General features: G+C 67.9%; 113 protein-coding genes and 1 tRNA gene (2 of these 114 cut by a window edge). 60 read left to right on the top strand and 54 right to left on the bottom strand.

What is annotated here, in order from left to right:
• A protein-coding gene (locus ACW17Y_RS12480; RefSeq protein ID WP_492038298.1) for a Ros/MucR family transcriptional regulator crosses the window boundary here: on the top strand, positions 1-185 show its end. The gene continues 217 nt to the left of window position 1, outside the view; only the last 185 of its 402 coding nucleotides appear in the window; its start codon lies beyond the left edge, outside the window; the stop codon is at positions 183-185.
• 58 nt (positions 186-243) lie between these two features.
• Here ACW17Y_RS12480 and ACW17Y_RS12475 read toward each other — a convergent pair whose 3' ends face one another.
• From ACW17Y_RS12475 to ACW17Y_RS12450, 6 genes are all read right to left on the bottom strand, one after another.
• Positions 244-1,356: a DUF2336 domain-containing protein gene (locus ACW17Y_RS12475; protein ID WP_492036013.1), complete on the bottom strand. Its 1,113-nt coding sequence runs from the start codon at positions 1,354-1,356 to the stop codon at positions 244-246.
• Positions 1,353-2,222, bottom strand: a complete 870-nt coding sequence (locus ACW17Y_RS12470) for a hypothetical protein (RefSeq protein ID WP_492036012.1) — start codon at positions 2,220-2,222, stop codon at positions 1,353-1,355. The genes ACW17Y_RS12475 and ACW17Y_RS12470 overlap by 4 nt, the downstream gene beginning before the upstream one ends.
• A gap of 82 nt (positions 2,223-2,304) precedes the next feature.
• Positions 2,305-3,066, bottom strand: coding sequence for an ABC transporter permease (locus tag ACW17Y_RS12465; RefSeq protein ID WP_492036011.1), 762 nt, complete (start codon positions 3,064-3,066; stop codon positions 2,305-2,307).
• Positions 3,063-3,824 carry an ABC transporter ATP-binding protein gene (locus ACW17Y_RS12460; protein ID WP_492036010.1) on the bottom strand — a complete coding sequence of 254 codons (762 nt, stop codon included), beginning with the start codon at positions 3,822-3,824 and terminating at the stop codon, positions 3,063-3,065. Before ACW17Y_RS12460 ends, ACW17Y_RS12465 begins: the two co-directional genes overlap by 4 nt.
• The gene (locus tag ACW17Y_RS12455; RefSeq protein WP_492036009.1) at positions 3,817-4,851 is read right to left on the bottom strand and encodes an ABC transporter substrate-binding protein; all 1,035 of its coding nucleotides are present in this window, start codon (positions 4,849-4,851) and stop codon (positions 3,817-3,819) included. The genes ACW17Y_RS12460 and ACW17Y_RS12455 overlap by 8 nt, the downstream gene beginning before the upstream one ends.
• A gap of 640 nt (positions 4,852-5,491) precedes the next feature.
• Entirely contained in the window at positions 5,492-7,309 is a 1,818-nt protein-coding gene (locus ACW17Y_RS12450; protein ID WP_492036008.1) for an ABC-F family ATP-binding cassette domain-containing protein, read from the bottom strand.
• A 99-nt stretch (positions 7,310-7,408) separates the two neighbouring features.
• Here ACW17Y_RS12450 and ACW17Y_RS12445 point away from each other — a divergent pair, with 99 nt between their 5' ends.
• The 5 genes from ACW17Y_RS12445 (at position 7,409) to ACW17Y_RS12425 (ending at position 12,312) form a co-directional block, all read left to right on the top strand.
• Entirely contained in the window at positions 7,409-7,828 is a 420-nt protein-coding gene (locus tag ACW17Y_RS12445) for a YcgN family cysteine cluster protein (RefSeq protein ID WP_492036007.1), read from the top strand.
• A gap of 65 nt (positions 7,829-7,893) precedes the next feature.
• On the top strand, positions 7,894-10,287 hold the full coding sequence (locus ACW17Y_RS12440) for an ATP-binding protein (RefSeq protein WP_492036006.1): 2,394 nt from the start codon (positions 7,894-7,896) through the stop codon (positions 10,285-10,287).
• 230 nt (positions 10,288-10,517) lie between these two features.
• Positions 10,518-11,666, top strand: coding sequence for a phage portal protein (locus ACW17Y_RS12435; RefSeq protein ID WP_492036005.1), 1,149 nt, complete (start codon positions 10,518-10,520; stop codon positions 11,664-11,666).
• Positions 11,666-11,893 (top strand): hypothetical protein, encoded by a 228-nt coding sequence (locus tag ACW17Y_RS12430; protein WP_492036004.1) that lies wholly within the window; start codon positions 11,666-11,668, stop codon positions 11,891-11,893. Before ACW17Y_RS12435 ends, ACW17Y_RS12430 begins: the two co-directional genes overlap by 1 nt.
• Complete coding sequence (locus ACW17Y_RS12425; protein ID WP_492036003.1) at positions 11,890-12,312, top strand: HK97 family phage prohead protease; 423 nt, start codon at positions 11,890-11,892, stop codon at positions 12,310-12,312. The genes ACW17Y_RS12430 and ACW17Y_RS12425 overlap by 4 nt, the downstream gene beginning before the upstream one ends.
• Here the strand turns inward: ACW17Y_RS12425 and ACW17Y_RS12420 are convergent.
• Positions 12,309-12,854: a hypothetical protein gene (locus ACW17Y_RS12420; RefSeq protein WP_492036002.1), complete on the bottom strand. Its 546-nt coding sequence runs from the start codon at positions 12,852-12,854 to the stop codon at positions 12,309-12,311. The two genes, ACW17Y_RS12425 and ACW17Y_RS12420, sit on opposite strands and share 4 nt — an antisense overlap.
• Before the next feature lie 137 nt (positions 12,855-12,991).
• On the opposite strand from ACW17Y_RS12420, the gene ACW17Y_RS12415 reads away from it, so the two are divergent.
• The 8 genes from ACW17Y_RS12415 (at position 12,992) to ACW17Y_RS12380 (ending at position 16,743) form a co-directional block, all read left to right on the top strand.
• On the top strand, positions 12,992-14,218 hold the full coding sequence (locus ACW17Y_RS12415) for a phage major capsid protein (RefSeq protein ID WP_492036001.1): 1,227 nt from the start codon (positions 12,992-12,994) through the stop codon (positions 14,216-14,218).
• 122 nt (positions 14,219-14,340) lie between these two features.
• Positions 14,341-14,607 carry a head-tail connector protein gene (locus ACW17Y_RS12410; RefSeq protein WP_492036000.1) on the top strand — a complete coding sequence of 89 codons (267 nt, stop codon included), beginning with the start codon at positions 14,341-14,343 and terminating at the stop codon, positions 14,605-14,607.
• A 2-nt stretch (positions 14,608-14,609) separates the two neighbouring features.
• Positions 14,610-14,906 (top strand): phage head completion protein, encoded by a 297-nt coding sequence (locus ACW17Y_RS12405; RefSeq protein ID WP_492035999.1) that lies wholly within the window; start codon positions 14,610-14,612, stop codon positions 14,904-14,906.
• Complete coding sequence (locus ACW17Y_RS12400; RefSeq protein ID WP_492035998.1) at positions 14,903-15,310, top strand: DUF3168 domain-containing protein; 408 nt, start codon at positions 14,903-14,905, stop codon at positions 15,308-15,310. The genes ACW17Y_RS12405 and ACW17Y_RS12400 overlap by 4 nt, the downstream gene beginning before the upstream one ends.
• Positions 15,311-15,322: 12 nt before the next feature.
• Complete coding sequence (locus ACW17Y_RS12395) at positions 15,323-15,733, top strand: phage major tail protein, TP901-1 family (protein ID WP_492035997.1); 411 nt, start codon at positions 15,323-15,325, stop codon at positions 15,731-15,733.
• Positions 15,730-16,029 carry a GTA-gp10 family protein gene (locus ACW17Y_RS12390; RefSeq protein ID WP_492035996.1) on the top strand — a complete coding sequence of 100 codons (300 nt, stop codon included), beginning with the start codon at positions 15,730-15,732 and terminating at the stop codon, positions 16,027-16,029. Before ACW17Y_RS12395 ends, ACW17Y_RS12390 begins: the two co-directional genes overlap by 4 nt.
• The gene (locus tag ACW17Y_RS12385) at positions 16,022-16,213 is read left to right on the top strand and encodes a phage tail assembly chaperone (protein ID WP_492035995.1); all 192 of its coding nucleotides are present in this window, start codon (positions 16,022-16,024) and stop codon (positions 16,211-16,213) included. Before ACW17Y_RS12390 ends, ACW17Y_RS12385 begins: the two co-directional genes overlap by 8 nt.
• On the top strand, positions 16,210-16,743 hold the full coding sequence (locus ACW17Y_RS12380) for a phage tail tape measure protein (protein WP_492035994.1): 534 nt from the start codon (positions 16,210-16,212) through the stop codon (positions 16,741-16,743). Before ACW17Y_RS12385 ends, ACW17Y_RS12380 begins: the two co-directional genes overlap by 4 nt.
• A 21-nt stretch (positions 16,744-16,764) precedes the next feature.
• On the opposite strand, the gene ACW17Y_RS12375 is transcribed toward ACW17Y_RS12380, so the two are convergent.
• Positions 16,765-17,448 carry a DUF805 domain-containing protein gene (locus ACW17Y_RS12375; protein ID WP_492035993.1) on the bottom strand — a complete coding sequence of 228 codons (684 nt, stop codon included), beginning with the start codon at positions 17,446-17,448 and terminating at the stop codon, positions 16,765-16,767.
• A gap of 97 nt (positions 17,449-17,545) precedes the next feature.
• Here ACW17Y_RS12375 and ACW17Y_RS12370 point away from each other — a divergent pair, with 97 nt between their 5' ends.
• From ACW17Y_RS12370 to ACW17Y_RS12335, 8 genes are all read left to right on the top strand, one after another.
• Complete coding sequence (locus ACW17Y_RS12370) at positions 17,546-18,163, top strand: phage distal tail protein, Rcc01695 family (protein ID WP_492035992.1); 618 nt, start codon at positions 17,546-17,548, stop codon at positions 18,161-18,163.
• A 1-nt stretch (position 18,164) separates the two neighbouring features.
• Positions 18,165-18,809: a phage/gene transfer agent baseplate hub protein gene (locus tag ACW17Y_RS12365; protein WP_492035991.1), complete on the top strand. Its 645-nt coding sequence runs from the start codon at positions 18,165-18,167 to the stop codon at positions 18,807-18,809.
• Complete coding sequence (locus ACW17Y_RS12360; protein ID WP_492035990.1) at positions 18,806-19,252, top strand: NlpC/P60 family protein; 447 nt, start codon at positions 18,806-18,808, stop codon at positions 19,250-19,252. Before ACW17Y_RS12365 ends, ACW17Y_RS12360 begins: the two co-directional genes overlap by 4 nt.
• The gene (locus ACW17Y_RS12355; RefSeq protein ID WP_492035989.1) at positions 19,252-22,995 is read left to right on the top strand and encodes a baseplate multidomain protein megatron; all 3,744 of its coding nucleotides are present in this window, start codon (positions 19,252-19,254) and stop codon (positions 22,993-22,995) included. Before ACW17Y_RS12360 ends, ACW17Y_RS12355 begins: the two co-directional genes overlap by 1 nt.
• Before the next feature lie 100 nt (positions 22,996-23,095).
• The gene (locus tag ACW17Y_RS12350; protein WP_492038297.1) at positions 23,096-24,019 is read left to right on the top strand and encodes a DnaJ C-terminal domain-containing protein; all 924 of its coding nucleotides are present in this window, start codon (positions 23,096-23,098) and stop codon (positions 24,017-24,019) included.
• Complete coding sequence (locus tag ACW17Y_RS12345) at positions 24,019-25,182, top strand: phosphoserine transaminase (RefSeq protein ID WP_492035988.1); 1,164 nt, start codon at positions 24,019-24,021, stop codon at positions 25,180-25,182. The genes ACW17Y_RS12350 and ACW17Y_RS12345 overlap by 1 nt, the downstream gene beginning before the upstream one ends.
• Positions 25,183-25,255: 73 nt before the next feature.
• On the top strand, positions 25,256-26,551 hold the full coding sequence (locus ACW17Y_RS12340; protein WP_492035987.1) for an adenylosuccinate synthase: 1,296 nt from the start codon (positions 25,256-25,258) through the stop codon (positions 26,549-26,551).
• Between the two features lie 74 nt (positions 26,552-26,625).
• Positions 26,626-27,435: a response regulator gene (locus ACW17Y_RS12335; protein ID WP_492035986.1), complete on the top strand. Its 810-nt coding sequence runs from the start codon at positions 26,626-26,628 to the stop codon at positions 27,433-27,435.
• Positions 27,436-27,510: 75 nt separating this feature from the next.
• Here the strand turns inward: ACW17Y_RS12335 and rpoH are convergent, their stop codons facing one another.
• The 7 genes from rpoH to fba all read right to left on the bottom strand — a co-directional run bounded on the left by rpoH (position 27,511) and on the right by fba (position 33,748).
• Entirely contained in the window at positions 27,511-28,398 is an 888-nt protein-coding gene (gene rpoH, locus ACW17Y_RS12330; RefSeq protein WP_303695256.1) for an RNA polymerase sigma factor RpoH, read from the bottom strand.
• A 212-nt stretch (positions 28,399-28,610) separates the two neighbouring features.
• Positions 28,611-29,252: a hypothetical protein gene (locus tag ACW17Y_RS12325; RefSeq protein WP_492035985.1), complete on the bottom strand. Its 642-nt coding sequence runs from the start codon at positions 29,250-29,252 to the stop codon at positions 28,611-28,613.
• A 68-nt stretch (positions 29,253-29,320) separates the two neighbouring features.
• Positions 29,321-29,626 carry a GNAT family N-acetyltransferase gene (locus tag ACW17Y_RS12320; RefSeq protein ID WP_492035984.1) on the bottom strand — a complete coding sequence of 102 codons (306 nt, stop codon included), beginning with the start codon at positions 29,624-29,626 and terminating at the stop codon, positions 29,321-29,323.
• A 9-nt stretch (positions 29,627-29,635) separates the two neighbouring features.
• The gene (locus tag ACW17Y_RS12315) at positions 29,636-30,595 is read right to left on the bottom strand and encodes an RluA family pseudouridine synthase (protein ID WP_492035983.1); all 960 of its coding nucleotides are present in this window, start codon (positions 30,593-30,595) and stop codon (positions 29,636-29,638) included.
• Positions 30,596-30,725: 130 nt separating this feature from the next.
• Positions 30,726-31,886, bottom strand: a complete 1,161-nt coding sequence (locus tag ACW17Y_RS12310; RefSeq protein ID WP_492035982.1) for a cupin domain-containing protein — start codon at positions 31,884-31,886, stop codon at positions 30,726-30,728.
• 28 nt (positions 31,887-31,914) lie between these two features.
• The gene (locus ACW17Y_RS12305) at positions 31,915-32,397 is read right to left on the bottom strand and encodes a hypothetical protein (RefSeq protein WP_492035981.1); all 483 of its coding nucleotides are present in this window, start codon (positions 32,395-32,397) and stop codon (positions 31,915-31,917) included.
• A gap of 265 nt (positions 32,398-32,662) precedes the next feature.
• Positions 32,663-33,748 (bottom strand): class II fructose-bisphosphate aldolase, encoded by a 1,086-nt coding sequence (gene fba / locus ACW17Y_RS12300; RefSeq protein WP_492035980.1) that lies wholly within the window; start codon positions 33,746-33,748, stop codon positions 32,663-32,665.
• Between the two features lie 149 nt (positions 33,749-33,897).
• On the opposite strand from fba, the gene ACW17Y_RS12295 reads away from it, so the two are divergent.
• A complete protein-coding gene (locus ACW17Y_RS12295) occupies positions 33,898-34,083 on the top strand; it encodes a hypothetical protein (RefSeq protein WP_492035979.1) in 186 nt (61 codons plus the stop codon).
• Between the two features lie 5 nt (positions 34,084-34,088).
• On the opposite strand, the gene ACW17Y_RS12290 is transcribed toward ACW17Y_RS12295, so the two are convergent.
• The 6 genes from ACW17Y_RS12290 to ACW17Y_RS12265 form a co-directional block, all read right to left on the bottom strand.
• Complete coding sequence (locus tag ACW17Y_RS12290) at positions 34,089-35,285, bottom strand: phosphoglycerate kinase (protein WP_492035978.1); 1,197 nt, start codon at positions 35,283-35,285, stop codon at positions 34,089-34,091.
• Positions 35,286-35,319: 34 nt separating this feature from the next.
• The gene (locus ACW17Y_RS12285; protein WP_492035977.1) at positions 35,320-35,649 is read right to left on the bottom strand and encodes a hypothetical protein; all 330 of its coding nucleotides are present in this window, start codon (positions 35,647-35,649) and stop codon (positions 35,320-35,322) included.
• On the bottom strand, positions 35,646-35,978 hold the full coding sequence (locus ACW17Y_RS12280; RefSeq protein ID WP_492035976.1) for a hypothetical protein: 333 nt from the start codon (positions 35,976-35,978) through the stop codon (positions 35,646-35,648). The genes ACW17Y_RS12285 and ACW17Y_RS12280 overlap by 4 nt, the downstream gene beginning before the upstream one ends.
• Positions 35,978-36,985, bottom strand: a complete 1,008-nt coding sequence (gene gap, locus ACW17Y_RS12275; protein ID WP_492035975.1) for a type I glyceraldehyde-3-phosphate dehydrogenase — start codon at positions 36,983-36,985, stop codon at positions 35,978-35,980. The genes ACW17Y_RS12280 and gap overlap by 1 nt, the downstream gene beginning before the upstream one ends.
• A 105-nt stretch (positions 36,986-37,090) precedes the next feature.
• Positions 37,091-38,644, bottom strand: a complete 1,554-nt coding sequence (locus ACW17Y_RS12270) for an ATP-binding protein (RefSeq protein WP_492035974.1) — start codon at positions 38,642-38,644, stop codon at positions 37,091-37,093.
• Positions 38,641-39,363, bottom strand: coding sequence for a response regulator (locus ACW17Y_RS12265; RefSeq protein ID WP_492035973.1), 723 nt, complete (start codon positions 39,361-39,363; stop codon positions 38,641-38,643). The genes ACW17Y_RS12270 and ACW17Y_RS12265 overlap by 4 nt, the downstream gene beginning before the upstream one ends.
• A gap of 129 nt (positions 39,364-39,492) precedes the next feature.
• Here ACW17Y_RS12265 and ACW17Y_RS12260 point away from each other — a divergent pair, with 129 nt between their 5' ends.
• Positions 39,493-40,230: an EF-hand domain-containing protein gene (locus ACW17Y_RS12260; RefSeq protein ID WP_492035972.1), complete on the top strand. Its 738-nt coding sequence runs from the start codon at positions 39,493-39,495 to the stop codon at positions 40,228-40,230.
• A 64-nt stretch (positions 40,231-40,294) separates the two neighbouring features.
• Positions 40,295-41,572 (top strand): S41 family peptidase, encoded by a 1,278-nt coding sequence (locus ACW17Y_RS12255; RefSeq protein ID WP_492035971.1) that lies wholly within the window; start codon positions 40,295-40,297, stop codon positions 41,570-41,572.
• A 166-nt stretch (positions 41,573-41,738) separates the two neighbouring features.
• Here ACW17Y_RS12255 and purT read toward each other — a convergent pair whose 3' ends face one another.
• Genes purT through tkt form a run of 4 tightly spaced genes read right to left on the bottom strand, consistent with a single transcriptional unit; the run spans position 41,739 to position 46,124 of the window.
• On the bottom strand, positions 41,739-42,932 hold the full coding sequence (gene purT / locus ACW17Y_RS12250; RefSeq protein ID WP_492035970.1) for a formate-dependent phosphoribosylglycinamide formyltransferase: 1,194 nt from the start codon (positions 42,930-42,932) through the stop codon (positions 41,739-41,741).
• A 10-nt stretch (positions 42,933-42,942) separates the two neighbouring features.
• Positions 42,943-43,779 carry a hypothetical protein gene (locus ACW17Y_RS12245; protein WP_492035969.1) on the bottom strand — a complete coding sequence of 279 codons (837 nt, stop codon included), beginning with the start codon at positions 43,777-43,779 and terminating at the stop codon, positions 42,943-42,945.
• 12 nt (positions 43,780-43,791) lie between these two features.
• The gene (locus tag ACW17Y_RS12240; protein ID WP_492035968.1) at positions 43,792-44,175 is read right to left on the bottom strand and encodes a VOC family protein; all 384 of its coding nucleotides are present in this window, start codon (positions 44,173-44,175) and stop codon (positions 43,792-43,794) included.
• Complete coding sequence (gene tkt, locus ACW17Y_RS12235; protein WP_492038296.1) at positions 44,175-46,124, bottom strand: transketolase; 1,950 nt, start codon at positions 46,122-46,124, stop codon at positions 44,175-44,177. Before tkt ends, ACW17Y_RS12240 begins: the two co-directional genes overlap by 1 nt.
• Before the next feature lie 135 nt (positions 46,125-46,259).
• Here tkt and ACW17Y_RS12230 point away from each other — a divergent pair, with 135 nt between their 5' ends.
• From ACW17Y_RS12230 to ACW17Y_RS12200, 7 genes are all read left to right on the top strand, one after another.
• Complete coding sequence (locus ACW17Y_RS12230; protein WP_492035967.1) at positions 46,260-46,520, top strand: hypothetical protein; 261 nt, start codon at positions 46,260-46,262, stop codon at positions 46,518-46,520.
• On the top strand, positions 46,520-46,843 hold the full coding sequence (locus ACW17Y_RS12225; protein ID WP_492035966.1) for a cell division protein ZapA: 324 nt from the start codon (positions 46,520-46,522) through the stop codon (positions 46,841-46,843). Before ACW17Y_RS12230 ends, ACW17Y_RS12225 begins: the two co-directional genes overlap by 1 nt.
• A gap of 366 nt (positions 46,844-47,209) precedes the next feature.
• A complete protein-coding gene (locus ACW17Y_RS12220) occupies positions 47,210-47,431 on the top strand; it encodes a hypothetical protein (protein WP_492038324.1) in 222 nt (73 codons plus the stop codon).
• Positions 47,341-47,985: a 5-formyltetrahydrofolate cyclo-ligase gene (locus ACW17Y_RS12215; RefSeq protein ID WP_492038295.1), complete on the top strand. Its 645-nt coding sequence runs from the start codon at positions 47,341-47,343 to the stop codon at positions 47,983-47,985. The genes ACW17Y_RS12220 and ACW17Y_RS12215 overlap by 91 nt, the downstream gene beginning before the upstream one ends.
• Before the next feature lie 6 nt (positions 47,986-47,991).
• Entirely contained in the window at positions 47,992-48,816 is an 825-nt protein-coding gene (locus ACW17Y_RS12210) for a TIGR00282 family metallophosphoesterase (RefSeq protein WP_492035965.1), read from the top strand.
• Between the two features lie 72 nt (positions 48,817-48,888).
• Positions 48,889-49,266: a MotA/TolQ/ExbB proton channel family protein gene (locus tag ACW17Y_RS12205; protein ID WP_492035964.1), complete on the top strand. Its 378-nt coding sequence runs from the start codon at positions 48,889-48,891 to the stop codon at positions 49,264-49,266.
• Position 49,267: 1 nt separating this feature from the next.
• A complete protein-coding gene (locus tag ACW17Y_RS12200; protein ID WP_492035963.1) occupies positions 49,268-49,579 on the top strand; it encodes a BlaI/MecI/CopY family transcriptional regulator in 312 nt (103 codons plus the stop codon).
• 3 nt (positions 49,580-49,582) lie between these two features.
• On the opposite strand, the gene ACW17Y_RS12195 is transcribed toward ACW17Y_RS12200, so the two are convergent.
• Entirely contained in the window at positions 49,583-50,005 is a 423-nt protein-coding gene (locus ACW17Y_RS12195; RefSeq protein ID WP_492035962.1) for a DUF305 domain-containing protein, read from the bottom strand.
• Between the two features lie 319 nt (positions 50,006-50,324).
• A complete protein-coding gene (locus tag ACW17Y_RS12190) occupies positions 50,325-51,887 on the bottom strand; it encodes an alkaline phosphatase D family protein (protein WP_492035961.1) in 1,563 nt (520 codons plus the stop codon).
• 247 nt (positions 51,888-52,134) lie between these two features.
• Between ACW17Y_RS12190 and ACW17Y_RS12185 the strand changes: the two genes are divergently transcribed.
• From ACW17Y_RS12185 to ACW17Y_RS12175, 3 genes are all read left to right on the top strand, one after another.
• Positions 52,135-52,476 (top strand): peptidase S1, encoded by a 342-nt coding sequence (locus ACW17Y_RS12185; protein WP_492035960.1) that lies wholly within the window; start codon positions 52,135-52,137, stop codon positions 52,474-52,476.
• 108 nt (positions 52,477-52,584) lie between these two features.
• Entirely contained in the window at positions 52,585-53,043 is a 459-nt protein-coding gene (locus tag ACW17Y_RS12180; RefSeq protein WP_492035959.1) for a peptidase S1, read from the top strand.
• Positions 53,044-53,144: 101 nt separating this feature from the next.
• The gene (locus ACW17Y_RS12175; protein WP_492035958.1) at positions 53,145-53,576 is read left to right on the top strand and encodes a peptidase S1; all 432 of its coding nucleotides are present in this window, start codon (positions 53,145-53,147) and stop codon (positions 53,574-53,576) included.
• A 4-nt stretch (positions 53,577-53,580) separates the two neighbouring features.
• Here ACW17Y_RS12175 and purL read toward each other — a convergent pair whose 3' ends face one another.
• Positions 53,581-55,779 carry a phosphoribosylformylglycinamidine synthase subunit PurL gene (purL, locus tag ACW17Y_RS12170; protein ID WP_492035957.1) on the bottom strand — a complete coding sequence of 733 codons (2,199 nt, stop codon included), beginning with the start codon at positions 55,777-55,779 and terminating at the stop codon, positions 53,581-53,583.
• A gap of 64 nt (positions 55,780-55,843) precedes the next feature.
• Positions 55,844-56,650 carry a TspO-related membrane protein gene (locus tag ACW17Y_RS12165; protein ID WP_492035956.1) on the bottom strand — a complete coding sequence of 269 codons (807 nt, stop codon included), beginning with the start codon at positions 56,648-56,650 and terminating at the stop codon, positions 55,844-55,846.
• 97 nt (positions 56,651-56,747) lie between these two features.
• Between ACW17Y_RS12165 and ACW17Y_RS12160 the strand changes: the two genes are divergently transcribed.
• Entirely contained in the window at positions 56,748-56,918 is a 171-nt protein-coding gene (locus ACW17Y_RS12160) for a hypothetical protein (protein WP_492035955.1), read from the top strand.
• Here the strand turns inward: ACW17Y_RS12160 and purQ are convergent.
• Both purQ and ACW17Y_RS12150 read right to left on the bottom strand, forming a co-directional pair.
• A complete protein-coding gene (purQ, locus tag ACW17Y_RS12155; RefSeq protein WP_492035954.1) occupies positions 56,915-57,577 on the bottom strand; it encodes a phosphoribosylformylglycinamidine synthase subunit PurQ in 663 nt (220 codons plus the stop codon). The two genes, ACW17Y_RS12160 and purQ, sit on opposite strands and share 4 nt — an antisense overlap.
• Before the next feature lie 59 nt (positions 57,578-57,636).
• On the bottom strand, positions 57,637-59,445 hold the full coding sequence (locus ACW17Y_RS12150) for a methyl-accepting chemotaxis protein (RefSeq protein ID WP_492035953.1): 1,809 nt from the start codon (positions 59,443-59,445) through the stop codon (positions 57,637-57,639).
• A 337-nt stretch (positions 59,446-59,782) separates the two neighbouring features.
• Here ACW17Y_RS12150 and ACW17Y_RS12145 point away from each other — a divergent pair, with 337 nt between their 5' ends.
• The gene (locus tag ACW17Y_RS12145; protein ID WP_492035952.1) at positions 59,783-60,826 is read left to right on the top strand and encodes a carbohydrate porin; all 1,044 of its coding nucleotides are present in this window, start codon (positions 59,783-59,785) and stop codon (positions 60,824-60,826) included.
• Between the two features lie 3 nt (positions 60,827-60,829).
• Here ACW17Y_RS12145 and ACW17Y_RS12140 read toward each other — a convergent pair whose 3' ends face one another.
• The 3 genes from ACW17Y_RS12140 to purC are packed head-to-tail and all read right to left on the bottom strand — an operon-like array spanning position 60,830 to position 62,342.
• Positions 60,830-61,294 carry a YbhB/YbcL family Raf kinase inhibitor-like protein gene (locus ACW17Y_RS12140; RefSeq protein ID WP_492035951.1) on the bottom strand — a complete coding sequence of 155 codons (465 nt, stop codon included), beginning with the start codon at positions 61,292-61,294 and terminating at the stop codon, positions 60,830-60,832.
• Positions 61,295-61,347: 53 nt separating this feature from the next.
• Positions 61,348-61,584, bottom strand: a complete 237-nt coding sequence (gene purS, locus ACW17Y_RS12135) for a phosphoribosylformylglycinamidine synthase subunit PurS (protein WP_425987740.1) — start codon at positions 61,582-61,584, stop codon at positions 61,348-61,350.
• A complete protein-coding gene (gene purC, locus ACW17Y_RS12130; RefSeq protein ID WP_309630037.1) occupies positions 61,584-62,342 on the bottom strand; it encodes a phosphoribosylaminoimidazolesuccinocarboxamide synthase in 759 nt (252 codons plus the stop codon). The genes purS and purC overlap by 1 nt, the downstream gene beginning before the upstream one ends.
• A gap of 291 nt (positions 62,343-62,633) precedes the next feature.
• Here purC and ACW17Y_RS12125 point away from each other — a divergent pair, with 291 nt between their 5' ends.
• Complete coding sequence (locus ACW17Y_RS12125) at positions 62,634-62,957, top strand: DUF1476 domain-containing protein (protein WP_492035950.1); 324 nt, start codon at positions 62,634-62,636, stop codon at positions 62,955-62,957.
• Between the two features lie 303 nt (positions 62,958-63,260).
• Here the strand turns inward: ACW17Y_RS12125 and ACW17Y_RS12120 are convergent, their stop codons facing one another.
• The 4 genes from ACW17Y_RS12120 to purB all read right to left on the bottom strand — a co-directional run bounded on the left by ACW17Y_RS12120 (position 63,261) and on the right by purB (position 66,526).
• The gene (locus ACW17Y_RS12120; RefSeq protein ID WP_492035949.1) at positions 63,261-63,875 is read right to left on the bottom strand and encodes a fasciclin domain-containing protein; all 615 of its coding nucleotides are present in this window, start codon (positions 63,873-63,875) and stop codon (positions 63,261-63,263) included.
• Positions 63,876-63,983: 108 nt separating this feature from the next.
• The gene (locus tag ACW17Y_RS12115) at positions 63,984-64,487 is read right to left on the bottom strand and encodes a DNA-deoxyinosine glycosylase (protein WP_492035948.1); all 504 of its coding nucleotides are present in this window, start codon (positions 64,485-64,487) and stop codon (positions 63,984-63,986) included.
• Entirely contained in the window at positions 64,484-65,227 is a 744-nt protein-coding gene (locus ACW17Y_RS12110) for a 2OG-Fe(II) oxygenase (protein ID WP_492035947.1), read from the bottom strand. Before ACW17Y_RS12110 ends, ACW17Y_RS12115 begins: the two co-directional genes overlap by 4 nt.
• A gap of 3 nt (positions 65,228-65,230) precedes the next feature.
• The gene (purB, locus tag ACW17Y_RS12105) at positions 65,231-66,526 is read right to left on the bottom strand and encodes an adenylosuccinate lyase (protein ID WP_492035946.1); all 1,296 of its coding nucleotides are present in this window, start codon (positions 66,524-66,526) and stop codon (positions 65,231-65,233) included.
• Positions 66,527-66,726: 200 nt separating this feature from the next.
• Here purB and ACW17Y_RS12100 point away from each other — a divergent pair, with 200 nt between their 5' ends.
• The 3 genes from ACW17Y_RS12100 to ACW17Y_RS12090 all read left to right on the top strand — a co-directional run bounded on the left by ACW17Y_RS12100 (position 66,727) and on the right by ACW17Y_RS12090 (position 69,007).
• Entirely contained in the window at positions 66,727-68,085 is a 1,359-nt protein-coding gene (locus ACW17Y_RS12100) for a Gfo/Idh/MocA family protein (protein ID WP_492035945.1), read from the top strand.
• Positions 68,086-68,096: 11 nt separating this feature from the next.
• Positions 68,097-68,768 carry a glutathione S-transferase family protein gene (locus tag ACW17Y_RS12095; protein ID WP_492035944.1) on the top strand — a complete coding sequence of 224 codons (672 nt, stop codon included), beginning with the start codon at positions 68,097-68,099 and terminating at the stop codon, positions 68,766-68,768.
• Positions 68,769-68,872: 104 nt separating this feature from the next.
• Positions 68,873-69,007 (top strand): hypothetical protein, encoded by a 135-nt coding sequence (locus tag ACW17Y_RS12090; RefSeq protein ID WP_492035943.1) that lies wholly within the window; start codon positions 68,873-68,875, stop codon positions 69,005-69,007.
• Positions 69,008-69,150: 143 nt separating this feature from the next.
• Here ACW17Y_RS12090 and ACW17Y_RS12085 read toward each other — a convergent pair whose 3' ends face one another.
• Positions 69,151-70,938, bottom strand: a complete 1,788-nt coding sequence (locus ACW17Y_RS12085) for a lytic transglycosylase domain-containing protein (protein WP_492035942.1) — start codon at positions 70,936-70,938, stop codon at positions 69,151-69,153.
• Between the two features lie 94 nt (positions 70,939-71,032).
• On the bottom strand, positions 71,033-71,824 hold the full coding sequence (locus ACW17Y_RS12080; RefSeq protein ID WP_492035941.1) for a uracil-DNA glycosylase: 792 nt from the start codon (positions 71,822-71,824) through the stop codon (positions 71,033-71,035).
• A 197-nt stretch (positions 71,825-72,021) separates the two neighbouring features.
• Between ACW17Y_RS12080 and ACW17Y_RS12075 the strand changes: the two genes are divergently transcribed.
• The 10 genes from ACW17Y_RS12075 to ACW17Y_RS12030 all read left to right on the top strand — a co-directional run bounded on the left by ACW17Y_RS12075 (position 72,022) and on the right by ACW17Y_RS12030 (position 87,704).
• Positions 72,022-73,677 (top strand): electron transfer flavoprotein-ubiquinone oxidoreductase, encoded by a 1,656-nt coding sequence (locus tag ACW17Y_RS12075; RefSeq protein ID WP_492038294.1) that lies wholly within the window; start codon positions 72,022-72,024, stop codon positions 73,675-73,677.
• Between the two features lie 57 nt (positions 73,678-73,734).
• Positions 73,735-75,540: a tetratricopeptide repeat protein gene (locus ACW17Y_RS12070; RefSeq protein WP_492035940.1), complete on the top strand. Its 1,806-nt coding sequence runs from the start codon at positions 73,735-73,737 to the stop codon at positions 75,538-75,540.
• Complete coding sequence (locus tag ACW17Y_RS12065; protein ID WP_492038293.1) at positions 75,537-76,439, top strand: 4-(cytidine 5'-diphospho)-2-C-methyl-D-erythritol kinase; 903 nt, start codon at positions 75,537-75,539, stop codon at positions 76,437-76,439. Before ACW17Y_RS12070 ends, ACW17Y_RS12065 begins: the two co-directional genes overlap by 4 nt.
• A 199-nt stretch (positions 76,440-76,638) precedes the next feature.
• Positions 76,639-77,694 (top strand): fasciclin domain-containing protein, encoded by a 1,056-nt coding sequence (locus ACW17Y_RS12060; RefSeq protein ID WP_492035939.1) that lies wholly within the window; start codon positions 76,639-76,641, stop codon positions 77,692-77,694.
• 81 nt (positions 77,695-77,775) lie between these two features.
• Positions 77,776-78,681 carry a glycine--tRNA ligase subunit alpha gene (locus tag ACW17Y_RS12055; RefSeq protein ID WP_492035938.1) on the top strand — a complete coding sequence of 302 codons (906 nt, stop codon included), beginning with the start codon at positions 77,776-77,778 and terminating at the stop codon, positions 78,679-78,681.
• A complete protein-coding gene (gene glyS / locus ACW17Y_RS12050; RefSeq protein ID WP_492035937.1) occupies positions 78,681-80,780 on the top strand; it encodes a glycine--tRNA ligase subunit beta in 2,100 nt (699 codons plus the stop codon). The genes ACW17Y_RS12055 and glyS overlap by 1 nt, the downstream gene beginning before the upstream one ends.
• Positions 80,781-81,044: 264 nt before the next feature.
• Complete coding sequence (locus ACW17Y_RS12045) at positions 81,045-83,123, top strand: catalase (protein ID WP_492035936.1); 2,079 nt, start codon at positions 81,045-81,047, stop codon at positions 83,121-83,123.
• 157 nt (positions 83,124-83,280) lie between these two features.
• On the top strand, positions 83,281-85,971 hold the full coding sequence (ppdK, locus tag ACW17Y_RS12040; RefSeq protein ID WP_492035935.1) for a pyruvate, phosphate dikinase: 2,691 nt from the start codon (positions 83,281-83,283) through the stop codon (positions 85,969-85,971).
• 169 nt (positions 85,972-86,140) lie between these two features.
• On the top strand, positions 86,141-87,016 hold the full coding sequence (locus ACW17Y_RS12035) for a 2-dehydropantoate 2-reductase (RefSeq protein ID WP_492035934.1): 876 nt from the start codon (positions 86,141-86,143) through the stop codon (positions 87,014-87,016).
• A 157-nt stretch (positions 87,017-87,173) separates the two neighbouring features.
• Positions 87,174-87,704, top strand: a complete 531-nt coding sequence (locus tag ACW17Y_RS12030; RefSeq protein WP_492035933.1) for a porin family protein — start codon at positions 87,174-87,176, stop codon at positions 87,702-87,704.
• Positions 87,705-87,746: 42 nt separating this feature from the next.
• On the opposite strand, the gene ACW17Y_RS12025 is transcribed toward ACW17Y_RS12030, so the two are convergent.
• The 7 genes from ACW17Y_RS12025 to ACW17Y_RS11995 form a co-directional block, all read right to left on the bottom strand.
• The gene (locus ACW17Y_RS12025; RefSeq protein WP_492035932.1) at positions 87,747-88,007 is read right to left on the bottom strand and encodes a hypothetical protein; all 261 of its coding nucleotides are present in this window, start codon (positions 88,005-88,007) and stop codon (positions 87,747-87,749) included.
• An 89-nt stretch (positions 88,008-88,096) separates the two neighbouring features.
• Entirely contained in the window at positions 88,097-89,254 is a 1,158-nt protein-coding gene (locus ACW17Y_RS12020) for a beta-ketoacyl-ACP synthase III (protein WP_492035931.1), read from the bottom strand.
• Between the two features lie 99 nt (positions 89,255-89,353).
• On the bottom strand, positions 89,354-91,432 hold the full coding sequence (locus tag ACW17Y_RS12015; protein ID WP_492035930.1) for a capsule polysaccharide biogenesis protein: 2,079 nt from the start codon (positions 91,430-91,432) through the stop codon (positions 89,354-89,356).
• Positions 91,433-91,464: 32 nt separating this feature from the next.
• A complete protein-coding gene (locus ACW17Y_RS12010; RefSeq protein WP_492035929.1) occupies positions 91,465-92,298 on the bottom strand; it encodes an HpcH/HpaI aldolase/citrate lyase family protein in 834 nt (277 codons plus the stop codon).
• 2 nt (positions 92,299-92,300) lie between these two features.
• Entirely contained in the window at positions 92,301-92,978 is a 678-nt protein-coding gene (locus ACW17Y_RS12005) for an SDR family NAD(P)-dependent oxidoreductase (RefSeq protein ID WP_492035928.1), read from the bottom strand.
• 57 nt (positions 92,979-93,035) lie between these two features.
• Positions 93,036-93,932 carry an ROK family protein gene (locus ACW17Y_RS12000; RefSeq protein WP_492035927.1) on the bottom strand — a complete coding sequence of 299 codons (897 nt, stop codon included), beginning with the start codon at positions 93,930-93,932 and terminating at the stop codon, positions 93,036-93,038.
• 6 nt (positions 93,933-93,938) lie between these two features.
• Entirely contained in the window at positions 93,939-94,433 is a 495-nt protein-coding gene (locus ACW17Y_RS11995) for a GAF domain-containing protein (RefSeq protein WP_492035926.1), read from the bottom strand.
• 258 nt (positions 94,434-94,691) lie between these two features.
• Between ACW17Y_RS11995 and ACW17Y_RS11990 the strand changes: the two genes are divergently transcribed.
• The 3 genes from ACW17Y_RS11990 to ACW17Y_RS11980 all read left to right on the top strand — a co-directional run bounded on the left by ACW17Y_RS11990 (position 94,692) and on the right by ACW17Y_RS11980 (position 98,587).
• On the top strand, positions 94,692-96,164 hold the full coding sequence (locus ACW17Y_RS11990) for a tetratricopeptide repeat protein (protein WP_492035925.1): 1,473 nt from the start codon (positions 94,692-94,694) through the stop codon (positions 96,162-96,164).
• A gap of 15 nt (positions 96,165-96,179) precedes the next feature.
• Positions 96,180-97,640: a right-handed parallel beta-helix repeat-containing protein gene (locus ACW17Y_RS11985; RefSeq protein ID WP_492035924.1), complete on the top strand. Its 1,461-nt coding sequence runs from the start codon at positions 96,180-96,182 to the stop codon at positions 97,638-97,640.
• A 119-nt stretch (positions 97,641-97,759) separates the two neighbouring features.
• Positions 97,760-98,587, top strand: coding sequence for an outer membrane protein (locus ACW17Y_RS11980; RefSeq protein WP_492035923.1), 828 nt, complete (start codon positions 97,760-97,762; stop codon positions 98,585-98,587).
• A gap of 90 nt (positions 98,588-98,677) precedes the next feature.
• Here the strand turns inward: ACW17Y_RS11980 and ACW17Y_RS11975 are convergent.
• Positions 98,678-98,753: transfer RNA gene (locus tag ACW17Y_RS11975), tRNA-Ile, on the bottom strand.
• Positions 98,754-98,964: 211 nt separating this feature from the next.
• Between ACW17Y_RS11975 and ACW17Y_RS11970 the strand changes: the two genes are divergently transcribed.
• The 3 genes from ACW17Y_RS11970 to ACW17Y_RS11960 all read left to right on the top strand — a co-directional run bounded on the left by ACW17Y_RS11970 (position 98,965) and on the right by ACW17Y_RS11960 (position 101,178).
• Positions 98,965-99,711, top strand: coding sequence for an SIMPL domain-containing protein (locus ACW17Y_RS11970; protein ID WP_492035922.1), 747 nt, complete (start codon positions 98,965-98,967; stop codon positions 99,709-99,711).
• Positions 99,712-99,985: 274 nt separating this feature from the next.
• Positions 99,986-100,723 carry a pirin family protein gene (locus ACW17Y_RS11965; protein WP_492035921.1) on the top strand — a complete coding sequence of 246 codons (738 nt, stop codon included), beginning with the start codon at positions 99,986-99,988 and terminating at the stop codon, positions 100,721-100,723.
• A gap of 56 nt (positions 100,724-100,779) precedes the next feature.
• The gene (locus tag ACW17Y_RS11960) at positions 100,780-101,178 is read left to right on the top strand and encodes a DoxX family protein (protein WP_492035920.1); all 399 of its coding nucleotides are present in this window, start codon (positions 100,780-100,782) and stop codon (positions 101,176-101,178) included.
• A gap of 71 nt (positions 101,179-101,249) precedes the next feature.
• Here the strand turns inward: ACW17Y_RS11960 and ACW17Y_RS11955 are convergent, their stop codons facing one another.
• Entirely contained in the window at positions 101,250-102,038 is a 789-nt protein-coding gene (locus ACW17Y_RS11955; protein WP_492038292.1) for a PhoH family protein, read from the bottom strand.
• 290 nt (positions 102,039-102,328) lie between these two features.
• On the opposite strand from ACW17Y_RS11955, the gene ACW17Y_RS11950 reads away from it, so the two are divergent.
• A complete protein-coding gene (locus tag ACW17Y_RS11950) occupies positions 102,329-102,856 on the top strand; it encodes a gamma carbonic anhydrase family protein (protein ID WP_492035919.1) in 528 nt (175 codons plus the stop codon).
• On the opposite strand, the gene ACW17Y_RS11945 is transcribed toward ACW17Y_RS11950, so the two are convergent.
• Positions 102,853-103,380, bottom strand: a complete 528-nt coding sequence (locus ACW17Y_RS11945) for a PAS domain-containing protein (protein WP_492035918.1) — start codon at positions 103,378-103,380, stop codon at positions 102,853-102,855. The two genes, ACW17Y_RS11950 and ACW17Y_RS11945, sit on opposite strands and share 4 nt — an antisense overlap.
• A gap of 141 nt (positions 103,381-103,521) precedes the next feature.
• Here ACW17Y_RS11945 and ACW17Y_RS11940 point away from each other — a divergent pair, with 141 nt between their 5' ends.
• Positions 103,522-104,427, top strand: coding sequence for a hypothetical protein (locus ACW17Y_RS11940; protein ID WP_492035917.1), 906 nt, complete (start codon positions 103,522-103,524; stop codon positions 104,425-104,427).
• A 135-nt stretch (positions 104,428-104,562) separates the two neighbouring features.
• On the opposite strand, the gene ACW17Y_RS11935 is transcribed toward ACW17Y_RS11940, so the two are convergent.
• Genes ACW17Y_RS11935 through hfaA form a run of 4 tightly spaced genes read right to left on the bottom strand, consistent with a single transcriptional unit; the run spans position 104,563 to position 110,161 of the window.
• Positions 104,563-107,505, bottom strand: a complete 2,943-nt coding sequence (locus tag ACW17Y_RS11935) for a M16 family metallopeptidase (protein ID WP_492035916.1) — start codon at positions 107,503-107,505, stop codon at positions 104,563-104,565.
• A 40-nt stretch (positions 107,506-107,545) separates the two neighbouring features.
• Entirely contained in the window at positions 107,546-108,790 is a 1,245-nt protein-coding gene (gene hfaD / locus ACW17Y_RS11930) for a holdfast anchor protein HfaD (RefSeq protein ID WP_492035915.1), read from the bottom strand.
• Complete coding sequence (hfaB, locus tag ACW17Y_RS11925; protein ID WP_492035914.1) at positions 108,717-109,730, bottom strand: holdfast anchoring protein HfaB; 1,014 nt, start codon at positions 109,728-109,730, stop codon at positions 108,717-108,719. The genes hfaD and hfaB overlap by 74 nt, the downstream gene beginning before the upstream one ends.
• Positions 109,727-110,161, bottom strand: coding sequence for a holdfast anchoring protein HfaA (hfaA, locus tag ACW17Y_RS11920; RefSeq protein ID WP_492035913.1), 435 nt, complete (start codon positions 110,159-110,161; stop codon positions 109,727-109,729). Before hfaA ends, hfaB begins: the two co-directional genes overlap by 4 nt.
• A gap of 128 nt (positions 110,162-110,289) precedes the next feature.
• On the opposite strand from hfaA, the gene ACW17Y_RS11915 reads away from it, so the two are divergent.
• Positions 110,290-110,545, top strand: the 5' end (the start) of a protein-coding gene (locus ACW17Y_RS11915) for a rhomboid family intramembrane serine protease (protein ID WP_492035912.1). It continues 428 nt past the right edge of the window; 256 of the gene's 684 nt are visible here — the first part of the coding sequence; it begins with the start codon at positions 110,290-110,292; its stop codon lies beyond the right edge, outside the window.

Below are 110,545 nucleotides of genomic sequence, written 5' to 3'. Positions count from 1 at the left end.
TGAAGCGCCACCTGCGCACCAAGTACGATATGAGCCCCGAAGAATACCGCGCCAAATGGGGCCTGGCCAAGGACTACCCGATGGTCGCCCCGAACTACGCCAAGGCCCGTTCGGACCTGGCCAAGCAGATGGGTCTGGGCCAGGGCGGCCGCAAACCCGCCCGCGCTCCCCGCGCCAAGAAGTAGTTTTCGGACCTGACGAAGTTCAGACGCCCGCTTCCGCAAGGAGGCGGGCGTTTCTGTTTCAGGCGGCGGTCGCCGTGCCTCGGCGCATGCGCCAGAAACGCAGGGTGCGCAGGGCCGCGTCGCGCTGAAGCTCGGCATAGAGCTTGGCGTAGCTGTGGGCCTTGCCCATGGCATTGTCCTCGCCGCCGATGATGACCACGGCGAAGGTCAGGAACAGGGAGCGGTCGAGATCGGCGGCCTTGCAGATGACGGCGAGGGCGTCGAGTTCCTTCTTCTCCACGATCTGGCTGGCAGTGTGGAAGTCCACGTCGGCCAGCTGGGCCAGGGCGATCAGGAATGAGGTCCGGCTGCCGGACCGAAGGAAGCGGGCCAGCATGGTCGGGCTGAGCTGGTTGGCCGCCTTGAGTTCCTCCACATAGGCCAGGCATTCGGAATAGTCGGAGGGCAGGGCCCCGTCCTCGGTCGCCACACGGGCGCGGCCGGCGGCGAGAGCGCTTTCCAGCAGGGCCGGGTCCATGGCGGCGTTCTGTTCGAGAATCTGCTGTCTCAGACGGGCCTCGACGACGAAATACATGTCGTTCAGCAGGTCGGCGGGGAGGCCCTTGCGCTGGACCGTCGCCTCATGGAGCGCCGGATTGACCTTGGCGCGTTCGACGGCTGTCTCGGTCGCGGCGCGGGACAGGCGGGCGCCGTCGTTGCGGAGCAGCGTCCCGAGGGTTTCGTCGTCGCCGCGTTCGACGATGACGTCGGAGACGGCTTCGGACACGCTCGCGCGTTCGGACACGGCGCGCAGATGGCCCTGGCCCTTGGAACGGACGACACCCAGCAGGTCTTCGTCGGTCAGCACAGTGGAAGCGCGCAGAACAGCGTCGGCGACCGCGACCTCGTCATTGGCCAGGCGACGGATGAGGCCACGTGGGGCGTCCGGGGACAGGGCGAACCGGGCCGAGAGCTCGGCGCGGACGGCGGTCTCCATCTCGGCAGTCAGGTCGCTGAGGACGGAATCGTAGAGGACGTCCTCGGCCGCGCTGCGCTGGCCGGCGCCGAAGAAATGCTCGGTCAACTCACGGAGCAGGGCGCGGCGTTTCTCGCTGGAGGTTTCCTGGGCCAGGACGATCAGATCAGGCAGGCGCGATCCGGTCTCGACCGGGGCGAAGGCGGGGTCGCTCATGGCAGGCTCGGATCAGCATTGGGGACCACGCGGCGGCGACCCTGGGCGTCGCGCGTCTGGGGCTCGTTCTCCGGCGGTTCGGCGAGGTCCAGCGTGACGCTGTCGAAGTAGACGGGTTCGGGCAGCGCCGTGGGGTCCGGGCGGTGGCCGGCGTCGCGGTGCACCGAATAGTAGCGGGCGCCGGATTGACCCGCCTGCACCGAGGCCTCGCTGGACGGCGCTTGCTGGGTCGGTGCGGGGAGGGCGGCCTGTTCCTGACCTTCGGTCGGCCCCTGCTGCATCTGGAAGATGCGGGCGTCGCGGCGCGGAGCCATCGGGTCGTTGGGGTCGGTGACGGGTTGGGCAGCCTGCTGCGGAGCAGGGGCCTGAGCCGTCGGCGCGGCGGCCTGGCGTTGCATGTTGAAGACCGGGGCATCGCGGCGAGGGGCCATCGGATCGACGGCGGCGCGCTCGACGGGCGGGGGCGGAGGCGAATAGACCGGCGGGGCAGGCGCGGGCGGCTCGGGTGTGGCGTAGGCCATTGGGTCGGGCGAGCCCGGCGCATAGGCGGGGACGACGCGCGGGCCAAGCCAGGCGCTGGCGGGGGTCAGGCCGCGTGAGGCCGGAAGTGGCGTCGAGGTCGGCTGCATCATGGGGCGATAGGGCGCCTGGGACGGCGCGACCCGGCGCGGGATCATGGCCGTGCGGGCACGGGCCTGTACGGCCGCCACATCGGCGGGGGTCGTGCCAGCCGGGCGATTGGCCCAGGTGAGATAGCGCCCTGCGGCGGGGGCGGACTGGGATTGGGCCTGGACGCCAGAGGCCGCGAGGCAGGCACCGGCCGTCGCGAGAAGCAGGGTCAGGACGCGGGGGGCGCGGTGCAGCAAGGGCGAGGCTCCCGTTCGAGACGAACGTATCGGGAAGCCTAGGCGGCCTCGGCTTAACCCCGCGCTAACAGGCGTAAAGACTTCAGGCCCGATTGCGCAGCAGGCGGCGCTCGATCAGCCGTGTCGCGCCGTTGAGCAACAGGCCGAGAATGGCGAGACAGACGAGGGCGGCCAGAAGCTCGGCCGTGCGCAGACGATTTCCCGCCTCAAGAAGACGCCAGGCGAGGCCCTGTGCGGCGCCTGAGCCGGAAACGAACTCGGCCACCACGGCGCCGACCACAGCCTGACCCGCCGCAACGCGGAGGCCCTCCAGGGCAAAGGGCAGGGCTGAGGGCAGGCGGAGGCGCCAGAGGCGCTGGAGCGGCGAGGCCGCGTGCAGGTCGAACAGCCGCTCCAGATCCGGGTCGGCGGACTTCAGCCCGGTCAGAACGCCGGAGAAGATGGGGAAAAAGGCGATGGCGGCGGCGAGCGCCGTGACGGCCCGATCAGCATGGTCGAGGCCGAACCAGATCAGCACCAGGGGCGCGATGGCGACGACGGGGGTGACCTGAAGCGTCACCGCCAGCGGGGCCACAGCACGTTCGGCCGGGCGGCTGAGCGAGACGCTGATAGCCAGACCGCCACCGATCAGGGCCGCCACGATCAGGGCCTTCAGCGCCATCCAGAAGGTCTGGAGCGCCGAGCCGGCGAGCACCTGGCCGTTGTCGATCAGGGCGCGCGCGACGTCGCTGGGCGGGGGCAGGAAATAGACCGGCACGTCGAGCAGGCGGCAGGCAGCCTCCCAGATCGCCAGCAGGACGGCGATCAGGAGGAGTGCTGGCAGGGCGTCGAGAAGGCGTCTCATGACGCCCGCTCCATCGAGCGCGCGAGGGCATCGGCGACCGTCTCGACGGCCTCGCGATAGGCGGGCTCGCGGCGCCAGTCGTCGGGGCGGGGCAGGGGGCCGGGCATGGGGATATCGGACACCGCCCGGCCGTCGGCGCCGGACAGGACGACGACCCGGCCAGCGAGATAGGCGGCTTCCTCCACGTCGTGGGTGACGAAGACCATGGCCACGGATCGGGCGGCCCAGAGACGGTGCAGGTCCTCGATCAGGCCGCGCCGTGTGATGGAGTCGAGGGCGGCGAAAGGTTCGTCGAGCAGCAGAAGATCGGGTTCCAATGACAGGGCGCGGGCTAGGGAGACTCGCATGGCCATGCCGCCGGACAGCTGGCGCGGGCGGGCGGTGGTGCGGTCGGCGAGGCCCACGGCCGCGAGGCTGTCTTCAGCGCGGCGGCGGGCTTCGGCGGCGGAGACGCCGGACAGCTCCAGCGGCAGGGCGACATTGGTGCGGGCGTCGGCCCAGGGCATCAGGGTCGGGTTCTGGAAGACGAACCCGGTGCGGCCGGGTTCGTCCGGGCGGACCACCGCGCCGGATGCGGGTTGTTCGAGGCCGGCCAGGAGGCGAAGCGCGGTTGATTTGCCTGCCCCGGAGGCCCCGACGAGGGCGACGATCTCGCGCGGACCGACGGTAAGGTCCAGCGGCCCCAACGAGGCGCGGCCGGGGTAGTCGATCCTGACGCTCGAAAGGCCGGCGACCGCCGCCCTGCCTTCGTCAGCCACGGCCGGGCAGGAAGTCGTCGGTGAAGGCGGTGCGCCAGCGCAGATCGGCGGGATAGACGCCTGCCTGCGAGGTCACGTCGAAGAAGGCCTGCCACCGCTCGGCGGTCATGGCTCCGAGGCCGTAAAGGGCGGCGTCGCCTGAATCGACGATGCCGTTCTCGCTGAGCTTGGTCCGGGCCTGATCCAGGATGTCCTGGGTCATCTCCGGATTGGCCTGTTTGATCAGGGCGTTTGCGGCCGCCGGGTCGCCCCGGATGTAGTCGCGCCACCCCTCGGCCGAGGCGGCGATGAAGCTGCGGAGCGCCGCCGCATTGTCCCGAGCGAACCCGTCCGGCGACATCACCATGGTGGCGTAAGACGGGTAGCCCTCGTCGGCGAGGAGGAAGACGCGCGGTTCGAAGCCCGCCTCCTTCTCGATCGTATAGGGCTCGGAGGTCAGGTAGCCCTGCTGTACGGCGCGTTCGTCCGCCAGGAAGGGGGCCGGATTGAAGTTGTACTTGCGGACCTGATCGTCGGTGAAACCGTATTTGGCCTTCAGCCAGACCCAGAAGGCGGTGATCGAAGCGTCGGCCAGCAGGAACGGGCGATCCGCCAGGTCAGCGATCCCGGTCAGTTCCGGATCGGGGTGAGCGATCAGAACCTGGGGGTCCTTCTGGAAGAAGGCGGCGACCGCCTTCACGGGAGCGCCCTCGGCGACAAGGTTGAGAGGGATGAAGCTGTTGGAGCCCATCCCGAGTTCCACCGCGCCGGAGGCCAGAAGCTGGGGCACGTTCACGCCGGGGCCGCCCTGGATGATCTGGACGTTGAGGCCGCGACGTTCGTAGGCCCCCGAGGCGAGGGCCTGGTAGAAGCCGCCGTGTTCGGCCTGGGCGCGCCAGTCGGTGGCGAAACGGATGCGCACGCGGCCCTGGTCGTCCACCGGCGCTTCCGAACTGCCGCAGGATGCCAGACCCATTGCCGTGACGGCGACGCCGCCGGCGAGAACGAGGCGGCGGCTGACGACGGAATGAGTCGTGCGAGGCTTCATGCGCGGCAAACTAGGGCCGGAGGGTGTGCAAGGGAAGGGAAGCGACGCCGCAGAACCTTGCGCCAGAATTGAGCGAGGGGACGTGAACCCGGTCGAACCGGTATTCACGTCCCCCCACCAAGTCCGGGTTGGGACTTGGCCATTGAGGTTCTGGACCCTGGCGTCAGCGCCGGCGGGCGAACCCGGCGACGGTCGGCTGTATCCTTGCGACTCCTGTCCGGTGGCGTTCCGTCCGGGCTTTTGACCCTCGCGTCGTCCCTCGATCCCGGTCTGGTTCTCCGTGACCCTTCCCGCCGAAGCGTTCCGTGTCGGGAGCCTGGACCCTGCCCGGTCTTTCCGTCGTCGCCCGAAAGCGCCTTTGGAACCCTTGGTCAGAGAGCCGGACCGACCCGCTTGAAACCCCGGTCTCCCCGGATTTCCGCGCCGCCGTGTCCCTCGGCCTGATCAAGCTCGCTCCAAATCCGGTTGTCGGCAAGCGTCTGATTCGCAGTCATTGTGCACCATGACCCGGGGTCCGGTGGACAAGGGTGTTAACCTCTGTGGACGGATAGAATTTTCACTGGAAGATCAGTGTTATGAATTTTCCACAGAAAGCAGGCGTCGACTTGCGTCAGAGCTCCGGGACCGGGATTCAGAGCGTCTAGCCGGCCAACGCTTCGCGTTTTGCTTCCAGCTCCAGCCATTCCTCCTCGGCCGAGTTCAACTTCTCCTGCGCAGCTTCGAGGGCCTTCATGGTGGAGGCGAAGCCGGACGGGTCGCGGGAGTAGAAGTTGACGTCGTCGAGCCGCTTCTGGTGGGCGGCGATGTCGGCGGGGAGGGTGTGGATCAGGGCATCCAGTTCCTTGAGCCGGTGCTGATCCTTGAAGGACAGCTTGCCCTTCGCGGCCGGCGCAGGCGGTGGCGGCGCGACGACGGGCACGGGCTTGGCGGCGGCCTGTGTGGCGGTCTGGGGCTTCAGGAAGCCCGGGTTCTGGCGGATGAAGTCGGTCCAGCCGCCGGGGGTTTCGACGATGTCGCCCCGGCCGTTCATGCCGATGGTGGAGGTCGCCAGACGGTCGACGAAGTCGCGGTCGTGGCTGACCAGGATCAGGGTGCCGTCGTACTGCTCGAGCAGCTCCTCGAGCTTGTCGAGCGTGTCCATGTCGAGGTCGTTGGTCGGTTCGTCGAGGACCAGCATATTGGCGGGCTTGGCCAGGGCGATGGCCAGGAGCAGGCGGTTGCGCTCGCCGCCCGACAGGGTCGAGATCGGCTGGCGCAGCTGGGCCTCGGTGAAAAGGAAGTCCTTGGCGTAGGCGGCGACGTGTTTGGAGAAGCCGCGAACGATGATCGAGTCGCCGCCGCCGGGCGTCAGGGCGTCCCACAGGGTCATCTCGGACTTCAGGCCGTCGCGGGACTGGTCGAGGTAGACGGTCTCCAGGCTGGCGCCGAGTTTGACCGTGCCCTCCGTGGGCTCCAGCTCTCCGAGCATGATCTTGACCAGGGTGGTCTTGCCGGCGCCGTTTGGGCCGACAATGGCCAGCCGGTCCCCGCGGAGGATGCGGCTGGTGAAGGGTTTGATGACGACCCGGTCGCCGAAGGATTGGGTGACGCCCTTGAGGTCGGCGACCAGCTTGCCGGAGGTGCCGCCGGAATCGACACCCAGCAACATCTCGCGCGGTCGGTCCTTCGCCTGCTCGGCGCGTTCGGCGCGCAGCGCGTCAAGTGAGCGGGCGCGGCCCTCGTTGCGGCTGCGACGGGCGGTTATGGAACTGTAGAAGGTCGCGGTTTCGCGCTCGATGGTCTTGGTCAGCTTCTGGAAGGCGATGGCCTCTTCTTCCATCGTCTTGGCGGCCCATTCGTCGAAGGCGTCGAAGCCCTTGTTGAGGGTGCGGACCTTGCGGCCTTCCAGCCAGTGGCAGGACTGGGTGACGCGGTTCAGGAAGGCGCGATCGTGGGATACGATCAGGGCGGCGCATTTGGCGTTGGTGATCTCCGTCTCGAGGAGCTCGATCGCCATGATGTCCATGTGGTTGGTCGGCTCGTCCAGCAGCAGCAGGTCGGGCTCTTCGGCGAAGGCCTTGGCCAGGGCTGCGCGGCGGATTTCGCCACCCGACAGGCCCTTGGTGGACTTGTTCGGGTCCATGCCGAAGGTCTCGAGCCAGGCCTCGGCCGTCCAGTGTTCGGCGCCGTTCGAGGTGGCGTAGTCCAGAAGGGTGTCGCCGGCGATCAGCGGCTCCTGCGGCACATAGGCGAACTTGACCGAGCCCTGAATCGAGCGGGTTCCGCTGTCGGGCTCGATCAGGCCCATGACGACCTTCATCAGGGTCGATTTGCCGGCGCCGTTGCGGCCGACGAGGCAGGAGCGGGTGCGCGGCTCAATGGCCAGGTCGACGCCATCGAACAGGGGGCGCGGGCCATCCTGAAGACGGACGTCTTTCAGGGCGACGAGAGGGGGTCTCGGAGAAGAGCGGGGAGCCATGGATGCTTTCGGGAGCCGGGGAGGCTAAAGGGACGCGTGGATGTAGAGCCTGTGACCCCCGAACCCAAGCCCTTCTGGCAGACGAAGCGGCTGGACCAGATGACCCGCGAGGAGTGGGAGAGCCTGTGCGACGGGTGTGGGCTGTGCTGCCTGATCCGGTTCGAGGACGAGGATACCGGCGAGGTGTTCCCTACGCGGGTCCACTGCAAGCTGTTCGACAGCCAGCTGTGCAGTTGCACCAACTATGCGAACCGCAAGGAACATGTGCCGGACTGCATCAAGCTGACGCCGTGGAATATCCAGGCGCTGGCGTGGATGCCGAAGTCCTGCGGATACCGGCGGATCCATGAGGGGCGAGGGCTGGCGGAGTGGCATCCCCTCGTGTCTGGCGATCCCGAGACCGTGCATACGGCCGGTGTGTCGATCCGGGGGCAGACGATCTCGGAGGAAGAGCTGGCCGAGCCGGAGGACGCGATCGACCATGACGCGTCGGACTGGATCGAGGAGCGGGGCTCATAACCGCGTTAACCTAACTTTGGAACCTTCCACAGCAGGGTCGGGCCAGTCGTTCGGCCGGAGATTTCATGAGCAGCGTCCCCCAGGGATCGGAGACCCTCCCGACGCCGTTTGATCGGGTGACGGCGCTAGCCTGCGCGGCGCTGAACCTTCCGTTCGGCCTGGTGTCGGTGCTCGAGGACGATCAGGCCGTGTTTCGATCCGAAATCGGTACAGGCCAGAGGGCCCTGCCGCGCGAGATCAGCGTGAGCGCGCGGCTTGCGGCGATGGGGCCGGACGCGACCCTGGTGGTCACCGACGCACTGGAAGACCCCGAGCTTTGCCGGCATCCCTGGGTGACCGGACCGCCCCGAATCCGGTCTTTTGTCGGCGCGACGATCTGCGATGCCGCCGGCACCCCGGTCGGCGCCATCGCGGCCATGGACACTGTGCCCCGCGACCCGCCGACACCGTCTCAGATGACCATGTTGCGGCATGTCGCGGGTTTGGCCGGCGACCTCTACGATCAGGTACAGGTCCAGCGGAAGCAATTCGAGCAGATGACGCTGCTGAGGCTGGCCGAGGAGATGGCGGGTCTGGGCCGCTGGCGTTTCGACCTGGTGACCCGCAAGGTCGACTGGTCCGATGCGGTCTATCGCATTCACGGCCGTGACCGGGAGACCTTCGATCCCAGCTATGCGGACGTCCTGTCGGACTATCATCCGGCGGACCGCGAGATTCTGGCGGCCCATGTGGAACGGGCGATCACCACGGGCGAGGGCTATGACCTCGAACTGCGGCTGGTCAGCGCCACCCGGGGGGAACGGCGGGTCATCACCCGCGCGGGCACCGAACTCGGCGAGGACGGCCAGCCTATCGCCTTGTTCGGTGTATTCCAGGACGTCACCGACCGGGTGCGCAGCCATCAGCGCATCGAGGCCAGTGAGGCGCGCTATCGCCTGCTGGCGGACCAGGCCAGCGACATCATCGTGACCTATGGGGTCGATGGGATCGTCACCTATGTCTCGCCATCCGTGGAGATCTCCAGCGGAAAGACGCCGGTTGAACTGATCGGGCGTCCGGTCACAGACATGATCTTGCCGGAGGATGTTCCCGCTCTTGCGGAGAGCTTCCGCGCCTTGGTGAAACTACCCTTGGGGCAGTCGTCACGCGGCGTGCGGTATCGTGGGGTGCACAGTAATGGGTCGGTGCGCTGGTTCGAGGCCCGAACCAGTGTGATCCGGGATGCCGACGGCCTGGCGACAGGCTTCCACGACGTCGTTCGGGATATCACCGAGACGAAGAGGCTTGAGGCGGAACTGATCGCGGCGCGCGACGTGGCCGAGGCGGCGGCGCGGGTGAAGTCCGAATTCCTGGCCAACATGTCCCATGAGCTGAGAACTCCGTTGACCAGCGTCATCGGCTTCTCAGGCCTGCTGCAGGACAGCCCGGACCTGCCTGAGACGGAGCGGCGCTATGCCGACCGGATCGCGACAGCAAGCGAGGCGCTGCTGAGCGTCATCAACGACATTCTGGACTACTCCAAGCTTGAGGCCGAGGCGGTCAGCCTGGATGCGGCGGCGTTCGACCCGGCAGCGACGGCGCGAGGCGCCGCGGCGATGGTGGAGACACAGTGTCAGGCCAAGAGCGTTAGCCTGGCGGTTGAGATCGACGACCTGCCGAGAGGGATCCTTGGGGACCAGGGCCGGTTCAGGCAGGTCATCCTGAACTTCCTGTCCAATGCCGTGAAGTTCACGGTCTCGGGCGAGATCCGCCTGGAGGTGCGCCGCCGAGACGGGCGGCTGAGGGTCGCGGTGACCGACAGCGGCATCGGCATCGCGCCGGAGAAGATCGACGCCCTGTTCGACCGCTTCACCCAGGCCGATGCGTCGACGACGCGCGTCTATGGCGGCACCGGACTGGGTCTGGCGATCTCGCGCCGGTTGATCGAACTGATGGGCGGAGAGATCGGGGCGGAGAGCCGGCCGGGCGAGGGGTCGACCTTCTGGTTCGAGATCCCGCTGGTCGCGGCCGAGGGCGATGCCGGAGCCGAGGCGGAAGACGCCGTCGTGCTGGCGCCCGGCACCCGGATCCTGCTGGCGGACGACGCGCCGGCGAACCGCGAACTGGTGCGGATTATCCTGTCGGGCTGGGGCGTCGAACTGGACACCGTGTGTGACGGGGCCGAGGCGGTCGAGGCTGCGTCCACGGGCGACTACGATCTGATCCTGATGGACGTGCATATGCCGGTGATGGACGGGATGGACGCGACGCGGGCCATCCGGGCTCTGGGCGGGACACGAGCCGCCGTGCCGATCCTGGCCCTGACGGCCAATGTGCAGCCCGACCAGATCGAGACCTGCGCCCAGGCCGGGATGGACGGGCATGTCGGCAAGCCGATCCAGATCGGCGAACTGATCGCGGCCATCGCCGGGGCCTTAAAGCCGGTGGTCAAGACGGACCGAGTTTCGGCGGAGATCTGACCAGAGTTCGGCGATACCCATCAACGGATCGTCAGAATCGGCCTTTGAAATCAAGGGCCGGCATTATTTAGAGCCTTTATCCGCGCGTAGTGACGCTGGTCCCTTATAGTTTGGGCATGACGGGAAATCGGGACGAGACAGGGAAGCGCCCCGTCGCCCGATGCTTGCGGTCCACCGCGGTCAACGAACTTTCAAAAGCTGCGACCGGTCGATCCGGTCAAGGAGAGACCATGCCCCTGTTTCCATGGCGGGCCGGCCAGGCCGCGCCCGAGGCGAAGCACAGCCGCGCGGGGCCGCTGATCGCCCTGACCGGCGCGGGCCGGCCGCGATGGACCCCTCGTGACTACGCCAGCCTGGCGCGCGAAGGATTCAACCGCAATCCTGTCGCCTATCGCTGTGTGCGGATGATTGCCGAGGCGGCGGCCTCGGCGCCGCTGATCGTCTTTTCCGGCGGAGTCAGAGACGACAACCATCCGGTGGCGCGGCTGCTGATCAAGCCCAATCCGGAGCAGTCCGGCGCCGAGTGGCTGGAGGGCGTCTATGGCGCGTTGCAGACGGCGGGGAACGCCTATGTCGAGGCGGTCGGAGATGATGCGCCGGGTGAGTTGTGGAGCCTGAGGCCGGATCGGGTTCAGGTCGCGCCGGGCCGTCAGGGCTGGCCCGAGGCCTATGAATACGCGGTCGGCGGACGCTCGATGCGGATCGTTCGCGAGCCGGACGGCTGGATGCCGGTGATGCACCTGAAGCTGTTTCACCCGACGGACGACCACTACGGCTTTTCACCGCTGGAAGCGGCCGCGTTCGCGATTGATGTGCACAACGCGTCGGGCGCCTGGAACAAGGCGCTGTTGGACAATGCGGCCCGCCCGTCGGGTGCGCTGGTGTTCTCGTCGAAAGACGGAGAACGGCTGACCGAGGCGCAGTTCACGGCGCTGAAGGCTGAACTGGGCGACGCTCATGCAGGGGCGGCGAATGCCGGCCGGCCGATGGTGCTGGAGGGCGGACTGGACTGGAAGCCGATGTCGATGAGCCCGGCGGATATGGACTTCATCGCCGGGAAGCATGCGGCGGCGCGCGAGATCGCCTTGGCGTTCGGGGTTCCGCCGCAACTGTTGGGGATCCCGGGAGACGCGACCTATGCGAACTATCGCGAGGCCAATGCGGCCTTCTGGAGAGGGACGGTGGTTCCCCTGGCCAGGAAGATGGCGGGGGCGCTGAGCGGGTGGCTGGGCGGACGGTTCGAGGACGTGCGGATCGAGCCGGATCTGGACGCCGTACCGGCGCTGCAGCCGGAACGAGACGCGCTGTGGGCGAGGCTGAACGCGGCGAGCTTCCTGACCGACGAGGAACGCCGGCGGATGGCGGGGGTCGGCGACTGATGGACGATCTCAAGAAAATGGCGACGGCGCTGGGCGTCGCGCTGGCGATCCAGACGATCGGCGGACTGGTTTGGGCCGGCGGGGCGGCGGCGCGGATCACGACACTGGAAGCCCGGGTCGGCGAGCAAAGGCTGGTGGCTGAGCGGCTGGCGCGGCTGGAGGAGCAGGGCGTTGCGACGCGGGCGGCTGTCGAGCGGATCGAGCGCAAGCTGGAGGGCGGCCGATGATGGTGGTGATCGAAGCCGGGCTGGTGATCCAGGGCTATGCCTCGCTCTGGGGCGTGGCGGATCTGAACGGGGACGTGGTGGCGAAGGGCGCCTTCGCCGACAGTTTGACGCGGACCGGGGCGAGCGGGGTGCGGATGCTGCATCAGCACGAGAGCCGAGCGGTGGTCGGGGTGTGGGACGAGATCGTCGAGGACGACCGCGGCCTGTTCGTCCGTGGACGGATCGCCGACTGGTCAGCTGAGGCGCGCTACGCCCGGGCGTTGAGCCGGGCGGGGGCGCTGGATGGGCTGTCGATCGGGTTTCGGACGGCGAAGGCGAGGCGAGACGGGCGATTGAGGGTGCTGTCGGGCGTCGAACTTTGGGAGGTGTCGCTGGTGACTTTTCCGATGCTGCCGGGCGCGCGGTTCCGCCCGGTCTAGCGGCGGCCCATACAGTCGATCCAGGCCAATGCGCGGGTGACACCGCCCAAGGCGAACCAGGCGGTCGTGGGGCCTGACTCCGTCTGGTAGGTCCATCGCATCGTGGCCGAGCGGCGGGCGCCGGAGACGATGGCATCGACAGTCGCCGTGTCGGTGATTTCGAACAGGTTCATGTTGTTGGTCTGGAGCGGGGCCTTGCCGGTCAGGTTGATCGGACGGCGACCGAAGGCCACGGACATCGGCTGACCGTCCCCCGCGTTCATTGGCGTCGCGGCGACCAGCTCGACCGCATAGGGCGCGCCGGGGGTGGGACGGGCGACGCGAAACTGTTGAGCGTACATCGCTTCGCCGGCCGGGGCGGGCAGGGCGAGGACGACCGAACAGTAGCCGTCGGGGCGACAGGCGCCGAGCGAGTTCTGGAAATAGGCGCGCGTCTCGCCGAACGTGGTGTGGGTCGTGGCGCCGCAGCGCTGGGCGGCGGAGGCCGCGCCGGCCGAGGCGACGAGCGCGGTCGCGAGGATCGCGGAACGGATCAGAGACATTGGGACGGCCCTTCCTGGAAGCTTTGCCTTTGGGCGAGCCGACCATGAGGGCCGGGCCCTGTCAATCGAACGGGGCCTGACGGTTCCGGTCGCGGTTCCGGTCGGGTGAGCCGCCGGATTTTTCAAGCGGAGACACGATGAAAGAGACCAAACAGGCTTCGGCTTCGCCCGAGGCGCGCGCGGCCATGCATGAAATGATGGCGGCGTTCGAGGCGTTCAAAGGGGCCAACGACGCCCGGCTGAACGAGATTGAGAAGAAGGCGTCGGCCGACACGTTGCTGGAGGAGAAGGTGGCGCGGATCGACCAGGCCGTGGGCGCGGCCCAGGCGCGTCTGGACCGGGCGCTGTCGGAGGCGAGGCGTCCGGAGATCGGGGGTGAGCCGGCGATGGTCGCTTCGGCGCCTGAGGCCAAGGCGGCGTTCGAAGGCTATGTCCGAACCGGGCGCGAACTGGGTCTGGAGCTGAAGGCGGGGCTTTCGTCGGCGTCGAACTCGGGCGGCTATGTCGTGCCGCCGGAGACGGAGCGGGCCATCGAGCGACGCCTGATGGCGACCAGTCCGATGCGCGAGATCGCCACGGTGCGGACTGTCGCGTCGGGCGTGTTCAGGAAGCCGGTGTCGACGGCGGGTATCGCCTCGGGCTGGGTGGCGGAGACCGCCGCGCGACCGGAGACCGATCCGGCGACCCTGGCCCTGCTGGAGTTCCCGGCGGCCGATCTCTACGCCAATCCGGCGGCGACCCAGTCGCTGCTGGACGATGCCCTGGTCGACCTGGACGAATGGCTGGCCTCCGAAGTCGAGGACGCGTTCGCGGCGCAGGAGACGACGGCCTTCGTGACCGGCGACGGGACGAACAAGCCGAAGGGCTTCCTGGGCTATTCGATCGTGGCGGATGCGAGCCATGCCTGGGGCGACATCGGCTATGTGGCGTCAGGCGCGGCGGGGGCCTTTGCGGCCTCCAGTCCGACGGACAGGCTGATCGACCTGATCTATGCGCCCAAGGCCCAGTTCCGGCCGAATGGGCGATTCGTGATGAACCGCAAGACGGTCTCGGCCGTGCGCAAGTTCAAGGACGCGGACGGTAACTACATCTGGTCGCCGGCGACGCGGCCAGGCGAGACGGCCAGCCTTCTGGGCTATCCGGTGACGGAGATCGAGACCATGCCGGACATTGCGGCGAACAGTTCCGCCATCGCGTTCGGCGACTTCCAGCGCGGCTATCTGATCGTCGATCGCGCCGGGGTGCGGGTGCTGAGGGACCCGTATTCGGCCAAGCCCTATGTGCTGTTCTACACGACCAAGCGGGTCGGCGGCGGGGTGCAGAACTTCGACGCGATCAAGGTGATGAAGTTCGCGGCGAGTTGAGGCCCGCGAGGGCTTAGTGAGTAGGGCTTAGGGCTTGTGAGAGGGGGCGGCAGGGGAAACCCGGGCCCCAAGCCACAAGACCTAAGCCCTCGATCATTTCCACACAAATCGAGGTGGTTCCCATGACCGCACCCGTGAGCCTCACGGAGGCGAAGCTGTTCCTGCGCGTCGAGCACGAGGCTGAGGACACGCTGATCCAGACCCTGATCGATGCAGCCCAGGCACGGGTCGAGGGGGAGGTGGGGCTGAGCCTGACTTCGACCTCGGCGGCGCCGTTGAGGCTGGCGATCCTGATGCTGGCCTTACGCGCTTATGAGCGGGGCGAGGTCGAGATGTCGATCCGGCCAGTCGAGGCCTGGATTGCTCCCTATGGCGTGGTGCGGCTGTGAGGGTGCTGGCCCAGCTGCTGAAGCCGGTCGAGACGGAGACGCCCTATGGCGGCCGCGCCGTCAGCTACGAGCCGCTGGGGTCGGTCTGGTTGAGACTGGACGGGCGACGGCAGCGTGAGCGGACAGAAGCCGGTGTCACCTCGGCGGTCGAGGTGACGATTGCGGAAACCCGCGCCGACGCGCGGCTGATCGAACGTCGCGTGATCCGGTTCGGCGGGGGCGACTGGATCATCGCCGCCGTCGACGGCCATCCGGATCGACCCGGACGCGTAACCCTGAACATCGAGAGGACGCGATGAGCGATCATGAGAATGCGCTGCAGAAGGCGCTGATCGCGCACCTGCGGGCGGACGCGGCGGTGCAGGTCCTGCTGGGCGATCCTGCGCGGATCTGGGACGCGGCGCCGAGGGGTGCGAGGTATCCGCACCTGCTGATCGGGCGCTGCGAGAGCCGCCCGGTCGAGGCGGACGGGTGCGGGGTGGAGCATGTGCTGACCCTGCGCTGCGCCTCGCGGTTCGAGGGTACGGAGGAGGCCAAGGCGATCTGCGCGGCAGTGCGCGCGTCAATCCATGAGGCGGCGCTGGAAGCGGACGGGATCCGCGCTGTGTCGATCCGCACGACCTTCGCCGACGTGTTCCGCTCCAGCGACCACAAGCGGGTCTGGGGCGTGGTGCGCGTCCGGGCTGTCACCGAAGACATCTGAGGGAGAACGACCATGGCCGCACAGCGCGGAAAAGACATCCTGTTGAAGATCGAGAGCGCGCCGGGCGTGTTCACGACCGTCGCGGGACTGAGAGCCCGGACGATTTCGCTCAATGCGAAGACGGTGGATGCGACGGACGCAGACAGCGCAGGGCGGTGGCGCGAGCTGCTGGGCGGCGCCGGGGTCAAGTCGGCGGCTGTGTCGGGGCAGGGGATCTTCAGAGACGCGGCGTCCGACGCCCTGATCCGCGAGGCCTTTTTCGACCAGGGGCTGAAGACCTGGCGGCTGGTCGTCCCGGATTTCGGCGCCCTGGAGGGGCCGTTCCTCGTCTCGGCGCTGGAGTATGCAGGCGACCACGAGGGCGAGGCGACGTTCGCGATCAGCCTGGCCAGTGCGGGCGCCGTCTCGTTCGTCGCCGCATGACCGGGGCGAACGGGGTACGGGGCGAGGCTGTGGCGGTGCTGGCCGGGGGCGAGCGAAGGCTGTGCCTGACGCTGGGCGCCTTGGCGGAGATCGAGACGGCGCTGGGCGTGTCCGGCGTCGCAGGGCTGACTGAGCGGATGCGGGCGCTGTCGGCGCGAGACCTGATGGCGGTGCTGGCGGCGCTGTTGCGAGGCGGAGGCGAGGAGGCGCTGGCGGGCGAGGTGGATCGGGCGGCAATCGACCCTGTCGAGGCGGCGGAGGCGGTGGCGGTGGCGTTCACGGCAGCCCGTGGGTGAGCCGACGCCCTGGGCGGCGATGCTGAGGACGGCGGCGGCCCTGGGTGTGCAGCCAGAGGCGTTCTGGCGGCTGTCGTTGTCGGAGTGGCGAATGCTGACTGAGGCCGCGCCGGGCGCCGCGCCATTGGGACGCGGCGAGTTCGAGCGGTTGATGGCGGCCTGGCCGGATGGAGACGGGACATGAGCGACGACTATCGACCGGATGCGCTGGACGGCGTGCCAGCGCGGACGGCGGAGGCCGCGGCGGCGCTGGAGGCGTTGAGTGAGCCGGCGGAACGGGCCGCGAGCGCGATCGAGGAGGCGTTCAGTCGTGCCGGGGCCAGCCTGACCCGGTCGCTGGCGCGGGCGGCGGCGGACGGGGAAGTCAGTCTGGCCGAGCTGGCGCGCGCCGTACTGAGGGCGGTGGGCGCGGGGCTGGGAGGCTCGGGCGGCGGGCTGGGGGCGGCGATCGCGCAGGCAGTGGCGGGCGTAGCCGGGTTCGGCGGTGCGCGGGCCGACGGCGGGCCGGTTCTGGGCGGCGGGGCCTATCTGGTCGGCGAACGCGGGCCCGAGGTGTTTCGGCCGCAGGGCGCAGGAGTGATCGAGACTGGAGTATCAGGCGGGGTGACGGTGAATGTCACCGTCGACGGCGGTACACCGGCGCTGCTGAGATCGGAGGCGCAGATCGCCCAGATGCTGGCGCGAGCCGCCGCGCTGGGAGCGCGGCGGCTGTAGGCAGATGAAGGCAGATGAAGGCTATTCGCCCTTGGGGTTCGGGCCGAAGCGGTTGTCGCCGCGTTGGCTGTCGACGACGCCGATCCAGATCAGGAAGCCGATCTGGATCAGGCAGATGATGCCGACGATTCCGATCGACGGACCGATCATGGCCAGGATGGCGGCCGGATCTTCGCTTTCGATGGCGGCGTAGTTGGTCAGCAGCGATGTGCCTACGGTAGCGAAGATGGCGACCACGCCGACAAGACCGACGACATAGGGAACGGCGATGAGCCATCCGGTCTGACCCATGTCGTGCAGACGTTTCGCGCCGATCGCGAAGTGGGGCCAGAGCAGCACGATCCCGAGAAGATTCAGGATCGGAATGAAGTTCAGAACCCAGCCCGACACGAACAGGATGGCCCACGATATCCAGAAGTGCGATCGGCGCAGCCGGCCGTCGAAGGCGAACATCGCCTTGGCGAAGTCGTAGCTGTCGACCGGCACGCCGGGAGTGGCTGAGGGCGCGCCGGGCGCGGGGGCGGCGGCCAGGAGCATGACGTTCGTGGCCTCTCCGGCCACGGGAACGAAGTCGACGCGGAGGCCAGCGGTGATGGCCGCGGGTGGCGACACCGCCTCGCGACCGAAGGTGTAACGGATGCCGTCGTCGCCCGAGATGAGGCCGGCGCCCGAGGCGTCATCGAAGCTGAGAATCTGACCGCGCATTGAACCGGGCTCCCCTTCCGGGCGGCCGAGGGCGGCCGCGTTCGACCGCGAGACTGGACGAGCGGTGGTCGCCCGACAAGTGAAACAGGAGTCGTGAATGGCCTTTCATGAGGTGCGTCTGCCCGCGCGGCTGGCGTTCGGATCGACGGGCGGGGTCGAGCGGCGAACTGACGTCGTGACCCTGGCGTCCGGATTCGAGCGACGTTCGAGCCCGTGGGCGATGGGGCGCAGACGCTTTCTGATCGGGGCGAACCTGAGGTCGCTGACGGACATGGCTGAGTTGACCGCCTTCTTTGAAGCGAGACGCGGACGGCTTTACGGGTTCCGGTTCCGGGATTTCGCCGACTTTGCTTCGTGCGGTCCGGGTGGGACCCAGTCGGCGACCGACCAGGCGGTGGGGGTCGGAAACGGGACGCGGACGGTGTTCCAGCTGGCGAAGGCCTATGGCGATGTTTCGCGGCCCATCGCCAAACCTGTCGACGGATCGGTGCGGATCGCGGTCGGGGGCGTCGAGCTGGCGAGCGAAGCCTTTTTCATCGACACGGCGACGGGCCAGGCGACGCTGAGCGCCGCGCCTGGCCCGGGCGTGGCAGTGACGGCGGGCTTTCTGTTCGACACGCCGGTGCGGTTCGACGCGGACCGACTGGAGGTCACGCTGGAGAGCTTCGGCGCGGGGCGGATGGCGGCGGTTCCACTGATCGAGCTGCGGGTCTGAGATGCGTGACATTCCCGAGGAGATGGCCGCCCGCATCGAGAGTGGGGCGGCGACGCTGTGCCATGCCTGGATCGTCGAGCGGGCTGACGAGGCACGGCTGGGGTTCACCGATCACGATCGGGACCTGAGCGTCGACGGCGTCGTCTGCCGGGCGGCGAGCGGGTGGTCTCAGGGGGCGGCGGAGACCGCCGAGGGGCTGGCGGCCGGGAGTCTGGCGGTCGGGGGCGTTCTGGATGACGAGCGGATCGTCGAGGCCGATGTCGCGGCGGGTTTGTGGGACCGGGCGACGGTGACGTTGTGGCGGGTGGACTGGGCCCGGCCGGACCTGAAGGTCTTGTCAGGTCGCGGAATCCTGAGCCGGATCCGGCGCGAGGGGGAGGGATTCACGGCGGAGATCGACGGGCCGCTGGCGGCGCTGGAGCGGGTTGTTGGACGGACCTACGGACGGTCCTGCGACGCGGTGCTGGGCGATGCACGGTGCGGCGTGGATCCGGACGGGCGGACCTGTGACAAGCGCTGGGAGACCTGTATCGAGACGTTCGGCAACGGCGTCAATTTTCAGGGCTTCCCCGATATTCCGGGCGATGACTTCCTGACCGCGTACCCGGCGACGGGCGGACGGCACGACGGCGGGAGCCGGCGGTGAGCGACCGTGTGGCGGCGGCTCGGGAATGGCTGGGGACGCCCTATCGACATCAGGCGAGCGTGAAGGGCGAGGGGGCGGACTGCCTTGGCCTGGTGCGTGGCGTGTGGCGGGCGACGCAGGGGAGCGAGCCTGAAGAGACGCCGGCCTACCATCCCGACTGGGCCGAGGTGGGCGGCGAGGAGACCCTGCTGGAGGCGGCGCGGCGGTGGTTGGTCGAGAAGCCGGTCGAAGAGATGCGGCCGGGCGACATCTTGTTGTTCCGGATGGCTGAAGGCGCGCCTGTGAAGCACTGCGCAATCCTGAGCGAGATCGGGCGCGCTGAGCCGCGGATGATCCACGCCTACTGGGGCCGGGCGGTAGTCGAGAGCTGGATGGGGCCGTGGTGGATGCGGCGGCTGGCGGCGGTGTTCGCCTGGCCTGATGAAACGAGCGGAGGCGGCTGATGGCGCAGGTGGTTCTGGGCGGTGTGGGTGGGCTGATCGGCGGCGGAGCCGGGCGTGCTGTGGGCGCGGCGCTGGGCGGGGTCGTCGATCGGGGGCTGATCGGGGCTCTTTCGCCGGCGCAGCAGCGGGGACCGCGGCTGGAAGCGCTCAGAATCCAGTCGACGGCCGAAGGGGCGCCGATGGCCTGCGTTTTCGGTCGGGCGCGCGTGACTGGGCAGATGATCTGGGCCGCTCGGTTCCGGGAGCGCCGGAACGAGAGCGGCGGCGGCAAGGGCGGGCCGAGGACAGTGGACTATGCCTATTCCATGAGCTTCGCGGTCGCGATCTGCGAGGGACCGATCGACGGGATCGGACGGATCTGGGCGGACGGCAGGCTTCTGGACCAGACGGGCGTGGCGACGCGGGTCTATCGTGGGACTCCGGAGCAGATGCCGGACCCGTTGATCGAAGCGGTGGAAGCATCCTCAGGGACGGGCTCCGCTGCCGGATCCGGTGGGGCGCCCGCATATCGGGGTACGGCCTATGTGGTGTTCGAGGATTTGCCGCTCGGACCTTTCGGAGACCGGGCACCGCAGCTGAGTTTCGAGGTGTTCCGCAGGCCGGGTGGCGAGACTCTGGAGGAGAAGCTCGAAGGTGTGTGCCTGATCCCGGCGGCCGGCGAGTTCGTACTGGCGACCGAGCCGATCATGAGGCGGGAGGGGCTGACGCGGACAACGGCGGAGAATGTGCACCTAGGTGACGGGCGGACGGACCTGACCGCCTCGCTGGACCAGTTGCAGGCGCAGTGTCCGAACCTGAAACGGGTCAGCCTGGTGGTCGGCTGGTTCGGCGATGACCTGAGGGCGTCGCACTGTAGGGTGAAGCCGGGGGTGGAGCGGCGGGACAAGCCGACCGAACCGTTGGTGTGGGCGGTGGCGGGGCTGGAGCGCGAGGACGCGCATCTGATCTCTGAGGTTGACGGGACGCCGGCCTATGGCGGGACGCCGTCGGATGACAGCGTGAGGCAGGCGGTGGCGGCGCTGAAGGCGCGGGGGTGGGCGGTGACGCTGTATCCGTTCGTCTTCATGGATGTGGCGGCGGACAATGACCTGCCCGATCCCTATGGCGGCTTGCGGCAAGCGGCCTATCCGTGGCGGGGGCGGATCAAGGGGCGCGATGGGGCGAACGCGCCGGGGGATGTCTCGGCGATCTTCGGCGGGGACTGGGGGCTGAGACGGCTGGCGCTGCACTATGCCGAACTGGCGGCGGAGACCGGGTGCGACGGGTTGCTAATCGGGTCAGAGATGCGGGGGCTGACCTGGACCCGGGATGCGGCGAGCGGTTACCCGGCGGTCGGGGCGTACCGGACGCTGGCGGCGGATTGCCGGGCAATGGTCGGGCCGGAGATGGCCTTGTCTTACGCGGCGGACTGGTCGGAGTATGCGGGGCATCGACCGGGCGACGGGTCCGGGGATGTGATCTTCCATCTGGATCCGCTGTGGGCGGACGAGACGATCACCTATGTCGGCATCGACTGGTATGCGCCCCTTGGGGATTGGCGCGAGGGGGACGGCGGGATCGACGCGGCGCTGTTCGAGGGACCGGACGATCCGGCCTACCTGGCCAACCAGGTCGCGGGCGGGGAAGGGTTCGACTGGTTCTATGCCGATGAGTTTGAGCGGGTGGCGCAGGTGCGGACGCCGATCGTCGATATCGCGCACGGCGAGGACTGGGTCTTTCGCGGCAAGGACCTGGTAGGCTGGTGGTCGCAGGCGCACCATGACCGACCGGGCGGCGTGAGGAGCGCGACCCCGACAGCCTGGAGCCCCGGGATGAAGCCGATCCGGCTGACGGAGTTCGGCTGCGCGGCAGTGGACCGGGGCGGCAATGCGCCGAACCTGTTCCAGGACCCGAAGTCGTCCGAGAGCTTCCTGCCGCCGCATTCGACGGGTGCGCGGAATGACCGGATGCAGAGGCGGGCGCTGGAGGCTGTGCTGACTCATTTCGAGTCGCAGGCGAACAATCCGATGTCGACGGTCTACGGCGGACCCATGCTGGAGGCGGTCGACGTCTGGTGTTGGGACGCACGACCCTATCCGGCGTTTCCGGCGCTGAACGATGTGTGGGCCGATGCAGGAGCATGGGCGGCCGGGCACTGGCTGAACGGGCGGATGATCGGAGAGGCGGGCACGCTTCTGGCCGCGATTCTGAGACGGGGAGGGGTGAATGATTTCGAGATCGGCCCGGCGTCGGGGGCTGTGTCCGGCTATGTGATCGACCGGCCGATGCGGACGCGCGATGCTCTGGAACCTCTGTTGCAGGCATTCGACATGGCAGCCGCCGAACGAGGCGGTCGGATCTCGCTGCTTGGAGGCGAGGCCGCAGCGGCGACGCTGGAGTTCGCCGGACTGGCGCTTACGGAGGATGGCTCGGGGCCGGTGCGGACCCGGTCGCTGGAGGTCCTGCCGGCGACGGCGCGGGTGCGTTTCATCGACGAAGGGGCGGATTATCAGACCGGCGCGACGGTGATCCGGGGCGAAGGCGAGGGAGGGGGCGTGGACGCCGACCTGCCAGCCGTCTGCGGTGCGGGATTGGCCAGGGCGATGGCGCGACGGCTGCTGAGGGGCGAGGGCGAAGATCGGATGACGCTCGCCCTCGGTCCATTGGAAGGGTTGCGACTTGAGGCCGGAGACACGGTCGCTGTTGAGGGCGAAACCAGCGCCTGGCGGGTCGAGCGGATGACGCTGGACGAGACGCCGACGGCAGTGCTGGCGCGACGCGATGGCGAGGCCGTGGGGAACGAGCCGGTCGTGTGGCGGCCGGGATCGGGCGTGGAGGCGGCAGGCGCGCCTTTTGTGCGGATCCTCGACTTGCCGCCGCTGCCGGGTGCGGAAGCGGACGATCGGATGATCGCGATCGTGGCGTGCGAGCCGTGGCGGCCGATGACGGTGCATGTCGGGCAGGATGCAGAGACCCTGACAACGAGGGGATCGGTCGCATCGCCCGCGACGGTCGGCAGACTGACGCAGGCCCTGGCGTCCGGCGTCCTGCATCGTTGGGATGAGACAACCGCCTTGGTGGTGCGGTTCGAAGGCGCTCCGCCGGCCAGTTTGTCCGAATGGGCGGTACTGGCCGGGGCCAATATGGCGGCGGTGGAGACGGCCTCGGGGTGGGAGATCTTGCAGTATCGACAGGCAAGCCTGTTGGGCGATGGAGTCTGGCGACTGAGTCGGCTGCTGCGGGGGCAACAGGGGACGGAAGGGGAAATGTCAGCGGGTGCGTCGGAGGGCGGCCTCGTTGTGCTGCTGGACCCCAGGGCGGGGCGGTTTGAGACAGCGACCGGTGAGCGAGGACTGGCGCGGATCGTGCGCGTCGGTCCTAGCGGGGAGGCGCCGGGCGGGCGCTGGTTCGCGGAGACCACGTTCACGTTGCGCGGGTTACACGCGCGGCCGTGGAGCCCGGTCCTGCACCTCGTGGAGGAATCCGGCGGACGGCGGCTGCGATGGACGCCGAGAGTCAGGATCGGCGACGTCTGGGACCTGGAGCCTGTGGACGTCGATCCGCATCTGTTCCGGGTGCGCATTCTGAACGGCGCTCTGGAGCGGCGGGTGTTCGAGGCCGAGGGGACATCGTTGCTCTATAGTGCCGATGACCTGGCCGCGGACTTTCCGGGCGGCGTTGGGCCGGATGCGCTGATCGCCGTAGCCCAGTACGGGCCCGGCTTCGGGTGGGGCGTGGAGGCGCAGGCGCCGCTGATCGCCTGAAAAACGTTGCACCGCACACCGCATGCCTTAACTGACGAAGAGAAGGTCGGTCGCGACGCGCGAGCCGGATTCGACGATGTGTGACGGAGCGGCGAACGGCGTGGCGGGTGATCCCTACAAGGAACTGGGCGTGTCCAGAGGGGCGAGCGCCGCCGACATCAAGGCCGCGTTCCGCAAGCTGGCCAAGGAGTTGCACCCGGACAAGAACCGGGGCGACACAGCGACCGAGGAGCGGTTCAAGCGCGTTTCTGCGGCGTTCGACCTGCTGAACGATCCGGACAAGAAGTCAAAATACGACTCCGGCCAGATCGATGCCGACGGTCAGCCGCAGTATCGTGGCTTCAGCGGCGGCCAGCCAGGCGCCGGCGCGGGTGGTTTCGGCGGATTTGGCGCGGGCGCCGGGCCTGGCGGCGGACCGGGCGGCCGCGCTGCTTTCGAAGACCTCGACCTGGACGACATCTTCGGCAGGTTCGGCGGAGGGGGACGGGGCCGGGCCACCGGCTTCGGTCGCGGGCAGGATGTGCGGGCCACGCTGGAAATCAGCCTGGAGGACTCCATCGGCGGGGCCACGCGACGGATCCAGTTTTCGGACGGACGGACCCTCGACGTCACGATCCCGAAGGGGGCGACCAACGGCCAGACCATCCGGTTGCGCGGACAGGGAACGCCGGGGCGGACCGAGCCGGGCGACGCATTGATCGAGCTCCGCATCGCACCCCACCCGGTGTTCAAGGTCGACGGGGCTGACCTGACCATGGACTTGCCGATTTCGGTTCCCGACGCGATCCTCGGTGGCAAGGTGGAGTGTCCGACGCCGGACGGAACGGTCTCGGTGACGGTGCCCAAGGGCTCCAACTCGGGCCAGACTCTGAGGCTGAAAGGGCGTGGCGCCTTCGCCGGCGGGGCACGGGGCGATCTGAAGGCGCGGCTGATCGTGACCCTGCCCGACACCATCGATCCGATCCTTGACAGGGTCGCCGAGGACTGGCGCGCCAACCGTCCCTACAAACCGGGTCGAGGCTGATGATCTCAAATCCGAACGTGAAGCCGACGCGGCCCTGGTTCTCCGCGGGGCCGACGGCCAAGCGGCCGGGCTGGTCGTCGCAGGCCTTGCCGCACGATCTTCTGGGGCGGGGCATCCGCGCGCCGGAGGTGGTCGAGCGGTTTGCCTATGGTCTGCAACTGACAAAGGAAGTGCTTGAGGTCCCGGATGACTGGGTGCTGGCCTATCTGCCCGGGTCGGATACCGGAGCCGTAGAGGCGGCCATGTGGAACATGCTGGGCGAGCGGCCCGTGCAGGTGATGGCCTTCGAGAATTTTGGAAAACAGTGGGTGGTCGACGCCAGGGACCATCTCAAGCTCGACGATCTGGAAATCCTCGAGGCGCCGTGGGGCCAGTTTCCGGACGTGTCGAAAGTCGATCCCGCGAAGGATCTGGTCTTCCCGTGGAACGGTACGACCTCGGGTGTGAGGACGCCGGGCGTGGACTGGATCGCCGATGATCGCGAGGGGGTCGTGATCTGCGATGCGACCTCGGCCGCCTTCGCCATGCCGATGGATTTCACCAAGCTGGATGTCGTGACCTTCTCGTTCCAGAAGGCGTTGGGCGGCGAGGCGGGGATAGGTGTGGCGGCTCTGTCGCCGCGCGCCGTGGCCCGGCTGGACAGCTACGAACCGCCTCGGCCGGTGCCCAAGGTGCTGCGTTTGCGGGACGCCAAGGGATTCGACCGGGGCCTTGCCACCGGGACGATGATCAACACCTTCTCGCTGTGGACGCTGGAAGACTGGATCGACGCCCTGGAGTGGGCGAAGGGCGCGGGCGGGCTGGACGAACTGATCCGGCGGACCAATGCGAACGCGGCCGCGCTGGATGCCTGGGTGCAACGGACGGACTGGGTCGACTACCTTGCCGAGGCTGAGGCGATCCGGTCGACGACCTCGGTGTGTCTGAAGATTGTCGACCCCCGGGTGACGGCGCTGGACGACAAGGGGCGCCAAGCCGTCGTCAAGCGGATGAAAACTCTGCTGGAGGCAGAGGAGGCCGCCTTCGACGTCGAGAGCCATCGGAACGCGCCGGCGGGCCTGCGCATCTGGTGCGGTTGCACGGTTGAGACTGAAGACGTCGTCGCCGGCGCACCGTGGCTGGATTGGGCTTTCCAGACGGCGGTCGGAGAACTCCAGGCCTAAATCGTCCCGGTTGGGACGACATCGAGCGATTCCCCCGCTATAGGCTGCGCCCGCATCTGGCGGAGACGAAACCTTGGCAAACGTAGCGGTGGTCGGAGCCCAGTGGGGCGACGAGGGCAAGGGCAAGATCGTCGACTGGCTGTCGAACCGCGCCGACATCATCGTGCGGTTCCAGGGCGGCCATAACGCCGGCCATACGCTGGTCGTTGACGGCAAGGTCTACAAGCTCGCGCTGCTGCCCAGCGGCGTGGTGCAGGGCAAGCCGTCGATCATCGGCAACGGCGTCGTCGTCGACCCTTGGCATCTGGTCGGCGAGATCGCCAAGATCGAGGCCCAGGGTGTCACGATCAATCCCGACATTCTGACCATCGCGGACAACGCCTGTCTGATCCTGCCCATCCATCCCGCGCTGGACGTCGCGCGCGAGGCGGCCGCGAGCGCTCCGGGCGCCAAGATCGGCACTACGGGACGCGGCATCGGTCCGGCCTATGAAGACAAGGTCGGGCGTCGTGCGATCCGGGTCTGCGACCTGGCCAACGAAGATGACCTTAAGGTCAAGATCGAGCGACTGCGCTCGCATCATGATCCCCTGCGTGCGGGTCTGGGCCTTGAGCCGATCGATCCGGCCGCGCTGCTGGCGCAGTTGCTTGAGCTCGCGCCAAAGATCCTGCCCTATGTGAAGCCGGCGTGGCGGGTGCTGGATCAGGCGCAGAAGGCGGGCAAGCGGATCCTGTTCGAGGGCGCGCAGGGCGCGTTTCTCGACGTCGACCACGGCACCTATCCCTATGTGACCTCGTCAAACACCGTGTCCGGACAGGCGGCGGCGGGATCAGGTATGGGCCCGCGTGGTGTGGGCTATGTGCTGGGCATCGTGAAGGCCTACACCACGCGTGTCGGCGAGGGGCCGTTCGCATGCGAGCTCAACGATGCGGTGGGCGAGCACCTGGCGACCGTGGGGCGTGAGGTCGGTGTGAATACGGGTCGCGCGCGGCGCTGCGGCTGGTTCGACGCCGTGCTGGTGCGCCAGTCGGTGGCCATCAACGGCATCGACGGCATCGCCCTGACCAAGCTGGACGTGCTCGACGGACTGGAGACGCTGAAGATTTGCGTCGGCTATCGCGTCAACGGCGAGGTGCTCGACTATCTGCCATCCAGCCTGAAGGATCAGGCGGCGGCCGAACCGGTGTTCGAGGAATTGCCGGGCTGGAGCGAGAGCACGGCGGGAACCCGCAGTTTCAAGGACATCAACGCCAACGCCATCAAATACGTGCGGCGGATCGAGGAGCTGATCGGCGCGCCGGTGGCCCTGCTTTCAACCAGTCCGGAGCGCGACGACACAATTCTGATGCGGGACCCCTTCCAGGGTTGAGAATTCCGTCCGCGTTCAACGCGGTCTTAACCGGCGGCGGTTAGCCATAAGGCTGACCTCTCCGGAGTTGCTTAGTGTTCGCAGCCGACGCCAAGACCCTGAACCGCATAGAGCCGGTTGTTCGACGCGTGCTGATCGCCGATCCGAACCTGGCGTCGGCGAGGCTGCTGCTGGACATCATGAAGAGCCTGGGCGCGCGCGAGGTCGTGACCGAGTCCGACGAACACCGCGTCCTGGATCATGCGCGCGAGATGGAGCCGGGCCTGATCTTCACCGAACGCTCTGGCCCCCGGCTGGACGGCGAGCGTCTGGCGAGGAGCATCCGGCGCTCGAATCTGGCGTGCCGCCGGGCCCCGATCATCATGATGACGGCCGATGCGACCGCCTCGTCGATCAAGGGCGCGCGCGACTCGGGCATCCACGAATTCCTCAGAAAGCCCTTCACCTCGGCGGACCTGTTCCGGCGGGTCGAGAATGTGGCGCTGAAGCCGCGCGACTGGATCGAAGCGGTGGGCTACGTCGGTCCGGACCGACGCCGGTTCAACTCGGGCGAATATGCGGGACCGCAGAAGCGCAAGGTCGACAAGCCGGCGACGGCTGCGGCGGCCGTTGCGGCGGTCAAGGATCAGGCGCTGCGCATCCTGGCAGCCTCGCTGGCCCAGTTCGACAACGATCCGATGCAGGCCTTGCGCGCGGTGAAGCAGCAGGCGGAAACGCTGAAGGCTCTGGCGATCAAGACCTCCGACGCCCGGCTGGCGGTTGCGGCGGCTGGTCTGGAAGGCTGCCTGTCCGTCGGCGCGCCGACCAAGGCCACCCTGGCCGGACCGATCGGCGCGGTCCTCGCCCTGGCCGAGCCGGGTACGGAGCTGGCGCGGGCCGGCTGATCCCCACCGTCGAATAGCAAAACAGGCGCATCAGCCTTTGACGCGCCTGTTTCAGTGTGTCCGTCGTGGAGCGGGTTACGCGTCGACGAGGTTCCGTTCCTCGGCGGCGGCGCGCATGGCCTTCTGCAGCTTCTCGAAGGCGCGGACCTCGATCTGGCGGACACGTTCGCGGGACACGCCGTACTGGCCGGCCAGCTCTTCCAGGGTGACGGGATCGTCTTTCAGGCGACGCTCGGTCAGGATGTGCTTCTCGCGATCGGTCAGCTCGCCCATGGCTTCCTGAAGCAGGCCCATGCGCAGCGACTTCTCTTCGGAATCGGCCAGCGCCGTTTCCTGGGACACCGCGTTGTCATCCGACAGCCAGTCCTGCCACTCGCTCTCGCCGTCCACGCGCAGGGGCGCGTTCAGCGAGGCGTCGCCGCCGAGACGGCGGTTCATGTTGGTGACCTCTTCCTCCGACACGCCCAGCTTTGTCGCGATGGCGGAGAGGTGCTCCGGATGCAGATCGCCTTCCTCGAAGGCCGAGATCTGGCTCTTGGCCTTGCGGAGGTTGAAGAACAGCTTCTTCTGCGCCGCCGTGGTGCCCATCTTCACGAGCGACCAGCTGCGCAGGATGTATTCCTGGATCGAGGCGCGAATCCACCACATGGCGTAGGTGGCCAGGCGGAAGCCCTTGTCGGGATCGAACTTCTTCACGGCCTGCATCAGGCCGACATTGCCTTCCGAGATCACCTCCCCGATCGGCAGGCCGTAGCCGCGATAACCCATGGCGATCTTGGCCACGAGGCGAAGGTGGGACGTCACGAGGCGGTGCGCGCTCTCGGAGTCCTGATGCTCGGTCCACCGCTTGGCGAGCATGAACTCCTCGTCCTTGGTGAGCATCGGAAACTTGCGGATTTCCGTCAGATATCGCGACAGTCCCTGTTCAGGCGACATCACCGCGAGTGATTTCAGTGCAGCCATTTGGTCCCTCCGAACCTAGATAAGAGCAGGCTCGACGCAGACGGCCACCGAATGTGCACCGTCTCCTCACCCCTCAACCGGACAAGTAGCTACGGGTTGCCGTCTTTGTCAGAGGCGGATCGTCACACGACAGCGTGACCGTGACCCTGGCGCCACTCGCGCCGATGAGGAGGGTGTATAGCAGCCAGTAAGTCTTTTATCAAGACTTACTCTCAGGCGCCGTACCGGCCGGGCAGGGCGCACTCTATGGCATCCGGATCCGTGGGCCGGAACTGGACGGTGTAGTGGGTCCAGCAGCGAGGCGCGGACCGCGTGCCGGGCGGTGTACAGCCATGATCGGCGGTGAGTGTGGTGTCTCCGTGACCTGCCTTCTCAAGTCTCCAGACAATCCGGGCAGGGGCGCGAAGGCGCAGAGAGCGGTCGTAGTCGCTGGCCCCCTCCGGCATGACGGCCTCGCGACGCGAAACCTCCGTCGCCGTGACGCCGAGGGCGGACAGTTCCGCGATCAGATCGCTGCGGCCCAGCCAGGTATCGGACATTGCGGTAGCCAGCGAATGGACCCGCGTCTCGTCGCCGCAGGCCGCGATTTCGCCCGAGGCCCCGTCCTGCGAAATCCAGCCGACCCGGCGAAAGACGCCGTCGGGCAGACGGTCCTGATCGTCGGCCCCGGGTTCGGAAAGATGCCAGCGGGCTTCCCGACCCAGACGAACGCCGAACGGGCTCCAATCCATCGCCCAGTCATAGGCGTCGTCGGGCAAGGAGACGTCGATCGTCCGGGCGATGGCCTGTTCGACCGGAGCCGTCTGGGGCGGCGGTGAGAGGCTCAGAGCCAGGGCGGCGAGGATAGGCGTCATGCGGACCTCCTGAGAGAACGGCAGTCTGCGTGAGGCGGCCTGTCTGAGCCAGCCCCCGAATCTGACGATCAGATCCTCAGGATATCGCGATATCTCGGGTGAACCACGTCAGCATGCTCCGGGTGTTTCTGCAGATAGGCGGAGAAGAACGGGCAGACGGGCAGGATCAGGAGGCCGCGCAACCTGGCGTCGTAGAGGACGTGTTTGGCCAATCGACTGGCGATGCCCTGACCCTCCAGCGCCTGCGGCACCAGGGTCTCGGTGATCATCAGATTGGGTTCGGACAGGTTATAGGTGACCACCGCCACCTGATCGCCGATCGGCAGTTCGTAGCGGTGCAGTTCGACGTTGTCGCGGATCTCGGCGTCGGTCATGGCGGGCCTCTAGAGGGCGGCGAGAAGGTCTTCCAGCGCCTGCATATCAGGTGGGAGCACCGTCTCGAACCGCAACGCCTCGCCGGTTACCGGATGGATGAACCCGAGGACGGCCGCATGCAGGGCCTGACGCGTCAGGCCGGCTTCGGCGAGCGCGGCCTTCACGGGCGTCGCCGGGCTGCCCGAGCCGTAGACGGCGTCCCCCAGGATCGGCGAACCCTTCGACGCCAGATGCACCCGGATCTGGTGCGTTCGGCCCGTATGCAGGGTGCAGGCCACGCGGGCGGCCAGGGGGGCGGCGCCGGTCTTGGCGGGCACGGCGTAGCGGGTCTGGACGACATAGTCGGTGACGGCATTGCGCCCGCCGGCCTTCAGCACCGCCATCTTTTTCCGGTCCGAGGACGAGCGGCCGATCTGTGTCTCGATCCGGCCGCGTTCCGGCGAGGGCGCGCCGCGCGTCAGGGCGATATAGGTGCGTTCGATGTCGTGGGCGGCGAAAAGCTTCGACAGGCCTGCGTGGGCGCGATCGGATTTGGCGGCCACCATGACCCCGGAGGTGTCCTTGTCCAGCCGGTGGACGATACCCGGCCGCGCCACCCCGCCGATGCCCGACAGCGATGCGCCGCAGTGGTGCAGTAATGCGTTGACCAGCGTGCCGTCTGGCGTCCCCGGAGCCGGATGGGCCGCCATGCCGGCGGGCTTGTCGATGACGATCAGGTCGGCGTCTTCGAACAGGACAGTCAGCGGGATGGCCTGCGGCTCCGGATTGGCTGAGACCACCGGAGGGAGGTCGACGCGATAGAGCCCCGGCCCAGCCCGGCCCGAGCCGCTGGTGATGACCTGACCATCGACGGAAACGGCTCCGTGCAGCAGCAGCGCCTGAAGGCGCGCCCGGGAAAGTTCCGGAAATGCGAGGGCAAGAGCCTTGTCGAGACGCTCGCCGGTCGCCTCGATGCGAGCTTCGAGCATAAGAATGGCCCCACTTCCCCTCACGCGCTGCAATGATCTGCAGGCCGCCAGTGATGCGCCGGTCCCATATCTGACCGGGCGAACGAGCCAGGTGCTCACGCCTCGCACGGACTACTGCCTTTGGGGGCGTTCAGTCGATAGCTTCGATCAATCCGGTCGTGGCGAGGCGCCGGATCACATCCTCCGCCTCCTCCCATGCCAGGTCGTGCGGCCCGAACGGCTCGCCATCGAGCGCCCGCTCAAGGGCGGCCCGGGGCGCTCGAGCGAAGGTCATGTCCCCGCCCGGAACGACAAGGCGCAGTCCGGGATCGGCATCTTCGAGTTTCCAGAGCGTCGGGCGGGCACGATAGCGCGCGGCCAGCGGCTTGGAGGCTCCCTCGATCGCCCCGCGAACATCGGGCTCGCGCGAACGAATGAAAAGATCAGTGATGACATCGAGAGACGGCCCCATTTCGACGAGGCCGGCGACGCTGGTGGCCAGCTCCGAGAAACGCTGTTGGGCCTGGCCCCGGTCAAATCCCGTATTGGCGAAACCCGGCGGGAGGCTCCGTCGGAAGCGGGGATCCTCGACGCAGACCTGAGAAACCGCTTCCAGCATGAGGTCAGCCCACGTCTTCACCAGAAGACCACAAGTGATGTGAAGCGAGGCGCATTCCCCGGATGTGGAGGCGTCGTGCATCAGGCCACGAGGCACATAGGCGCAATCCCCGGCCTTTAGCGTGAAGCTTTGGCGTGGTTCCCCGACCGGATGCTTGCCGGGTTCAAAGGACTCTCCTCGATAGGGGGCATCGACCGGTCTGTCATAGAGCCGCCAGGCCTTTTCACCCTCGATCTGGAGGATGAAGACATCATGGCTGTCGTAGTGGGTGTGAAACCCCTGCGATCCGGCCGGCGTCAGATAGATGTTTGTCTGGACGTGGCAGCTGAAAATCCTTTCCACTGCCCGGCAGAAGGCCGCCAGGGTAATATCGGACTGGTGGAGCTGATTTAGAATGACTGTCCCGCCGCGACGGTACAGGCGGGCCACTGCGACGCGATCGATCACGCCATTGGCGGCGGCGAAGTCCGAACTCTGTATCGGCTCCTTCGCGTTGGCCATCGACAAGATGCCCTCGCGTAAATCCAGCTCGGCGATCTTCCGGTCAACGGCAGCGATCGACAGCAGCGGCCGGAAGCGGTCGGCATCCCCGTGATGGATGACCACCGGCTCCATTTCGAAACAGGTGTCGAGGAACCGCTCCGCCGCATCCCCCAGGAGCCACCCGAGCGGGTCCTTCAGCCGGTTGTGCATGAGCTCGATTCCCGGCCCTGATCAGACGCTAGAGTTTCTGCCCATCGGGACAGCGGCCATAGCCAACGCGATCCTGTCCTTCCCCGCTGTCGCTGTCGGAGCAGCCCGTCCCCCGTCCCTGGTTGGCAAGATCCGTGCTGTCGCTATCGGAGCGACCGGTCTGGTTCCGCCCCTGTCCGGCCGTATCGGTGCTGTCACGGTCGGAGACGCCGCTCGGGCGCGGTCGGTCCCGCTCCCGACCCTGATTGGCTGGATCGGCCTGTGGCCCGCTGTCGCTATCCGAGTAGCCGGTCGGGCGTCGGCCCTGATTGGCGAGATCGGTGCTGTCGTGGTCGGAGTAACCCGTCTGGTTGCGGCCGTAGCCGGACGCATCCCCGGGATCGGAATCCGATCGACCGGTATAGGTTTGCGCCCCAGCCTGACCCGTTACGAGAGACAGTGCGCTCCCCGAAATTGCCGCTCCGCCGACGATCCTTGCCATGAAGGACCGGCGATTGATGTTGCTGGCCACTCTGGTCTCCCCTGTTGCTGCGCCGGTCCGGCCGCCGCACGCGAGATGAGGTCTGCTGCAATCCGGGTGGGCCTGATCGGTCCATCCAGACTGTCAACGTCTCATCCGGGGTAGGGAGCGTCCTTGATCCAGATCAACAGGATGGACGGGCGGGCAACGGCCCCGCCGAAGCAGGGTGCGGGGCCGTTTTGCGGCGTTCCCGCCGCTTTTGAAATCACCCCGAAGTCGGGCAAGAGCCGATGCAGGCCGGTGGCCCGGTCGCGCTTTACGAGGCCGCCTTCATCTCGCGGCCGTAGACCGGGTCGAGGTCGCCCTTGGCATAGCGTTTGGCCATCTGGGCTGTCGACATGGGTCGGATCGACGACGCCTGACCCTCGCAGCCGAACTGCTGGTAGCGTTCGATGCAGAGCTTCCGCATCGCTTCCTTGGCGGGCTTCAGATAGGCGCGCGGGTCGAACTCGCCCGGCTTTTCGGCCAGGACCTTCCGGATGGCGCCGGTGATGGCCATGCGGTTGTCGGTGTCGATATTGATCTTGCGGACGCCGTGCTTGATGCCGCGCTGGATCTCCTCGACCGGCACGCCCCAGGTCTGGGGCATCTGGCCGCCGTACTGGTTGATGATGTCCTGCAGGTCCTGAGGGACGCTGGACGAGCCATGCATGACCAGATGGGTGTCGGGCAGGCGGCGGTGGATCTCCTCGATCACATGCATGGCCAGGACCTCGCCGTCCGGCTTCCTCGAGAACTTGTAGGCGCCGTGCGAGGTGCCCATGGCGATGGCGAGTGCGTCAACCTTGGTGCGGCTGACGAAGTCGACCGCTTGATCCGGGTCGGTCAGCAGGGCCGAGTGGTCCAGCTTGCCCTCGAAGCCGTGGCCATCCTCGGCCTCGCCCATGCCGGTCTCCAGCGAACCCAGCACGCCCAGCTCGCCCTCGACCGAGACGCCGCAGCTGTGGGCCATCTCGGTGACGCGGCGGGTGACGTCGACATTGTAGTCGTAGTCGGCGGGCGTCTTGCCGTCTTCCATCAGCGATCCGTCCATCATCACCGAGGTGAAGCCGTACTGGATGGCGGTGGCGCAGGTCGCCGGACCGTTGCCGTGGTCCTGGTGCATGCACACCGGGATGTGCGGATAGAGCTCGGCCAGGGCGTCGATCAGCTTGGCCAGCACGATGTCGTTGGCGTAGGAGCGGGCGCCCCGCGACGCCTGGATGATGACCGGCGCGTTGACGGCCTCGGCCGCCTCCATGATCGCCAGACCCTGTTCCATGTTGTTGATGTTGTAGGCCGGCAGGCCGTAGTCGTTCTCGGCCGCGTGGTCGAGAAGCTGTCGCAGCGTGATGCGCGCCATGAGAAGAACTCCTGAGGTCTCTTTTTTGCCGGTTTAGCGGCCGGACGGCCTCAAGTCACGCTGTGTAACAGCCCCGATCGGTCAGGAAGCGACAGTCGCCATCGACGCGGGGATTTCCGACAACAGGGTCTCGAAGAGTGGAGGCGACGATGGCGCGACGGATCGCGGCGGGACTGGTCCTGCTGATGCTGGCGGGATGTTCCAGCATTTCGCCGCCCGGTCTGGACGACATGTGCCGCGACGCCCGCAATTGCGCACCGCGCTGCGGCTCGGTCGCGACCGGCGCCTCGCCCGATTGCAGCCCTGCTGAAAACGAGGGCCGCACCCGCGGCTGACGGTCCTAGGCGCTGAGCGCCTCGACGCCGGGAAGGGCCTTGCCCTCCATCCACTCCAGGAAGGCGCCGCCGGCGGTGGAGACGAAGGTCATGTCGTCGACCACGCCCGCGTGGTTCAGCGCCGACACCGTGTCGCCGCCGCCGCCGACCGCGACCAGCACGCCCGCCTTGGCCAGCGCCGCAGCATGATGGGCGACCGAGACGGTGGCGGTGTCAAAGGGCGGAACCTCGAACACGCCCAGCGGTCCGTTCCAGATCAGGGTCTTCGACGCCGTGATCGCTTCGACCAGACGCGCGACCGTGGCGGGGCCGGCGTCGAGGATCTTGTCGTCGGCTGTGAGCGCCTCGCCCGCGCTGACCGCCCGGCTCGTCGCTCCCGGCTTGACCTCGGTCGCCACGACGAAGTCGACGGGCAACAGCAGCTCGCAGCCCCGCGCCTTCGCCTCGTCCATGATCTCGCGGGCGGTATCGGCCATGTCGCGTTCTGCGAGCGACCCGCCGATGTCGATTCCCTGCGCGAACAGGAAGGTGTTGGCCATGCCGCCGCCGATGGCGAGGCGATCCAGCTTGCCGACGAGATTCTTCAAGAGGTCCAGCTTGGTCGACACCTTGGCCCCGCCGACGATGCCGATGACGGGCTTCTTCGGATTGCCCAGGGCCGCGTCCAGCGCCTCGAGTTCGCGCCGCATCGATTCGCCCGCATAGGCGGGCAGATGGTGGGCCACGCCCTCGGTCGAGGCGTGCGCCCGGTGGGCGGCGGAGAAGGCGTCGTTGACGTAGAGGTCGGCGAGCTCAGCCAGGCTGGTCGCGAACTCCGGGTCATTGGCTTCCTCGGCCGCGTGGAAGCGGACGTTTTCCAGCAGGACCACGCCGCCGGCGTCCAGATCCTTGATCGCCGCCTGGGCAGGTCCGCCGACACAGTCTTCGGCGAACCTCACCGGTGCGCCCAGCAGTTCGGACAGGGGCTGGACGACGGGCCTCAGGCTCATCGACGGCACGACCTGGCCCTTGGGGCGGTCGAAGTGGGCCAGCAGCGCCACCTTTGCGCCGGCGTCCCGAAGCCGCTGGATCGTCGGCAGGGCGACGCGGAGGCGGGTGTCGTCCGTGATCCGGCCGCCCTCCATCGGGACGTTGAAGTCCACGCGGACGAGAGCGGTCTTGCCGACCAGCGAGCCGGCGTCATCGAGGGTGCGGAAGGTCATGGTCAGGCTCGGCTTGGAGAAGGGTCAGGGAGGTCTATAGCGGCAGTTGACCGGTCACCGCCACGATGGCCAGCGCCGCAGGACCGAACATGGCGAACAACAGGCCGGTGACGATCAGGAACAGGGCGGGCCTGGGTTGCCTGGCCTGGCGGAAAACACCGCGCGCCCATAGCAGGGTCAGCAGCAGCAGGACCGCGCCGAACGCCACCCCGATCCACGCCCAGGTCACATAGACCGGCTCGGTGATCGCGCCTCTGAACAACGGACCCACGAGGACCAGCGGCAGGAAGACGCCGGAGGTGAAGGCGCAGCCGACGAACGGCGCGAGTACGCCCAGAACGATCCGGGAGCGCCGCGTGCTCAAGCGATCGCCTCGATCCCGATCAGCAGACCCAGGCCGACGACCGCCGTCACGGCCAGGGTGACGAGCCCGCGCACCACGACGGCGCGCTGACCCTCCGCGATCCGGCGTCGCATCCACGGCGCGAAGGCCAGGGCCCAGAGGACGGCGGGCGCGCAGGCGACAGCCCCGGCCACGCCCAGCACCTGGGCGATCTGGCGGCCGAACTCATCGACGGAGGTCGCGACGGTCCAGACCCAGACCGCGATCAGGGCCAGACCAATGCCGAGGGGCAGGCCCACGATGACCGCGGTGGTCAGGTAAAGCCCGGCGCCGCCCCCCGGCTTGTCCATCAGAGGAACTTGGCCATCACCAGCGCCGTGTCGGCCATGCGGGTCGCGAAGCCCCACTCGTTGTCGTACCAGGTCAGGACGCGGGCCAGCTTGCCGTCGACCACCTGGGTCTGGGGCAGGGCGGCGGTCGAGGACGCGGCGATGTGGTTCAGGTCGGTGGAGACCAGCGGCTCGATCGTCGTCGCGAGGACGCCCTTCATCGGGCCGTCGGCGGCGGCCTGCAGGGCGGCGTTGATCTCTTCGACCGTGACCTCGCGACCAGCGACGACCTTCAGGTCGACGACCGAGACGTTCGGGGTCGGGACGCGGATCGAGGAGCCGTCCAGCTTGCCCTTCAGGGCCGGCAGAACCAGGCCCAGGGCCTTGGCGGCGCCGGTCGAGGTCGGGATCATCGACAGGGCGGCGGCGCGGCCCCGGTACAGATCCTTGTGCATCGTATCCAGCGTCGGCTGGTCGCCGGTGTAGGAGTGGATGGTGGTCATGTAGCCGCGCTCGATGCCGAACAGGTCGTGCAGGACCTTGGCGACGGGGGCGAGGGCGTTGGTGGTGCAAGAACCGTTCGAGACGATGATGTCGTCGGCCGTCAGGGTCTCGTGGTTGACCTTGTAGACGATGGTCTTGTCGGCGTTGTCGCCGGGCGCCGAGATCAGGACGCGCTTGGCGCCGGCCTTCAGGTGCGCCTCGGCCTTGTCACGGGCGGTGAAGATGCCGGTGCACTCGAACGCGATGTCGACGTTCAGATCCTTGTGCGGCAGGTTCGCCGGGTCGCGCTCGGCCGTGACCTTGATCTTGCCCAGGCCCACGTCGATCCAGTCGTCGCCGTGCTCGATCGTGCCCGGGAAGCGGCCGTGGACCGAATCGTACTTCAGCAGGTGGGCGTTGGTGGACACCGGCCCCAGGTCGTTGATCGCCACCACCTCGATGTCGCGGCGGCCATGTTCGACGATCGAACGGAGGACGAGGCGGCCGATGCGGCCGAAGCCGTTGATGGCGACGCGAACGGTCATGGGGAAAGCTCCTGAAGCGGCGTTTTATGGTTGGCGCTTCAATGGGACCGGGCGCGCCGGGGATCAACCCCGGGAGCGTCACAAGGCGTGATCGGATGTAACGGTTCAGCTTGCCAGGGGCAGGGACAGCCTGGCCTCCAGTCCGCCGCCGACCTTGTTGCTCAAGGTCACATCGCCGCCCGCCGCCCGCGCGGCCTGACGCGCGACGGCCAGACCCAGTCCTGCCCCGCCCGTCTCCCGGCTGCGCGAGCGTTCGCCGCGATGGAAGGGCTCGAAGGCCCGCTCAAGGTCATCGTCGGACAGGCCGGGGCCGTCGTCGGCGACGGTGATCACGGCCACCGCGCCATCGGACGAAGCCGTCACCCTCGCGCCGCCGCCGTACTTGAGGCCATTGTCGATGAGGTTGGCGACCGCGCGACGCAGGGCCGCCGGATCGCCCTCGACGGGCAGGCTCGCCTCGCCGGCGAAAGTCACCGCCGCCCCGGTCTCGGCGAAACCCGTCGCGCAGTCGGACGCCAGGGTCGCGAGGTCGAGGCGTTCGCGGCGCTCGGCCTGGACCTCGCCGCGCACGAAGGCCATGGCCTGGCCGATCAGGGCGTCCATCTCCTCGACATCCCCGGCCATCCGGTCGCGCAGCGCCTCGGGCGCCTGTTCGGCGCGGAACCGCAGACGGGTCAGCGGCGTGCGCAGGTCATGGGCGATGGCGGCGATGGTCTGGGTGCGCTGGCGCATATGGCCCCGGATCGAGGCCTGCATGTCGTTGAAGGCGGCGATGGCGGTGCGCACCTCCGATGGCCCCGACGGCGTCAGGGGCTCGGCGTCCGGATCGGCGCCCAGCCGCTCGGCGGCCTCGGCGAACTGGCGGATCGGCCGCGTGAGCCGCCGCGCCATCAGCCAGACCAGCGGCGCCAGCAACAGGGCCGTAATCCCCAGGGCGATCAGCAGCCGCATCTGCCACGGATCGATCAGCCCATGGGGCGGCTCCACCGTCGCCCAGCGCCCGTCCTCCATCCGCACCGAGGCCGAGAAGGGCGCGAAAGTCAGTCGATCCGCCGTGACCGTGAACCGCTGCGGCCCCCCCCCGGATGCGACGATGCGCACGTCATTCGAGCCCGTAGGCGGAGGGACGCCCCGGCGCGCCAGCACCTCGCCGACCTCCGCCATGATGGCGTCGTGGTCCGCCCGGTGATCCTCGCCGGGCTCGGTGCGCCGGCTGAAGACGATGCTGGAGCTGCTTTCGGTGATGCGGGCGCCGGTGATGACCGGGCCCTGATCGGTCGGGCGGGGCCCGCGCGGCAGACCGGGGCGCCAGGACGAACGCTCAGGCGACAGCCACACCCGCACGTCGCCGGGCGGACGGCCCAGACGCTGGGCCAGACCCATGCTGATGGCGCGTTCCACCGGTCCTGCGCCGATTTCCTGCTGGGGTGGTTCGGTCGAGACCCGCCGGACCAGGGCCCGGCCGTCGGACGTCTCGGCGGGTCGTCCGGCCAGGGCGTCGGCGGCGGCCGGGATGCTGAACCCGGCGGGGCGCGGCGGCGGCGCCGTCAGCACGACGGCGAAGACGACGATCTGGGAGGCCACCACCGCGAACACGGCCAGCAGGGCGACCTGCATCAGGACCGACATCGACGTGAAGGGCGAGAAGCGCGGCCTCATGCCCGGGCGCCCGCCCGGTCAGCGCGTCGCACCCGGGCGTCGAAACGATAGCCCTCGCCCCGGATGGTGGCGATCAGTTCGCGGCCCGAGCCGTCATCGAGCTTCTTCCTCAGACGGCTGATCTGCACGTCCATGGCGCGGTCGAAGACGTCGGCCTCGGATCCTCGCGCGGCCTCCAGCAACTGGTCGCGCGTCAGGACCCGGCCCGGTCGTTCGGCGAAGGCGCGCAACAGGCCGAACTCCCCGGCCGACAGGGTCACGATCTCCCCGCCCGGCTGGGACAGCTCCCGCCGCACCAGGTCCAGCCGCCAGCCGTCGAACATCAGGGCCGCGCCCGTCGGCGCCTCGTCCTCGCGCGGACGACGCAGGACAGCGCGGATACGGGCCAGCAGTTCGCGCGGATTGCAGGGCTTGGCCAGATAGTCGTCGGCTCCGAGTTCCAGCCCCACGATCCGGTCGGTGTCCTCGCCCATGGCCGACAGCATGACGACGGGCGGCGTGCCCGACAGACGGCGCACGACCGACAGTCCATCCTCGCCCGGCATCATCAGGTCCAGCACGATCAGGTCGGTCGGACCTTCGGCCAGGGCCCGGTCCATCTCGGCCGCAGAGGCCGCGCCGCGCGCCTGATAGCCGTGCTGGCCCAGGTAGTCGCACAGGACTTCACGGATGCCGGGGTCGTCGTCGACGACGAGGATGCGAGGGGAGGGATCGCTCATGGCCGCCTACATGCCCTGACAGATGGACCGTACCATTTCACGGCTGAAACAATTGATCCGGAGCCTGAAATACCCCGGCAAGCCGGCCATGGTCCAAGGGCGCATCAGAAACTTGAAGGAAAAGACTTCATGTCCGTCATCGCCATCGCCCTGCTGGCCGCCCTGGGCGGCGCCGCGCCTCAGGACCAGGCCGAGCCCCGGGTCGAGACCCGCTCCGAAATCCGCATTGTCAGCGCGGGCGGCGAAGGTCACGGCCGGCTCGACGCGGATGGCGACGGCGTGGTCACACGCGAGGAGTTCTCGGCCCCGATGGGCTCCGCCTTCGACCGGCTCGACGCGAACGACGACGGCCGCCTGACGACCGAAGAGCTGGCCGCCGGTCACGGCGAAGGCGGCCCCGGCCATCGCATGATGATGATGGGTGGTCCCGGTGGTCCGGGAGGCCCCGGCGGACCGGGTGTCCAGGTCTTCACCTCACGTATGGGCGGTCCTGGTGGTCCCGGTGGTCCGGGCGTTCACATCATCACCCGCGAAGGCGGCCCGAGCGGTCACGGCGCTCCGGGCATGATGATGTTCGGCGGCCCGGGCGGTCCGGGCGGCGATGTGCAGGTCTTCACCTTCCGCAGCGGCGGCACCGAGGGCGGTCCGGCCCATATGGGACCGCAGGGCCCCGGCTCGCATCAGGTCTTCGTGCGTCGCTTCGGCGGCCCGGACGGCCCCGGCGAGATGGACAAGGACGGCGACGGCAAGGTCTCGCAGGAGGAGTTCCTGGCCCCGCTGCGCGAAGCCTTCGCCCACATGGACGCCGACAACGACGGCTTCCTTGATGAAGGCGAAGGCCATCCGACGCCTCCGTCCGCCGACTGATCATCCTTTGACCAGCGGTTTCGTGACTTGAGGCGCGGCGGTTCGCCGGTCTAGGCTGGGCGGGATGGTTCTCCCCGCCCGCCGCGCCTTGCTTTCCCTGATCGCAGGCGCCGTCCTCCTCACCGGGACGGCGTTCGCGCCCTCGACTGCCACGGCCCAGGCGGTCGAGACGTTCGCTCCTGTCCCGACGCCGTCCCGCGACCGCGTTCGGATGAACACGCGGGTGTTCGACACGGTCTGGAACCTCGTTCGGCGCCAGTACTACGACCCGGACCTGCACGGCCTCGACTGGAACGCCGCCCGCGAGACGTACCGGCCGCAGGCGATCGCCGCCGCCGATGACCGCGACCTGTACCGGGTGCTCAGCGCCATGCTGGATCTGCTGGACGACGACCATGCCGGCGCCATCTCTCCCGCAGTCGCCCGCCGCCAGGACCAGCAGCGCACCCGGCGCGCGGTCATGGGCGTCTCCCTGGCCCGTCAGAACGGCGACCAGTGGCGGATCGAAAACGTGCGCACGGGGTCTCCGGCCGCGGAAGCGGGCCTCCAGCCCGGCTGGGTGCTTCAGGCCATCGACGGTCAATCCTGGGGCGTCGATTTCGATGTCGAGGAAGGTCGGACCCTGCAACTCGACCTGACCGACGAGGCGGGCGCCCTGCAGCGCGTCTCGGTGGTTCCGCGCGTCATGGACCCGATCCCGGCCTTCAGCGCCGACGCGTCGCGACCCGGCGTGGTCGTTCTCCGCGTCGAGGGCTTCGAGTCCGGCCTCGGCCGCTGGCTGGGCCAGCAACTCGCTGAAGTCTCGCCCGAGACGGATGTCGTCATCGACCTGCGCGGCAATCCGGGCGGTCTGTTGCTGGAGGCGGATGCGGCCCTGTCCTGCTTCCTTCCTGAGCGTCTGGAATGGGCGACGCGGGTGTCGCGCAACGGTCGGCCCATGACCTTGTCGATCATGCCGGGTTGCGGAAACCTGACCGGCCCGGTCGCCAACGACGTGGCCCTTCTGGTCGACGGATCGAGCCGCAGCGCCGCCGAACTGACCCCCGCCGCCCTGCAGGAGTCCGGCCGGGCCCTCGTCATTGGCGAACACACCGCCGGGGCCGTACTCATCTCGCAGGACAGCCCCCTGCCGGACGGCGGTCGTCTTACCCTCAGCCGCGCTGACTACATCACCGCCGGCGGCGTGCGGCTGGAGAAGCGCGGCGTGGAGCCGGACATCGTCGTTGTGCGCACGCTCGAGGAACGTCGCGCCGGGCTGGACCCGGCGCTGGACGCCGCCATCGCCGTCCTCGCTCTGGATCCCGAGGACCAGCGGGCTCAGGCCAGAGCTTCGGCTTTCTAGTCTCCCTTCTCCCCTTGCGGGAGAAGGTGGCAGCCGCAGGCTGACGGATGAGGGGTCACACCGGCGGTTGGAATGGGCTGAGCGAGCGCTGACCCTTGATGTCAGTGCGACCCCTCATCCGACCTCGCTCCGCTCGGCCACCTTCTCCCGCAAGGGGAGAAGGAAATTACGACCTGACCGGTCTGACGCGACTGGCGGCCAGTGCCGCCCGCTCTCGCGCCTGATCCGTCGTCTCGCCCCGCGCCAGAGCCACGCCCATACGACGCCGCTCGAAGGCTTCCGGCTTGCCGAACAGGCGCAGGTCGGCGGTCGGCACCGACAGGGCCTCGGCTACGCCCTCGAAGGCGATCCCCACCGCATCCATGCCGCCATAGATGACCGCGCTGGCCCCGACCTCGCGCTGGCTGACATCGACCGGCAGGCCCAGGATCGCCCGCGCATGCAGTGCGAACTCGCTCTGGGTCTGGGTCGCCAGGGTGACCAGCCCCGTATCGTGCGGGCGCGGCGAGACCTCGGAGAACCAGACCTCGTCGCCCTTCACGAACAGTTCGACGCCGAACACGCCCAGGCCTCCAAGCGCCTCCGTCACCTTGCCCGCGATGTCCTGCGCGGTCGCCAGCGAGGCGGCGCTCATCGCCTGCGGTTGCCAGCTCTCGACATAGTCGCCCTTGACCTGACGGTGGCCGATGGGGGCGCAGTAGTCGGTGACCACGACGCCGTCTCGCATCGAGCGGACCGTCAGCAGGGTGATCTCGAAATCGAAGTCGATCCGTCCCTCGACGATGACCCGCGCCGTCTCGACCCGGCCGCCCGATTGCGCATAGGCCCAGGCGTTGGCGGCGTCCTCATAGGCGTCGATGAAGGACTGCCCCTTGCCGGACGACGACATGACCGGCTTCACGAACACCGGCAGGCCGATGTCATGGGCCGCCGCCGCCAGCTCCACCGCAGACCCGGCGAAGGCATAGGGGCTGGTCGGCAGACCCAGCTCCTCGGCCGCCAAGCGGCGGATGCCCTCGCGGTTCATGGTCAGCTGTGTCGCGCGCGCCGTCGGGATGACCCGCGCCATGCCTGCCGTCTCGATGTCGGCCAGCACCTCGGTGGCGATGGCCTCGATCTCCGGCACGATGATGTGCGGAGCCTCGGCCATGATGACGCCGTTCAGCACCTGCGGGTCCGTCATCGGGATGACGTGCGAACGATGCGCCACCTGCATGGCCGGGGCGTTCGGATAGCGATCGACGACGATCACCTCGCACCCCAGCCGCTGCAGCTCGATCGCGACCTCCTTGCCGAGTTCGCCGCCGCCCAGCAGCATGACCCGGACGGCCGTGTCGGAAAGAGGGGTGCCGAGCTTCATCGCGTCGTCCTTATTCAGCCGGTTCGGCGTCTTCCCTGGGCGCCCAGTTCCCCGCGGTCTTCGCGGCGGCCAGGGCGTCGATGAGAGCGGCAGGAGCCCCCGCCGCCCGCATCTCGTCTGCGGACAGATAGACGGTTCCGCCGCAGGCCTGAACCACGTGCGCATAGTCGGCGTCGATGGCCACACCGCCGTGTTCGGCATCGGCCCAGACGCGGAAGCCCTGACCCAGCTCGTCGCCCGCCTTGGGCTGCCAGACGTCCCGGCACTGTTCCCGCCACTCGGCGTCGGTCGCCTCCGCCAGCATCTTGCGCTCGTACAGCGTCTCAAGCCGGGGCGAGCGGACGCTGTAGACGTAGTCGGTCGGCATCCCTTCCTCGGCCTGGTCCTGAACCAGACCCAGGCCCGGAAGCATGGCGACCCAGTTCACGCGCTCGCCGGTCGACAGGTCCCAGGTGATCGGGGTCTGCGACGTTGACGGATAGGCGCCGCCGCAAAAGATTTCGAGATGCTCGCGCAGGGTCAGATAGGCGGGACCCGTCATCGGTCGCGTAATGGTTCGGGTCCAGCCGTCGCCCTCCTGGCTGTCGGCCATCTGCCCGCACTCGCCCGCATCCGCCACGGCTGTGGCGTCGAGGCGGTCCAGTTCGGCATTGATGCGCACGATGGCCGGGCTGTCGCCGGGCAGCCGGGGCATGGCCTCGATGTCGGCGGACAGCCTTGGCTTCTCGACCAGCATCAGGTCGCCTCCCGCGCCGGCGACGCCCTCGGTACGGGCGGCCGTACCCTGACCGCATGCGGCCAGTCCCAGCATCAGGGCGACCATCGCCACGTTCGTCATCGTCTTCATGTCAGTCGCCCCTCAGCTCACCGGTTCGATCAGATCCCAGCCATTGCCGTACAGATCTTCGAAGACCGCCACCTTGCCATAAGATTCGCGCCGCGGAGTCTCACGGAAGATGACCCCGGCGGCGATGAAGGCGGCGTGGTCCCGGTCGAAGTCGTCGGTCTCCAGGAACAGCCAGACCCGCCCGCCCGTCTGGTCGCCGATCCGCGCGACCTGCTCCGGCGTCGTGGCCCGTGCCAGGATCAATCCGGTCTGACCGCCGCGCGGGGTGACCTGCACCCAGCGTTTATGGCCCTGGTCGAGGTCCTCGCTCAGCTTGAAGCCCAGCTTGCCCACATAGAAGGCGATGGCCTCGTCATAGTCGCGGACCAGCAGGCTGACCGCGCCGATGCGGCTCATCAGAGGCGAGCCTTCGCCGCCGCCACGATGGCGTCCGCAGTGATGCCGAACTCGCGGTACAGAACCTCCGCCGGGGCCGAGGCGCCGAAGCCGGTCATGCCGATGAAGGCCCCGTCCTCGCCGATGAACCGCTCCCAGCCCTGTTTGATCGCGGCCTCGCAGGCGACCCGCACCGTGCCCCGGCCGATGACCGAGGCCTGATATGCGGCGTCCTGTTGCTCGAACAGTTCGAAGCAGGGCACCGACACGACCCGCGTCGGCGTGCCTTCGGCCTCCAGCGTTTCGGCCGCCTTCAGCGCCAGCGGCATTTCGGTGCCCGTGGCGAACAGGGTGACCTTCGCCTCGCCATTCGCGGCCTTCAGCTCATAGGCGCCGCGCGCCGACAGGTTCTCGTCGGATGCGGTGACCCGCACGGCCGCCGTCTTCTGGCGCGACAGGGCCATGGCCGAGGGCGTGGCCTTGTGTTGCAGGGCCAGCTGCCAGCACTCGAACGCCTCGACCGTGTCGGCGGGGCGGAAGACCAGCAGATTCGGGATCGCCCGCAGCGAGGCGAGGTGCTCGACCGGCTGGTGCGTCGGACCGTCCTCGCCCAGGCCGATCGAATCGTGGGTCAGGACGTGGATCACGCGAATGCCCATCAGGGCCGCCATGCGGATGGCGTTCCGGCTGTAGTCCGAGAACACCATGAAGGTGCCGCCGTAGGGGATGATCCCGCCGTGCAGCGCCATCCCGGTCATGGCCGCGGCCATGCCGAACTCGCGGATGCCCCAGTTGACGTAGCGACCCTCATAGGTCGGAGCGTCGAAGATCGGCGTGCCCTTGACGAAGGTGTTGTTCGATCCGGTCAGATCGGCCGAGCCGCCGATCATCTCCGGCACGGCCCCGAACAGGGCCTCCAGCGCGGCGCCCGAGGCCTGACGCGTCGCCTGGGCCGGCTTGTCCTCGACCAGCTGTGCGATGCCGGCGTTCAGGGCATCGAACGCGCTCTCGGGCAGGTCGCCCTTCATGGCGCGGGTGAAGTCGGCGGCCTGCGACGAGGCGGCCAGACGCGCTTCCCACGCCTTGCGGTCTTTCGAGCCACGCTTGCCGACCTTCTTCCAGGCCTTGTCGATGTTTTCCGGGATCACGAACGGCTCATGGTTCCAGGCCAGACCCAGACGGGTGGCCGCGATCTCGGCCGCGCCCAGGGCCGCGCCGTGGGTCTTGTGGCTGCCTTCCATAGTGGCGGCGCCCTTGCCGATCTTCGTCTTGCACGCGATCAGCGTCGGCCTGTCCTGACGCGTCGCCCATTGCAGCGCCGACTTGATCGCCTTCATGTCATGGCCGTCGACGGCCTTCACCGCCCAGCCCGAGGCCTTGAAGCGCGCCTTCTGATCCACGGCGTCCGACAGGCTGACCTTGCCGTCGATGGTGATCTCGTTGTCGTCCCACAGCACCGTCAGCTTGTTCAGCCTGTAGCGGCCGGCCAGGGCGATGGCTTCCTGCGACACGCCCTCCATCAGACAGCCGTCGCCGGCGATGACCCAGGTCCGGTGGTCGACCAGATCCTCGCCGTATTTGGCCGCCAGATGCCGTTCGGCCATGGCGAAGCCGATCGAGTTGGCCAGGCCCTGACCCAGCGGACCCGTCGTCGTCTCGACGCCCGGCATGTGGCCGTACTCGGGGTGACCCGCCGTCTTCGATCCCCATTGGCGGAAGTTCGACAGCTGTTCGGCCGTCGCCGCCTTGTAGCCCGTCAGGTGCAGCAGGGCGTAGATCAGCATCGAGCCGTGGCCGGCCGACAGGATGAAGCGGTCGCGATCGGCCCAGTCCGGCCGGCTCGCGTCGAACTTCAGAAACTTCGAGAACAGCACTGTGGCGACATCGGCCATGCCCATCGGCATCCCCGGGTGGCCGCTGTTGGCCTTTTCGACACCATCCATCGCCAGGACGCGAATGGCGTCCGCCATCATCTTGGGGGTCGCTTTTTCGGGTGCGTCTGAGGGCTGGGCCACGGGCGGACCTTTCGTCTGGAGGCGGAAAAGGGAGGCGCGCCGCTTTACCCCGGCGTCACGGCGGGTTCTATACGAAATCTGGAGGAAACGATGGCCGACGCCTCGATAGCTGCGCGCGACAGGATCGACCGGGCCCTCGCCTTGCTCGAACGCAAGGTGATGGAGCTGAAGGCGCGTCCCGCCACCGCCCCCCGCGTGGCCGACGACGACCTGTTCGCCATCCCCACGCCCGCCGGACCGGACGAGCATCGCCGCATCGCCGAACTCGAGGCCGCCGGACGCGACGCCTCCGCCGCCCTTGCCGCCGCCGCCATGGCCGTGCGCGACATCCTCGCCCGGGACGACGCCTGATGGCGACGGTGACGGTCGAGATCAACGGACGCCCCTACGCCGTGGGCTGCGCCGACGGGCAGGAAGAGCGCGTCCGCATCCTGGCGAAACAGTTCGACGTCCATGTGCGACAGGTCGCGGGCGACGTGGGCCATGTCGGCGACATCCGTCTGTTCCTGATGGCGGCGCTGGTCCTGGCCGACGAGCTGCACGAGGTGCGGATGAACGGCGGGACGGGCGTGGTTCCCGCCGACGCCGCCTCGGCCCCGCTTTCCGACACCGGCGTCGCCGAAGCCCTCAACGCCGTCGCCGCCCGGATCGAGAAGATCGCGTCCCTCTTGTAAGGCGGCCATTGTTCCGCCCCCGGTGAAGGACTATCTTGATCGACGGCGGGTCATGCTGTGGCTCTCGTCGAAGGCAACATATCCTCGCGGCCTTAATTCACTCGAAGGGATCTGCCCCTGTCTGACCTCGTGGGGTCGGGTACGCGGAGCCCACCTGGCTACCCAGGCTCGAGAGGATTCAAACCGTCCTTCACGGCTCTTACGGCGCCGCCAACCTTTTCTCTCTTGTCGCGCTATCGCTCGCCGCGCGGCGGCTCACGGCTTGAGCGCGGGCTTCCTGGGGCGCTACCGCTCGCGACGCGGTCGCTCGCTGCTTGAGCGCCGGTGGCGCGCGGGTGCTTGCGTCGCGCGAAAGCAGAGCACGCCATGAAACGCGTCTGGTTTGGTCCGAAGCGAATCGGCTGGGGCGCGTCTCCCGCCAGCTGGGAAGGCTGGGCGGCGACGGGTGTCTTCATTGTCGCCATGCTCTTGACCGGCAACCTGCTCCGGGACGTGACCTGGGTCTGGGCGCTGATGCTGGCCGAGATCGCAATCTTCTTCGTCGTGGTCATCCTGACCTACGACAAGAACGCCCGGACGCACGTCTGACCCACCCGGACAAGCCAGCCCTCCGCGCCGAAGCCCGCGCAGCCCGACGCAGGCTCGCCTCGGACGAGCCGCTCGCGGCCGAACGCGCCGCGTCTCACGTCACCGACCTGCCATCAGCCGCCCTCGTCGCCGTCTACCGCGCGATCGGTTCCGAACTGGACCCCGAACCCCTGGCCCGCGCCCTGCTGGCCGCCGGCCGCTCGCTGTGCCTGCCCGTCGCGCTGGAGCGGGACGCCCCGATGATCTTCCGCCGGTGGTCTCCCGGCGAGCCGCTGGAGATGGACGCCGCCGGCTGTCCCGCGCCCCTGCCGCTGGCCGGGGTCGTCGATCCCGACCTGATCGTCACCCCGCTGCTGGCCTTCGACGACTTCGGGGGCCGGCTGGGGCAGGGGGGCGGCTACTATGACCGGACCTTTGCGGCGCGTGCCGACGCCATCCGCATCGGCTTCGCCTTCGCCGGCCAGCGCGTCGAGCGATTGCCGATGGACCCGCACGACATCGCCCTGCATGGCGTTCTGACCGAGGTCGGCTATACCGCCGCCCGAAAGGTCTAACTCCTCATGCGTCTTGCCTTCTTCGGCGACGTGATCGGCAAGTCCGGTCGCGACGGCCTGTCCGACCACCTTCCCGGCCTGAAACGGGTGCTCAAGCTCGACTTCGTGGTGGTCAATGCGGAGAACGCCGCCGGCGGCTTCGGCATCACCGAGAACACGGCCAAGGAACTGTTCATGGCCGGCGCCGACTGCCTGACGCTCGGCAACCACTCGTGGGACCAGCGCGAGGCCCTGACCTATATCGTGCGCGAGCCGCGCCTGATCCGTCCGGCCAACTACCCGCGTCTGATGGATGCGCCGGGCGCCGGCGCCAACCTGTTCGAGACTGACAGCGGTCGCACCGTCCTGGTGATGAACGTCCTCGGCCGCATCCACATGGACCCGAACGACGATCCGTTCAGCGCCGTGGACCGCGAGCTGAACGCCGCGCCCCTGGGTCATGTCGCCGACGCCGTCATCGTCGACATGCATGCCGAGGCGACCTCCGAGAAGATGGCCATGGGCCATTTCTGCGACGGCCGCGCCTCGCTGGTCGTCGGCACCCACACCCACGTCCCGACAGCCGACTGCCAGATCCTGCCCGGCGGCACGGCCTACCAGACCGACGCCGGCGGCTGCTGCGACTACGACTCGGTCATCGGCAACGAGAAGGAAGAGCCTCTTCGGCGCTTCACCACCCGCATTTCCGGCGGCCGCTACAACCCCGCCAGCGGCCCGGCCACGATCTGCGGCGTCTATGTCGAGACCGACGACAAGACCGGTCTCGCCACCCGCATCGAACCCATCCGCGTCGGCGGCCGCCTGAGCCAGCACATCCCCCAGGCCGCCTGAAGCGCGGCCATTGACGTCATAGATTACGTGTGTAATCGTCTTGGTCTACAAACGTAGTCCGAGGAGCCTTCCATGACGCCTGTCACCATCTTCTTCGACGCCGCCCCTTCGATTAAGGCGATCATTCTCATCCTTGTGGTCGCCGCGATCACCGCTGTCGTGGTCACGGTGAAGAAGGTCGCCTCCGGCCGGCACCTGACCGGCGGCTCGGCCTATCTGTCAGCGCTCCGCCTCGGCGCGCCATTGCTTGGTCTGCTGGGCGCCGCGTTCAACGGACTGATGATGTTCGGCGCCCTGGCGAAGTTCGGAGCCCAGCCGATCAACGTCCTCGCTCCCGGCCTGGCCGAGGCGACCTTCCTCGTGGTCATGGGCCTGATCGTGGGCGTGGTAGCCGTGATCTGCCATTGGGCCGTCGAGGCCCGCGTCGATCGCGCCGTCCTCAGGGCCTGAGGTGGCGCGCATCGCCGTCACCGAGGCTGAGAGCGCGATCCTGGCCGCCCTGTGGCGTCACGGCCCGCTCTCCTTCGCCTCCCTGATCGAGGCGGTGAAGGCCGACAACGCCTGGGGCGACGCCACCATCAAGACCCTGTTGGGCCGTCTGATGCGCAAGGGCGCGGTCCGCTCCGAACGCGACGACGGCCGCCAGCGGTATCACGCCGCGATCGAACGCCGGGAGTATCTGGCCGGGGAGGTCGATACCCTTGTCGATCGCCTGTTCGAGGGTCGCCGCGAAGCGCTCACGGCCTTCCTCGCCGACGACTGACGATCAGGGCGCTTCGGCGGGTCGCCAGGCCCGCATCTCCGCGATCTCGCGGGTCTGGGTGTCGATCACCGCCTGGGCCATGCGGCGGACCTCGGGGTCGCGGCTGTCGCGAAGGGCGATCTCGGCCATCGCCACCGCCCCCTGATGGTGGGCGATCATCTTGGCGATATAGGCCTGGTCAATCGTCTCGCCGGACGCAGCCGCCATCAGCTGATGCATCTCCGCCTCGGAAGCGGCGAAGGCCTGATTGCCTCCCGCCCCATGATCCCCGCCATGAGGCCCGGAGACCTCGCCCGCCGTCACCGTCGTGGCCTGATTGGCGGTCGCGGTTTCGCGCATCGCCTGCTGCACGGGATCCCCGCCGCCGTCACAGGCGGCGAGCAACAGGGGGAGGACGGCTGCGACGATGAGCGGATGACGGATCATGGATGGCCTTTGCGGGGTTCTGTCGTCGTCAGCTTGCTGCAAAATCCGGCTGCCGTCTCGCATCACAGCGCCGCAGGTGAAACCGACAAGAGAATAAAATCCTCGCCGTGTCTTGCTGTCCGCTGCCCGCTCCCCCACGTCGCGTAGAGGTCTTTGAAATCGTCCCATCCAGCCGCTGACCGCGCGATCGCCTGTCCTTCAAGATAGTCGAATTCCACTACGGTCAAAATCTCAACGTCTTGATTTCGTTCAGGTCGATCCGGACTCAACGGACTATCTGGACTCCGCTTTCGGGAGTCGGGTTTCCGGCCGCGATCCGTCAGGCGTCGTGAAGCCGTGCGCTGCCGCCCTCGACCACCATCGACTTGCGCGTCGTCAGGGTGCCGCGACGATCCTGAACCTGGTCCAGCACCTTGAAGTCCGTGCGCCAGCGCTCCGGCGTCACCTCGCAGACGACGTAGCCGCGCTGCGAGTTGTTGAACTTCAGCTGCGGGTTCGCTGACTGGATCGTCGCCATGTCGGGCCGCTGGTCGACGCCGTCGCCGCCGGAGCTGATCGAGGTGGCCACGAACTCGGTCGCGATCGGTTCGCCTTCGGGATTGCGCCCGTCGACGAACAGCTCGCCCGCATAGTTCTGGTGCTCGTCGCCGGTCAGGACGACGACGTTGTCGATCCGGCGCTCCTTGATATGGTTCAGCAATCTCGCGCGCGGCACGCGATATCCGGCCCAGCTGTCCGCGTTGACGCCATAGTCGTCGCCGGTGTTCCGATCCAGGTCCATGACCATGATCTGCTGCGCCAGGGTGTTCCACTTCGCCCTGGAGCGGTTCAGCCCGTCGAACAGCCAGGCTTGCTGCGCCTCGCCCAGAACCTCGGCCTCGCGCGCGTCGATGTCCGAGCAGCCGGCGTTCCAGCGGTCGCCGCAGGGCTGGTCCGACCGGTACTGGCGGGTATCCAGCAGATGCACATCCAGCAGGTCGCCGTAGGTCGCCTTGCGATACAGCTGCATCTGTGAGCCGCGCGGGAAGGAGGACCGGCGCAGCGGCATATGCTCGTAGAAAGCCTGCATCGCCGCCGCCTTGCGCAGGGCGAAGACCTCGGCCGGCGACCCTTCCTGATCGATGTCTGCGACCCAGTTGTTGTCGATCTCGTGGTCGTCCCACACGACGAACCAGGCCGCCGACTGGCGCGCGGACTGCAGGTCGGAGTCCATCGTGTACTGGGCGTAGCGCCGCCGGTAGTCGTCGACCGAATAGACCTCTCCGCCCTGGTGGACGCGCAGGTTTTCCTGGGTCGAGGTCCCGCCATAGATGCGGTTGCCGCGCCCTTCGTAGATGTAGTCCCCGTAGAAGAAGACGAAATCCAGGTCCTCGGCGGCCATCTTGCGGTGGGCGGTATAGTAGCCGCTCTCGATCGCCTGACAGCCGGCCACGCCGAACTTCACCTGGGCCAGGGGCGCGCCCACAACGGGCGCTGTCTTGGCCCTGCCGACGCCCGAGCGTTCGCTGCCCACGCGGAAACGATAGAAATACGGCCGGCCGGGCTCCAGTCCCTCGACCTCGACATGGACCGAGTGACCCAGTTCCGGGCGGGCGATGGTTTCGCCGGAGCGGACGATCGTCCCGAACCCTGCGTCGGCGGCGACTTCCCAGGTTACTGCCATCGCCTGGCGCGGCATGCCGTAGCCAGGCTCCATCGGCCGCGGCGCCACTCGCGTCCAGATGACGAACCCGTCGGGCAAGGGGTCGCCGGCGGCGACGCCCAGCTGGAACGGGTTTTCGTCGAACACCGCCTGGGCCAGGCCCTCGCGGGGCAGGGTGGCTACGGCCGAACCGGCGCCGAGCCCGGTCAGGAGAAGGCGGCGGGACAGGAACAGGGACATTGCGACCTCCGGCTAGGCCGTCCGAATACCCCGTCCATGTGACAGGAGGCGAGGGTGGCCGTCAGAAATAAGAGGGTTGTAAGGTCAAGCTCCAGAAAGGCATGTTACGCGAAGGCGGCGGGGGCTGTCTGAAAGAGGGTAAGGGGCCCATATGAAAACAGTGATCTTTACGGCGTCGCTTGGTGCTGCGGCCCTTTTTGCTATGGGAGCCTCGGCGCAACAAAGCGTTTCGCTCTCCGCCGGGTTCGTGCCCGATCCGGTGACGGTCGAACTCTATTCGGGCGGCGGCAATCAGGCCTCCGATCTGGGAAGTTCCTGCGTCGGAACGGTCGGAAGCAGCCCGGATGTCGTGCTGAACTTCAGCTCGGCCGGCGGTCGCCTTGCCATCGGCGTCCTGTCCGGAAGCGACACCAGCCTGGTGATCAATGGGCCGGATGGCCGCTTCTACTGCAACGATGACAACAGCGGCCTCAACCCGGGCCTGGTCTGGGGTCAGGCCCCCAGCGGCCAGTACGACATCTGGGTCGGCGCCGTCGGCGACCCGGGCCCGGCGACCTTGATCATCACCGAAGGCAGCCTCGACTACTGATCTTTCATCCGGACTGATGATGCCCGCCTGAGCGAGAGCGCCCAGATTTCCCGCCAGCCCGCGTCATGCCGATCCATCAACGACCATAAAATCGAAGGAAACCAGCCCATGCGTACCGTGCTTCTCGCCTCCGCCGTGGCCGCCGCCCTTATGGCCTGCGCCGCCACTTCCGCCGCCGCCCAGAACCCCAGCGCCGCCGCCACCTCGGGCGGCATGCGCGCCCGCGCCGGCTTCACCCCCGATCCGATCCGCGTCAGCATCTATTCGGGCGGTTCGGTCGACGCCTCACGCCTCGGCGGCGCCTGCGTCGGCATGATCGCCAGCGCCCCGGACTATGAGTTCACCTATACGGCCGGCTCGTTCCCGCTGAGCTTCGGCGTCATCTCGAACGGCGACACCAGCCTGGTCATCAACGGCCCGGACGGTCGCTGGTACTGCAACGACGACGCCGAGGGTCTGAACCCCATCCTGACCTGGGGCCGCCCGGCGAGCGGCTCCTACGACGTCTGGGTCGGCGCTGTGGGCGAGGCCGCGTCGGCGACCCTGCTGATCTCCGAGTCGAACTAGTCCATCGCAACGGCAGAGCCGGGCCGTCCAAACGGGCGGCCCGGCTCTGCCAGCAGAATCCCCGTCTTGCGTTTCACCGGCGTCTCAGGAGACCCGCCCCCATGCTTACCCGCTTTTCGGGCCTGGCCGCCCTTTGCACTGTTGTTCTCGCAGGCGGGGCTTCGGCCCAGGAGTACGTCGAGCTGACCGGCGGCTTCGGCCCCGATTCCCACAATGTCACTGCCTATGCCGGCGGGGATATTGATGCCTCCACCATCGCCGGCGGCTGCGTCGGCATGGTGGGTGAGAGTGACCAGGTCACCCTGTCCTTCACCGCCTATGGCGGCCCCCTGATCATCACCGCCTATTCGGAAGCCGACACCAGTCTGGTCGTCAACGGCCCGGACGGTCGCTGGTACTGCAACGACGACACCGACGGCCTGAACCCGCAAGTCCGCTGGAACACGGCGCAGAGTGGCGTCTACAACGTCCGGGTCGGCGCGGTCAGCTCCAGCGCCCAGGGTGTCCCGGTCGTCGTCGCCTTTATGGAATAGCGGTTCAGCCCTCGATCCAGCGGGGCATCCAGCCCTCGTGGATCTCCCGCAGATGCTTCAGCGGGATGCTGAACAGGTCGGTCGAGGCGAAGGCGTCGCCCTTGGCGTGACCGACCACCGAGGCGTGCAGACCCGCTTCGCGCGCCGCCGCCAGAATGTCCTGCGGGTTCGGGACAGCGACCAGGTAGCGAGCCTGGTCTTCTGCGAACAGCAGGACATGGGCGTGGGTCGCGCTCGATGCGTCCAGAACCACCCCGACGTCCGAGGCCAGGGCAAGGTCCGCCGCCGCGCCGACCAGACCGCCGTCCGACAGGTCGTGCACGCAAGTCAGGCGACCGCCCTCGATCATCCCGCGCACGAAATCGCCGGTCTTGCGCTCGAGCTTCAAATCCACCGGCGGCGGCGCCCCGTCCTCGCGGCCCAGAACCTCGCGCAGATAGATCGAGGCGCCCAGTTCCCCGTGGGTCTCGCCGATCAGGACCAGCGTATCGCCCGCCTCCATGGTCGAGAAGCCCGCGACCACATCGTAGTTGGTCAGCAGGCCCACGGCCCCGACAGTCGGGGTCGGCGGAATCGCGACGCCATTGGTCTCGTTGTAGAGCGACACGTTGCCGCTCACGACCGGGAAGTCCAGCGCGCGGCAGGCCTCGGCCATGCCGTCGATGGCGCGAACGATCTGCCCCATGATCTCGGGCCGCTGCGGATTGCCGAAGTTCAGGTTGTCGGTGATCGCGATGGGCAGGGACCCGACCGCCGTCAGGTTGCGCCACGCCTCGGCGACGCATTGCTTGCCGCCCTCGTAGGGATCGTTCTGGACATAGCGCGGCGTGCAGTCCGAGGTGACGGCCAGACCCTTGTCCGTGCCGTGAACCCGCACCACGCCTGCGTCCGCGCCGGTCGCCGAGTCCTGCAGCGTATCGGCCATGACGTGGCGGTCGTACTGTTCCCAGATCCATCGCTTGGACGCCATGTCGGGACAGGTCAGCACCTTGAGCACCGCGTCTTCCCACACCGTCGGCGCGGGCACCTCGCCCGGAGACAGGCGCGGATGCAGCGTCGGCTGGACCCACGGCCGATCGTACAGGGGCGCGTCGTCGAATAACGGCGCCAGCGGCACGTCGCAGACGACCTCGCCGTGGTGGTTCAGAATCAGACGGCCGGTCTCGGTGGTCATGCCGATGACGGCGGCGTCCAGGCCCCATTTCTCGAAGATGCGGTACCCGTCCTGCTCGCGGCCCGGCTTCAGCACCGCCAGCATCCGCTCCTGGCTTTCCGACAGCATCATCTCATAGGCGGACATGCCGGTTTCGCGCTGGGGAACGGCGTCCATGTTGAGCTCGATCCCCACGCCGCCCTTGCCGGCCATCTCGACCGAGGACGACGTCAGGCCCGCGGCCCCCATGTCCTGGATCGCCGCCACGGCGCCCGAGGCCATCAGCTCCAGCGTCGCCTCGATCAGCAGCTTCTCCGCGAACGGATCGCCGACCTGCACCGTGGGGCGTTTGGATTCCGACTCGTCGTCGAACTCCGTCGAAGACATCGTCGCACCGTGGATGCCGTCACGGCCGGTCTTGGATCCGAAATAGACCACCGACATGTTCGGTCCCGGCGCGGCCGAGTAGAAGATGCTGTCTGCCTTCGCCAGGCCCACGCACATGGCGTTGACCAGGATGTTGCCGTTGTAGCCCGCGTGGAAGTTGGTCTCGCCCGCCACGGTCGGCACGCCGACGCAGTTGCCGTAACCGCCGATGCCCGAGACCACGCCCTTGACCAGCCGCTTCGTCTTCTCATGCCCGATATCGCCGAAGCGCAAGGCGTTCAGCAGGGCCACGGGGCGCGCGCCCATGGTGAAGACGTCGCGCATGATCCCGCCGACGCCCGTCGCCGCGCCCTGATAGGGTTCGATGAAGGACGGGTGGTTGTGGCTCTCCATCTTGAAGATACAGGCGTCGCCGTCGTCGATGTCGATGACGCCCGCGTTCTCGCCCGGCCCGCAGATCACGCGCGGCCCTGTGGTCGGGAACTTGCCCAGATGGATCTTCGACGACTTGTAGGAGCAGTGCTCCGACCACATCACCGAGAAGACGCCGAGCTCCAGCTGGTTGGGCTCGCGCCCCAGCCGGTCGAGGACGACCTGATATTCAGCGGGGTTCAGGCCGTATTCGGCGGCCAGTTCGGCCATGGTCTTTTCAGGAGCGCTCATGGCCGCGCCTCATAGCGGGACTCTGCCGCGAACCCAAGCGCCCGCCTGCACTCGCCGCAGGACTTCAGGTCGGGGCGCGCCTCAGCCCCATCACGATCACCAGCCCGCCGCCCAGCACCACCAGTGACGCCGCGAGGGACCCGAACGCCAGGACTGCATTGCCTTTGGCCTGCTCCGCCACGAACACGCCCAGCAACCCCCAGGCGACCGGCAAGGGATAGGCCAGCAGCCGCGTGCGCCAGGTGACCAGCAGGCCCGCGCCGGCCGCCGCTACCACGGCCAGCAGCGCCCATCCGGTCGGCGGCAGAAATGCGGGCAGGTCTCCATTGCCCGTCGCCACCGTCAGCAGATTCACGGGGGCCGCAACGGTCAGCCAGCCGGCCAGGGCGGCCAGCGGCCAGACCGTCATCCAGCGATCCCGGTCGCCCTTGGGCAGTGCGCGGATTGCCTCCGCCTTTCGCAGCAGGGGTATCAGCAGCACGATCAGCGATCCGAAGATCAGCACGATGGTCGCGACCTCCAGGTCCCATGCCGCCGCCAGGATCCACCAGCCGATACCCAGCAGCGCCAGCACCGACGGCCAGCCGAAGGAGCGCAGCATCTCGCTCTCATGCGTTTTGGGCAGCAACTGCCGGACTGCATAGACGATGAGGCCCAGATAGATCGGTCCCCAGATCGCAAAGGCCCAACCGACCACCTTCAACGTCGCATCACTGTCAGCGGCAAACTCCGCCGGCGTCTGGCCCAGGTTCGCGAGTTGTTGCAGCTGACCGATGACCAGGGCGAACAGGGCGCTGGCGAAGACAGCCAGCCTTCGGGTCTGCCGGGACGGGTCGGCGGGAACGAGAGTCGTGGGGGGCGTGGTGCTCATACCCGACACTACGCACATCACGTATCAAAGTTCAGCCGGAACCGGCCGTTCCGGGATACGCTATCTGTCTCACATCCCCCGAACAGGAGAACCGACCGTGGTCGATCCCAAAATTCCCGCCGACATGCCCGATCCGGACACCGAAGAGGTCGAGACCAATCTCGCCTTGGAGCAGGGCCTCGGCGTGGGCGCCCGCGAACTGGCCTCCATCGGCGAATCCGGCGCCGAGGGCACCCTCGAGCGCGACGAGGAGTCTGACGAGGCCTAGGCCGCCGCGTAGATCGACCGGAACAGGGTCGCGCCGTCGGCGGAGCCCAGTTCGGCCTCGAAAGCGCGGTCCGGGTGGGGCATCAAGCCCAGAACATTGCCGCGCACGTTCTGGATTCCGGCGATGTTGGCGACCGAGCCATTCGGATTGTCCACGTAGCGGAACACGACCTGACCCTCGCCTTCGATCCGGGCGAGGGTTTCGGCGTCTGCGAAATAGTTTCCGTCTCCGTTGCCCTGGGTCATGACAACCTCGCGCTGGCCCTGATAGCCGGCGGTGAAGCGGGTCTGGCCGTTGGTCACTTCGAGCGTGATCGCCTTGCAGACGTATTTGAGGCCCGCGTTCCGCAGCAGCGCCCCGGGCAGCATTCCGGCCTCGCACAGGATCTGGAAGCCGTTGCAGATGCCGACCACGGCGACGCCGTCGTCAGCCGCCTTCTTCACAGCCTGCATAACCGGAGACTGGGCCGCCATGGCCCCGCAACGCAGGTAGTCGCCGTAGGAGAAGCCGCCCGGCAGCACGATCAGGTCGAGCCCCGAGGGCAACTCGGTCTCCTGGTGCCAGACCATCTCGACCCGCTCGTTGGTCGACCGTTCGATGGCGACCTTGCAGTCCCGATCACAGTTGGAACCGGGGAAGACGATGACGGCTGCGCTCATGGCGCGGCCCTGTAGCAGGGTTCGCGCGCCGTGTCAGCGCGCCTGAGCGAGAAGGTCGATCAGGCGGCCGCGCGCATCCCCGACCCATGACGGGCGTCTTCGACTCTCGTCGACAGCTGGAAGCGGCCGATCGACTGGCTCAGGACTTCGGTCTCCTGGGCCAGGGCGTGGCTGGCGGCAGTGGTCTCTTCAACCATCGCAGCGTTCTGCTGGGTGACCTGGTCCATGTGGCTGACGGCGGTGTTGATCTCGCGCAGCGCTGTCGCCTGCTCCTGGCTGGCCGCAGCCATCTCGGAGATCAGGGTGCCGACGTGCACGACGCGATTGGCGATCTTGTCGAGGTTCGCCCCCGCCTGACGCACCAGATCGACGCCCAGAGACACCTGACGACCCGAGTTCGAGATCAGGGTGTTGATCTCCTTCGCCGCGCCGGCCGAGCGTTGGGCCAGGGCCCGCACCTCGGAGGCGACGACCGCGAAGCCGCGACCGGCGTCGCCGGCTCGTGCCGCTTCAACGCCGGCGTTCAGGGCCAGCAGGTTGGTCTGGAAGGCGATTTCGTCGATCACACTGATGATCTGGCCCATTTCCTTGGACGAGGAATGGATCGCGTCCATCGCGTCGACGGCCTGACCGACGACCCGCCCGCTGGTCTCGGCGTCGTCGCGAGCTTCGCCGACCACCTCTGAAGCCTTGCGGGCGCCCTCAGCCGAGCGGTTCACCGTCGCGGTAATCTGTTCAAGCGCTGCCGCGGTCTCTTCCAGGCTCGCGGCCTGCTGCTCGGTACGGCGCGACAGATCGTCGGTGGCCTGTGTCATTTCATGAGCGCCGCTGCGGATCACCGATGCGTTGCCATCGACCGACGACAGGGTCTCCTCGAGTTGCTCCATGGCGGCGTTAAAATCGGCCTTGAGCTTTTCATATCCCTCAGGGAAGCGGCGCTCGATGCGGTGGCTCAGGTCGCCGCGCATCAGGTGATCCAGGCCCTCGGCCATGGCCGCCACGATCTGGCTCTGCTGTTCGGCGACGGCCAGTTGTGCCTGTTCGGCCAGGCTGCGCTGGGTCGCCTGGGCCTGGGCCTCGGCGCGGGCGCGCTCCACGATCAGGGCCTGCAGGTCCACGACCGAGCGGCCGACTTCCCCGATCTCGTCCTCGCGGCCCGAACTGGTCAGTTCGACGTCCGTCCGGCCCTGCGACAGGGCGGCCATCTCGTCGTTGAGCACGCCGATCGGAGCCACGACGGTGCGCATCGACAGTCGGATCAGGACCAGGCTCAACCCGACGCCGAGCAGTATGGCGAAGATCATCACCGCGATGCCGCCCTTGGCGAGGAAGTCGGCGCGCGACTTGGTCGCCGCCAGGGTCGATTCGATCTGCTCCGAGATCGCCTCCATACGGCCCTCCAGCTCGACGAAGCTGGCCTTGAACGCGGGCAGGGCGGCATGGGCCGCGGCCGGGTCGCTTGCGGCCAGGGCCACGATCCGCTCGGCCGATGCGATGTATTGCTGCAGAGGCTCGCTGACCTCGTGCAGAGCGCTGATGGTCCCCGGGTCGGTCGCCAGACCGTTGTTCTGCTCGACGGCCTCGCGGAAGATGGCCGAGTGCTCGACCAGGTCGGACCGGATGCCCTCCATGGCGTCCGTTTCGCCGGTCTGCGCGGCCAGCATGGCTGCGAGAACGTCGCTGCGCAGGGCATCATGCATCATGTCGGACTGCATGTGGTTGCGCATGACTTCGGCGATCCGCGCCGAGTCGGCCATCGATCCGCTCAGGAAGCCCGCGATCAGCAAGCCGGCGCCTGAGCCGAGCGTGCACAGGATCACCATCAGCAGGCCGGCGAATTTCACCTTGGAGCGGATAGTCGAGAGCATGGAGTTCCTCCGTTTCTTCCCTTCTGCCTAGTCGGAAAATCCTAACGACCGTCGTTCTGTACGGTAGGTAGCACTACGTATTCGGAAACTCGCGTTTTCTTGAGCTGTTTGCCTGAATATCAGGAAGTGTGGCGGCCGATGTTGTCGACGCGACACCCTTCCAGAACGGATAGCCAGGTTTATGATGTCTATTTCGCGAGCGTGTGTGCCGGTTGCTACAATTATACTGTTGTCATCGACAGCCGTCTTTGCCGGAGTTCCTGATGACGCTCCAGAAGCCAACGCTGACGGCGCGGTATGGCAGTTGCAGTCCGCCTACACTGCGGACGTTATTGGAGTGGTTGATGGCGTCGATACCCCCGCCGGCCGCTTCCTGGACAATCTCGACGTCTCGCTGGACGGCGATCTCGAGCGTCAGTTCGGCTGGCGCGGCGCGCGGGTCCACTTCAGCCTGCTGGCCAACGGCGGCGGTGAGCCGAACGCGATCGCCCAGACGCTCCAGGGCTATGACAATATCGAGGTCGGCTCCCAGGGCGTGCGCCTTTACGAGGCCTGGATCGAACAGAATCTGGCCGACGGAGCCGCTTCCGTGCTGGCGGGCCTTTATGACGTAAACAGCGAATTCTACGCCACCGAGGCCTCCGACCTGCTGATCTCGCCCCCGTTCGGTATCGGTTCCGAACTGGCGGCGACGGGACCGAACGGTCCGGCGATCTTCCCATCGACGTCGCTTGCGGCACGGGTTCGCATCGGCTCGCCGGACGGTCACTATGTCCAGGCCGCCGCGGTGAACGCCCGGGCCGGCACGGTCGGCGACGACGGCGGCGTGGACACCACGATGGACGACGGCATCCTCTACCTGGCCGAAGCCGGCTGGTCCGGTCCCGTGCGAATCGCGGTCGGCGCCTGGCGCTATGGCGAAGGCCAGGAGGACATCCGCGACGTCCTGCCCGGCGGCGCCCCCGCGCTCAGCGACGCCCAGGGCGCCTATCTCGTTGCGGAAGGGACCGTGTTCGAGGCCGAGGACGCCCCGACGGTTCGCGCCTTCGTGCGGCTGGGCGTGTCGGACGGCGACACCACCGACTTCAAGGGCGGATGGCAGACCGGCCTGCGCGTCGATTCGGTTTTCGACAGCCGTCCCGACAGCGCCTTCTCGATCGGCTTCCACCAGGGCCTCTTGTCCGACAAGTCAAAGGCCAACGCCCGCGACGCCGGCGCGACCTTCGGCGATGCCGAGGGCGGAATCGAACTGACCTATGCCGATACCTTCGGACCGTTCACGATCCAGCCGGACCTTCAGTGGATCTACAATCCCGGCGGCGACGAGGACCGCGATCCGATCCTGACCGCCGGCCTGCGCGTGATCCTGACGCTGAGATAGGGCCTAGCCCCTGTTCTCGTAGGTCGCGGTGATCGAGGCCTTCGCCAGGGTGTGGAAGTGCAGGTTGAAGCCGAACACGGCGCCGGAGTTGTCCGGCGTGACGTCCAGCCTCTCCGTATCCACAGCGAAGACCGTGAAGATGTATCGGTGCGGGCCGTGTCCGGGAGGCGGCGCGGCCCCGCCGAAGCCGGGCGCGCCGTAGTCGGTGCGCCCCTCGACCGCGCCTGACGGCATGCGCCCGCCCGCAGGGATTTCGCTGACGTCGGCTGGGATGTTGGCCACCGTCCAGTGCCAGAAGCCGGAGCCCGTCGGCGCATCCGGATCATACAGGGTGACGGCGAACGATTTCGTGCCCTCTGGCGCGCCGGACCAGGCCAGATGCGGAGAGGTGTCCCCCTTCGCCTGCACCTGGGCGTCCGGCAGGACGTCGCCGTCCTTGAAGTCGTTGGAGGTCAGGGTGAAGGCCATGGCGCGCTCCTTTGCGTTCGGCGTCTGAAACGACCGATCGCAAGGAACGGTTGCTAGGCGACCTCGACCCGGTAGCTCTCGATGACCGTATTGGCCAGCAGGGTCTCGCACATCTTCTTCGCCTCGGCGGCGGGATCTTCCGCGCCTTCTAGATCGAACTCGATCAGCTTGCCGACCCGGGCGTCGGCGACGCCGGCCCAGCCCAGCCCCTTCAGGGCGCCTTCGACGGCCTTGCCCTGAACGTCCAGCACGCCGGGTTTCAGAAAGACGTGAACCTTGACCTTCGCCATCAGTGCAGTCCCCCCTGAATCACAGTCGGCATGTCCTTCATGATGCCGAGGCGTTTGGCGACCTCGGTATAGCTCTCGATGACATTGCCCAGGTCGCGGCGGAAGCGGTCCTTGTCCATCTTCTCGCCGGTCGCCGTGTCCCACAGGCGGCAGCTGTCCGGGCTGATCTCGTCAGCCAGGATGACGCGGGCGAAGTCGTTTTCCCACACCCGGCCGAACTCGATCTTGAAGTCCACCAGGGTGATGCCGACGGCGCCGAACATGCCCGACAGATAGTCGTTCACGCGCAGCGTCATGGCCAGCATGTCGTCGATCTCCTGGGTCGAGGCCCAGTTGAACGCCGTGATGTGCTCTTCGGTGACCATCGGGTCGTTGAGCTCATCCTTCTTGTAATAGAATTCGATGATCGAGCGGGGCAGGGGCGTACCCTCTTCCTGGCCGAGGCGCGTCGCCAGAGAGCCGGCCACGATGTTGCGGCACACGACTTCAAGCGGAATGATCTCGACCTCGCGGATCAGCTGCTCGCGCAGGTTCAGCCGCTTGATGAAGTGGTTGGTGACGCCGATGCCGTTCAGCCGCGTCATCACGAACTCGCTGATGCGGTTGTTGATGACGCCCTTGCCCTCCAGCGTCGCCTTCTTCTGGGCGTTGAAGGCCGTGGCGTCGTCCTTGAAATACTGGATCAGGGTGCCGGGCTCGGGGCCCTCGTAGAGGATCTTGGCCTTGCCCTCGTAGATCTTCTTGCGCTTCGAATTCATCATCTGGGTCCCGAATGGGGATGCGCTGTCGCCTGAAAACGAAAATCACGCGACCAGAGTATCGTCTGGGCGGCGCGATCCGGTCTCGAGCTAGGCGGGAAATGGGTCGGGCAGTCCTTAGCGGAATGCGCCCTGCGACACAAATGACCGTCTGAAGCCACAGCGGCGAAAAGTCCGTGGACGGGAGGCCCGCTGCGCGCGTTATCCGTTGCGTTCGTTGACGCCGGGTCATAGACCACCCGGGCGGCGCCGCCACTTTTCTCTGGCCCGCGACGGATGGACTGACGACTGATGACGACCTTCAATGATCGGGAAAAGGGCTTCGAGTCCAAGTTCGCGCTCGATCAGGAGCAAGAGTTCAAGGCCATGGCCCGCCGCAACAAGCTGCTGGGACTGTGGGCCGCCGAGAAGATGGGCCTGAGCGCCGATTCGGCCGAGGAATACGGCAAGGCCGTCGTGCGCGCCGACTTCGAGCAGCCGGGCGACGAGGACGTGTTCCGCAAGATCGCCGGCGACTTCAAGGGCTCCGGTCTGACCGTCTCCGAGGGCGAGATCCGCTCCAAGATGGACGAACTGGCCTCCATGGCCCGCGACCAGGTCCGCGCAGGCGAGTAAACCCCGCTTTTCGTGATCCTCCGGCGAGCGTAGCGAGACCGGGGGACGCAGCGGCGCGCGAGAGCGCGAACCTGTCGCGCACACGCCTGCTTCCAGAATTCTGCCGGGGCAGATCGCCTTCGGCGCCTCCCGCGGTTCGATCGTCGATCGGCCGGGGGATCACGAGCAGACAAGGAAAAGGGCCGCAGCGGGGGGTCTGCGGCCCTTCCTTGATCGGGGGCTGGGGGGATAGCCTCACCCGATGTCTTTTGCGTCTTGCGCGTTATTGAAATGCGGCAGGACGAAAAGGGTTCACCGAAAAATTCAGTCCGGCATCACGACGGTGTCGATGACGTGAACCACGCCGTTCGACTGCAGGACGTCGGCCTGGGTCACGCGTGAGGTTCCGCCCTTTTCGTCGGTCAGGGTGACCGAACCGTCCGGGTTCACATTGACCGTCAGGGTGTCGCCTTCGACGGTGGTCAACTCGACCTTACCGCTGTTGGCCTGGGCCTGGGTGGCCAGATCGGCTGCGGTCAGGCGGCCCGGTACGACGTGATAGGTCAGGATCTCGGTCAGGTCCGCCTTGCCGGCGGGAGCCATCAGGGCTTCGCGCGTGGCGACCGGCACCTTTTCGAATGCGGCGTTGTCCGGGGCGAAGACCGTGAACGGGCCGGGTCCCGACAGGGTCTCAGCCAGACCGGCGGCCTGGACGGCGCTGACCAAAGTGGTCAGGTTCGAGGCCTTGGCGGCGTTGGCGACGATCGTCTCGTTGGGGCTCATCGACGCTCCGCCGACCATCGGATCGGTCGAGGCCGGCGCGGTCTGGGCGGGGGTCGCATCGGCGGCGGGGGCTTCGGTCTCGGCTCCGTTGTTGCACGCGGCCAGGCCCAGCAGGGCAGCCGAGGCGACGGTAAGGGTGAGCATGCGGGTGTTCATGGCGTCTTCTCCTGAGAACCGCCTGTGTGATCGGCGGCGTCAGATGCAAAGACGGGTGGGAGCGAGAAAGGATGCATGGCGACCAAAACGCCGCAGGCCTCAGGGCCTTCAGGCGTCGTCGCCGAGGAAGTCTTTCAGTATGCCCCAGCGTTCCGCCTTTTCCGCCAGGGTCCGGGATGCATGGGCCGGGCTGGACGACGGCAGGTCGATCAGGGTCAGCCCCTCGGCGCGGGCCAGAATCTTGCGCCCGCCCCTGGCCGCCGTCGCGCCGTTGAAGGCGACGGCCTTCAGGCTCGGCAGGCCCGCGATCAGGCCGCGAAGGTCCGCTGCTTCCGGTGACCTTATGGCGGCGTCCAGACTGCCCGCTCGCTGGGCCGAGGCGATCACGTCCCACAGGCCGACGCCCGCGGCCATCAGGGCCTCGACGCGATCGGAATAGGCCATGGCGTGCAGGTCGCGCCCGATCGCCACGCTGATCAGCCGCCAGAAGCCGTTCTGCGGGTGGGCGTAGTACTGGGCCGCATTCAGCGAGGCGTCGCCCGGCAGACTGCCGAGGACGAGGACCCGGGTCCGCTCATCGACGAGGGGCGCGAAGGCCCGCTTGAGCGTCACCGCCCCTGTTCGATGTAGGGCTTGTCGTCGCGCAGCCAGCCGGTGATCGACAGGCGCGGCGCCCCGGCATAGGGGGCGACGGTCGCAACCGTGTGCCATTGCGGCGTCCGGAACAGGGTGAGGACGTTGAACCTCGGCATCAGCCCGCGCGGCACGTCGCCGCCTTCATCGTGGAACAGCAGCTGGCCGCCCCAGTCCGTGCGCCAGTCGCGCGTCAGCCCCAGAGTATAGGCCGCCCGGCGTTCGCCCACGCCGGTGTCGTTGTGCAGGGTCAGATAGTCGCCGGGCCGAAACAGGGTCGCCTGGGCGTCGATCTTGGTGATGCCGGTCTCGCCCGCCACGGCGGCGCAAAAGTCGCGTGCCTGCGGGCTGTTCAGCAACTGGACCAGTTCATGCGTCGGATGTCCGGGCTCGTTGCCGGCCAGCAGGGCGTCGATGATCGGATAGGACAGGAAGCTGAAGGCGAAACCGGTCCGCGCGCCGGTCATTGCCTCGCGGGCCTTCGCAGCGACCCCGTCGCGACCGAGTTTCTGGATCGCCTCGGGCGAGAGCCATTCGCCCTTGCCCGCAGCATTGGTCAGCGAGAAGCCCCAGGGCGTCGCGGTCTTCAGCGCCGCCTCAAGGCGGTCGGCGCTGTCGGGTGTGAGGAAGTCCGGCACCTGCACCACGCCGTCGCGCCGGAACGCCCCGACATAGTCGCGGGCGTCGAGTGTCGGGTTCAGGCGGATGGGTTCGGGCACGCCCTATCCGAACACGCGCCTGAACACCGTGTCCACATGCTTGGTGTGGTAGCCGAGGTCGAACAGGGCCTCGAGTTCGGCGTCGGGGACGATGACCTCGGGATCTTCCTTAAGGAAGTCGAGGAAGTTGCCCTCGCCGCGCCAGACCTTCATCGCGTTGCGCTGAACCGCCGCGTAGCTGTCCTCGCGCGACTGACCCAGCTGGGTCAGGGCCAGCAGGACGCGCTGCGAGTGAACGAGACCGCCGAGCTTGTCGAGGTTCTTCTGCATGTTGTCCGGATAGACCAGCAGCCGCTCCATCACGCCGGCCAGACGGTTCAGGGCGAAGTCGAGGTGGATGGTGGCGTCGGGGCCGATGCCGCGCTCGACCGACGAATGGCTGATGTCCCGCTCGTGCCACAGGGCGACGTTCTCCATCGCCGGGACGACCGACGAGCGGACCAGACGGGCCAGGCCGGTCAGGTTCTCGGTCAGGATCGGGTTGCGCTTGTGCGGCATGGCCGACGAGCCCTTCTGGCCCTTGTCGAAGAACTCCTCGGCTTCGAGGACCTCGGTGCGCTGCAGGTGGCGGATTTCGACCGCCAGCCGCTCGATCGACGAGGCGACGACGCCGAGCGCCGCGAAGAAGGCCGCATGCCGGTCGCGCGGGATCACCTGGGTCGAGACGGTCTCGACCTGCAGACCCATCTTCCCGGCGACATACTCTTCCACCGCCGGATCGACGTTGGCGAAGGTGCCCACGGCCCCGGAGATGGCGCAGGTGGCGATCTCTTCCTTGGCCGTGATCAGGCGGCGTTTCGCCCGCTGGAACTCGGCGTGATAGCCGGCCAGCTTCAGGCCGAAGGTCACCGGCTCGGCGTGGATGCCGTGCGACCGGCCCACGGTCGGAGTGTATTTGTGCTCCTTGGCCCGCGCCTCCAGCGCTGCCAGCACCCGATCGACGCCCGCGATCAGCAGGTCCGACGCCCGCGCCAGCTGCACCGCGAAACAGGTGTCGAGCACGTCCGAGGAGGTCATGCCCTGGTGCAGGAAGCGGGCCTCCTCGCCGACGGTCTCCGACACATGGGTCAGGAAGGCGATCACGTCGTGCTTGGTCGTGCGCTCGATCTCGTCGATGCGGTCCGAGTCCCAGGCGGCGTTCTCCCCCTTGGCCCAGATGGCTTCGGCGGCCTCGGTCGGGATGACGCCCAGCTCGGCCATCTTCGTGGCGGCATGGGCTTCGATCTCGAACCAGATCTTGTACTTGGTCTCGGAGGACCAGATGGCGACGGCTTCGGGGCGGGAATAGCGGCTGATCATGGGCGCCCCTAAAGGCTCCCGCAGGGGCTCATGTCAAGGAAACGCGGGTCGACCGACCATCCGGCGACCCGAAATGTCGGCGCCGCCTGCAGGTGCAAAGCCGGGTTCCGCAAACGCAGGTGAGGCCCTCCCTGACCGACTTGTCCGGATCAATGATTTCGGGTCTGGTCCGCAGCGTTTCGCCAGCAGGAGACTTTGCGATGAACCGACGCGATCTGATCGCCGCAGCGGCCGTGGCCGGCGGAGCCCTGACCCTGCCGGGCGCTGCGATCTCGGGGACGGTTCAGGCCTCCAGCCGCCTTCGCCTGGGCATGATCGGCGTGGGCATGCGTGGCCGGGTCCTGCTCCGCGAACTGGTGCGCCGCGACGACATCGAGGTCGCCGCCCTTTGTGACATCGACGCCTTCACCCTGGACAAGGCGCTGGAACAGTTCACCGAGGCCGGCAAGCCCGCGCCCCGGCTCTACACCGGCTCCAGCGAGGCCTGGCGAGAGATGCTGGCATCCGCCGATCTGGACGGCGTCGTCATCGCCACCCCCTGGGAACTGCACGCCCCCATGGCCATCGGCGCCATGCGCGCCCGCGTCCCCGTGGCCTGCGAGGTCGTGGCCGGCGTCACCCTGGACGACCATTGGCAGGTCCTGCGCACCCAGCAGGAGACCGGAACGCCCTACATGCTGCTGGAGAACGTCTGCTACCGGCGCGACGTCATGGCCGTGCTGAACATGGTCCGCCAGGGCGTCTTCGGCGAGATGATCCACCTGGAGGGGGGCTACCAGCACGACCTTCGCGCCGTGAAGTTCAACGCCGGCGTCCCCGGTCAGGCCTATGGCGGCGGGGTCGAGTTCGGCGAGCAGGGCTGGTCCGAGGCGCGCTGGCGCACCAGCCACTCGGTGGAACGCAACGGCGACCTTTATCCAAGCCACGGCATTGGCCCCTGCGCCATGTGGGCCAACATCAACCGCGGCAACCGGTTTACCCGCCTGACCAGCTACGCCTCAAAGGCCCGCGGCCTGCATAACTATGTGGTCGCCGAGGGCGGGGCCGATCATCCGAACGCCCGGGTGAACTTCCGCCTCGGCGACGTGGTCCAGACCATGATCGGCTGCGAGAACGGCGAGACGATCATGCTCAGCCACGACACCAACCTGCCGCGCCCCTATTCGCTGGGCTTCCGGGTCCAGGGCGAGAAGGGGCTGTGGATGGACCTCAACAAGTCCATCTACGTCGAGGGGCAGAGCCCCCGACCGCACCAGTGGGAAGAGGCCCAGGCCTGGCTGGATCGCTACGACCATCCGCTGTGGCAGGCCTACTCGGCCCAGGCCGAGGGCGCGGGCCACGGCGGCATGGACTTCTTCGTCGTCCACGCCTTCGTCGAAGCGCTGAAGGCCGCCGCGCCCATGCCCATCGACATCTACGACGCCGTGACCTGGAGCGCGGTGACGCCGCTGACAGAGGCCTCGATCGCCGACGGGAATCGCACCATCGACTTCCCCGACTTCACCGCTGGCGCCTGGCGTGACCGGGCGCCGATCTTCGCTTTCGACAACCGCTATTGAGAGACACGGCCATGGAACTGATCGTCGGCAACATGGCCTTCTCGACCTGGTCGCTGCGCCCCTGGCTGGTGCTCAAGCGGTGTGGGGCCGAGTTCACCGTCCGGGAGATCCCCCTGTACGGCCCTGAATCGGCCCCGGCCCTCGCTGAGCACTCGCCCTCCGGCAAGGTGCCGGTGCTGAAGGTCGACGGCGTGACCATCTGGGATTCGATGGCGATCTGCGTCTTTGCGGCCGAACGCTATCCGCAGGCCAGGCTGTGGCCCGCCGATGCCCATGCTCGCTGGCTGGCCCGGTCGGTGGCGTGCGAGATGCACTCGAGCTTCGGCGCCCTGCGCAGCGAATGCGGGATGGGGCCTGACTCTGCCGGGGTCATCCACACCATGGTCGGCCCCGACCGCGCGCCGACCCCGACGAGCGAGACGGTCGCCGCTGACGTCCGCCGGTTCGTGGCCATAGTCACCGAGATGCGCGCCCGCTTCGGAGCTGACGGCCCCTGGCTGTTCGGCGAATGGTCGATGCCGGACGCCTTCTTCACACCCCTGGCCACCCGCTTCCGCCACTATCAGATCGACCTGGCGGCCCACGGTGACGTCGATGGCGTGGCGGCCACATATGTTGCCGGGTTGCTACAGCAGCCGGACTTCCTCGAATGGGCGGAACTGGCTGTCACGGTTCGGCCTTAGGTGGGCGTCACTGCCGATTAACGAGACCTGCGAACGAGCCCTTAAGGGAACGGCGTTACGGTCCCGATCGAACCTGAGACCGCTTCGCCCCCGGGACTGCCAACATGTCCGCACAGCCGACGACCGCCCCGAACATCGCCCCGCCGGAGGCCCAGCGCCGCCCGACGTTGATGACCTATGGCGTGTTCATTCTCGTCGGCTGCTGCCTGTGCGCCTCTCTGGTCGGCAGCATCCTGTAAGACGCTCGACCGCCGTTGAGATAGCTGATATAAAAAACCCTATAAATCAGCTGCTTGCTGGAACGCGCTGGTTTGAGCGGCCAAGACTTGCACTCTCTGGACTCGGAAAAAACGAGTCCACTTTAGCCAAACCGACCTGGGGTCTAGCGCGTCCCGACGGGCGCCATCGACGCGACCTGTACCGGCTCCGTCGGCGCGGGCAGCTGCCCGGGTGGCGGGGCCACATAGTCCAGGTTGATCGGCACCAGCGTCTGCCCCGCCACCACGGCGTCGAGCGTGTTCAGCGGCCCGCCGGTCATGCGCTGATAGATCCAGTAGGCCGCCACGACCTTCTCCACGTATTCGCGCGCCTGGGGCACGTCGATCGTCTCGATTAGCAGCAGGGGATCGGGATTCGGACCCAGCCGGCGCAGGGCGCCCAGCATCGGGCCGGGGCCGGCGTTGTAGCTGGCCACGGCCCGCAACAGGTCGCCCTGGAACTCGGGCCGGGCCAGCATGCGGTTCACATAGTTCTGACCCAGGCGGACATTGGTCGCCGGCGTAAACAGCCGCTGCGGGTTGGAGACGAAGCCCCGGTCGCCGGTCATTTCCGCCGCCGTCGACGGCATCACCTGCATCAGGCCATAGGCGCCGACGGGCGAGCGGGCTGAGGCGTTGAAGGCGCTTTCCTTGCGGGCGATCGCGTAGACCAGCGAGCGTTCAAGGGTCCAGCCGCCCTCGGGCGTGATCTCCGGCATCGGATAGTCGGCCGCATCGATCCGCGTCCCATCGCTGTTGCCGCCGCCCAGACGGGGTCCGAGCACGCGGGCAAGGCCCGTCCACAGGCGACGGGTCCGGTCGCTTGCGGTGCGCAGACCGTTTCTCAGTTCGTCGCGGGCGTCGCTCTGCCGGCCGATCTCGAAGAAGGCGACTGTGCGTCGGGCGCGGGAGTCGCTGTTCAGGAACTCGTCCATCTCGCGCTGGTTGACGCCGACGGGGCCGTCGCTGACCGAAGACGTGCGGGCCACCGCCTCATAGGGGGTGGGGCCGCCGCTGTTCACGATCGTCGGCTCCTGGCCGAGCTGACGCAGAGCGATCTGACCGTAGAAGGTGGCGGGCCAGCGGGCGGACAGGGTCAGAAACTCCTGGATCCGGTCCTGACGGCCGATCTGACCGGCGGCGCGGGCGGCCCAGAAGCCGGCCCCGGCGCGGGTCCAGCCGTCTTCCGTCGGATCGAAGGCGACGCGCTCGAAGGCCGTGAAGGCGCGGGGGTAGTCGCCCATCCGCCATGCGGCCAGGCCCACGACCCACCAGTCGCCGATCTGTTCGCCCTGTGTCACGGCGCCCTGAAGGTCGTCGCGGTTCAGGGCGACGCGGGCGGCCTTGGCCGGATCGGCCTCGGAGTTGCCGCCGGCCGCCGCCACCTGATCCCAGGCGCGGCTGAAATATGCCCCTGTCGGGCGTCGCGGCGCCTCGGCGCCGTCCGGGCGGCGTCGTTCGGCCAGGGCATAGACCCTCTGCGCGCTGGGCAGGTCGGCATAGTCCTGAAGCCAGGCCGCCAGTTCGTCATAGGTGGCGGTGTGGTCGGGGTGGAACAGGCGTTCGAACTCGACCTGTCCCAGCAGGACCCGGTCGCCGGCCTGGCGCGCGGAGTTGCGGGCTGTCTCCAGATCGCCGCGACGCAGGGCGTCGAAGGCGCTGGTGTAGCTCAACCGGTCGGCGTTCGAGAGGGCACTGGTGCTGATCCGGATGCCCTGCTCGCCCTCTTCGCTGGTCTCCGCGGCGACCACGGAAAGGTAGGCTTCGGGCGCGGCCAGGACGGGCAGGGCGACAGCAGATGCGGCAGCGACCACAAAGGCGAGCGTCGGCGCTCGAAGGGCGCGGCGGCGGAAACTGAACAAGGCGGCGGCCCCCTCGTGCTGCGCGTTTCCCGTCTCGATTCGGGATGACACGCGCGGTCTGCGATCGGTCGTCAAACAAGAAGTATGCCGCAACGCAGTGAATCCCTCAATCACAACAGCGGCATGGAACCGTATAACTCTGGTTTTAGGCCTTTTCCTGTCCGTCCAGCTTCACCGCGAGCTCCAGCATATCCGCCCAGACCTGACGCTTGGCCTGGGGCTGACGCAGCAGGAAGGCGGGGTGCAGGGTCGGCATGACCGGGGCCGTGACGTCGCCCTCCGCCAGTCGCCACTCCCGCCACTGGCCGCGCATCCTCATGATGCCCTCGTCGGTCTTCAGAACGCCCTTGGCCGCCGCCGCGCCCAGCAACAGCACCGCCCTGGGCTTCATCAGGAAGAAGGCCCGCTCCACGAAGGGGGCGCAGACAGCCTGCTCCAGGGGCGTCGGCGTCCGGTTACCGGGCGGTCGCCAGAAGACGGTGTTGGTGATGTAGACTTTGTCGCTCAGCCCGGCCGCCGCGATCATCCTGTCCAGCAGCTTGCCCGCGCGCCCGACGAAGGGCTGACCCGCTGCGTCCTCCTCCGCCCCCGGCGCCTCGCCGATGATCAGGATCGGAGCGTGCGGATCGCCGCGTCCGAACACGCAGCCCTTCGCACCCATCCCGACCAGTTCGCAGCCCTTGAAGCTGGCGGCCGCCTCGGCCAGCGCCTCCATCGTGTCTGCGCCGTTCGCCAGCCTGCGGGCGTCGGAGGTCGCATCGACCATGTCCACAATGGGCGTCACGGACGCCGTCGCCTTGGCTACCGCCTTCAGGGCGGGCGCGACCACGATGGTCCGGTCGACGGCGGCCTCTTCGAAACAGGCGTCCACACCCGCGTCAGCCCAGAAGGCGAGCAGGCTTTCGATGGCGGCGATGTCTCGGGGTTCGGCGTTCATGGCTGGACTCGATCAGGGATAAGCCTTGACCGCCCTCGCGTCACCTTCCGATAAGTGGATAACGACAAGACGCACCAGGAACGAGAAACGACATGGCCGAGGAAGCGATCGAAGGCGGCGTTGAAACCGCGGCCCAGGAAGCCATCCTCGACAACCTGCCGCCGCTGGAGGCGCTGCAGGGCGTCGAGCGCGAGGTCATGGAGTATGACGTTCTGATCGTCGGCGGCGGCCCGGCCGGCCTCGCCGCCGCCATCCGCCTGAAACAGCGGGCCGAGAAGGACGGAAAAGAGATCACCGTCGCCGTTCTGGAGAAGTCGGCCGAGATCGGCGGCCACATCCTGTCGGGCGCCGTCATCGACCCCAAGGCGCTGAACGAGCTGTTCCCGGACTGGAAGGCCATGGGCGCGCCGCTGGAGACGCCGGTGAAGAAGGACCGGTTCATGGTCCTTGGGCCGATGGGCCAGATCAGCCTGCCGATGGCGATGTTGCCGCCCATGATGCACAACGACGGCTGCTACATCGCCTCTCTGGGCAATGTGACGCGTTGGCTGGGCGAACAGGCCGAGGGCATGGGCGTCGAAGTCTATCCCGGCATGGCCGCCAGTCACGTCGTCTGGGATGAACCGTCGGGCCGGGTGAAGGGGGTCGTCGCCGGCGTGTTCGGCATCGACAAGCACGGCGCCCCGACCGGCGACTTCCAGCCCGGCATCGAACTGCACGGCAAATACGTCTTCATCGCCGAGGGCGTGCGCGGCTCGCTGGCCAAGACCATCACGGCCCGCCACAAGCTGCAGGCCGGCAAGTCGCCCCAGAAATACGGCATCGGCCTGAAGGAGCTTTGGCAGGTCCCGCCGGAGAAGCACCAGCCCGGCCTGGCCCAGCACACGACCGGCTGGCCGCTGGACGAGTTCACCGGCGGCGGCTCCTTCATGTACCACTTCGGGGACAACTACGTGGCCATCGGCTACGTCGTGCACCTGAACTACAAGAACCCGTTCCTGTCGCCGTTCGACGAGTTCCAGCGCTTCAAGCACCACCCCGCGATCGCCGAACACCTGGAGGGCGGGACCCGCATCTCCTACGGCGCGCGTGCGATCACCGAGGGCGGTTTCCAGTCGGTGCCGAAGCTCAGCTTCCCCGGCGGCGTGTTGATCGGCTGCTCTGCCGGCTTCGTGAATGTCCCGCGCATCAAGGGCAGCCACAACGCGATGAAGACTGGCATGCTGGCCGCCGACGCCGCCTACGAGGCCGTCATGGCTGGCCGTTCGGGCGATGAACTGGTCGAATACCAGACGGCCTACGAGAACAGCTGGGTCTATCAGGAGCTGAAGCGAGTCCGGAACGCCAAGCCGTTCCTGACGAAGTTCGGCACGACCCTGGGCGGCGCGCTGGGCGTCTTCGACATGTGGTTCGGGACGGTCTTTGGCGGCCTGTCGATCTTCGGCACCCAGAAGCATACGAAGACGGATGCGGCCTCGACCGAGCCCTCGTCGAAGCACAAGCCGATCGCCTATCCGAAGCCGGACGGCAAACTCAGCTTCGACAAGCTCTCGTCGGTGTTCATCTCGAACACCAACCACGCCGAGGAACAGCCGGCCCACCTGAAGCTGATCGACCCGACCGTGCCGATCCGCGTCAACCTGCCGAAATACGGGGAACCCGCGCGCCTCTACTGCCCGGCCGGGGTCTACGAGGTCGTCTACGCCGACGAGGTCGCCCGGACCGATCCGAAGTTCGTCATCAACGCCCAAAACTGCGTCCACTGCAAAACCTGCGACATCAAGGATCCGTCGCAGAACATCGTCTGGACCACGCCCGAGGGCGGCGGCGGCCCGAACTATCCGAACATGTAGGTCATGCGGCGGGGGAGGGGCCTTGTCGCGGCCGCATAAGCCGGTGAATGTCGGGGAATGCGTCACGCCTCCCTCCGCTCGATCCTCATCGCCTTCACCGCCCTGACGGCGGCGCCCGTCTTCGCGCAGGAGGCGCCGCCGGTGGCCGATCCCGCGCCGCGCATTCAGGACGTCCTGCCCGAGCCGCCGGTCCGGGCGCCCCTGATCGTGGTGGGCGAGGGCGCCGAGCCCCCCGCGCCGACGATCGAGGCGATTCCCCGGGTCTGGTCTCCCGCTCCTCGCGATGAAGAGGGCCGCAGCGCCTACGGCCTCTATCTCTCCGGCCGATCCGCGCTGAGCCAGGGCGAAGCCGAGGCCGGGGCTATCTATCTCGGCGCCGTCGAGAGCCTGACTCCGGAACAGCCGTCGGTCCGCGACCAGGCCTTCACCGCAGCCCTGCTGGCCGGCGATCTCGACGTCGCGGCCCGGATCGCGCCCGATCCCGAAACCGCCTCACCCGTGATTACCGAGGCCGGGGCCCTCGTATCGGTGGTCCAGGCCTTCGTCGGCGGTGATGCGCGCGCGGCCAACGAGGCTCTGAAGGCACGCCCCGTCCTGGCGCCCCACGCCCGCGCCGCCGCCCTGATTGGCCCGTGGATCGCGGCTGCCGCCGGGGACTGGGATACCGCCCTGGCCGAACCCAATCCGACCGGCGATCCGATCACCGTCCTGTTCGGCCGCTATCATCACGCCCAGCTGCTGGAGCATCGCCGTCGCTTCGACGAGGCGGAGGCCGAGTTCCACGACCTGGCCTTCGACGCCCGCGCAGCGCCCCTGTTCCGCGCCGCCTATGGCGAGTTCCTGGAGCGTCGCGGAAAGCGCGCCGAGGCCCTGGCCTTCTATGACTCCACCCTGGCCGCCGGATCGCAGGACCCGACCATTGTCTCCGCAAAGGCGCGTGTCGATACCCGGGTCCGTCCGCCGGTCCTCGCCGACTATCGCGACGGCGCCGCCCGGGCCCTGATCATTGCCGCACGGCAGGCGTCCAGCGAGAACGCCAACGAGTTCGCGGTCGTCTATCTGCGCCTGTCGCTGAACCTGAAAGCCGAGCCGGAGAGCCTCTATCTGCTGGGCCAGACCCTGGCCAAGGCGAACCTTGATACCGCCGCCCGGGCCGCCATGGCCCGCGTGCCGCGCAGCGACCCGCCTCTGTTTGCCGGCGCCCAGGTCGCCATCGGCCTGAGCCTTGCCGAGGAACAGCGGCTGGACGAGGCCCTCGCCGCCTTCCAGAGCGCACGTGAGGCCAGCCCGAACGACCCGGCCATCGCCTTCGTCACTGCCGGCCAGCTGCTGCAACTCGAGCGGTACGAGGAGGCGCTGACCCTGCTGAACAGCCCGCTACTCGACACCGAAAATCAGAGCGCACAGGTCCGCTTCATGCGGGGCGCAACCTATGAGTCCCTCGGCCGGATTCCCGAGGCGGAGGCCCAGTTGTGGGCCGCATTGCAGGCGCAACCCGACGAGCCCTCCTACCTGAACTACCTCGGCTACCTCTGGGTCGACTCAGGGACGCGGGTCGAGGAAGGCGCCGCGATGATCGGCCGCGCCCATGCCGCCGAGCCCGATGACGGCAACATTCAGGACAGCCTCGGCTGGGCCCAGTACCGTCAGGGTCAGTACGACACCGCCGTCGAGACCCTGGAACAGGCCGTGGCCAAGGAGCCGGCCAATGCCGAGATCAACGACCATCTGGGCGACGCCTACTGGCAGGTCGGGCGTCGGCGCGAAGCCGGCTTCCAGTGGAACCGCGTCCTGACCCTGAACCCCGACGACGAACGCCGCGCCGAGGTGGAACGCAAGATCACCGAGGGGCTCGAGCTCTGAGCGCGCCCTGGCCCGACACGCTCTCGGAGGTCGCTCCGGCAAAGGTCAATCTGTTCCTCCATGTCGGTCCGCTCGACACCGACGGCTACCACCCGCTGTCCAGCCTCGTGGCGTTCGCCGATGTCGGCGACCGGGTCTGGGTGACCCATGCGGATCGTCTTTCCCTGACGGTCACCGGCCCCTTCGCGGGCGCGCTGGCGGGAAACGACGACAACCTGATCCTGCGAGTCCTGCGCGAACTGGGTCATGTGGCGGGCATCGGGGAGCCGTCTCTGGCGATCACCCTGGAGAAGAGCCTTCCCATCGCTGCGGGCCTGGGCGGCGGGTCGTCGGACGCCGGCAGCGCCCTGAGGCTGGCCACCAAGGCGCTGGGTCTCGACCTGCCCGATGCCGAACTGGCGCGGATCTCGCGCGTCGTCGGCGCCGACGGCCCGATGTGCCTCGCCGCGCGGTCGGCCTGGGCGGAGGGGATCGGCGACCGATTGACGTTCGAACCCGCGCTTCCGCCGCTGCATGCTGTTCTCGCCAATCCGGGCCGACCGTCGCCGACCGGGGCGGTCTATCGCGCCTATGACGCCGGAGCGCCGAAGTCCGCTGACCATCCTGCGCCTCCCGAAGACTGGTCGCCCGCGACAGTCATCGACTGGCTGGCGTCCCAGCGAAACGACCTTCAGGCGCCCGCGGTGTTTCTTGAGCCCGAGATCGGCGTCGCCCTGTCCGCCATGGCCGCGACCGGCGCACGTCTGACGCGGATGTCGGGATCGGGCGCGACCGTCTTCGGCCTGTTCGAGGACGCTGAGGCCGCAGCCGGCGCCGCCGCTAAGCTGCGCAGCAACCACGGCAATTGGTGGGTCGAGGCGACCGTGTTAGGCGACGATGCGGCCAAAGCGGCACAATAAGGCCAAGTAACGTCGTTGGCGTGCCGATGGCCCAGAGATCGCCCAGAGATGGCCCGAAGCTTTGCCTTGTCTATGTAAATAACGACACGATGTGGAACCTGTACCGTGTGAGAGGCTTTCATTGGCTTCGTAACACTGAGTAACGGGCCGCCAGCGTATCCTCCCCGGCGGCCTCTGCAGCATTGAAAAGGATACTGTCATGCTTCGCACTCGTCTTTTGACCGCGACCGCCGCCGTGGCCCTGTTCGCCGCCGGCTCCGCCTTCGCCCAGAACGCCCCGACGGCGCCCATGGGTCCCGCAACCACTCCGCCAGTCGCCGCCGAAGCGCCGATCGAGGCCCCGGCTGCCGCAGCGGCCCAGGCCGCGACGAACGCCGCCGCTCCGACGCAGGCCGCCGCCGTGGTGGAAAACAATGTGGTCGACGTGCTGCGCGCCAACGGCCAGTTCACGACCCTGCTGACCGCGCTCGACGCCGCCCAGCTGACCGAGACCCTCAGCACCCAGCCGGCGATCTCGATCTTCGCCCCGACCGACGCGGCCTTCGCGGCCATGTCCGAGGCCGACCGCACGCGCCTTCTAGACCCGGCCAACGTCAATGAACTGCGTCAGTTGCTGCTGTACCATGTGGTCGTCGCCGACGTGACCTCGGCCCAGATCGAGGGCGCCAAGGGCGGCGTCCCGACCGCCGCGACCACTGAAGTCCAGCTGGACGGCACGGGCGATGCGATCAAGGTCGACAACGCAACCGTCACGACGGCCGACGTCGACGCCGGCAACGGCTCGATCTTCATCATCGACCGCGTGCTGAACCCGGCCGAGTCGCTGGTGGCCACGGGCGACGCCGAGGCTGCGACGGCTCCGGCCGCCGATGACGCGGCGACCGGGACCCCGCCCGTCGATGAGGTTGTCGAAGGCTCGCCGTCCGCCGATGACGCCGTGACTACTGAGGATTCGGCCACCGCCGACGCCATGGACGCCGACAGCGCGACAGACGAGGATGCCATCGCTCCGCCGCCGACCACGCCTGCGGCTCCGACCACGGCCGCGCCGACCATGCCGCCGGTGACCTCGCCGACCACCACGACGACCACGACGCGCCCCGCGACCGGCGTGAACGCCCCGAACGGCCAGCCGGCCGCGACGACCACCACCGTCGCCTCGCCGACCGTCCCCAATCCGACGGACGGCCAGACCGATGACGAGGACGCCGACGAAACAATGACCGCGGCTCCGGTCCCCACGCCGCAGGCTTAATCAGCCCCACGCATGTTGAGTTGGAAGGCGGCGGGCCCTAGGGTCCGCCGCCTTTCTCTTTGCCCAAAAGCTGACCTCCCTGTGGCCACACCGTTCAAAGCGCCTGACAAACCCCTGGCCTTCCAGGACCTGATCCTGACCCTGCAGAAATACTGGGGCGATCGCGGCTGCGCGATCCTGCAGCCCTATGACGAGCAGGTCGGCGCCGGCACCCTGCACCCTGCGACCGTCTTGCGCGCGCTCGGCACGAAGCCGTGGAAGGCCGCCTACGTCCAGCCCAGCCGCCGCCCCGGCGACGGCCGCTATGGCGAGAACCCCAACCGCCTCCAGCACTATTACCAGTTTCAAGTCATCCTGAAGCCGAACCCGGCCGACCTTCAAGACCTCTATCTCGGCTCGCTGCGCGCCATCGGCATCGATCCGCGCCTGCATGACATCCGCTTTGTCGAGGACGACTGGGAGAACCCCACGGTCGGCGCCTGGGGCCTGGGCTGGGAGGTCTGGTGCGACGGCATGGAGGTGACCCAGTTCACCTATTTCCAGGGCGTCGGCGGCATCGAATGCGATGTCGTCTCGGGGGAGCTGACCTACGGGCTGGAGCGTCTGGCCATGTACGTCCAGGGCGTCGACAACGTCTATGACCTCAAGTTCAACGAGGCCGGCCTGACCTATGGCGAGGTCTTCCTCGAGAACGAACGCCAGCAGTCGGAAGCCAACTTCCACGGCTATGACGTCGAGGGGCTGAAGCGCCGGTTCGAGGACATGGAGGCGGAATCGACCCGTCTCCTCGCCATGACCGGACCCCAGGGCCAGCAGCTGGTCCTGCCCGCCTACGACCAGGTCCTGAAGGCCTCACACCTGTTCAACCTGATGGACGCCCGCGGCGCCATCGCCGTCGCCGAACGCCAGAGCTACATCGGCCGCATCCGCGACCTCTGCAAAGCCTGCGCCCTCGCCTACGTCGAACAAGAGCGGAAAACCGCCTGATGCCCCAACTCCTCCTCGAACTGTTCTCGGAAGAGATCCCCGCCCGCATGCAGCAGGGCGCCGCGCGCGACCTCGAACGCATGGCCTCCGAACGGCTGAAGGCCGCCGGCCTGACCTGGGATGCCCTGACCACCTACGCCGGGCCGCGCCGCCTGACGCTGGTGATCGAAGGTTTGCCGACCGCGACGCCGGATCGCTCCGAAGAGCTGAAGGGCCCGCGCGCCAATGCGCCGGAACAGGCGCTGGAAGGGTTCCTGCGCAAGACCGGCCTGACGCGCGACCAGCTGACCGAGCGCGACGGCGTCCTGTTCGCCGTCATCGACCAGAAGGGCGTCGAGACGACCGCCGTCGTCGCCGAGACTGTCGAGCAGATCGTCCGGAACTTCCCCTGGCCCAAGTCGATGCGCTGGGCCGACGCGACCCTGCGCTGGGTGCGGCCGCTGAAGCGGATCGTCTGCCTGTTTGACGGTGTGGTCGTGCCGTTCGTGATCGCCGACGGCTCGCCCGACATCGGCGGCGCAGTCCAGGGCATCGCCAGCGGCGACGCGACAGAGGGCCACCGCTTCCTCGGCACGGGCCGTCCGCTGAAGATCCGCGACTTCGCCGACTACCGGAAACAGCTGGCGGATAATTTCGTCATCCTCGACGTCGCCGACCGCAAGCTGAAGATCCTCGAGGCCGCCCGCGCCGCTTGCCACGGGCGCGATCTGGAGATGGTCGACGATGACGGCCTGCTGGACGAGGTCGCCGGCCTGGCCGAATGGCCGACACCGATCCTGGGCGACATGGACCCGCAGTTCCTCGACCTGCCGCCCGAGGTGGTGCGTCTGTCGATGAAGGTGCACCAGAAATACTTCGCCGTCCGCGACCCGGCGACGGGCAAGCTGGCCCCCAACTTCATCGTCGTCGCCAACGTCGAGGCCTCCGACGGCGGCGTGGCCCTGGCCGCCGGCAACAGCCGCGTCCTGTCCGCCCGCCTGAACGACGCCCGCTTCTTCTGGGACGAAGACCGCAAGGTCGGCTTCGACGCCTGGCTGTCGAAACTGTCCGGCGTCACCTTCCACGCCAAGCTGGGCACCCTCGCGGAACGCGTCGAGCGCATCGTCGCCCTGGCCCGCGAAATCGCCCCCCTGGTGGGCGCCGACCCGGACCAAGCCGAACGCGCCGCCCGCCTCGCCAAGGCCGACCTCGCCTCCGGCATGGTCGGCGAGTTCCCGGAGCTTCAGGGTGTCATGGGCGGCTACTACGCCCGCGCCTTCGGCGAGCCCGACGCCATCGCCGACGCCATCCGCGACCACTACAAGCCGCAGGGTCCGGCGGACTCTGTCCCGACCGCGCCCCTGACGGTCGCCGTCGCGCTGGCCGACAAGCTCGACACCCTCGTCGGCTTCTTCGCCATCGACGAAAAGCCCACCGGCTCGAAGGATCCGTTCGCGCTGAGGCGTGCGGCGTTGGGTGTGATTCGGTTGGTGTTGGATAACGGGGTGCGCGCCCCGTTACGCTCGCTGGTCGGATTCTCGGGTTCAACACTGGATGAAGGACTAGAGCTTTCGGGCCTGAGCGAAGATGCATTCAACGAAGAGGTCGCAGCCTTCTTCGCCGACCGCCTGAAGGTCCTCCTCCGCGATCAGGGCAAGCGCCACGACCTCGTCGACGCCGTCTTCGCCTTGGGAGACGACGACCTCGTGCGCATCGTCCGCCGCGTGGAGGCCCTCGACGCCTTCCTCGCCACAGACGACGGCGCCAACCTGCTGGCCGGCTACAAGCGCGCCTCCAACATCCTCAAGGCCGAGGAGAAGAAAGGCGCCGTTCCGACCGGCATGGTCCAGACCGGCCTGCCCAACCAGCCCGAGGCCGAGACGAAGCTAGCCTTCGCCGCCGAGTCCGCCCGCACGGCCGTCGAAACGGCCCTCGACGCCGAGGACTTCGCCGCCGCCATGACGGCCCTGGCCGCCCTGCGCGCCCCGGTGGACGCCTTCTTCACCGACGTTCTGGTCAACTCCGACGTGGCCGAGGAGCGCGACAACCGGCTCAAGCTGCTGGGTCAGGTGCGCGCCGTCATGGGCAAGGTTGCCGACTTCGGACAGGTGGCGGGGTAGCCGACTTCCTTCTCCCCCCTGCGGGAGAAGGTGGCAGCCGAAGACTGACGGATGAGGGGTCGCACCGGCGGCTGAGATGAGCTTTTACCGCGCTGACTTTCCAGGTCAGCGTGACCCCTCATCCGCCCCTCCGGGGCACCTTCTCCCGCAAGGGGAGAAGGGTTCAACGTCCTCCACCCGACACAACGGCTCTTCCTACGGCCAAGCTGAGACCTTGAGCATACCCGCGCGTTCCGACCGCAACCCCGCAGTCAGGACGCCCTCATGCCCACCGCCAAAACGCCCATGATCCCCGGCAACGCCGGGGAGACCCACCAGACCGCCTCGACACCGGAAACCCGGCTGACGACCAACCACGGCGTCCCCGTCAGCGACAACCAGAACACCCTGTCGGCTGGGCCGCGCGGCCCGCACCTGCTGGAAGACTTCGTACTGCGCGAGAAGATCCAGCATTTCGACCATGAACGGATCCCCGAGCGGATCGTCCACGCGCGCGGCTCGGCCGCCCACGGCGTGTTCGAGCTGACCGAGAGCCTGGCCGACTACACGACCGCCAAGATCCTGACCGAGGTCGGGAAACAGACCGAACTGTTCACCCGCTTCTCCACGGTCGCCGGCGGCGCCGGGTCGGTCGATACCCCCCGCGACGTGCGCGGCTTTGCGGTCAAAATGTACACGACCGAGGGCAACTGGGACCTGGTCGGCAACAACATCCCGGTCTTCTTCATCCAGGACGCGATCAAATTCCCCGACCTTATCCACGCGGTGAAGATGGAGGCCGACCGCGGCTATCCGCAGGCGGCCTCGGCGCACGACACATTCTGGGACTTCATCGGCCTGATGCCCGAGAGCACCCACATGATCATGTGGGCGATGAGCGACCGCACCATCCCGCGCTCGCTGCGGATGATCGAGGGCTTCGGCGTCCACACCTTCCGGCTGATCAATGCTGCGGGGAAGGCGACCCTGGTCAAGTTCCACTGGCGGCCGCGGCTCGGCACCCAGTCGACCTGCTGGGACGAGGCGGTCAAGATCGCGGGCGCCGACCCGGACTTCCACCGTCGCGACCTGTTCGAGGCCATCGACAACGGCGACTTCCCCGAGTGGGATCTGGCGGTCCAGCTGCTGACGCAGGACGAGGCCGACGCCCTGCCGTTCGACGTGCTGGATTCGACCAAGCTGATCCCTGAAGAGCTTCATCCGCTCCGCGTGATCGGCAAGATGACGCTGAACCGCAACCCGGACAACTTCTTCGCCGAGACCGAGCAGGTCGCCTTCCTCCCCACCAACATCCCGCCCGGCATCGACTTTTCGGAAGACCCGCTGCTGCAGGGCCGGCTCTTCTCCTACCAGGACACCCAGCTGTCGCGGCTGGGGACGGTCAACTTCCACCAGATCCCGATCAATCAGGCGAAGGGCTGCCCGTTCCAGAACATGCAGCGCGACGGCCAGATGCAGATGCAGGTGCCCAAGGGCCGCGCCAACTACGAGCCCAACAGCCTGTCGCAGGTCGGCGAGGACGGCGGTCCGCGCGAGGATCCGAAGGGCGGCTTCCGCTCGTTCGAGCAGCCGGTCGAAGGCACCAAGGTCCGCATCCGCGCGGAGACCTTCGCCGACCACTATTCGCAGGCGCGGCTGTTCTTCCTCAGCCAGACCGACATCGAACAGGCCCACCTCGCCAGCGCCCTGGTGTTCGAACTGTCCAAGGTGACGATGGACCATGTCCGCGCCCGGGTGCTGGGCAATCTCCAGAACGTGGACGCCGGGCTGGCTCAACGTGTCGCCGACGGGCTGAACGTCAAACTGCCGACAGCGAACCCGGCCGCCAGCGAGCCTTTCGACATGGACGCTTCGCCGGCGCTGCGCATCGTCGGCAAATATCCCGACACCCTGAAGGGTCGCGCGGTCGGCATCCTCGTCACCGACGGCGCCGACGGCGCGGTGGTCGACGCGGTCAAGGCCGCGGCCGAGGACGCGGGGGCGACGGTCAAGATCGTGGCCCCAAAGATCGGCGGCGTAAAGCTGAAAGGCGGCAAGATGCTGAAGGCCGACGGCCAGCTGGCCGGCACGCCGTCGGTGGTGTTCGACGCCGTAGCCCTCGTCCTTTCCGAGGCCGGTTGCGCAGAACTGACGAAGGAAGGCGCCGCCATCGATTTCGTCGCCCATGCCTTCGGTCACCTGAAGGCCATCGGCTACACGGCCGAGGCCCAGCCTCTGCTGGACAAGGCCAATGTCGAGCCGGATGACGGCGTCGTCGATCTGGCGGACGGCGCCGAGGCCTGGCTGGCTCCGGCGTCCACCCGCCAATGGGATCGCGAGCCCAAGGTTCGCATGCTGGCCTGACCCTCGCGTTCGGCGTCTCTCGCCCGGGAGACGCCGAAAGCGAAACAACCCATCACCCTTTGTTACAGCCCGGCCTCGCCTTCGCGTGCGCAGCACGGTAGTCAAGGCCGCATCCGAGCGGGGCCTGCCTGCCGCACTGATCCTCAAGGGACTACCGATGACTGACTGGGTGTACGGCTTCGGCGGCGGGTCCGCCGACGGCGATGCGTCGATGAAGAACCTGCTGGGCGGCAAGGGTGCGAACCTCGCCGAGATGGCGAAGCTGGGCCTGCCGGTGCCGCCGGGCTTCACCATCACGACCGAGGCGTGCGTCCACTATTTCTCGAACGGAAATGAGTACCCTGCAGATCTGGCGGGACAGGTCGCGGCGGGCCTGAAGGCCGTCGAATTGATCGTCGGCAAGACCTTCGGCGACGCGTCCAACCCGCTGCTGGTCTCGGTCCGCTCCGGCGCCCGCGCCTCCATGCCGGGGATGATGGACACGGTCCTGAACCTCGGCCTCAACGACGAGACGGTCGAGGGGCTGGCGAAACTTTCGGGCGACCGGCGCTTCGCCTTCGATTCCTACCGCCGCTTCATCACCATGTATTCGAACGTCGTGCTGGGCCTCAGCCATGACGACTTCGAGGAGGTCCTCGACGACCATAAGGATCGTCTGGGCGTCACCGTCGACACCGACCTGTCCGCCGCCGACTGGGAAAAGGTCGTCGCCGAGTACAAGACCGTGGTCGAGCGCGAGCTGGGCAAACCCTTCCCGCAGGACCCGCACGAGCAGCTGTGGGGCGCGGTCTCGGCCGTCTTCGCCAGCTGGATGAACGACCGCGCGAAATTCTATCGCCGCATGCATGACATCCCAGAGAGCTGGGGCACGGCCGTCAACATCCAGTCGATGGTGTTCGGCAATATGGGTGAGACCTCGGCCACGGGCGTCGCATTCACCCGAAATCCGTCGACAGGCGAATCGAAGCTGTACGGCGAGTTCCTGATCAACGCCCAGGGCGAGGATGTCGTCGCCGGCATCCGCACGCCGCAATCGCTGACGACCGCCGGGCGCGAGGAGATGGGCGAGACCGCTCCCTCCATGGAAGAGGCCATGCCGGTCGTCTTCGCCCAGTTCGTCGACGTTGTCGGCACGCTGGAACGGCACTACCGCGACATGCAGGACATCGAGTTCACGGTCGAACAGGGCCGGCTCTGGATGCTGCAGACCCGCAACGGCAAGCGCACCGCCAAGTCGGCCCTGAAGATCGCCGTCGACCTGGCCGCCGAGGGTGTCATCTCTCAGGAAGAGGCGATCAGCCGCGTCGAACCGTCCGCGCTCGACCAGCTGCTGCACCCGACGCTGGACCCCAACGCGACCCGCAACGTCGTGGCAGCGGGCCTCCCCGCCAGCCCCGGCGCCGCGACCGGCAAGATCTGTTTCGACGCCGACGAGGCCGAGCGGCTGAACCAGCTCGGCGACGCCGTGATTCTGGTCCGCGAGGAAACCTCGCCCGAAGACATTCACGGCATGCACGCGGCGCGCGGCATCGTTACGGCGCGCGGCGGCATGACCAGCCACGCGGCCGTCGTCGCGCGCGGCATGGGCCGTCCCTGCGTCTCCGGCGCCGGGGAGATCCACATCGACGAACGCGCCCAGACCTTCACCGCCCGGGGCCGCACCTTCAAGGCCGGCGAGGTCATCACCATCGACGGCTCGAAGGGCGAGGTCCTCGACGGGGCTGTGGCCATGATCGAGCCCGAGCTGACCGGCGACTTCCAGACCCTGATGGCCTGGGCCGACAAGGTTCGTCGCCTCAAGGTCCGCGCCAATGCCGAGACCCCGCTGGACGCCCGCACCGCGCGCGGCTTCGGCGCCGAGGGCATCGGCCTGTGCCGCACCGAGCATATGTTCTTCGACGAGGCCCGCATCGCCGCCGTGCGCGAGATGATTCTCGCCGACGACGAGGCCGGCCGCCGTCTGGCGCTGGCCAAGATCGAGCCGTTCCAGAAGTCGGACTTCGTCGAGCTGTTCACGATCATGGCCGGTCTCCCTGTGACTGTCCGCCTGCTCGACCCGCCCCTGCACGAGTTCATCCCGCACTCCGACGAGGACATCGACGCGCTCGCAGCCACCTCTGGCATCGACGCCGCCAAGCTGAAGCGCCGGGCGCGTGAGCTGCACGAGACCAACCCGATGCTCGGCCACCGCGGCTGCCGCCTCGGCGTCGCCTATCCCGAGATCTACGAGATGCAGGTGCGCGCGATCCTCGAGGCCGCGCTGGAGGTCAAGAAAACCGCCGCCGAGGCCCCCATCCCGGAGATCATGCACCCGCTGGTCGCCATGGGTCTGGAGATGAAATACCTGCGCGAACTGACCGACCGCACTGCGCGCGACGTCTTCGCCAAGGCCGGGGACAGCGTCGAATACCTGGTCGGCACCATGATCGAACTGCCCCGCGCCGCCCTCCGCGCCGGCGATCTGGCCGAACACGCCGAGTTCTTCTCTTTCGGCACCAACGACCTGACCCAGACGACGTTCGGCATCAGCCGCGACGATTCGGGCCGGTTCCTTCAGGCCTATATGGACAAGGGCATCTTCGAGACCGATCCCTTCGTCCGTCTGGACCAGGAAGGCGTCGGCGACCTGATCCGTATCGCCGCCGAGCGCGGCGGGGCCGTGCGTCCCGACATCAAGATGGGCATCTGCGGCGAGCACGGCGGCGACCCCGCCTCGATCGCCTTCTGCGAGGAAGTGGGCCTGGCCTACGTCAGTTGTTCGCCCTACCGCGTCCCGATCGCGCGTCTGGCGGCGGCCCAGGCGGCGCTGGTTTCCCGTGGCGGCGAGGCCCGCGAAAAGGACCGGTAGAGGTTCCCTTCTCCCCTTGCGGGAGAAGGTGGCCGAGCGAAGCGAGGTCGGATGAGGGGTCACTCCGACACTGGAGATCAAAATTGCCCAATCCCGTCCCGACCGTCTGTGTGACCCCTCATCCGTCAACCTTCGGCTGCCACCTTCTCCCGCAAGGGGAGAAGGAAGCGTGAGAATCGCCGTCGTCGGTCCCGGCGCCATCGGCGGCACGGTCGCGGCCTGGCTGTCGCACAGCGAACGCGTCGAATCGGTCACCCTGTGCGCCCGCACCCCGCTGGACCGTCTGGTCGTCGAGGCGCCCGACGGGTGCCTGATCGAGGCCAGCCCGCGCGTCGTCACCAGCCCCGCCGAGATCACCGCTCCCGTCGACTGGGTCCTCGTCGCCACCAAGGCCTATGACGTCGCCGCCGCCTCGCTCTGGCTCGCGCCGCTGGTCGGCCCCGACACCCACGTCGCCGTGCTCCAGAACGGCGTCGAACACGTCGAGCGTTTCACTCCGTTCGTCGCCGCAGATCGCATCGTCCCGGTCGTCGTCGACATCCCCGCCGAGCGCAGCGCGCCGGGCCGCATCCAGCACCGTCGCAGCGGCACGATCGTCGTCCCGGCCGGTGAGGCGGGAGAAGCCTTCGTCGGCCTGTTCGCCGACAGCGTCATCGACGCCTCGACGACGGACGACTTCACGACCGCCGCCTGGACCAAACTCAGCCTGAACTGCGCCGGAGCCGTCAACGCCCTGACCGGTCTGCCCGGCGACGTCGTGGGCAGGGACGGCGTCGCCGACCTGATGCGCGGCATGGTTCGAGAATGCGTCCTGGTGGGCCGGGCCATGGGCGCGGACCTCGGCGATCACATCCCCGACTGGGTCGTCGAGCGGGCCGAGACCTCGCCACCGGACTCGGTGAACTCCCTGCTGGGCGACCGGCTGGCGGGACGCCCGATGGAGTGGGATGCCCGCAACGGCGTCATCGCACGGCTCGGCGCCGCCCACGGCGTCGCCACCCCGCTCAACGGAATGGCGACGACCCTGCTCTCAACCATGGAATAGGGCGACAAGACGGCGAGTATAACGCTGTCTGTGCTTCGACGCGCACAGTTTCTATCCTGTAATCATTCGGCCATGGAACGGCCAGACAGAGTACATACTTGTGCACTCGCTGGATGGGGCCGGGACAACAGTCCCGCATCTAGGAGTTAAAGAAACAATGCGTAATATCCTTCTCGCGACCGCCGCCATTTCACTGTTCGCTGTACCGGCGATGGCTCAGACCGTTTCCTCGCCTCAGTGGTCGGGTTCGGTCGGCTATACGGTGCTTGACGGCGACGACGTCGATCTGGGCGCCATCACGGGCCGGGCCACCGCCCGCCTGCACCCGAACTTCGCCGTGGAAGGCGAAGCCTCCATCGGCGTCAAGGACGACGACATCACCGTGGCCGGCGTGAACGGCTCGGTGGAACAGGACTACGACGCGGCCCTGTACGCCGTGGGCGTCCTGCCGGTCAGCCCGAACTTCGAACTGTTCGGCCGCGTCGGCTACGGCACGACCTCGATCAAGGCCGATATCGCCGGCATCAGCGCCGAGGAAGACGGCGAGAGCGTCAACTACGGTGTCGGCGGGACTTACTTCCTGGACGCCCAGAACGGCCTGCGCGCCGACTTGACCCGTCGTGACTTCACCGACGACAACGGCGGTGAGATCGACACCTACGGCGTCAGCTACGTGCGCCGCTTCTAAAGACGAACAGGCTCCCCGTCCGCTGTGCGGGCGGGGATGCCGTCACGTGGGTTCCGCCACGAGCGCCCAGCGCATCGACCCGTCGCCGAACGGCCGGGTGAACCATTCCGAATAGCGTTCGAAGGCCTCAACCACGGCGTGACGCAGGCCCTGGGTGACCGGCTCGCCGCGCTGTCGCTTCAGGGCCGCGACACAGTCGATGACGACGTTCTGATGCGCCGAACCGCCGAGCGATTTCAGCACCATCGCGACATCACGTGCGAGGGCTTCGAGGAAGTTGGGCTTGGCGGGCGCTTGGCTCATCCGGGGACTCCGTTCCGGGCGGCGTCTGGTTGCGAATACCTCCCAGACTCGCGCAGCAGGCGCAAGCCAAGCCGGTGTTCGCCGGGTCATCAGTTCGTGATCGACCGTTTCCTGACGAACACAGTGCCCGCCGAATAGCCCGCGCCGAAGCTGCAGATCAGCCCGGTGTCGCCCGTTTCGAAGCCGTCCTGATGCAGGTGGAAGGCGATGATCGAACCGGCGGAGGAGGTGTTGGCATACTCATCCAGGATGATGACATTCTCATCCGCGCCGGGATCCCGGCCGAGGACCTTGCGGCCGATCAGCTGGTTCATGTTGATGTTGGCCTGGTGCAGCCACATCCGCTTCAGGCCGGTCGGCTCGATACCCAGGTCGCCGGCGTGATCGACGATCATGTCCGACACCATCGGCACCACGTCCTTGAAGACCTTGCGGCCCTGCTGGATGAACAGTTTGTCGTCCTGTTGACCGGCGGGGCGGTCGGAGCCGGTGGCGCCTGTCTCCAGCGCCCAACGGTTCAGGAAGCCGAAATTGTTGCGGATGTTGTTGGAAAAGACGGTCTTCAGCCGTGTGCCCAGCACGTCCCAGCCGCCCGGACCGGACGTGTCGGAACTTTCCACGATCACGGCCGTGCAGACGTCGCCGAAGATGAAATGGCTGTCGCGGTCGGTGAAGTTCAGGTGGGCCGAACAGACCTCGGGATTGACCATCAGCACGGCCTTGACCGAGCCGCCGGCGATGAAATCCGCGGCGGTCTTGATGCCGAAGGTTGCCGAGGAACAGGCCACGTTCATATCGAAGCCGAAGCCCTCAATGCCCAGCGCCTGCTGGATCTCGACGGCCAGGGCCGGATAGGGGCGGGGCATGTTGGACGCTGCGCACAGGACCGCGCCGATCTCACTCACCGGCTTGCCCCAGGCCTCGATCGCCTGACTCGCCGCCTTCACGGCCATCTCGGCCATGATCGACAGCTCATCATTGCTCCGTTCGGGGATGCGCGGCGCCATCCGCACGGGGTCGAGGACGCCCGCCTTGTCGAGCACGAACCGGCTCTTGATGCCCGAGGCCTTCTCGATGAACTCGACGGAGGAGGGCGTCAGGGCGGCGACGTCGCCCTCTGCGATCTGCAGCGCGTGGTCCTTGTTCCAGTTCTCGGCCCAGGCGTTGTAGGCCTCAACCAGTTCGGCGTTCGAGATCGACTGTTCGGGGGTGAACAGTCCGGTGGCGGCGATGACGGCGTGGGTCACTCTGGTTCGTTCCTATCGCTCGGCGCGCGGCGCCTCGCTACTTGAGGGACGTTTTGCGTTCGTCCCGGTCGAGGGACGTGAGCGCCCTCATTGCTGGATTCAATAGGCCGGTGGCGGTCGGCGGTCGATACTGGCCATCAGACCCTTCCACCAACGCGCGACCTGGTGCGGCGGCGCCTCGGGCGGTGGATCGTTGCGGGCGGCGATCAGGGCGGCGACCAGATCCTCGGCTTCGCAGGGCCAGCCCCCGGGGGTGACATAAATGGGGTATTCGATCAGGGCCGCGGCGACGAGGGCGTCCAGACTGGCACGGCGCGTCCGGCGCTCATAGGTCATCCGGTCCTGCGTCAGACCCCAGCCGCCGTAGAAAGGCCGGCCATAGGTCGCCACCGTCTTGCCCCGCATCAGGGCCTCGAAACCCGACAGGGAGGTCAGGGTAGCCAGCACGTCGCAGGCCTCCAGACAGTCGATGATGTCGAAATCATCCGCCGTCGCGTCGACGGCATGGATCGCCGATGCGTCCAGCATGCCCGGCCGGTTGCCGCTCATGACGTCGGGATGGTTGCGGTAGATCAGGAAGGCGTCGGGATAGTCGGCGCGCGCCGCCTCGACCAGGCCGGAGTTGGTGCGGATATCGCCGCAGCCCTTCAGGATTGACTTGTCGTTCTCGACCTGGCCCACGACCAGCACCTTGCGGGCGCTGCCGGGCCAGTTGGGTCGGCGGCCGTCGCCCGCAAGATTGTATTTCGACAGGCCGGCGTCGACGACGCGTTCGCGCAGAGCCTCTGCCCGCGCCAGCATCTCCGGCGACTGCCCACCGCCCTCGATCAGGCTCTCCAGCCGGGAGGGCCGCGTCGGGTCATAGTAGACGCCCTGGTCGTCCAGGGCGACGCTGAGCGCCCCGAAGAAGTCGGAGCCCAGGCCGCGGGAGCGGATGAAACCATCCTCCATCCGCACTACGGGCGCGGTGGTCGTCGCGGCGAGGCCGGCGATCTCGGCGGTCTCCTTGCCGGACCAGTAGATCAGCCGCCCGCCGGTCTCTTCCGCCCGGGCCGCGGCGCGGCTGGCGGAGGCGAAATACTTCATGGTCGTGCGCGGACCGTTCAGCAGGCGCCGGATCGGCGGGCGTTTCGCGGGCGAGAAGCCGACTCCGGCCCAGTATCCGGCAAGCCGGTCGGCGCGGTCCCGCAACGAAATCAGCCGGTCCACAGCCGCCTCGACCTCGCAGGGACGGCCGGTCACGGGGTCGACGTAGCGCGGATAGGCGATCAGGGCGGCGGCGACGACGGCCTCCAGGTCGCGCGCGACATCCCGCCGACCCGTCTGGACCTCGTCGGTCGTCAGCCCCCAGCCCGAATAGAAGGATGCGCCGAAACAGCGGACCGGCAGGCGACGCAACAGGGCCTCGAACCCGAGCGCGGAGGTCACGCACCAGACCTCGTCCACCTCCGCCAGCATTTCGGCCGGTCGCACATCGGCGTCCAGCAAGGTGATGCCCTTCAGGTCCGCATCGGCGATGCAGCCCTTCTTCTTGCCCGCAGCCACGGCAGGGTGGCGTTTGACAATCAGCTGAGCGTCGGGCCGTTCTGCCCGGGCCGTCCGCACCATGGCCGCGAAACTCTGCGGTCCGGCCAGACCGTTGCCGATCGAGGCGTCGCCCGCTGTCTGGTCGACCAGCAGAATGCGCGGACCGGGCTTCAGAATCGACCGGTCCAGAGGGCCGCCCATGTTCGTCTTCGACAGGCCCGAAGCGACGACCCGCTCGATCAAGGCGGCGCCCCGAGCGTGCATGTCAGCGTCGCACCAGTCGGGCGCCGTCTCGATCAGCCGTTCCAGTCGCGAGGGCCGGGTCGCATCGTAGTAGATCCCGATGTCGTCGACGATCAGGCTGAGCGACGCGGCGCCGGTCTCACCGAGGCCGATCGACCGCAGGAAGCCGTCCTCGAGCGCCAGATAGGGCAGGTTCTTCGCCGCCGCCCGCTTGCGTCCCGCCTTCGATGTCGGCTTCAGGCCCCAGCCGACGACCGCGTCGACGGCCGCGAACGGGCTGGCGACCAGCTCCAGTTCGGGCAGGAAGGTCCGCAGGAACGGGACGTCCAGGATCCCCGGAGAACACACCCAGGCGCGCCGCGGCGAACCGTCGGGCGCATCGGTGCGGAGGGGGACAGGGTGTTGCAACCGTTACGCTTTCGCCGAGCTCGGCTATCGCTCTATCGGCTCGCAGCGGCGCGCGCCAGCAGGGCGTTTGCCCGCGCCAGATGAAGCCGCTCGACCATGGCGCCGGCGACGCGGATCGCGCCCGATCCTTCGGCTTCCGGCGCGGCGAAGGCGTCGACGATGGTCCGGGCCGCCGCGATTTCGTCCGGGGTCGGAGAAAAAGCCGCGTGAGCCGCATGGATCTGGTTCGGATGGATCAGGCTCTTGCCGTCGAAACCATACAGCCGACCCTGCGCGCACTCAGCCGCCAGCCCATCCGGATCGCTCAATCCGTTGAATACCCCGTCGATGGCCGCCAGCCCGTTCGCCCGCGCCGCCGCCACCGTCGCCGCCAGCCAAGGCTTCAGCGGTTCGCGATCCTTCGACGCCCCGGTTCCCAGCGTCGCCGCGAGGTCGTTGACCCCCAGCATGAGCGCCCGCAACGGCCCTCCAGCGCCGGCGATACTTTGGAGATCGAGCACGGCCTTTGGCGTCTCGATCATGGCGCACAGGCGCACGCTTTCATCCAGCCGCGCATCATAGGCGTCGATGATCCCCGGCTCCTCGACCTTGGGCGCGACGATCCAGTCGAGCGGCAGCCCGGCCAGCGCCTCCAGATCCGCCTCGCCCCATTCGGTCCCCAGCGCATTGACCCGCACTCCGACCGCGCCCTTGAATCCGCCGGCCTTGACGGCCGCGACGGCGGCCGCCCGCGCCTCGCCCTTCATCCCGGGCGCGACCGCGTCCTCAAGGTCCAGCACGGCCAGGTCACAGTTCAGGCCGCGCGCCTTCTCGACGGCGCGGGCGTTGGAGGCGGGCAGGAACAGCAGGCTGCGGGGGATGTCCACGGTCAGACGCGACCGGTGACGGGGATCAGGGCGCCCGTGATCGCGCGCGATGCCGGCGAGGCGAGGAACAGCATCACCTCGGCCAGATCGGACGGCTGCACCCATTTGGCCGGATCGGCGTCGGGCATGTCCTGGCGGTTCTGGGGCGTGTCGAGGATCGAGGGCAGGACGGCGTTGACGGTCACGGAGGTCGATTTCAGCTCCTCGGCCAGGGCCTCGGTCAGCCGATGCACCGCAGACTTGGACGCGCCATAGGCCCCCATGCCCGCCGCCGCCTTGAGCGCGCCGTTGGCCCCGACATTGACGATCCGGCCCTCGGCCGAAGCCTTCAGATGGGGCAGGGCGGCGCGGCTGGCGTTCAGCGCGGTGGTCAGGTTCAGGGCGAACATCTTGTCCCACGCCGGGTGGGCGTCCTCGGTGGTCTGCCACACAAATCCGCCGGCGACGTTCAGCAGGGCGTCGATGCCGCCGAACCGTTCGACGACTTTTGCCATCGCCGCCTCGGTCGCGCCCGCGTCGGTCAGGTCCACCCCGCCGATCTCCAGCGCCCCGTCCGGAGCCGCCTCGCCGGTCGCATGGTCGATCAGGGCAACGTTCAGTCCGTTGGCCAACGCGGCCTCTACGACGGCTTTGCCGAGGATTCCGTGGCCGCCGGTGACGACGAGGGTGCGGGTGATCATGAGGTGTCTCCTTGGTGAAGCCATAACGCGCTCCCTCTCCCTATGGGAGTGAGAAGGTCAGAGAGGCCACAGCCTCGCCGCCCCGCGCACGCCGGAAGCATCGCCCCACACCGCCGGCGCGATCCGCCCGGCCCAGTGGTCGGAAAAGGCGTACCGCTCCACCACCGCAGGCAACCGCTCGTACAGTTCCGTGACGTTCGACATCCCGCCGCCCAGCACGAAGACGTCGGGATCGACGAGGTTGGCGGTCATCGCGATCGCCCGGCCCAGCCGGTCGACATAGCGGTCCAGGCTTTCGACCGAGGCCGCCTCGCCCGCGCGCGCAGCCGCCACGATCCCCGGCGCGTCCAGGGCCTGGCCCGTCCGCTCCAGATGATCCCGCTGCAGGCCCGACCCCGACACCCAGGTCTCCAGGCACCCGTGCAGGCCGCACCAGCATTTCGGCCCAGGCGCTTCGTCGGCGCTCGGCCAGGGCAGGCTGACGTGACCGATCTCGGCCGCGACCCCGCCGACGCCCTCGACCAGCGATCCGTCCACAACCAGGCCGCCGCCGCAGCCGGTGCCGATGATGATGGCGAAGGCGACCTTCGCCCCTGCCGCCGCCCCGTCGGTCGCCTCCGACAGGGCCAGACAGTTGGCGTCGTTGGCCAGCCGGATCGGCCGCCCGAGCCGCGCCTCCAGATCGTCGCCGAAACGCCGTCCGTTCAGATAGACCGAGTTGGAGTTCCGCATCAGGCCGGTGCGTGGCGACCGCGACCCCGGCGTGCCCATGCCGACCGTTCCGGTGCGGCCGCTTTCGGTCTCGATCCAGGCGACGAGGTCCGCGACCGCCTCGATGGCTGCGTCATAGGATCCCGGATTGGGCACCCGCCTGCGGGCCAGGATGGCGCCGTTGGCGTCCAGTCCGACGGCCTCGATCTTGGTTCCGCCGAAGTCGATCCCGATGCGCATCAAGCAGGCTTAGCCGCCGAATACCTTGCCCAGCAACCGTTCCAGCGCCTCGGCGTCCGTCGCATCGAAGGCCGCCTTGCGGGTCGCATCCACGTCGAACACCGCGATCAACGCGCCTGACGCGTCGATCACGGGAACCACGATCTCGCTCTCGGACCGGCCGTCGCAGGCGATGTGACCGGGGAAGGCGTGGACGTCCTCGACGAGCTGGGTCTGACGGGTTTCGGCCGCCGCGCCGCAGACCCCACGCCCGAAGGCGATCCGCAGGCAGCCCAACGTGCCCTGGTAGGGACCGACCACAAGCTCCCGGTCCTTCGTCGGATCGACGACATAGAAGCCGGTCCAGAAATAGTCCTCGAACGCATCGGCCAGCATCGACGCCACCGTGGCCATCCGGGCGGTCACGTTCGGCTCGCCGTCCAGCACCGCCAGGATCTCGCTCTCGACCTCGGCATAACGGGCCGCCTTGTCGGCGGGGCGGTCGTCGCGGGCGACGTAGGACATGCGGGCTCCAGCGCTTCGATAGGCGAGCGCGGCATATAGGACGCAGGCCCCGTGCATGCGAGAGGAGCTCGCCTCTCAAGCGTAAACCGCTGTTTTCTGTGGACTAAGCGCGGCCACCAGCGATTCTGGCCGTCTTGCGGCAACGCTTTGTCGCAAAACAGCGTTAACCATGATTGGAAGTTCACTGGACCAGACCGCTGGTTTGGGAAATGGTTAACGCCGAGCCGCTGTAGGGCTGCGTGGGGAACGGGTGAGGGAATGCGCGACCGCGACGCCAGAGATGACGACCGCTCGCGAGGCGCCCGCTTGCGGGGGCCCATTACGGCCGTCGCCGTCATCGCCGCTCTGGCCGTTACCGCCGGCGCCGTGGCAAGTTGCAGCGATACCGGCCCGGCTTTCTGGCGCAAGGGCGACAACGCCGCCGCAAACGCCTGCCCCCGACCACAGTCCGTCACCGGCTCGGAATTCAACGCGCAGGAAGCTGGTCTGCGCCAGCTGCGACGCGCGGCCTTCCGTGGCGACTTCTTCGCCCAGCTCGAGCTCGGCGCCCGCTACGCCGCCTTGCGGGCCACCGACAAGAATATCGAGGACCCGATCGAGAGTGCGGTCTGGACCGGCATGGCCCTGGCCAATGACGAGGGGTACGCCCCGATCAACCGGGCGGACCGCGGCGGCTTCTTCGGCGGTCTGCGCAATGTTTCACGCTACGACGACTGCCGGGCCTGGGAACGCCACGTCGCCTATGAGCGGCTGGACCTCCAGCTTTCCCGCATGACGATGGAGGAGCAGTCCGAGGTCCGGAACCGCATCATCTATGTCCTGTCGACCCAGGACGCCGACGGCTTCCGCGCCCTGGCCCGCCTGCATGACTCTCTCTACGGCCCGTTTGGCGAGCCTCAGGACAACGCCCAGGCGCGGGAGGCCTGGGGCCGCAACGCCGGCGGCCAGCCCGATCGCCGCCGCGCCGGCTACTACGCCGCCGTCAGCCTGTTCCCCCGTAACGATGTCGACGCCTACCTGTACAACTACCTCGCGGTGCAGACCGGCGACGTCGGGGCGTATGTCCTGCTCAAGGACTTCGAACGGTCCTCGCCGGGCCGGTCACGTTACGGCGCCTTCGTCGAGGCCAAGGCCCGCCAGTGGGTGCCGCCCTACGAATTCTATCCGAACGAGGCCCCGGCTTCGGGCGTGCCCTTCTCGGACGAGAGCCGTCCGCGCGGCGACGCCTATGAGTATGCGCTGGGCCGGATGACCGAGCTGCCCTTCGTCCATGTGGGTCGCGCCCTGCGCTATCTCGGCGTGACCGAAGACGTGAAGAATGCCCCGAACGACCTGTCGGCGCGCCAGATCCAGTCGCTGGAGGCCATGCTCGGCCACAATATGGAATCGCGGCTCTCCTGGCTGGAGATGGTCCGCGCTATCCAGCTGGCGGCGGTGAACGGCTCGTCCGAGGCGCAGCTGGTGCTGGCGGTCATGTATTCCGAGGGCATCGGCGTTCCGCCCGACTACGCCCGCGCCTTCCACTGGTACTCGCAGGCGGACAAACAGGGCTCTCCCGAGGCCAAGTTCGCCATGTCGACCTATTTCGCGCTCGGCGTCGCCGGGGTGGCCGACCAGGACAAGGCGGAGGCCGTGGCCTTCCGCATCGATTCTGCGCTGGCCGGCTTCGGCCCGTCCGCGTCCCGCCTGCAGGCCGTCCTGGCCCAGGTTTCCCGTTCGCAGCGCCGCTAAGGAGGGGCTGATCCGATGAAGACGTTCACTCTCGCCCTATCCGCCCTCGCCATCGCGGCAGGGCTGACGGTCGCGGCGCCCGAGGTCGAGGCACAGACCGCCGCCCGGGTCGAAAGCCAGACCCGCCCGAACTTCGGCCTGCTGCTGGATCCGCCCGCGAGCCAGAGCCGGCGGCAGGACCGGCCGCGCCGCTGGAACTACGGAACCCACCGGCCTGGCTGGACTCCCGGCTACCAGCCCCCCTACGGCGGCCCGATCACGCCCGGCGGCGAGGAAATCGTCCTGATCGACTGCGGTGGCAATCCGGGCACAGGCGGCGTGGAGGCCGCTGTCCAGCGCGTGCGCCCCGGCGGCACCCTGGTCATCCGCGCGCGTGGCGGCGCCTGCGTGGGCTGGCTGAACGTCGACAAGCCCATGACCATCATTGGCGAGGGCGGCTTCGACCCGCGCCGCTGGAGCGAAGGCTCGGCCATCACGCTGCAGGCGCCCGACGGCCTGCCCTGCATCACCGTCGCGTCCGGCGTGAGGCTGGAGCTGCGCGACGTGGTTCTGGCCTCGCCCCGGGGCGGGGACGCGGCCTGTATCGTCAGCTACGGCGGCCAGATCGTCGGCAACCGCGTCGGCATCCGCCATGCGGGCGACGAGGCCGCCATCTACGCCGACGGCGGGGCGGTCGATCTGCGCGACACCATCATCGACGCCCAGACCATCGCCCCGGCCATCGTCGCCGACGGCGCAACCCTGAACCTGTGGGAGACGGTCATCTCCGGCTCCCAGTCAGGCATCGAGATCGTGCCCGGAAATGCTGATCCGTCGCGCATCGATTCGGTGACCCTTAGCGGAGCCGAGACACCCAACAACTTTGGCCCGCGCTCCATCGGCCTGGCCGTTCGGTCGCGCCGCGACTACGGCCGGGTCGAGGTCGTCAACACCAGAATCTGCGGCTTCTCCGAAGGCGTCGCGGTCGAGGGCGCCTCGGTAACGGTCTCGGGCTCCAAGATCTGCCGGGCCGACAAGGGCGCCGTCCTCTACAACGGCGAACTGACCCTGACCGACAGCCGCGTCCGCGCCGGCTCGGTCGGCGTGGCGCTGCAGTCCGGCCGGGCCATCGTCACCAACAATACCTTCGTCGGCATGCGCGAGGTCTTCGATCGCGAGTACCGCGCCACCCTTGACGCCTCGGGCAACCGGGTCTGGTCCGATGAACTGTGCCGCCCGCGCTGGGAGCCCCGTTACCGCGACCGCTATGCGCCCCAGTGGTACCAGCGTCCGGACCAGGGCTACGACTGCCAGTTCACCGCCTATCCCCGCGACTGGTGGGACGAGATGGACGGCGCCTATGGCGATCCCTACGACGACTATTCGTACATGCCGGACAACTACGGTCGCTTCCAGCAGGGCGACGGCTGGTACGATTCCAACGGCCGCTATGTCGACGGTGGTCGCATCCGGGGCGAGGATCGCTGGCGGCGGTAGCCTCGATAGCGGCCGGTTGCTGCGCCCGAGGCAAAAACACGGCCGCCGTGCGTCCAAAAAGGTCTGACTGCGTATCTCCTTGTGTAAGGCCCTCTCCGGCCGCTTGAAGGAAAACGTTTATGATCAAGACCTTCGCCGCCGTGAGCGCGGCTGCCCTCGCCCTGGTCGCCGTGCCCGCCTCCGCCCAGGACTGGTCCGGCCCCTACATCGGCGGCTATGCCGGATACCTCATGCCGTCCCAGGACGAGGACGAGCGCATCCTGTTCGACACCAACCTGGACGGGTCCTACGGCGACACTGTCCGCACCACGACGGCGGCCGACGCGTTCTCGCCGGGCTTCTGTGACGGCAACCCGAACGCCAACAACGCCGCCGCCGGCTGCCGCGATGACGAGAACGGCAATGGCGAGGTCGGCATCCGTGGCGGCTATGACTTCCAGGCCGGATCCTGGGTCTTCGGCGTCGTCGGTGAGGCCGGTATCGCGGGCGCCGAAGACGCCGTCACCGCCTTCTCGACCACGCCGGCCAGCTACACCTTCGAACGCGAAGTGACCTCGCTCGCCGCCGTTCGCGGTCGCGTCGGCTACGCCATGGGCGCCTATCTGCCCTACGTCACCGCCGGCTATGCGATGGCCCAGGTCGAGAACACCTACTCGACCTCCAACGCCGCCAACAGCTTCAGCCCGACCCGCAGCACCGGCGACGCCGATGGCTTCCAGGTCGGCGCGGGCGTCGAGAAATGGCTGACCAGCAACATCACCGTGGGTGTCGAATATCTCTATTCCGACCTCGACGTGAACGATCCGCTGGTCGTCCGCACCGGCCCGGGCACTGCCCCGGCGACCAACCCCTTCCTGCTGGTCAATCCGGCCGGCACGAACCAGATCCGGTCCAGCGACTCGATCGAACTGCATTCCTTCCGCGTGACGGCCTCCGTCCGCTTCTAGGTTTGTGGCTGAGCGTCTCTCCCCCCGGAGCGCTCCCGACGGCCCGGCTCCCCTCCTGAGGGGGCCGGGCCGTCATTCTGTCAGGGAGGGTGGTAGGCGCGGAGGGACTCGAACCCCCAACCAGACCGTTATGAGCGGTCGGCTCTAACCATTGAGCTACGCGCCCCCGAAACGCCCGGACCTGGGGCGGACGACCCGCCTAGCAGGGGGCGGAGCGCCGGGAAAGAGCCCGGACCCTGTCGGCGAATTCATCCCGATGAACGGTTTCTGCCGATGCGACCATCCCCGTCGTTCAGGCGTTAAAGGCCAAGGTTCCGCCACGGCCTGCGCAGAGAACGGGGGCCGTCACCAGTTTCGTTCTCGATGAGGATTCTTCAATGACCCGCACCTTCAAGGCCCTGATGCTGGGCGCTGCCCTGACGGCCTTCGCGGCCCCGGCCGCCTTCGCCCAGTCCGCCCCCACCACGCCCATGCAGGTGCACGCCATGGCCGCCCAGCCCGCCCTCAACCTGTCCGCCTATGGCGAGGTCCGGGTCGCGCCCGACATGGCCACCATCACGTTCGGCGTTCAGACGGAGGCCCCGACGGCCCAGGCCGCCATGGCCGACAACGCCCGCCGCATGCAGGAAGTCTTCGCCGCCCTCAGCCGCGCCGGCATTGCCGACCGCGATATCCAGACCTCGGGCCTGAACCTGTCGGCGCAATACGACTACGTCGAGAACCAGCCGCCCCGCCTGCGCGGATATCAGGCCTCCAACCAGGTCACGGTGATCATCAACGATCTGACGAAGGTCGGCACGACGGCCGACGCCGTGGTCGGCGCCGGCGTCAACCAGATCAACGGCATCTCCTTCGGCCTGAAGGATCCAAAGGCCGCCGAGGACCAGGCCCGCGTCCTCGCCGTCCGCGCCCTGCAGGACAAGGCACGGCTGTACGCCCAGGCCCTGGGCGTCGAACTGGGCGGCATCCGTTCGCTGAACGAAGGCGGCGGGTATCAGCCGCAGCCGCCGGTTCTTTACAGCGGCGCCCGCATGGCCATGGCCGACAGCGCCTCGACCCCGGTCGCCGCCGGCGAGATGGCGGTGCGGATCGACATCACCGGGACGTATGATCTTGGCAACTAACGGCTGACCCTCTCCCGTTGGGAGAGGGCTTGAGGCTCCCAGAGCGCAGCGATGCGCCAGCCGAAAGGGTGAGGGTCGTGCGTCCCCGGTGACTCACAACCCTCACCCGACCGCGCTAGGACGACGGCGATCGCCGCTGTGCGAGCCCTCCCTCTCCCAACGGAAGAGGGAGATATCTTTTCTGATACACTGTCAGTTGCAGTTCTCTTCCGGTCGCCTATGTTAGCGTCCGAGCAACAGCGCTGCGGGACGTCCTGCGGCCGGAGAGACTTCAATGATCGAGCGCAGACCGTTCGAGAGCCTGGGCGGCGCCAACCACGGCTGGCTGAACGCCAAACACCATTTCTCCTTCGCCAACTACTATGACCCCGCGCGCATGAGCTGGGGCAATCTGCGCGTCTGGAACGACGACGAGATCGCCGCCGGCTCGGGCTTCCCGCCCCATCCGCACTCGGACATGGAGATCATCACCTATGTCCGCGAAGGGGCGATCACCCACGAGGACAGCCTGGGCAACAAGGGCCGTACCGAGGCCGGTGACGTCCAGGTGATGAGCGCCGGCACCGGCATCCGTCACGCCGAGTACAACGCCGAGCCGACCCTGACGCGCATCTTCCAGATCTGGATCGAGCCGACGAAGCGCGGCGAGGCCCCGGCCTGGGGCGCCAAACCCTTCCCCAAGGGCGACCGCTCGGGCCAGTTCGTCGTCCTTGCCTCCGGTTTCGAGGGTGATGCCGATGCCCTGCCGATCCGCACCGACGCCCGTCTGGTCGCGGCGACGCTGAAGGCCGGCGAAAGCGCGACCTATCCGCTGGGTGCGTCCCGGCGCGGCTATCTGGTGCCCGCCAGGGGCGACGTCGAGGTCAATGGCGTTCGGCTGAACGCTCGCGACGGCGCAGCAATCACCAACGAGGCCACGATTACGGTCACCGCCGTCAACGACGCCGAGATCGTCCTTGTCGACGCGGCCTGGGTCCAAGGGCTGACTTGCCCGGCGGCCCGTTTGGCGTAGCGTCGCTATACGGGCCGCATCCTTCAACGCGATCCTTACAGACAGGGACGAAACACATGAACTTCTTCAACGGCGCATCGAAATACCAACCGCAGGCCCTGGCGATCCTCCGCATCGTCACTGGCCTCACCTTTATGGCCCACGGTGTCATCAAGCTGTTCGGCTTCCCCGAGGGCGCCCAGCCGGGCCAGCAGGAGATCGCCACCCTTCTGGGCATCGGCGGCATCCTTGAGACGGTGGGCGGTCTCCTGATCATCCTCGGCCTGTTCACGCGGCCGACCGCCTTCGTCCTGTCGGGCATGATGGCGGTGGCCTACTGGATGTTCCACGCGCCCTCCGGCCTGTACCCCGCCGTCAACGGCGGCGATGCGGCCATCCTGTTCTGCTTCATCTTCCTCTACCTCGTCACTTCGGGCCCCGGGGCCTGGAGCCTGGACGGTGCGAAGAAGCGCTGAACGCCTCAATGAAATGAAGAAAGCCGGCGGATCCTGCGATCCGCCGGCCTTTTCCTTGTCCGTCGGTGAGGTCAGAGAACCCCGATCATGCTCGCGACCAGCGGGTGACGCACGATGTCGCCCTCGGCCAGGCGCACCACCGCAATCTCCGGCACCGCCTCCAGCCGTTGCGCGATATCCGCCAGCCCCGACAGCGAGGGCAGCAGGTCCGTCTGTCCCGGATCCCCCGTCACCACCATCGTCGAATGCCAGCCCAGCCGCGTCAGCAGCATCTTGAGCTGCACATAGGTGCAGTTCTGGGCCTCATCGATGACGATGAAGGCGTTGTTCAGCGTGCGGCCGCGCATATAGCCGACTGGCGCGATCTCGATCAGACCCTCGGCCATCAGGGCGCCGACCCGCTTCATCGTCAGCCGGTCGGACAGGGCGTCGTAAAGGGGGCGCAGATAGGGAGCCAGCTTGTCCTCCATGGCGCCGGGCAGGAAGCCGATCGATTCGCCGGCCTCCACGGCGGGACGGGACAGGACGATACGTCCGACCTTGCCGGCTTCCAGCGCCTCAACCGCCTTGGCGACCGCCAGATAGGTCTTGCCCGTGCCTGCCGGGCCGAGCGCCACACACAGGTTGGAGGTGTCGATGGCGTTCAGCAGCGCGGCCTGGCCCTCGGATTTGGGCTTCAGCGTCTTCAGATAGGCCTGGTCGCGGTCGTCGTTGGACGGATGCGGCGACCATCCCCCTCGGGTGTGTGGTGTCGGCAAGCGGCGGACTTTTGCATCCTGGCCATAGTCGGGTCCGTCAAAGGCTCCGCCTTCGCGGGATTGACGCTTCAGGGCTGCACGCTTGGTCATCAGTGCCTCCAGGGCATGAAAAAAGGCGATGCTGCGAAAGCATCGCCTCGAACGAGGTTGGGGAGGGGAGAGGAGGCGCAGACAGCGCATCCGGGGTCGGAGATGTATCCCACATCCGGCGGGCATGCCCGCCGCGGACCCGAACGCTGCACTACGTCCCCCGACATCTGACCGGACCGGGATTGATCCGGCTTCGGACTCGGGGCCGAAATGGCGACCTCGAATCGCATCAACAGATTGATGCTATCGTGGTTAGCGAAGGGTTAAAGCCCTCATTTGCTTGAGAATAAGGTGATGTTTCGATGACGATCTATTCGCTGGCGGACAAGAAACCGCAGCTTCCGCCGGAAGGCGAATACTGGATCGCGGACAATGCTGTCGTCATAGGAGACGTGATTCTGAAGTCCGGCGCCAGCGTCTGGTTCGGGGCCACAGTCCGGGCCGACAACGAGACGATGATCATCGGCGAGAATACGAACATCCAGGACGGCAGCGTCCTGCATTCCGACCCCGGCTCGCCCCTGACCATCGGCCGCGACGTGACCGTGGGGCACAAGGTCATGCTTCACGGGTGCACGATCGGAGATAACAGCCTGATCGGCATCGGCGCTGTGATCCTGAACCGGGCGGTGATCGGCAAGAACTGTCTGATCGGCGCCAATGCCCTGATCCCTGAAGGCAAGGTCATCCCCGACGGCTCTCTGGTCATGGGCCAGCCCGGCAAGGTCGCCCGCGAACTGGACGAGGGACAGATCGCCGCGCTGACGGCCTCGGCCGGGCACTATGTGCAGAACTGGAAGCGGTATGCGGCGGAGCTGAAGAAAATCTAGGCGATCCGTCGTCCGTCCAGCGCCGCCAGCGTCAGAGGCGCGCGGCTGGGCATGCCCACACCGATCGACAGGCGGGCGGTCAACGGGCCGACAGCCTCGCGGCGGCGTTCCTGTTCGGCCACCGGCTGATAGAGGCCGATCAGTCGGTCGGGAGTTCCGTCCGGCTGGCGCATCGGCATGATGACGATCTCCAGAACCCCCCTCAGCCGGGCTGCTTCGGCGACCATTACGACAGGGCGGGCTTCACGGAAGGTCTGAACCACAGCGCTGGCCACCAGCGGCCGGCTTTCAGGAGCCCAAAGCTCCAGCCATGACACACCGCGCATCGGGCGGGCGTGCAGGGTCTCGATCCAGGCGCCGGCCAGACGGAAGGTCGCGCCCTCCGAAGCCCGGTCGGCGGTGAAAAGCTGGGGGACCAGTCGTCCCATCCTCATCGGCTCGAACGCGGCGCGCGCGGGAATCCGGCCGGCCTCGGGCAGGGCGGCCCAGTGGTCGATCAGATTTTGCGTGCCGGGATGAAACATCGCCCTCGCCTTTGCGAGGGGCGGCGCAAACCTTGGGCCGCGGCTTCAGCTAACGGAAACGAAAGACCTTTGCCGCCAGATGTCAGGCTGAACTGGCCCGCGCCCCGCGCGACGCCGCTTGTTGTTTGCAGGAGCCAGCCCATGCGGGTGCGGATCAAGACCTGGCTGCCGGCCCTGGCCGGAGCCGCCGGCCTCTGGAGCCTGGCCAGCGCTGCGGGCTCTGCCCAGTGCACGGCGGGCTGTCCGCCGCCCCCTCCGCCGCCGTGCGACATGGGCTGCCAGCCGCCGCCTCCGCCGCCTCCGCCGCCCCCTCCGCCGGATTGCTGCGAGCATCCGGGGCCGCCGACCTATCCGCCGCCGGGCGATATCAACATCAACGTCAACGTCAATGCGAACGCCAACTCCAACGCTTCGGCGGCTGCGCGCGCCCGGATCAACGCTCGCGTGGGCGGCTACGGCAACCTGCGCGGCGGTGGCGGCGGCTCGGCCTATTTCAGCGTCGAGCAGCCCTATCCCACGGTCATCCAGAACCTGAACGTCGAGGCCGGGGCGGTCGCCCAGGTCGTGCGCGTGCCCTACGAGGCTCGCCGACGCTGGGAGAAGCGTGTCGTCATCCAGGCCTTCTGCATCGACGATCGCGACATCCCGCATCCGGCGTCGCAGGTCATTCCGGATCGCGACATCGCCGACAGCTATGAGGGCGAACTGTTCCGCTGCATCGCCGGCACCCATTTGCAGGTCACATGGTCCGAGTGGTCGGGTCAGGTCGGCCACGGCGGTCAGGGCGGCGAAACCTTCGCCTGCGAGAAGGGGAACGCCCTGTGGCGCGACCGGTCCGGCGGAATCATCTGCCGGGTCCAGCGTCCGGAACGCGACTGCAACGAGCGGTCCCTGCTGCGCCGCTACGGCGCGGGCGTGAAGGTGGTCACCTGGATCCGCGAGGAAACCTACACCGAATACCGCGAGGAGACCGTGATGGCCCAGGGCGCCTCCATCGTCGGCGCGACCATGATGCTGGACGGCGGGGTCGGCGGACGGGTCTTCTAGAGACCTGAACAGCGGACAACGGGCTGTTCAGCCTGGGGGCATCCGCTGACGGGTAATGTTCGATCGTCGGTCATCGCCGGCGATCCTGAGTGAAGACTTGGCCCCGGAGCGAAAGCCCCGGGGCCTTTTTCCTTCCTACTGGGCCGGAGCGTTCGAAGACAGCACCGAGGCGCGCCACGACTTCGAATCGACAAGCCAGCGCCGGGCGGCGGCCTGGATGTCCGCGACCGTGAAGCCCTCGATGTCGGAGATGTGGCTCGTGACCTCGGCAACGGCGTCAGCATCGCCCGCAACGTCGCTGAGCTGACCCAGCCAGTAGTCGTTGCCCGCCTGGCTGCGGCGCAGGGCCTCGACCTGGGGCGCACGGGCGCGGGTCAGTTCATCCTCGGTGATCGGCGTGTCACGCAGCGAGGCGGTGATGACGTCGACCGCATCGAAGAACTTCGCCTGGTTCTCCGGCGTCGTCTGTGCGGTGACGGTGATCGAGCCATAACCAGCGTAGACGTCCGACGACGAGGCGCTGGAGCCCGGCGAATAGGCCAGGGCCTGCTTCTCCCGGATTTCGTCGAGGACCCGCAGTTCCATCACTGCCGACAGGAGACCAGCCAGGCGCGCATCGGTGCGGTCATCAACGGAGTCCACCGTCGGCCAGGCGATGTAGCCGAGGGCCTGTTCGGCCGGACCGGTGTGGCGCAGGACGACAGGTTCGGGCGTTCCAGCCGGGAAGCGAAGGACGTCAGCGCCGGCGGGGGGCGTCGGCAAGGCGGGACGGGCGGGCAGGGCGGCGAGCGTCGAACCGACTGCCGCGATGGCGTCGTCCACTGTGACGTCGCCGACCATGACGACGTTGACCGGGCCTTGCGCCAAGCCTGCGGTCAGGCCGCTCTTGAGCTGGTCCATTGTCCAGCCGCCGATGTCCTGGGCGCTCGGGAAGGTCTGGCGCGGGTCGCCGGACGCCAGCAGGCCCGACGACAGGATGCCGAAGGCGCCGGCCGGGGTAGCCATCTGCTGGGCGATGATCTGCGGGAACAATGCCTTGATCTGTTCGAACGGGGCGGGACGCAGGCCCGGATCGGTCAGATAGGCGGTCAGCACCTGCATCTCGAGCGCCAGATCCTGCGGACGGGTGGCGCCCGACAACTGGTAGGCGTCGCCGTCCACCGAGAAGTTGGCGCCGTAGATCCGGCCGCTAAGCACGCGGTTCAGCTCGTCGGCGGTCAGCTTGCCCAGACCGCCGGATGTGAAGACGAACCCGGCCAGGGTCTGCGGGTCCTGACGGTCGGTCGGCAGGCCCAGCTCGCCGAGACCGGTGCGGACGCTGACCAGGATTTGCTCGTCGCGGAAGGTCGTCGGCTTGACGGTCAGGGTCGTGCCGTTGGCGAAGGTGACGACCGTGGCGCCGAGTTCGGCGATCTCACGACGCGCCGTGGGCTCAGCCGCTGCGCCGAAGTCGGCGTAGGGCCACTCAAGCGCCGCCTGTACCGCGCGCGCGGTGACCGGCGTGGCCTGCGAGGCCTGCAGCATGGCCGTGACCCCGGCTTCGCCGCCCTCGATCGGTTCCGGCGTGACGACGAGAGCGAGGGGCCCCTGGCCTTCGAAGGCGGCCTTGACCGCCGCGTCGACCGTGGCGGCCGTCAGGCCCTGAACGGCGGCGTTGAAGATGTCGAGGTTGGTCTGGGGCGCGGCGAAGACGCGATCGTCGTTGGTCGCGCCGAGCAGGCCGTCCACCAGCGCGGGCGTGGTCCGCGTCGCGGCGGCGGCCACGGCGTTTTCCAGCGCCGTGCGGTTGTCGGTAATCTCGCGCTCAATCTCGGCGTCGGTGACGCCGAATTCCTGCAGGCGGCGGGTTTCCTGCTCGATCGTCTCGAGCGCGCGCTGCAGGCCGCCCGGGTTGAAGCTGGCCGAGACCGAACCGAGGTCGACACTGTCGAACAGGGTCGAGCTGGAGGCGCCTGCGCCGATGAAGGGCGGGTTGTCCGCGCGTGCCAGTTCGCCAAGACGACGATTCAGTACGGCCAGTCCAAGATTGCGCACGATGCGCGAGCTGCGCTCCGCCACGGTGTCGGGGTCCAGGTCGGGCGCGCGCGTCCAGTTCAGCTGGATCGACGACTGGATGCCGGGCTCGACCAGAATACGGGTCTCGGGACCACGCGGTGCGACCTGGCCCAGGTCCGGGTTCGGGCCGTCGGCCGCCTTGGGCTGCCAGCTCTCGAAGGCGCCGCGAATCTTGGCTTCCATCTGATCGACGTCGAAGTCGCCGACGGCCAGGAAGGTGGCGCGCGACGGGCGGTAGTAGGCCTCATAGAATTCGACGAAACGCTCGCGCGGCGCCGTGCGGATAATGTCCATGTCGCCGATCGGCAGGCGGTTCGACATCCGCTGTCCGGGCGCCAGGAGGGCGAACTGGGCCTTGGCGGAGCGCAGGCCCGGCGTGTTGCGGGTCCGCTCCTCGCCGACGATGACGTTGCGCTCGGCGTCGATGTCATCGGGGTTCATCAGGGCTTCGGAGACCTGCTCGCGCATGATGCGCAGAGCCGTGTCGACCGTCTCGTCATTCGTGCGCGGCAGCTCCAGTTGATAGAAGGTCTGGTCGAAGCCCGTTGCCGCATTGGTGTCGGCGCCGAAGGCCAGGCCCAGACGCTCCAGGATGCGCAGCAGCTCGTTCTCCGGGATATTGGTCGTCCCGTTGAAGGCCATATGCTCCATGAAGTGGGCAAGGCCCTGCTGGTCGTCGTTCTCCATCAGCGACCCGGCGGCGATGCGCAGGCGCAGGCTCGCCTGGCCCGGAGGCGTGGCGTTGCGCAGGATGGCGTAGCGCATGCCGTTGGGCAGGACGCCGAAGCGAACGTTCGAATCGGCGGGAATGTCGCTGGCCGCCTGGGCCCACGGGGACGAGGGCTGGGCCGTCTGGGCGGCGGCGGGCATGGCCGCAAGGAGCGCCAGCCCGGAGGCGGCGACGAGAAGAAGGCGACGGGCGTTGGACATGCAGGCTCCGGTGGAACGGTCGCCGAGCCGGGGCAGGCGCGGCCGAACAGAGATGACGATATGAACCCGACGGCCCCCGTCGGTTGTCGTCATCTTCGCTCCGAACCGCCGCGGGTGTAAAATGAACTTTACGTCAGGTTCCGGGACGCGAGACGTAGAAGGTCGCCGTATTTCCGACGGCGTTTGCGCCGGTCGCCACCGAACGGCCGCTGCCGCGGATCGTCGTGGAGGCGGTAGCCGAGACGTTTCCGGAGTTCGTCTGGGCGTTCGTGACGTCCATCGTGCCGTCGCACGCGGAGCAGGCGTAGCCCGTGACCGAGTTGCCGACGGCCTCGGCCGCGACATAGGCGTCGTAGCCGTTCGTGCCCTCAAAGGTCGACGCGACCTCCACGCCGCCGGAGTTCACCTGGGAATTGTCGATCTCCAGATAGCGATCGTTGTTGCCGATCGAGACCTCGTTGCCGGTCCCGTACGCGTTCGAGGTCGCTGCGCCGAAGTCGTAGCTGGTGACACGGCTGGCGGTCTGGATCTGCGACAGGTTCGACTGGTCGGTCGTCACGACGGCCGAGCCGCCCTGATTGTAGAGCACCGCCTGGTTGCCCGTGGCCCGGGCCCGGCCGGCCAGATCCCAGGTGTTGCCGGAGTTGGCGCTGGTGGAGGCCGTGACCTGGTCGCCGGCCTGACGCTGGCGGATGGTCAGGTCCTGGCTCGACGCGAGTCCGGAGTTGACCAGGACGGAGTTGCCGATCGACTGGCTGATGAACTCACCGGTCTCGGGGATGTACCGGGTGCCGGCGAAGTTGGAGGCGCGGACACCGGCGGCGGAGTTCTGGATCACCGTGCCTTCGACATGGGAGCCGCTGGCCCCGATGGCGGTCGAGTTGGCGATGGCGGTGACGCCGACCGAGGCGCCGCCGATCAGGCGCGCGGAGGATCCCGTGATCGTGGATGAGGCCGTGACCTCGGAAGGGTCGACCGTCTGGGTCGACTCGATCGTCAGATCCGCGCCGTAGGCCCCGGCGGCCAGATAGTTGCCGCGCGCCTGGGTCGTCGCATTGACGGGCCCCTCGGTGTCGCCGGTCAGGGTCATCGTCGTGGTCGCGCGGGTATTGCCCCGCATCGTCTGGGTCGAACTCAGGCTGAGGGCGTCGTTCTCGACCGAGCCGGACAGGCTGTTGCCCTGGGCAGCGTTGTTCACGCCCACCTCTCCGGTGGCGTCCTCAACGTTCAGGGTCTGGCCCGCGATGACGTCGCCGAGCTGAAGCTGCTGATTCAGGACGATCGAACGGTCCTGGGCGAAGACCTCAGTAGCGGCTGCGACGCACATCGCCGTCGCGGCCAGCGTGCCAGCGAGACGGTTCGGCGCGAGTCTGGCCATTGTTCGTTCCCGTGTTGTCGTAGGCGGCGTAGTAGCCGCCAGTCGCGCCCACCGTGTTCAGAGGGTCGTTGGCGGCGTTGAGGCAGACTTCGGGACCCGGCGCGCCATACAGATTCGCCATCATCTCCACGGTCGCCCGTTCGATCAGGGCGCGAACCGCCAGCTGGACCGGCTCCATGCCGCCCGTGCCGGCCGAGACGTCGAAGACGTTGCCGTTGAGGAAGTCGAACACCCCGGCGGAGATTTCGCGGCCGATGATCTGCTTCTGGTAGGAGATGACATCGACGACTTCGAGCGTGGTCGTCTGGACCAGGCGCAGATCCATGGCGATGTTCATCACATAGATCTTGCCCTGGATGATGCCGGAGCCGGGGACGTCGGTGTCGGTTTCCCCCACGGCGGCGTCGAAGCCGGCCGAGCGGATGTTGTAGTTCACCTCGGTGATGCCGCCGACGATGTAGAAGTCAGAGCCCGGCACCTGGCCCGCCAGGATGCGGCGATAGTTGGCGTCCGCGGGCTGATCGGGGCCTTCGTCGCCGATCAGGCGGTTGTTGGCGTAGCGCAGCTCCATCTCGGAGATTGCGGTGTCATAGCGCTCGACCATCCGCGCGCCCGACTTGGCGAGGGCGGAGAAGGCCATCAACGAGGCGCCGCCGGTGATCTGTCGGCCGCCGTCGGCGGAAACCGTGCCCGTGTAGTCGCTGATTCGGCCGATCGCCATGCGGGGCGAGGGCAGGTTGTAGCGCCGGGCGTAGTCGGCGAGGCAATAGAGCGCCGGGGAGTAGGGCGTCGGGTTCGCTGTCACCGGCGCATTGCCGATCGGCCGGGCGTAAAGGCCGCCAGGCCCCGCCACGGGGCTGACGCAGGCGGACAGGAGTGCCGCGGCCGCGAGGGCTACGACGCCGCTCCTCAGCCGGGGACGAAGGGTGCGCGCGATCATTCGAAGCCTGTCAGGGTGCCGGTCAGATCCGTTCGGGCGGTGACATTGCCTGTATTGGTCTGACGCGAGTTGACGATGACCGTGTTGTGGCTGCCCTGGACCACCACGTTCAGATTGTTGCCGATGGCGGTCGAGCCCGCGATTGTCGTGCCCTGTCCGTTGCCGACGCCGCCGGAGTAGGTGTTCGACACGCCGCCGGACTGGCGGGAGTAGGCCGAGGCGCCGGCCTGGATGATCCCATCGACGATCAGGCGATTGCCGTTGGCATCCCGCGTCGATCCGGTCTGGGCCGCGCTGACCGATTGCCGCGCGCCGCCGTAGCCGTTCTGCATGCTCGACAGGCCGGCCGAGCCGCTCGTCTGGGCCAGGGCCGCGCCCGGAGCCGCCAAAGCGACGGTCAGCAGGGCGATGGACGTCCTCTTCAACAGCATTTCGGCCAATCCCACGCGAACACGGTTAGCGGCCGCAAGGTCGCGGTCCGCGTGCCAAAGTGAGTTATGGTTATTAAGAAGCGCTTGAGATTGGTTAGTTCTTTCCGCATTTGAGCCGGATGGAGCCGATGCCCGATCGATTCGCCGGTCCGCCCCCTAGGGAACGCATCTTCAATGCCCCGCTGCTGGCGGTGTTGCTGGCCGCCTCGATGCCGGCGCTTTACGTCTTTCAGGAGCGGTCCCGCGACAACTGGCTGGGGCTGGCCTTTGCACCCGCAGACCTTGCCGAGGGGCGGTACGGCGGACTGGTCACCTCCATGCTGGTGCATGGCGGATGGGTGCACGCCCTGATGAACGCCGTGGCGGCCCTGACCTTCGGCGCGC

The organism is Brevundimonas sp. AVps7, from assembly GCF_058681545.1.
Note: the sequence above shows the minus strand (reverse complement) of the source record. Positions and strands in the feature narration are given on the sequence as shown.

What these genes read in the sequence shown, in the direction of transcription:
- ACW17Y_RS12475 (WP_492036013.1), bottom strand. Translation starts at nt 1,356, where the DNA reads ATGAGCGACCCCGCCTTCGCCCCGGTCGAGACCGGATCGCGCCTGCCT.
- ACW17Y_RS12465 (WP_492036011.1), bottom strand. Translation starts at nt 3,066, where the DNA reads ATGAGACGCCTTCTCGACGCCCTGCCAGCACTCCTCCTGATCGCCGTC.
- ACW17Y_RS12455 (WP_492036009.1), bottom strand. Translation starts at nt 4,851, where the DNA reads ATGAAGCCTCGCACGACTCATTCCGTCGTCAGCCGCCGCCTCGTTCTC.
- ACW17Y_RS12450 (WP_492036008.1), bottom strand. Translation starts at nt 7,309, where the DNA reads ATGGCTCCCCGCTCTTCTCCGAGACCCCCTCTCGTCGCCCTGAAAGAC.
- ACW17Y_RS12445 (WP_492036007.1), top strand. Translation starts at nt 7,409, where the DNA reads ATGACCCGCGAGGAGTGGGAGAGCCTGTGCGACGGGTGTGGGCTGTGC.
- ACW17Y_RS12440 (WP_492036006.1), top strand. Translation starts at nt 7,894, where the DNA reads ATGAGCAGCGTCCCCCAGGGATCGGAGACCCTCCCGACGCCGTTTGAT.
- ACW17Y_RS12435 (WP_492036005.1), top strand. Translation starts at nt 10,518, where the DNA reads ATGCCCCTGTTTCCATGGCGGGCCGGCCAGGCCGCGCCCGAGGCGAAG.
- ACW17Y_RS12430 (WP_492036004.1), top strand. Translation starts at nt 11,666, where the DNA reads ATGGACGATCTCAAGAAAATGGCGACGGCGCTGGGCGTCGCGCTGGCG.
- ACW17Y_RS12425 (WP_492036003.1), top strand. Translation starts at nt 11,890, where the DNA reads ATGATGGTGGTGATCGAAGCCGGGCTGGTGATCCAGGGCTATGCCTCG.
- ACW17Y_RS12420 (WP_492036002.1), bottom strand. Translation starts at nt 12,854, where the DNA reads ATGTCTCTGATCCGTTCCGCGATCCTCGCGACCGCGCTCGTCGCCTCG.
- ACW17Y_RS12415 (WP_492036001.1), top strand. Translation starts at nt 12,992, where the DNA reads ATGAAAGAGACCAAACAGGCTTCGGCTTCGCCCGAGGCGCGCGCGGCC.
- ACW17Y_RS12410 (WP_492036000.1), top strand. Translation starts at nt 14,341, where the DNA reads ATGACCGCACCCGTGAGCCTCACGGAGGCGAAGCTGTTCCTGCGCGTC.
- ACW17Y_RS12400 (WP_492035998.1), top strand. Translation starts at nt 14,903, where the DNA reads ATGAGCGATCATGAGAATGCGCTGCAGAAGGCGCTGATCGCGCACCTG.
- ACW17Y_RS12395 (WP_492035997.1), top strand. Translation starts at nt 15,323, where the DNA reads ATGGCCGCACAGCGCGGAAAAGACATCCTGTTGAAGATCGAGAGCGCG.
- ACW17Y_RS12390 (WP_492035996.1), top strand. Translation starts at nt 15,730, where the DNA reads ATGACCGGGGCGAACGGGGTACGGGGCGAGGCTGTGGCGGTGCTGGCC.
- ACW17Y_RS12380 (WP_492035994.1), top strand. Translation starts at nt 16,210, where the DNA reads ATGAGCGACGACTATCGACCGGATGCGCTGGACGGCGTGCCAGCGCGG.
- ACW17Y_RS12375 (WP_492035993.1), bottom strand. Translation starts at nt 17,448, where the DNA reads ATGCGCGGTCAGATTCTCAGCTTCGATGACGCCTCGGGCGCCGGCCTC.
- ACW17Y_RS12370 (WP_492035992.1), top strand. Translation starts at nt 17,546, where the DNA reads ATGGCCTTTCATGAGGTGCGTCTGCCCGCGCGGCTGGCGTTCGGATCG.
- ACW17Y_RS12365 (WP_492035991.1), top strand. Translation starts at nt 18,165, where the DNA reads ATGCGTGACATTCCCGAGGAGATGGCCGCCCGCATCGAGAGTGGGGCG.
- ACW17Y_RS12355 (WP_492035989.1), top strand. Translation starts at nt 19,252, where the DNA reads ATGGCGCAGGTGGTTCTGGGCGGTGTGGGTGGGCTGATCGGCGGCGGA.
- ACW17Y_RS12345 (WP_492035988.1), top strand. Translation starts at nt 24,019, where the DNA reads ATGATCTCAAATCCGAACGTGAAGCCGACGCGGCCCTGGTTCTCCGCG.
- rpoH (WP_303695256.1), bottom strand. Translation starts at nt 28,398, where the DNA reads ATGGCTGCACTGAAATCACTCGCGGTGATGTCGCCTGAACAGGGACTG.
- ACW17Y_RS12325 (WP_492035985.1), bottom strand. Translation starts at nt 29,252, where the DNA reads ATGACGCCTATCCTCGCCGCCCTGGCTCTGAGCCTCTCACCGCCGCCC.
- ACW17Y_RS12320 (WP_492035984.1), bottom strand. Translation starts at nt 29,626, where the DNA reads ATGACCGACGCCGAGATCCGCGACAACGTCGAACTGCACCGCTACGAA.
- ACW17Y_RS12315 (WP_492035983.1), bottom strand. Translation starts at nt 30,595, where the DNA reads ATGCTCGAAGCTCGCATCGAGGCGACCGGCGAGCGTCTCGACAAGGCT.
- ACW17Y_RS12310 (WP_492035982.1), bottom strand. Translation starts at nt 31,886, where the DNA reads ATGCACAACCGGCTGAAGGACCCGCTCGGGTGGCTCCTGGGGGATGCG.
- fba (WP_492035980.1), bottom strand. Translation starts at nt 33,748, where the DNA reads ATGGCGCGCATCACGCTGCGACAGCTTCTCGACCACGCGGCCGAGAAC.
- ACW17Y_RS12295 (WP_492035979.1), top strand. Translation starts at nt 33,898, where the DNA reads ATGGCGCGACGGATCGCGGCGGGACTGGTCCTGCTGATGCTGGCGGGA.
- ACW17Y_RS12290 (WP_492035978.1), bottom strand. Translation starts at nt 35,285, where the DNA reads ATGACCTTCCGCACCCTCGATGACGCCGGCTCGCTGGTCGGCAAGACC.
- ACW17Y_RS12280 (WP_492035976.1), bottom strand. Translation starts at nt 35,978, where the DNA reads ATGGACAAGCCGGGGGGCGGCGCCGGGCTTTACCTGACCACCGCGGTC.
- gap (WP_492035975.1), bottom strand. Translation starts at nt 36,985, where the DNA reads ATGACCGTTCGCGTCGCCATCAACGGCTTCGGCCGCATCGGCCGCCTC.
- ACW17Y_RS12270 (WP_492035974.1), bottom strand. Translation starts at nt 38,644, where the DNA reads ATGAGGCCGCGCTTCTCGCCCTTCACGTCGATGTCGGTCCTGATGCAG.
- ACW17Y_RS12265 (WP_492035973.1), bottom strand. Translation starts at nt 39,363, where the DNA reads ATGAGCGATCCCTCCCCTCGCATCCTCGTCGTCGACGACGACCCCGGC.
- ACW17Y_RS12260 (WP_492035972.1), top strand. Translation starts at nt 39,493, where the DNA reads ATGTCCGTCATCGCCATCGCCCTGCTGGCCGCCCTGGGCGGCGCCGCG.
- ACW17Y_RS12255 (WP_492035971.1), top strand. Translation starts at nt 40,295, where the DNA reads ATGGTTCTCCCCGCCCGCCGCGCCTTGCTTTCCCTGATCGCAGGCGCC.
- purT (WP_492035970.1), bottom strand. Translation starts at nt 42,932, where the DNA reads ATGAAGCTCGGCACCCCTCTTTCCGACACGGCCGTCCGGGTCATGCTG.
- ACW17Y_RS12245 (WP_492035969.1), bottom strand. Translation starts at nt 43,779, where the DNA reads ATGAAGACGATGACGAACGTGGCGATGGTCGCCCTGATGCTGGGACTG.
- ACW17Y_RS12240 (WP_492035968.1), bottom strand. Translation starts at nt 44,175, where the DNA reads ATGAGCCGCATCGGCGCGGTCAGCCTGCTGGTCCGCGACTATGACGAG.
- tkt (WP_492038296.1), bottom strand. Translation starts at nt 46,124, where the DNA reads ATGGCGGACGCCATTCGCGTCCTGGCGATGGATGGTGTCGAAAAGGCC.
- ACW17Y_RS12230 (WP_492035967.1), top strand. Translation starts at nt 46,260, where the DNA reads ATGGCCGACGCCTCGATAGCTGCGCGCGACAGGATCGACCGGGCCCTC.
- ACW17Y_RS12225 (WP_492035966.1), top strand. Translation starts at nt 46,520, where the DNA reads ATGGCGACGGTGACGGTCGAGATCAACGGACGCCCCTACGCCGTGGGC.
- ACW17Y_RS12220 (WP_492038324.1), top strand. Translation starts at nt 47,210, where the DNA reads ATGAAACGCGTCTGGTTTGGTCCGAAGCGAATCGGCTGGGGCGCGTCT.
- ACW17Y_RS12210 (WP_492035965.1), top strand. Translation starts at nt 47,992, where the DNA reads ATGCGTCTTGCCTTCTTCGGCGACGTGATCGGCAAGTCCGGTCGCGAC.
- ACW17Y_RS12205 (WP_492035964.1), top strand. Translation starts at nt 48,889, where the DNA reads ATGACGCCTGTCACCATCTTCTTCGACGCCGCCCCTTCGATTAAGGCG.
- ACW17Y_RS12195 (WP_492035962.1), bottom strand. Translation starts at nt 50,005, where the DNA reads ATGATCCGTCATCCGCTCATCGTCGCAGCCGTCCTCCCCCTGTTGCTC.
- ACW17Y_RS12190 (WP_492035961.1), bottom strand. Translation starts at nt 51,887, where the DNA reads ATGTCCCTGTTCCTGTCCCGCCGCCTTCTCCTGACCGGGCTCGGCGCC.
- ACW17Y_RS12180 (WP_492035959.1), top strand. Translation starts at nt 52,585, where the DNA reads ATGCGTACCGTGCTTCTCGCCTCCGCCGTGGCCGCCGCCCTTATGGCC.
- ACW17Y_RS12175 (WP_492035958.1), top strand. Translation starts at nt 53,145, where the DNA reads ATGCTTACCCGCTTTTCGGGCCTGGCCGCCCTTTGCACTGTTGTTCTC.
- purL (WP_492035957.1), bottom strand. Translation starts at nt 55,779, where the DNA reads ATGAGCGCTCCTGAAAAGACCATGGCCGAACTGGCCGCCGAATACGGC.
- ACW17Y_RS12165 (WP_492035956.1), bottom strand. Translation starts at nt 56,650, where the DNA reads ATGAGCACCACGCCCCCCACGACTCTCGTTCCCGCCGACCCGTCCCGG.
- purQ (WP_492035954.1), bottom strand. Translation starts at nt 57,577, where the DNA reads ATGAGCGCAGCCGTCATCGTCTTCCCCGGTTCCAACTGTGATCGGGAC.
- ACW17Y_RS12150 (WP_492035953.1), bottom strand. Translation starts at nt 59,445, where the DNA reads ATGCTCTCGACTATCCGCTCCAAGGTGAAATTCGCCGGCCTGCTGATG.
- ACW17Y_RS12140 (WP_492035951.1), bottom strand. Translation starts at nt 61,294, where the DNA reads ATGGCCTTCACCCTGACCTCCAACGACTTCAAGGACGGCGACGTCCTG.
- purS (WP_425987740.1), bottom strand. Translation starts at nt 61,584, where the DNA reads ATGGCGAAGGTCAAGGTTCACGTCTTTCTGAAACCCGGCGTGCTGGAC.
- purC (WP_309630037.1), bottom strand. Translation starts at nt 62,342, where the DNA reads ATGAATTCGAAGCGCAAGAAGATCTACGAGGGCAAGGCCAAGATCCTC.
- ACW17Y_RS12125 (WP_492035950.1), top strand. Translation starts at nt 62,634, where the DNA reads ATGACGACCTTCAATGATCGGGAAAAGGGCTTCGAGTCCAAGTTCGCG.
- ACW17Y_RS12120 (WP_492035949.1), bottom strand. Translation starts at nt 63,875, where the DNA reads ATGAACACCCGCATGCTCACCCTTACCGTCGCCTCGGCTGCCCTGCTG.
- purB (WP_492035946.1), bottom strand. Translation starts at nt 66,526, where the DNA reads ATGATCAGCCGCTATTCCCGCCCCGAAGCCGTCGCCATCTGGTCCTCC.
- ACW17Y_RS12100 (WP_492035945.1), top strand. Translation starts at nt 66,727, where the DNA reads ATGAACCGACGCGATCTGATCGCCGCAGCGGCCGTGGCCGGCGGAGCC.
- ACW17Y_RS12095 (WP_492035944.1), top strand. Translation starts at nt 68,097, where the DNA reads ATGGAACTGATCGTCGGCAACATGGCCTTCTCGACCTGGTCGCTGCGC.
- ACW17Y_RS12090 (WP_492035943.1), top strand. Translation starts at nt 68,873, where the DNA reads ATGTCCGCACAGCCGACGACCGCCCCGAACATCGCCCCGCCGGAGGCC.
- ACW17Y_RS12080 (WP_492035941.1), bottom strand. Translation starts at nt 71,824, where the DNA reads ATGAACGCCGAACCCCGAGACATCGCCGCCATCGAAAGCCTGCTCGCC.
- ACW17Y_RS12075 (WP_492038294.1), top strand. Translation starts at nt 72,022, where the DNA reads ATGGAGTATGACGTTCTGATCGTCGGCGGCGGCCCGGCCGGCCTCGCC.
- ACW17Y_RS12070 (WP_492035940.1), top strand. Translation starts at nt 73,735, where the DNA reads ATGCGTCACGCCTCCCTCCGCTCGATCCTCATCGCCTTCACCGCCCTG.
- ACW17Y_RS12060 (WP_492035939.1), top strand. Translation starts at nt 76,639, where the DNA reads ATGCTTCGCACTCGTCTTTTGACCGCGACCGCCGCCGTGGCCCTGTTC.
- glyS (WP_492035937.1), top strand. Translation starts at nt 78,681, where the DNA reads ATGCCCCAACTCCTCCTCGAACTGTTCTCGGAAGAGATCCCCGCCCGC.
- ACW17Y_RS12045 (WP_492035936.1), top strand. Translation starts at nt 81,045, where the DNA reads ATGCCCACCGCCAAAACGCCCATGATCCCCGGCAACGCCGGGGAGACC.
- ppdK (WP_492035935.1), top strand. Translation starts at nt 83,281, where the DNA reads ATGACTGACTGGGTGTACGGCTTCGGCGGCGGGTCCGCCGACGGCGAT.
- ACW17Y_RS12030 (WP_492035933.1), top strand. Translation starts at nt 87,174, where the DNA reads ATGCGTAATATCCTTCTCGCGACCGCCGCCATTTCACTGTTCGCTGTA.
- ACW17Y_RS12025 (WP_492035932.1), bottom strand. Translation starts at nt 88,007, where the DNA reads ATGAGCCAAGCGCCCGCCAAGCCCAACTTCCTCGAAGCCCTCGCACGT.
- ACW17Y_RS12005 (WP_492035928.1), bottom strand. Translation starts at nt 92,978, where the DNA reads ATGATCACCCGCACCCTCGTCGTCACCGGCGGCCACGGAATCCTCGGC.
- ACW17Y_RS11995 (WP_492035926.1), bottom strand. Translation starts at nt 94,433, where the DNA reads ATGTCCTACGTCGCCCGCGACGACCGCCCCGCCGACAAGGCGGCCCGT.
- ACW17Y_RS11990 (WP_492035925.1), top strand. Translation starts at nt 94,692, where the DNA reads ATGCGCGACCGCGACGCCAGAGATGACGACCGCTCGCGAGGCGCCCGC.
- ACW17Y_RS11985 (WP_492035924.1), top strand. Translation starts at nt 96,180, where the DNA reads ATGAAGACGTTCACTCTCGCCCTATCCGCCCTCGCCATCGCGGCAGGG.
- ACW17Y_RS11980 (WP_492035923.1), top strand. Translation starts at nt 97,760, where the DNA reads ATGATCAAGACCTTCGCCGCCGTGAGCGCGGCTGCCCTCGCCCTGGTC.
- ACW17Y_RS11970 (WP_492035922.1), top strand. Translation starts at nt 98,965, where the DNA reads ATGACCCGCACCTTCAAGGCCCTGATGCTGGGCGCTGCCCTGACGGCC.
- ACW17Y_RS11965 (WP_492035921.1), top strand. Translation starts at nt 99,986, where the DNA reads ATGATCGAGCGCAGACCGTTCGAGAGCCTGGGCGGCGCCAACCACGGC.
- ACW17Y_RS11960 (WP_492035920.1), top strand. Translation starts at nt 100,780, where the DNA reads ATGAACTTCTTCAACGGCGCATCGAAATACCAACCGCAGGCCCTGGCG.
- ACW17Y_RS11950 (WP_492035919.1), top strand. Translation starts at nt 102,329, where the DNA reads ATGACGATCTATTCGCTGGCGGACAAGAAACCGCAGCTTCCGCCGGAA.
- ACW17Y_RS11945 (WP_492035918.1), bottom strand. Translation starts at nt 103,380, where the DNA reads ATGTTTCATCCCGGCACGCAAAATCTGATCGACCACTGGGCCGCCCTG.
- ACW17Y_RS11940 (WP_492035917.1), top strand. Translation starts at nt 103,522, where the DNA reads ATGCGGGTGCGGATCAAGACCTGGCTGCCGGCCCTGGCCGGAGCCGCC.
- ACW17Y_RS11935 (WP_492035916.1), bottom strand. Translation starts at nt 107,505, where the DNA reads ATGACGACAACCGACGGGGGCCGTCGGGTTCATATCGTCATCTCTGTT.
- hfaD (WP_492035915.1), bottom strand. Translation starts at nt 108,790, where the DNA reads ATGGCCAGACTCGCGCCGAACCGTCTCGCTGGCACGCTGGCCGCGACG.
- hfaB (WP_492035914.1), bottom strand. Translation starts at nt 109,730, where the DNA reads ATGATCGCGCGCACCCTTCGTCCCCGGCTGAGGAGCGGCGTCGTAGCC.
- hfaA (WP_492035913.1), bottom strand. Translation starts at nt 110,161, where the DNA reads ATGCTGTTGAAGAGGACGTCCATCGCCCTGCTGACCGTCGCTTTGGCG.